Here is a 115,343-nt window from a genome sequence, read left to right as displayed (position 1 = left end):
GAGGCCGCGCAGGTCCTTCGCGATGAAGGTCGGGCGCAGATGTGGTTCGGCCACGACGATGGAGTTCGGCGTGGCCACGCCGGTGAGCACGACCAGTGAATCGTAGCCGCCACGGTTGCCGGCCTCGATGTCGGTGTCGAGACGGTCGCCGATGGCCAGGCACCGGTCGTGGTCGATGGGGTCGGCGGCCTTGCCCTGCGCGGACCTTGCGTCGGCGACCAGCTGGCGGGCCTCATCGTACATGTATGATTCGGGCTTGCCGCCCGATCCCACGGGCTGGTGCCCCACCGCCTCGATGACGGCCTCCACGAGGGAGCCGCATCCGGGGGCGATGCCGAGCTCGCGGGGGATGGTCAGGTCGCGGTTGGTGACGAAGTAGATGGCGCCTCGCTGTGCGGCGAACGCCACCGAGGCCAGCTCGTTCCACGTAATTTCGGGATACCAGCCCTGGATGACGGCCACGGGGTCGTCCTCCACACCGTCCGCGAGGGTCAGTCCGGCCTTGACGACCTCCTCCTTCAGATGCGGCGAGCCGACGGCGAGCACCTTCGCGCCCTGGGGCACGTGATGCGCCACCATGCGGGCGGCGACGACCGACGAGGTGATGACCTGCCAGGGCTCCACGTCAAGGCCGAAGCCTCGCAGCTGCTCGGCCACCACGGCCTGGAAACGCGAGGAGTTGTTCGTCGTGTATTCCACGGCCATGCCGGCCCGCTGCGCCTGCGCGATGCTTTCGGACGCGTGGTCTACCGGGTCCTTGCCCCGGTAGACCACGCCGTCAAGGTCGAGCAGGCCCAGGGAGTATGCGGTGTTCAGCGGTTCCGCGGAGCCTTTGAGGAATGTCATGGATCAGTCGTCTTCCTTATCGTGATCGTCAGCGGCATCGGTGTCGGTACCGTCGGTGCCGGCAGCGGCGTCGTCGCTGGCATCGGCATCGCCGGTCGCGTCCGCGGCCTCGGCCGTGGCCTCGGGCTCCTCATCGGCGTCCGCGCCATCCTCGGTCTCCTCGGCGGGCAGATCGGTCTCGTCGGATTCGGCCTCCTCGGCATCACCTGCCGCATCGGAACCCTCGTCGGCGTCGTCCCCGTCGCCTTCGTCCTCGTCGGATTCGTCGGCATCGGCGTCGTCGTCCTCATCAGGGACGTCGAGATCGATGCCAAGGCCCTCGAGCAGGTCGTCGTCGATGTTTTCGAGATCGTTGTCGATGACGGAATCGTCGTCCTCGTCGTCCACTTCGGCGTACTCGTCCTCCAGACGGTCGACGAGGTTGTCAAGCGCCAAGGCCTCGTCCTGGCGGCCGGCCTGTTCGAGGAAGTTCTGCTCGGCCTGCACGGCACGCATGCGGTATTCGCCGGAGATGCCCTTGGAACGGCCGATGGTGTGCACGAGCTCGATGGCCTTGTCCCAGTTGCCCAGATCGCCGTAGGCACCGGCCACCACGAGGAACATCTCGGCCTTGGCCTCGCCACGCAGGGCCTTGGCCTCATCGCTCATCGCCAGCTCCACGGCCTTCTTCGGATTGCCCAGACCACGCTCGCAGTCGGCGATGAACGGCAGATAATCGAGGAAGCCGTTCATGCGGTAGGCGGTGCGGAACTCGCGCAGGGCCAGCTTGTAGTCGCCCTGACGGTACGCGATCAGCGCCAACACCTCACGCGTCATGTCGATGCGCGAGGCCTGCTTGGCGATCCACTTGGCATGGGCCAGCGCCTGATCGGGATGCTCCTCCTCCAAGGCGTAGGCGGCCAGCATGTGCAGACCGATGTTCTCGGCATGCTCCTTGCTCAGGCCACGCAGACGCTCCTTCTCGTCCTTGGAGAGCATGGACCATTCGAGACCCTTCGGCATCTTCGGCTCGTTGGGACGGCGGTCGGTGTACGGGTTCTGCGAAGGATACGAGACCGTGCCGTCGGAGTTGCGGCGGCCATCACGGTAGAAGCTGTGGGAACCCTGGCCGTCACGCTCGTACTTGTTGTTGCGGTAGCCGCCACGACGATCGTCACGGCGTCCCTCGAACCGACGCCCGTCACGCTCGTCATCGTGGCCGTACCGGGGGTTGCGTGGCTTGTCGCCGAACGAACGACGGGGCTTGCGATCGAAGTCGCGCTCGCCGCGGTTCCCCTCGAAACGGCGCTCGCCATCCTTATGGAAGTCCTTGTGGAAGTCACGACGGTCGTCACGGCGGCGATCGCCACCACGGTCGTCGAAACGACGGTTGTCACGACGATCGTCCCGACGGCCCTCGAACCGGCGGTCGCCGTCCTTGTGGAAGTCACGGCGCTCGCCGCGGTCGTCACGACGGAAATCACGACGGTCGCCGTCACGACGGAACTTGCCGCCACGGTTGCCGCGGAAGTCGCGACGATCGCCGCCACGGTCGTCCCGACGGAATCCGCCGCGGTTGCCGTCCTCGTGGTGACGGTTCTCGAAACGGTCGCCGTCACGACGCGGCGCATCGCCGTCACGACGGAAATCGCGGTCCTTGTGGAACTCGCCGTCGCGATGGAATCGCTTGCCGCCATCACGACGGTCGAAGCCTCCGCGGCCCCTGCCGCCATCACGACGCGGGCCGAACGATTTGCCGCCGCCGCGACGGTTGCCATAGCCGCCGGAACGGCCCCGGCCGCCGTAGCCGCCGCCGGAATGTCCGGAACGGTTGCCTCCACGGTTGGAATTCTCAGCGTTCATCGGGTCTCCTCCAATGCTGCCAGCGACTTCTTGCCGCGGCGAATCAATACGAATCGGTCATGCAGAAAATCATCTGCGGTCAACGTCTGTTCCTGGTCCTCCACGCGGGCGTTGTTCACGTACACGCCGCCGGACTTGATGGCGCGACGGGCCTCCGACGCGGACTTGAACAGTCCGGCCGCCGCGGCCGCGTCGATGATGCGGTCCCCGGCCTTGGCCTGCGCGAACGTGCCGTCGGACTGCTTCAGTCCGCCGAACGCCGCCTCGAGCGTTCCCTCGTCGATGGTGGCGAGGTCGCCGCCGCGGCCGAACAGGGCGGCCGCCGCGTCGATGGCCTGCTGCGTGGCCTGCTCGCCGTGCACGTAGCTGGTTACCTCCCAGGCGAGCGTCCTCTGCGCCTCGCGACGGCCGGGGTTCGCCTCGACCTCGCCGGCCAGACGCTCGATTTCGCTCTTGGGCAGGAAGGTGAACGCCTTGAGCAGCTTCACCACCTGGTCGTCGGGCTGGTTGAACCAGAACTGGTAGAACTTGTACGGGCTGAGCATGGTCGGGTCGAGCCACATGGCGTTGCCCTCGGACTTGCCGAACTTCTTGCCCTGGCTGTCGGTGATGATCGGGCTGGTGAACACGTTCACACTCTCGCCGCGCACCTTGCGGATGAGGTCGAGACCCGAGGTGAGGTTGCCCCACTGGTCGGAGCCGCCCAGCTCCAGCACGCAGTGGTATTCGTCGAACAGGTGCAGGAAGTCGTTGCCCTGCAGCACCTGGTAGCTGAACTCGGTGAAGGAGATGCCCTCCTCGGAGTTCAGACGACGGGCGACCGTGTCCTTGGCCAGCATGGTGCCCATGCGGAAGTTCTTGCCGACGTCGCGCAGGAAGTCGATGACCGACATCTGCGCCGTCCAGTCGTAGTTGCTCACGAAGCGCACGGGGTTGTCGCCATCGGCCTCGAGGAACCGGCTGATCTGCGCACGCAGCTTCTCGGCCCACTGGGCCACGATCTCCTTGGGGTTGAGCGTGCGCTCGCCCGACTGGCGCGGGTCGCCGATCAGGCCGGTGGCGCCTCCGACCAATGCGATGGGGTGATGGCCGGCCGCCTGCAGGTGCCTCATGTTGATGAGCTGCACGAGGTTGCCGATGTGCAGGGACGCCGCGGTGGGGTCGAATCCGCAATAATAGGTGATGGGATCGCCGTTCAACGCTTCGGCAAGCTGCTCTTTGTCAGTGGACTGATTGACCAGACCGCGCCATTCGAGCTCTTCGAGAAGAGAATCGAACCCCGCTTCCTTGTAACTTCTGACCTGAGACATGTGTTCCCTGTCACTCCCTGTTGAATTGGTGGAAAACGCGAACATTCGCATCCATCAGTTTGACAGCACAGTATGACAAGCCCGGCCCAGCCCCCGGCTCCCTCTGACGAGGGAGCTGTCAGGCGCAGACTGACTGAGGGAGAGACGATACCCAAAAGAGCCGACACCTGAGGAAAGCCGACACCGAACGGGGATGCTCACTCCCCGCGTTCGGCGAGATAGCGCTCGTAGGCGTCGAATCCGCCGGTGAGGTTGACGGCGTCGTACCCGCGGTCGGCGAGGATCTCGGCCACCTCCTCGCTCCAACTGCCCTCACGGCAGTACACGACGACCGGCTTGTCCTTCGGCACGTTGCGCAGCACATGCGGCAGCGGGTCGAACGGCACGTTGATCGCGCCCGGCATGGCGTGGGCCTCCACCTCGTGCGGCTCACGCAGGTCCAGCAGCGTCACCGTGGCATAGTCCAGGCCGGCGAACTCCTCGGGCGTCATCTGCCGGATGTCGGTCCCGTCATCGTCGAAGGCATCATCGAACATATCGTCTTCCTCTCATCGTGTCCTTGGTTTCCATGCGTCTCGGGCAAGCCGGTTCAGACCGCGCATGCCGGTTGGATGTAGTTGTCCGGGTCGAGCGTGGTGATCGTGGGATGGTCGCCGCATACCGGGCAGTCGGGCTCGCGCTCGGGCAGCGGCACCCTGCGGATGTTCATGGTGAGCAGGTCCACGGTGAGCATGCGCGCCGTGAGCAGTTCGCCCGCCCCGGTGATCATTTTGACGGCCTCCACCGCCTGCAGGCTGCCGATGACGCCGACCGCCGCGCCGAGCACGCCGGCCTCGCGGCAGGTGGGCACTTCGCCGGCCGCCGGCATCTCGCGGAAGATGCAGCGGTAGCAGGGGCCTTCGCCGGGCACGTAGTCCATGAGCTGTCCGGAGAAACGCACCACGCCGCCGTGGACGAACGGCTTGCCGGCCAGCACGCAGGCGTCGTTGATGAGGAACTTGGCGGCGAAATTATCCGTGGCGTCGATCACGAGGTCGTAGCCGTCGATGATGTCGGCCGCGTTGTCGGCCGTGAACATCGTCCGGTATACGTTCACCGTCACGTCGGGGTTGAGCCGTTCGATGCCCAGCTTCGCGGATTCGGCCTTCGGCATGCCGACGTGGTCGTCATCGTGGATGATCTGGCGTTGCAGGTTGCTCACGTCCACCACATCGTCGTCGACGATGCCTATGGTGCCGACGCCGGCCGCGGCGAGATACAGCGCGACCGGCGAACCGAGACCGCCGGCGCCGACGATGAGCACCTTCGATGCGAGCAGGCGCTTCTGCCCGCGCACGCCGACCCCCTTGAGGATCAGATGCCGCGCGTAACGTTCCAGCTGATCGTCGGAGAGCGTGACGCGGCGCTTCGCCGATGTCGTCCGTTGCGGTTCGGTCATGGTGCCGTCCTTCCCTGGCCAAGTCAATCGTTCATCATCTTGGGTTCAAGGCTGGACGGACGCCGGAGGCGTCATGCCTTGGCGAGCTGCACGGCGGTGCCGGACGCGGTGACCATGAGCATGTTGCCCTCGCCCAGCACCTCGTAGTCGATGTCCACGCCGACGACGGCGTGCGCGCCCATGGCGGCGGCACGCTCCTGCATCTCGGCGATCGCGCCCTCGCGCGCCTGGACGAGCTCCTCCTCGTAGCCCTGGCTGCGGCCGCCGAACACGTTGCGCAGTCCGGCGCCGAGGTCCTTGATGAGGTTGACTCCGGAGACGACCTCGCCGAACACGATGCCGTAGTAGCCGGTGATGGTGTAGCCCTCGACGGTGGGCGTGGTGGTGACGATCATGATGGTTCCCTTCGGTATCCGTGGCGTGATGCCGTTATCACGCCGACTTGGCTCCATCTTCGCACATGCCCGCCACCGGCGCCGCGACGCCGTCCCCCGGTCTGGGCGGGCAGGTACGCTGGAAACGACGAACGGGAGCCGGATGGCTGAGAGGAAGTGACGCGCATACGCCCGTCGCTTCGACCGGGGAACTTGACGCGGATCATGCCGCCGTAAGGAATCGTCGTCGATGAGGTCGTCATCGGTGGTGATTGACGACGGTCGTTATCTGCGCAATGGGTTTCCCACATGTTCTGCGGGCTCCCCCGATAACCGAATACAGAATGATTGGGTTCATGAAGGGGCGCACCACCACGGGTACGGCTTGCTTTCGTGCGCCCTTTTTTCATAGTTGGAGGATGTATGCAGGTCAATGGCGAACAGGTCACGTTGGAGCGGCCGATGAGTGTTGCCGACTATCTCACCGAGCACGGATACCGCCCCGAACGCGTGGCGGTGGAACTCAACGGCGCCATCGTGCCGCGTGGCAAACGAGAGGAGGCCATGCTCGACGATCAGGCCGTCATGGAGATCGTGCAGTTCGTCCAGGGCGGCTGAGCCGCCACATCACCGTCGTCGTCGCGTCGATGCGGCGACTTCCATCGATACCGCAAATTTAAGGAGCACATCATGATTCCCAATCCCGTCACCGAAGAATCCGTCGCCAACACTCCCCTGCCGCCGCAGCCGGCGGTCACGAACCCCGTGGGCACGGCCGCCCCGATGCCGAACGTCACCGACACGCCGCTGAATCTTGGCGGCCACGAGTTCGAGTCCCGGTTCATCCTGGGGTCCGGCCGCTACGACCTCAACCTCATCAAGGCCACAGTGGAGCACGCGGGCACGCAGATCGTGACGATGGCGCTGCGTCGCGCGCAGACCACGGAGAACAGCGTGCTCGACTACATCCCCAAAGGCATCACGCTGTTGCCTAACACGTCGGGCGCGCGCAACGCCGAAGAGGCGGTACGTATCGCCCGTCTGGCCCGCGAGGTGTGCCAGACCGATTTCGTGAAGGTCGAGATCGAACATGAGACGAAATACCTGCTGCCCGACAACGCGGAGACGATCCGCGCCACCGAGATGCTGGCGAAGGAGGGCTTCGTGGTCATGCCGTACATGTTCCCCGATCCCATCGCCGCACGGCAGCTCGAGGAGGCGGGCGCCGCGGCGGTGATGCCGCTCGGTTCGCTGATCGGCTCGAACATGGGTCTGCGCATGCGCGACTTCATCCAGATCATCATCGCGAACGCGAACGTGCCGGTCATCATCGACGCGGGCATCGGCCGGCCGAGCCAGGCGTGCGAGGCTATGGAGATGGGCGCGGACGCGGTGATGGCCTACACTGCCGTGGCGAGTGCCGGCAACATCCCGCTGATGGCGAAGGCGTTCAAGGACGCGATCGCCGCCGGCCGCGCCGCGTATCTGTCCGGTCTCGGCAAGGTGACGGAGGGCCACGCCGTCCCCTCCAGCCCCACCACCGGCTATCTCCACTGACAGCTGGCAGAAGGTTCAAAGAGATCCTTCGACTACGGCCTACGCTCAGGATGACAAAGACCATGTCATCCTGAGCGAGACCCCTTTACTGTCATCCTGAGCGAGCGAAGCGAGTCGAAGGATCTCTTTCAAATACCTCCCTCTGACGAGGGAGGTGGCACGCCGCAGGCGTGACGGAGGGAGAGACTAGGGCCGAAACAATCCACGGCCACCAGACAATGCAAAGATCCTTCGACTCCGGCCTACGGCCTCCGCTCAGGATGACAAAGACCATGTCATCCTGAGCGAGGGCTCTTTACTGTCATCCTGAGCGAGCGCAACGGCTGTCACCGTCATCCTGAGCGAGCGTAGCGAGTCGAAGGATCTTTAAAGGATCTTATAAAACGCCACTAACGCCCCTATCTGCGCACCAGCTTTTCGCGCAGCTTCCGGATGAGGTCGCCGTATTCGGTGGACGTCATGCGCGGGAAGGAACGCAGCATACGACGCTGCTGGTAGTTCAACGCCCCCAACAGCCTGCCATACAGTCTGGTGACGGGCACGGGCGCGTTCGGCAGGTTCTCGGAGAGTCGACGGACCTTGCCGGTGGCGGCGGAGCGATACGTCTGCAGGCGGTCGGCCGCGGCATCGGTGTACTGTCTGAGCGCATCGCCCATCTCGAGTCCGCCAAGATCGTCGAGACGGTCGGCGACCTTGTCCCTGCCGCGTTCCAGCACGCGGGCGAATTCGCCAAGCCGCTCATGGAATCCGCTGAAGCCGACGACGGTGACGATGAAGTCGACGAGGCAGGCCAAAGCGAGCACGCATACGAGAATATGGAACGCCGGCATCGGTATCATGTCGGTCCAATGTTCGACCCATGGTTGGGTGACGTCGACGATGATGATGCCGAACACGCCGAAGACGATGGCGCCGATGAGGCAGATCCGGCCGTTGATGTTGAACCGGAAGTGCGAGTAATCCCACCATCGGGCGTGAAATATCTTCTCCATGGTCCATGAGGTCACGTATTCCAGCACGGATGCGCCCAAGGCACCGAGCAGGAACATGACGACAGGCGCGGCAGGAACATCCTTGATAGGCGTGAGCACGACGATGGCGAGCGCGGCCCCCGCACCGTATATGGGGCAGAGCGGCCCGTTGAGGAATCCACGGTTGACGGGACGGCGTTCCTGTATGGAGACGAGTATGGATTCGTACACCCAGCCGAGGAAACTGTAGAGCACGGCCCAGAGGAACAGGCGCTCAAGGTAGAGTACGGCGTCGGGGAATGCGATGCCGGTCACGCGGTCTTCCCCCTGCCGTCGGTGATGGCGTGGCGTTCGGGCACCGGCGCGAGTGCGGGCTTGGAGAAGCGCGCCATGGAGAAGGTCTCGCGGGTGGCGCTGATCTTGTCGGCCATGGTGACGAGGTAGCCTTCGACGTATCGCGGCGGGATCGGCGTGAGCGGGAACATGTGGCGCAGGATGGAGTCGCGTTCCACTGGGTTGAGGTCGAAGTCCTCGAGGGCGTTGGTCAGTGCGCGGCGTGGATGGGTGAAGCCGTGGAGCCGGTGTGTGCCGCCGTCGTCATGATGCCAGTCGTAGAGGAAGTAGTCGTGCAGGAGGGCGGCGCGCACGAGCGAACGCAGGTCGACGAACCGCCACAGGTGCAGCCGGTCGGCGAAGTAGACGGCGAGGCAGGCGACGCGTACGGAATGCTCGAATGTGGTGACTGCGCCATGCTGGTAGCAGTGCTTTTCGATGCGCATGCGCTCATGGTCGAGCACATCGTGGCCGTATTCGTGTACGAGTTCGTGGATTCTCTGGCGTGCCAGCACGATTAGCCCCTTCCCGGGTCCGCAATCGGAATGTCTGATCTTTTATCGTATTTCGACATTCCGATTGTAGACGATGGGTTTTCCGTGCGGGCTCATCCCTGCGGATGATTCACGCTGTTTCGCAGTGTCAGGCGGCTTCGCAGGCGGCGACGAGCTGTTCGAGGCTCTGGCTGCCGAAGAGGATGTCGCCGCCGTTGATGGTGGTGGCGGGCACGCTCATGATCTTGCGTTCCTTGCGCAGTTCGGGGAACAGGCCGAGGTCGATCATTTCGGCGGTCACGTTCGGGTTCATCGCGGCCATGTGCTGGCAGGCGGCAACCACGTCGGGACAGAAGTGGCAGGTGAGCGAGACGCCAATCTCGATGTGCGTCTCGGGCAGGGCCTTGATGCGTTCGGCGAGCTGCGGGTCGACGGCCTGGCCGGGACCTGCGATGTTGTAGACGGCGAGCACGAGCGAGTTGACCTCGTGGCCGGTGGGGATGCCGCTGAACTTGACGCCGGTGTAGGCGCCATCCTTGTCGAGGAGCACGAAGACCGGGTAACGCACGATGGCGGCCTTGTCGACGATGGCCTTGCCTTCGTCGGAGCCGGCGGTAACGGCGCGGTAGTGCAGGTGCGCGTGCATGGAGGCGAATTCCTTGGCGAAGCTGGCGAGTTCGATGCTCGGCTGGCCGCCGTCGTCGACCTGGAGGAGGGTGACGTCGTCGGTGAGGCGGTTGAAGATGCCGGCGAGCTGCTGCTTCATCTCGGCGCTGAACCAGACGCCCTTGTGCTGGGGCACGGACGGGGCGTCGGCGATGGCGCTGGTCTGGCCGACGGTGGCGGAGCCCTGCGGCTTGGCATCGGATCCCACGGGGGCCTTTGCGGTTTTCTTCCCGGCGGCGGACGTGGCGGCTGCTGCCTTCTGCTTGGATACGACGGGGATGCCGAGGCGCTTCTTCTGCGCGGTCACGTATTCCTCGGCGCCGGTGGCGGCGGTGGCGCCGTCGGCCGCCGCGGTGACGATCTGGCGCAGCGGTTTGGAGACGACGTCGCCGGCCGCGAACACGCCGGGCACGTTGGTACGCTGCCAGGAGTCCACGGTGATGTAGCCGCGGTCGTCCTTGGCGAGGACGTCGAGTCCGGTGGTCTCCGGCTCGGTGCCCACGTAGATGAACATGCCGAACACGTTGTCGCCGTCCTCCACGTGGTAGTGGGTCTTCTCGCCGGTCTTGTTGTTGACGAACGTGGCGTCGGTGAGGTAGTCGTCGCCGGCGAGCGATTCGACCTCGGTGTTGTAGCGCACTTCGACCTTGGGGTTGTCGAGGGCGCGGGCGGCGGTGAGCGGCGGGCAGCTGAACTGCGAGCCACGCACGAGCACGGTGACCTTGCGGGCGTATCGGGTGAGGTAGTCGGCTTCCTCGGCGGCCGCGAATCCGCCGCCGACGACGAACACCTGCAGGCCGCTGAACAGTTCTCCGTCGCAGGTGGAGCAGTAGGCCACTCCCCTGCCGCGCAGCTCCTGTTCGCCGGGGATGCCGAGCTTGCGCGGCTGTGCGCCGGATGCGATGATGACGGCCCGTGCCTTGTAGTCGGCCTTGGCACCGTGCAGCGTCTTGACGTCGCCGTCGAGTTCGTATGAGGTGATGTCGTCATGGGCGATTTCGACGCCGAAGTCCTCGGCCTGCTGCTTCATGAGGTTCATGAGCGCGGTGCCTTCGATCTCCTTGACGGCCGGATAGTTGACGACGACGGATGTGGTGGTGACCTGGCCGCCGACCTGGTCCTTTTCGATGACGAGGGTGTCCATGGTGGCGCGGCCGGCGTAGATGCCGGCGGAGAGTCCGGCCGGACCGCTGCCGACGATGATGACGTCGTAGATGTGTTCGTTGGTCATGGGATGTTCTTGCCTTACTGCTGAAAAAGGCGCTCGAATGCGATTCGGGCGCCTTGGAAAATTACAACCTATGGATTGTCGATGAATGTGGGATCAGCGACGATCAGATCTTGCCGACGAGGTCGAGGCTCGGGGCGATGGTGTCCTCACCCGGGTGCCAGTTGGCCGGGCACACCTTGTCGCCGTGCTCGCGGACGAACTTGGCGGCTTCGAGCGTGCGCAGAATCTCCTCGGCGTTGCGGCCGATGCCGTTGTCGTTGATGGTGTAGGACTTGATCTTGCCTTCAGGGTCGATGATGAACACGCCGCGGAAGGCCAGGCCGGCCTCCTCGTCGAGCACGCCGAAGAAGCGGGCGAGCTTGCCGGCCGGGTCGGCAAGCATCGGGTACTTGACCTTGGCGATGGTGTCGGTGGCCTCGGCCCAGGCCTTGTGCACGAATTCGGTGTCTTCGGAGACGGAGTAGACCTCGGCGTCGGCGGCCTTGAACTCGTCGTAGTGGTCGGCCAGGTCGCCCAGCTCGGTCGGGCAGACGAAGGTGAAGTCGGCCGGGTAGAAGAAGATGACGGACCAGTGGCCCAGCAGGTCCTGCTTGGAGACGGTCTCGATTTCGCCGTCGTGGTAGGCGTTGACGGTGAAGTCCTCGAGCTCGGTGTTGATGAAGTTGCCCATGCAATTTCCTTTCCTATTGCAACGGTGCGGCCCCGGAAGGGATGCCGCCTGTGCTATCCGTGTCCCAGTGTATCAGCCGGGATTCACCCTCGGCGGAAACGACACCGGGACACGCGGCAAACCATGAGCAACATCACATTAGCGTTTGTCGAGCCATGTTGAGCCGGGTCTGCTGTCCTGCGTCGTTCGCTGATTTCACCGCGAACAGGGGCCTGGCTTCGGCGTGTTGCGGTGGAATCGGCGAACGACGGACGACATGGGCTGCGGTCAGCGCAGCACCTCGCTCGGGGCCTTGTAGGCGGAGCCGTCGGAGTGGGAGTCGGCGAACAGCTTGAGCGGTTCGATGGTGGCCTTCGCGTCGACGATCTGCTCGCGCACGCAGCCGTAGGCGGTGCCGCCCTTGCCGTTGCGGGAGTTGACCGAGCCGCGGGCGGAAAGCACCTCGCGAACCTGCGGGGCCTTGTCCTCGGGGAGGAAGTCGGCGAACGTCTCGGCGAAGTCCTTGTCGGTGAGGTCCCACAGCTCCTGGCCGCGGCCTTCGGCGATCTTCACGCAGGCGCCGGAGAGCTCGTGGGCGTGGCGGAAGGGCACGCCGTTCTTGACGAGCCATTCGGCGATGTCGGTGGCGAGCGCGAAGCCGGTGGGGGCCTCGGCCTCGAGACGCTTCTCGTCGAAGCGCATGGTGGCGACCATGCCGGTGAAGGCGGGCAGCAGCACCTCGAGCGTATCGACCTGGTCGAACACGGCCTCCTTGTCCTCCTGCAGGTCGCGGGCGTATGCGGTGGGCAGGCCCTTGAGCGTGGCGAGCAGGCCGGTGAGGTCGCCGATGAGACGGCCGGACTTGCCGCGGGCGAGCTCGGCGATGTCGGGATTCTTCTTCTGCGGCATGATGGAGGAGCCGGTGGAGTATGCGTCATCAAGCTTGACGAACGCGAACTCCTGCGTGTTCCAGATGATGATCTCCTCGGAAAGGCGGGAGATGTCGACGCCGGTCATGGCGGCGATGAACGCGAACTCGGCCACGCAGTCGCGGGCGGCGGTGCCGTCGATGGAGTTGTCGGTCACGCGGGAGAAGCCGAGTTCACGGGCCACGGCCTGCGGGTCGAGGCCGAGCGTGTTGCCGGCGAGCGCTCCGGAGCCGTACGGGGAGGCGTCGATGCGCTTGTCCCAGTCGATGAAGCGCTGGATGTCGCGGATGAGCGGCCAGGCGTGGGCCATGAGCTGGTGGGCTAGCAGCACCGGCTGGGCGTGCTGCATGTGGGTGCGGCCCGGCATGACGGTGTGGCCGGCGGCCTCGGACTGCTTGATGAGTGCGGTGACGAGCTTGATGAGTTCGCCGGCGATCACGCGCGAGTGGCGGCGCAGCCACATGCGGATGAGGCAGGCGATCTGGTCGTTGCGGGAGCGGCCGGCGCGCAGCTTGCCGCCGAGTTCGTCGCCGGCGATGTCGATGAGGCCTCGTTCCAGGGCCGTGGCCTCGTCCTCATCGTCCTCGATGGGCGTGAACTCGCCGGAGTCGACGCGACGCTGCAGTTCGTCGAGCGCATCCTCCATGCGCTTGAGCTCGTCGTCGGTGAGCAGTCCGGCGCGGCCGAGGGCGCGGGCGTGGGCGCGCGAGCCGGCGATGTCATCATCGGCCAGTCGCCAGTCGAACTGGGTGGACTTGCTCAGACGGGCGAGTTCGGGCGAGGGGCCGGAGGTGAATCGACCGCCCCACAGGGCCAGATGTTCGGACTGCTCAGCCATGCATGTTCTCCTTGGAATATGTTGAAACCCTTGGGAATAACGGGCTTCCATACGTTTTAGACCATATGTCAGCTTATCAGCTCACGGATACATCGCCGGACGATGATTCGTTGTTCTCGTCAATGTCGAATCCTCCTTCAAGAACAAAACGCTTAAGTAAACGTTGTGTACGCATCGGGATCTTGAATGGCGGCAGTTTCCGGTGCTCAATTTGTTCAAAGAATTCTCTCGCCTTGTTGCGATCGACGCTCGCCATCAGCTTGTCAAATCGTCCGAATTCGTTGATGTTCGTTTCATTGATAAGTCGCAGCATGAACTCTTCGATGAGAGATCGGTCTACGCCGAGTCGGTCCACCAGTTTGTCGACTTGCTCGTCTTTCTCGCGTTTCGCATAGCGAGTGATGTAGTCGCGCAACGTGCATCCGTCCTCGACGGTCACGTCACCACGTTCCACGTCATGCAGGAACAGTTCCGCGAGCCGTTGCTCGTCCTTGGAAAGAACCGCGAAGGAACGGTGGAGCTGTGCGGACATCTCCGCCAGTTCCAGACTGTCTTCCTTGAGTGCTTTGAGCCATTTGACAAAGTTGACGTTCATGTAGTCAGTGTCAATGAGTCCGGTATCAATCTCGGTGAGGTAGCCTTCCAGTTCGTATGGCGCCTCAGACGCGCCGTCGTCTCCGTTATCAGTATCACCGTTGTCGTCGCCGTCAAACAGTTCCTTATAACGTTGCGCAAGGATGAGATACGTGCGTTCGTCGATCTGCGGGCGCACGATTCCAGAGATGTCGTCGTTTCCACCATCCATGGGATCACTGTCGTCGATCCGATATTCAGATGTTGCCCAGTTGAAGCCTTGCACCTTCGCCGCTTCCAGGAAGCGGTTCAACGCCACGAACTCTTGAGCAAACTTGCGTTTGGCCTCCACCGATTCCGGCAACCGTGAGAGACCAGTCTTCCCCGTTTCCTTGAACACGTCGAGAATCTCCCGGTATCGGGCATCCATGGACTTGATGTTCTGCGGCAGTTTCTGCACGAACAGTTCAAGCGGACGATCACCGGAATAGAGTTTCACGGCACGTTCGATGTTGCGCCGCATGGTGTGGGGTTTGCGATAGTAGCGGATAACGCCGAACGGCTTGTCCGGGCCAAACAGTCTGTTCGTGCGACTGAACGCCTGAATGATGCTCTCGTATTCGATGATCTTGTCGAGATAAAGCGTGTTCACCCATTTCGAGTCGAAACCGGTGAGCATCTGATCCACGACGATGAGCAGGTCGAGTCGTTCCGAACGTCTCGCGTCGATGTTGCCATAGGGCCGCTTATGCGACAGACGCGACGAAATGTCCTTCTTCATGAACGGCCAATCAACAATGCCGAAGTCCTTACCGTACATCGTGTTGTAGTCACCCATGATCTCGGCGAGTGCTTCGCCTTTGACCGTGGCGCCGGCGGAGTTGTCCACGTTCGGATCGAACAGGGCCGTCACATGAAGTTCCGGGGCTAGCTCCTTGAACCGGTGATAGTAGTCGATGGCCTCGGGAATGGAGCTGGTCGCGAGCATGGCATGGAACTTGCCTCCATGGCTGAGTACGGGGAACTGTTCGAGAATGTCTTTGACCACCATGTCAGGGTGCGGTGTGTCGTTGCCATACTGGTCGCGTCCAAGTTCGTCCTCGATGCCGCGGACGAGATTCCCTGAATCGTCAGTCATTGAAGCCATGGGCACCTCGTTTTTGTCCATGTAATGCTCATAGACCTCCGTCTTCGCGGGATCGGCAAGTGCCTCGTCGATGTTCTCTGCCTTGGCCTTATCGAGCGCCACTTTGAGACGTATCTCGGAATCCTTGTACGTGGTGACCATGGTGGGATCAAAGCCAAGCACATTGTGATCGCGAATGCCGTCGGCGATGCTGTATCGGTGCAATTCGTTGCCGAACAGCATGGCCGTGGTGGAGTGTTTCTTCTGGTTCTCGTCGAGTATCGGTGTACCGGTGAATCCGAAGAACAGTGCGTTCGGGAAAGAGCGCCGGATGTCCTGCAGCATATCGCCGAACGTGGAACGGTGGCATTCGTCCACGATGAAGACGATACGTTTGGTGGCCATCCGATCGAGTTCCGCTTGGGTGATGCCGCCCTCACCAGGTTTCACATTGCTCATCTTCTGTATGGAGGTAACGATGAGTGTGTCCTTCGGGTCGTCGCTGGCGAGTCTGTCGCGCAGCACACCCGTGTTTTCGGTCCCTTGTACATCGTCCTCGTCGTCGGCGAAACTGCGGTATTCCTTGAGAGACTGGGTGCCTAGTTCAATGCGGTCCATAAGGAACACGACCTTGTCGGCATCATGCGAATCGGCGATGAGCTGTGCCGATTTGAAGCTGGTCATGGTTTTTCCGGAACCGGTGGTGTGCCATACGTAGCCTCCGGGGCGACCGGGAATGGAAGGACGCTGTTCCCAATCGGTTTTGCGTACGATGTCGGAGATGGCGTTCGCCGCGATGTACTGGTAGCTGCGCAGCACTTTGAGACATCCGTCCGCCGAGTCGGCGATGGTGTAGAAGCCGATGAGCTGGTGCGCCATGGGGATGGATAGCAATCCAGCGGTGCCGGACGTGCCGCCGATGAACAGCTTCCATTCATCCTTGCCTGGATTCCGCCCTCCGCAGATGGGCTCGTTATTGAAGTCAGCCCAATGGAAGTAGTAGCTCGGGTTAAACTTATCCACACCGGGATTGGCGAAGTACACGGCGTCGTCGGGATTCATGGCGACGAAGATCTGCACGAGGCGGAACAATCCGGTGAACACACCCTCGTGCGCGTATTTCTCAATCTGACCGGTCGCTTGGCTGACCGGCACGCCGCTTTTCTTAAGTTCGATGTGGATGAGAGGCATGCCGTTGATGAGTAGGACAAGGTCGCCGCGCCGCGAGTGCTTCATCTTATTTTTGGCTGGATAGACCGGCTGCTGTGCGATCTGGTAGGTGCTTTTGCCTCCTGCGATCTCCTTGCGGTCGTAGATGTAGAGGCTGACCTCCTTGCCGAAGTGAACTTTGTCGTCTTTGTTGTCGCGGGTGATGGACACGGTGCGTCCGTTGACGAACGAGTTGAGCGCGAGCGGTGTGCGTAATGTCTCGATCTGTTCAATGATCTGCGACATCTCACCGTCAGTCAGCGGATACTGTCCGAGCCGATCGATGTCGTTGTTGTTGCGGTACAGGATGGCTTTCCAGTTGTCGAGCAACTGTTGCTCGGTCGGATATCGGAGTATGCCGTCTTTCCATCCGTGCTGTTGGAGCACCGAGATGACACTTTCCTCGAAATCCGATTCCTTGTCGAAAATCATGTTCCACTCCTTACGTTCATCATTCGCCGACGATGCCGGGCAAGTGGCCGACGGTCACGATTCCACTGTTGATCGGCGTATTTGGATCACATGGCGTCGCGATTTGCGTAAATATGCGTTCCAAAGCTCCATAGTCCCGGTCCTCGGCGGCGAGACGACTCGCCTCGTCGTTCTCTTCGCCACTGACGAGCCGCCAATCGAGGTCATAACCAGCGTCATGACACAACAGCGTCCAGAACAACCGTTGAACGCGTCCATTGCCTTCTCGGAACGGATGAATGAAGTTGTAGTTGTCGTAATGGTAGGCGAGACGTTCCACAAACTTTTGCGACGGTAGGCTAGCGAGCATATTATCCCGCCTCAGTTCTCCTTGAGCCCACCCGATGCCCATTGCGATGTTCGCCGAAGGAAGGAAAAATTCTGCGCCTTCGACGTTCTTACGGATCTCGACGGTTCGTATTCGTCCAGCCCATGCATAGATGTCCTGGAACAGCGCGCGATGAAGCATGCAGAAATCATCGAGCGTACCGGTCACACGCGGAATAGGCTTGGAAAGGAATTCATTCATCCGTAAAGCGACGAATTCACCCTCGGCATTGCGCAACTCATCGTACGTGGAGGCACCAACCAGATTGCCGAGAATGCCTGTTCGTTGATCGATGTACGGGTCCACGAACAGTTCATCAGGCATGGACAGGCGCTTTCTCACCCGAGTTTCGGGTCTGCCAACGACGCTTCGTGCGAGTCATGAGTTCTTCAATGGAGAAATCACCCTCGACATATTCCTTGGCGTCACGGCGGAATTCCGCCGAAACGTATGCGCCTTCCATTTCGCCGGAGTGGATAGCCTCCTCCATTGCACGTTTGCGATCCATGATTCCTCCTTTCTAGACGAACATCTTGTCAAGCAGGGATTGCTTGATGTTTCTAAGCAATTCCAACTTACGTTGATGAAGGGTGATGAGGGAATCAAGCCGAGAGAAGAACGAGACCAAACACCTTTGCTCTTGAACGGATGGTATGTGAAGCTGCCTCCTCTTCCAATCTTCCACATTGAATACAAGCTTTTCAATGTCAACGCCATACGAACTAAGCATGAACATCTTGTACATCTCACGATGCTTGGAAATAAGCGTCCAGTACTCTGTAGAAATATCGTCATTAGAGACAAGCACCATATATTCGTTAGAAACCACTGCCCCATCAAGGTCTTCTGGCACATAGCCATTCGCTCCATGAACGACTTGTCGCTTGGAAATCAGGTAGTCTCCGGCATGTATCTCGTAATAGTTTTTTACAAGAATATCCTTGCCGCTAAGGAAATCACGAGAAACAACGCCTCCATTCCGACGTTTGACAGTTACAAGTTGATACGTCTTATCATCATCCAAGACAACAGGGCGAGCAACTTCAGTGACGATCTCTGAAACCTTACGCTGTTCCCAAGGGTCAGTAAAACCAGCGAAACGAATCCTCGGAACTGACTCCCCCTCCTGTGGGAACATCTGTTCGAGCATCGCCTTCTTGATCACGACGAGCTTGTCATGCTTACGCTGATGAAGGGTGATGAGGGAATCAAGGCGCGAGAAGAACCGGCCGATGGTCTGTTGCTCGAGAAGGGATAATGGAAGCGAAAGCGCCATATCAAAAAAAACATCTGGGGCAACGTTCAACAGACCATGGTTCCGTGCCCCTTCGGCCGCAATCAATTGCACAGCTTTATGCCAACGGTTCGTCTCGTAGTACGTCACAAGGTAGTCAGGGTCTGCGTCCCTCAATGTAAAACAGATATAAAGCGTGGAGACGCAACCTTTTTCGTACCGAGTCAAACGCTTGATTGCGCCCCATGGACTATCTGCGGAAGTGCTCTTGTTATAGGCGAACTCACCTTTGTGCAAAAGATAATAGCCACTCATATCCTTGCTGGCAACTTGATTATTGAAGAAAACCCGTTGGTCAATCAATCCATACTGAGCCGAGATGGTCAATGGCAAATCTGACTCGTTATGCTCGTTCTTGCGAGTCATACGATCAGCAATCTCCCCCAACTTACGCTGTTCCCAAGGGTCAGTAAAACCAGCGAAACGAATCGAAGGTTTGTTCGAATTAGCGCTCATCGTTCACCTCCCAGCAGGGTCTTGAGCTCGGCGATGCCCTGCATGTCGAATTCGTCGCCGACCAGCTGTCCAAGCATGTCCCCGAGTTCTGCCTCCGCGGTCGAAATCTCATCACACACGTCTGCATACGTGGTCGAGTACTTCTCGCCAAGCGCGACGATTTTCGCCACCAGACCGTCGATGATCTCGCGTGGCAGCTGTTCCAACCGTTCTTGCAACGGCGTGACCCATTTGTCTTCGAGCAGGTCGCGCGCCTGATCGTCGCTTAGACCCTCGATGACCGTCTTGGTCCTGTTTTCCAAAGAGGCACGACGTTCCTTGACATCCTTTTTGATCTTCTTCTCCTCGTCGAGGAGTCTATTCGCAGCCACGAGCGCACAGTCGAGCTCGGTTTCGGGGTGTTTGCCGATCGCCTTCACGGCCTTTTTCAGTTCAGCCGCAACGAAGGCATCACCGGCCTCGTTGATCGCGTCGCAGTCCTTGTCGTCCTCATCAAGGTTCTCTAACAGTCCATCCAATTCCTGTCCGATGTCGGTCAGACGGTGCTCGCACGAATCGATCTCAGCGAGTTCTCCGGAAAGCAGACGTCGCTGTACGAGGTCGAACGGCAGAATACGACCAGTCCAACCGTCCTGCACCTCGACTTCCTTGCCGCTCTTCTTCTTGACAACCATATTGGGATCCACAACGCGTACCGCATCGAATCCCTCATTCTGCAAGGTCTCCAGATCGATGGAGATCGTCTGCCACCCATCGTCGAGCACCTGATACGCCGTATAGGCGTCCACGAGCGGGATATCGGCGAGACGACGCATAAGGTCATCGGCGAGCATCTCCTCCTCGGAGGCGATACCGACATCCATGCTCCGGTCAATGAGTGACGAGCGCAAGAACCCACGGTAGTCGGCGAACACGTCACGATATCGGTCGAGATACGCACACACCTGCGTATCCTCATGTACGGCGGTGCTCACATTCCCTACGGCGAGACGTGCAGCGCGTCCATTATCCACATTGAACAGATGATGGCGCAGTTCGGGGAATACGTCCCAATACCGGTGCAGCGCGTCGATGTCACGTTTAGGGATACCACCGAACATGGTGGCATAAATATCCCAGCTCTCAGCAGGTTCGGAGGAATCCACATACCGCGGGATGTTCAGATTGTAGTCGTTGCCACGAATCTCCTGGATGTCCACCAGCCTACTGAACTTGTCGATGGTGAGGTTGCCTGCGACCGCGTCCACGATACGTTTGATGTCGCTCGCCCGTAGCTTGTTGTTCTTACCATCTTTGACAAAATGCTTCGAGGCGTCCACCATGAGCACATGGTCGTCGTCGCGGTGCTTGCGCAGCACCATCACGATGGTAGGGATGCCAGTGCCGAAGAAAATGTTCGATGGCAGTCCAATGATGGCCTGGATGTGGTGATGCTCCACGAGATTGCGACGGATCTCCCCCTCCTCGCCGCCACGGAACAACACGCCATGGGGCAGGACGATGGCCATCATGCCATCATCACGCAGATGATACAAATCGTGCAGTAGGAACGCATAATCGGCCTTGGACTTGGGGGCAATGCCGTACTCGAAACGGATGTCCTCGCCAGCCTCCGGTGGCTCCCAGTTTTGCGAGTACGGTGGGTTCGAAACCACCGCATCCACGAACAATGGATCATAAGTCTCGTCCTTGGTTTCGTCGGTGTCGAACCACGGCCAGTCGTCCTTGAGAGTGTCGCCGTTGCGGGCCACGATGTTGTCAGGCAGGATGCCGCGCATGACAAGGTTCATACGCGTGAGGTTGTACGTGTTCTCTTTAAGTTCCTGCGCATAGTATTTGATGTCGTTCGGATTGCCGTTGCGACGCGCGACCGCCTGACCGATATGGATGAGCAAGGAGCCGGAACCGGACGTCGGATCGTAGATGGTGATCTCCTTGCGGCCCTTCAAGTGCCCGGCAATGATCTCGCTCATCAGCTGGGAGACTTCACTCGGCGTATAGAATTCGCCTGCCTTCTTACCTGCGTTCGAGGCGAACTTGTCGATGAGGTACTCATAGATGTAGCCGAGCACGTCATAGCCCTGCCGGGCGTCCATTGGAATATCCTTGATGAGGTAGATCAAGTCACGGGCGGCCTTGGAACGGCTCTTCTCGTCGGTGCCGAGCTTGGACAGACCGGTCTGCAATGTATCAAAGATGCCCGCGAACACACGCTTGTGCGCCGGATTGATGTTGCGGTCGAACGCGGAGAGTGCATCGCGCACATCGGAGATGTGGAAGTCGGAGCCTTTGTCGATCCATGTAGCGAACAGGTTGTCATAGGCGATGAAGTAACCACATGTGTCACGCACGTAGTCCACGGTTTCGGCATCGTCCTCCACCAACGCCGGGAAATCCTCGTCCGTCCATTCCTCCGCACGCAGACGCGCGACCTCGGTTTCAGATAGGAACTTGTAGAAAATGAAGCCGAGAATGTAGTCCTTATACTCGTTGGCTTCAATCTTCGAACGCATCCTGTTGGCGGACTCCCAGATCTTAGATGCCAACTGCTGCTTATTCATTCATACGCTCCTTTGCCGCTACTGTTTTCATGGGAATCCTGCACGATCGAGGATGGCCGCACTGATATTCGTGCCATTATACGTCTGCTTGGGAACAGCGTAAGGTTTCAGAGATCGTCACTGAAGTTGCTCGCCCTGTTGTCTTGGATGATGATAAGACGTATCAACTTGTAACTGTCAAACGTCGGAATGGAGGCGTTGTTTCTCGTGATTTCCTTAGCGGCAAGGATATTCTTGTAAAAAACTATTACGAGATACATGCCGGAGACTACCTGATTTCCAAGCGACAAGTCGTTCATGGAGCGAATGGCTATGTGCCAGAAGACCTTGATGGGGCAGTGGTTTCTAACGAATATATGGTGCTTGTCTCTAATGACGATATTTCTACAGAGTACTGGACGCTTATTTCCAAGCATCGTGAGATGTACAAGATGTTCATGCTTAGTTCGTATGGCGTTGACATTGAAAAGCTTGTATTCAATGTGGAAGATTGGAAGAGGAGGCAGCTTCACATACCATCCGTTCAAGAGCAAAGGTGTTTGGTCTCGTTCTTCTCTCGGCTTGATTCCCTCATCACCCTTCATCAGCGTAAGCAATTGTGATCAATATTAGGCTTAGATGAGGGTGGAAAGGGCGCGCATCACGATATCAACGTCCTTATTTTCCAGTTCGCGGATGACGTGTAGGTAGGTATCCTGTGTCGTGTTCATGCTGGCGTGCCCAAGTCTTTTGGACACACTAGCAATAGACACGCCAGCGAAGAGCAACAATGACGCATGCGTATGTCTTAACCCATGAATCGAGATCACTGGCACTTCGGCATGCTCACAATGTCGCGCCAGGACATTGTTGGCGGTCGAGTTGTAAACTTTCCCGTTTACGAAAATGGGTTCATTCTCGGGAAGGTCCTTCAATAAGGCCGACAGTTGCATGATGAGTTGCCAATCAAGCTGCACCTTACGCATAGAAGACGCATTCTTAGTCGGTACGAATCCCCCTCCATTCTTGTAATCCCAGGTTTTACTGACGGACAAGGTTTGATGAACGAAGTCGAAATCGGCAGGCGTAAGTCCTAGGGCCTCCGAGAAGCGCAGACCGGTCTTAGCGATAAGCAGTATCAGCCAATCCCAGCTCGGAATGGTTCCCAGATCCAGATCGGCAAGCACTGCGTGCAACTCAAACTGATTAAGATACTTTGTTTTCTTCTCTCGGGGAGTTCTGCCTTTGATGATCGCTTTGCGCGTGGGATCACGTTGAATCAACCCCTCGTCAACGGCATCGAGAATGGCGCCTTTCAACTGGTGGTGAAAGTCCATTGTCGTCTGTCTCTCGTGATATTCCGCGTATCCATTGATCAGCTTCTGGTAGTTCACACGATCCATGTCGACGAGTCGAAGATCGGGGACGAGCTTACTGAGCCATGCCTCAGTAAGCTTGTATTTTTTCATCGTCACATCACGGATTGCCCCCTCCTTGTAAACGCTAACCCACTGCGTGTAATAATCACAGAACAAGGTCTTTCTGTCCGTAGTATTTCCAGTCATTCTTAGGTTCTCTTTTCTGTATAGAGATGCTTACGCCGATGCTGGATGTACAGAGAACAGACAACCAAGTAGAGCAGACCCATCTCAATGTAATCGCGACCATCGTGATTGCTTACGCTGATGAAGGGTGATGAGGGAATCAAGCCGGGAGAAGAACGAGCCGATTAGCTCTTGCTCAGCTTTGCGGGGAACGACAAAGCCGTACTCAAGCATGGTGCTGACATTAAGTGTTTTGTTTCTTCCTGCCCCACTTGGCGAAGCCAACCAGAGATGATGCCTGAACCGATCATCCAAAATAATGAATTTGAAAAATTCCGGCGACATGTCCTTGTGAAAGGAAAACTGCGGAAAACGATGTGACACTAAAGCTTCTGAGTCTTGCAGCCCGGTAATGGCGACTGCATGTTCCCAAGCAAATACGATATTCACCACGAGATTATCGGGAGCAACCCTGCTAAGTTTACTCTCTTCTATCTGTTCTCCAGGATGAACTGGTGTCAAAAAAGTCCCTTTAGCATGACTGCGCACCCCCATTCGCACATACCCGTTCTGTGGAGTAGGGACCAGTTCCCTGTACTGGTCGACCACCTCCCCCAACTTACGCTGTTCCCAAGCAGACGTGTTGATCTGATCGTTCTTGACAACCACCGTGCGCCGAACATGTTGACATACGGGAAGAGCCCCGGCGCAATCCAAGATGATCACGCGCGGGGCTCTCCACGAAAACGGCTTAATCGCCGAAATTACTCCACGGTGTTGGTCGGGACGTCGATGCCGTTGCCGAACTTGACGTCGCGGGCGGCGGCGACGCGGCTCGGCAGGCCGTAGATGTCGATGAAGCCGTTGGAGGACTTCGAGTCGAAGCTGTCGCCGGAATCGTAGGTGGCGAGGTTGTAGTCGTACAGGGAGCTGTCGGAGCGACGGCCGGTGACGACGGCGCGGCCGCCGTGCAGGACCATGCGGATCTCGCCGGAGACGTACTTCTGCGTGTCTTCGATGAAGGCGTTGAGCGACTGGGTGGCCGGGCTGAACCACTGGGCGTCGTACACGAGCTCGCCCCAGCGCTTGTCGATGTCGCGCTTGATGCGGTGCTGCTCGCGCTCGAGGCAGCAGTTCTCGAGCTCCTGGTGCGCGGTGATGAGGGCCACGGCGCCCGGGGCCTCATACAGCTCGCGGCTCTTGATGCCGACGAGACGGTCCTCGATGAGGTCGATGCGGCCGATGCCCTGGGCGCCGGCGCGGCGGTTCATCTCCTCGATGGCCTGCAGCGGGGTGACGTCGCGGCCGTCGATCTTGACGGGCACGCCCTGCTTGAACTCGATGACGACCTCGTCCTCGACGGGCGGGAACGCCGGATCGTCGGTGTAAGAGTAGCAGTCCTTGGTCGGGCCGTTCCACGGGTCCTCGAGGAAGCCGGTCTCGATGGCGCGGCCCCACACGTTCTGATCGATGGAGTACGGGCTCTTCTCGGTCTGGGTGATCGGCAGCTTGTGCTCCTTGGCGAACGCGATCTCCACGTCACGGGTCAGGGCGAGGTCGCGGATCGGGCTGATGGCCTTGAGGGTCGGGTCGATGGAGGCGATGGACACCTCGAAACGCACCTGGTCGTTGCCCTTGCCGGTGCAGCCGTGGGAGATGGTGTCGGCGCCGAACTGGTGGGCGGCGCGCACGAGGTGCTTGGAGATGAGCGGGCGGGAGATGGCGGAGACCAGCGGGTACACGCCCTCGTACATGGCGTTGGCCTTGAGGGCCTTCATGCAGTATTCCTCGGCGAACTCGTTGCGGGCGTCGACCACATAGGCTTCGACGGCGCCGCAGGCGAGGGCGCGCTGCTTGATGGTCTCGAGGCTTTCGCCGCCCTGACCGACGTCGAGGGACACGGCGACGACATCCTTGCCGGTACGCTCCTTGAGGTACGAGATGGCGACGGAGGTATCGAGACCGCCGGAATACGCCAGGACAAGACGCTTGTTATCTGCCATGGAAGTGGTTACCTTTCTTCACGGTTATCACAATTTAAATGAACTGGGTTGTATTATATACATACTTTTGTATATTTATGCAATCGGTGCGTCGCGACCCATGTCGCGCTCAAGCACGGTCCGTTTTGTCGCGGTTCTGCGACGCCACCGAGAGCAGCCAATCGGCACGCTGCTGGGCCACGTCGTCCTCCGTGCAGATCATCATCACCGTATCGTCCCCCGCAATGGTGCCCAATATGCCGTCAATGGGCTGCTTGTCGATGACGCTGGCCACGTATTGCGCGGCGCCGGATGGCGTGTGCACGACGACGAGGTTGCGGGCCGCGGCCACAGAGGTGACCAGCCCGGAGAGCACGCGGCTCATCTGCTGCTCGATCTTCGTACCCGAAACCGTCGGAGTGTCGGACGTCGTATGACGCGTGGACGCGGCGATGGCGTAGGCCATGGAGCCGTCGGAGGTGCGCACCTTCGTGGCGTTGATCTCGTCGAGGTCGCGGCTCAGCGTGGCCTGGGTGACCTCGATGCCCTGACTGGCCAGAATGCCGGAAAGCTGCGACTGCGAGGTGACGACGTGGGTGAGCAGGGCCTGCTCGATGGCGCTCAGCCTTGCCGCCCGCGTCGCCGGCCTTTGCAGGGACGGGGTGTTATCGCCACGCATCGTCATGCGAGGTCGCCGAGCAGGGAGGGGTCCTCGCGCTGCCAGGCGATCAGCCAGGTCATGAGGGCCTTCTGCGCGTGCAGACGGTTCTCGGCCTCATCCCACACCACGGACTGCGGTCCGTCGATCACGCTGGAGGTGACCTCCTTGCCGCGATAGGCGGGCAGGCAGTGCTGGAAGAGCGCGTCGGGCTTGGCGAGCTTCATGAGCTCAGGGTTGACCTGATAGTCCCAGAACGGCTTGGAACGGATGGCGTACTCAGCCTCCTCGCCCATGGAGACCCAGGTGTCGGTGAACACGCAGTCGGCGTCGGCCACGGCCTCCTTCGGGTCGGTGGTCACGGTGATGGATCCGCCGGTCTTCTCGGCGATGGCCTTGGCGTCGGCGACGATCTGCGGATCGGGCAGGTAGCCTTCGGGGCCGGCCACGCGCACGTGCATGCCGGCGACGGCGCCGCCCAGCAGGTAGGAGTTCGACATGTTGTTGGCGGCGTCGCCGAGGTAGGCGATGGTCTGGCCTTCCAGAGCGTCCACTCCCCCACGGAACTGCGCCATGGTGAGGAAGTCGGCGAGGATCTGGCAGGGGTGGAACTGGTCGGTGAGCGCGTTGATGACCGGGCAGGTGGCGTATTTGGCCATGGTCTCCACACGGTCCTGGCCGAAGGTACGCCATACGATGCCGTAGGCCATGCGGGTGAGGACGCGGGCGGTGTCGGCGACGGGCTCGCCACGGCCCAGCTGGGAGCTGGACTTGTCGATGACCAGCGGATAGCCGCCGAGCTCGGCCACGCCGATGGAGAAGCTGGACCGGGTACGGGTGCTGGGCTTGTCGAACAGCACGGCCACCGCCTGGGGGCCTTCGAACGGTCGGGCGTAGAAGCGGTTCTCGCGGAACTTCATACCGAGCTTGAGGATCTGCTTCTGCTCCTCGTGGTTGATGTCATCGTCGCGTAGCATGTGGCGCAGTTCGTGGGTCATCGTGGACTCCTTACTTGGAAAAAGGTGCGGGGGCGGCGCCTCCTGATACGGAGGGCCGCTCCCCTTCTGTGATTTGCGGCGTCGGCCGTGGGCTCAGTCGTTCGGCAGGTCAGCGGGAACGTCGGCGAGGATGGCGAGGCATTCGTCGACGTCCTGCTCGCTGATGACGAGCGGCGGGGCGAACCGCAGCGCGTTCGGGGCCACGGCGTTGACGATGAGACCGCGCTCGAGGGCCCAATCGGCCACGGCATGGGCGCACGGGTGGGCGAGCTCGACGGCGTCGAGCAGGCCACGGCCGCGCACGGAGACGAACAGGGGGTTGTCCAGTGCGGCGAGCCCCTCGCGCAGCTGGCGTCCACGGGCCTCGGCGTTTTCGACCAGCCCCTCATCCTCAATCACGCCGAGCGTGGCAAGGCCCGCGGCGGCACCAAGCGGGTTGCCGGCGAACGTGGAACCGTGGGAACCGGGAGTGAACAGGGAGGAGAGCTTCTCGCCGAACGCGATGAGTCCGCCCATGGGGAAGCCTCCGGCCACGCCCTTGGCGAAGGTGATGGCATCGGGCACGACGCCGCCGGAAAGGTCCTTGCGCTGGAAGGCGAACCACTTGCCGGTGCGGCCGATGCCGGTCTGCACCTCGTCGATGATGAGCAGCGCATGGTGGCGGTCGCACAACTCGCGTGCGGCCTTGACGAAGTCGGCCCCGATCGGCACCACGCCGGCCTCGCCCTGAATCATCTCCATAATCACCGCGGCGACCGGCCCCTTGCCGTAGTGGCCGATGCCGGTCTCGTTGAAGGCGCGCTGCAGCGACTCCACGCTGCCGGCCTCCACGAATTCGATGGCGGGCACGAGCGGCTGGAACGGCTTGCGGATGACGGGCTTCCACGTGGCGCTCAGCGCACCGAGCGTGCGGCCATGGAACCCATGGGTCATGGCCAGGATTCGCGCCGGCTTGCCGCCGATGTCCGGCAGGGCGCCCGGCAGGGTGCGACCGTAGAGCTTGGCGAGCTTGATGGCGGCCTCGTTGCCTTCGGCACCGGAGTTGCCGAAGTACACGTGCGAGCCTTCCGGCGCGCCGGCGAGCTTCACCAGCTTGGCGGCGAGCTCGATCTGCGGCTCGGTGGCGAAGTAGTTGCTGGTATGCGCAACCTTGGCGGCCTGCTCGGCCACGGCCTTGACCCACTTGGGGTGGGCGTAGCCGAGGGCGTTCACCGCGATGCCGCCGAGGAAGTCAAGATAGCGGTTGCCATCCACGTCCCAGATGTGCGCGCCCTCGCCGTGGTCCATCACGCGCAGGGGCGTGCCGAACACGTTCATGTGCACCTGCTTGTAGGAGCCAAGCCACTTGTTGTCGTTGGCCCCCAGGGTTTCCAGACCGGATGTTTCAGTATCCGACATAAGAGCTCCTCATTTCAATGCCGCCCTCGGGAATCACCATGGTGCCGATGCCCTGGGAGGTGAATATCTCGTTCAGAATCGAATGTGGCTTACGCCCGTCGATGATGTGGGCCTCCTCGACCCCGCCGTCGATCGCACGCACGCATGCCTCCATTTTCGGACGCATGCCGGACTCGAGGTCGGGAAGCATGTCGCGCAGGTTGTCGACGCCGATGCGGCCGATCAGCGAATCCTTGTCGGGCCAGTCGGCGTAGAGGCCGTCGACGTCGGTGAGGATGACCAGCTTGCGAGCGCCGAGCGCTGCGGCCAATGCGGCCGCGGCCGAATCGGCGTTGACGTTGAGCACCTGGGTGGGGTCGTCCTCGTCGGGCGCGACGGAGGAGACCACGGGGATGCGGCCGGCGGCGATGAGGTCCTCCACCGAGGAGGCGTCCACGCTCACCACGTCGCCCACGAGGCCCACGTCGGTGGGCTTGCCGTTGATGACGGGCTTGCGCTGCACGGCGGAGAACAGGCCTCCGTCCTCGCCGGAGAGGCCCACGGCATATGGGCCATGGGAGTTGATGAGTCCCACCAGCTCCCGGGACACCTTGCCGGTGAGCACCATGCGCACCACGTCCATGGCCTCGGGCGTGGTGACGCGCAGACCGCCCTTGAACTCGGATTTGATGCCGAGGGCCTTGAGCATGTTGGAGATCTGCGGGCCCCCGCCGTGCACGACCACGGGATGCAGGCCCACCTGACGCAGGAAGACCATGTCCTCGGCGAAGTTCTGCTTGAGCTTCTCATCCACCATCGCATTGCCGCCGTACTTGACGACGATGCGCTGACCGTAGAACTCCTCGAGCCACGGCAGGGCCTCGATGAGCACCTCCGCCTTCTGGTCGGCGCGCAGGTCGGTGTGCACGTCGAAGTGGAACCCGGGTCCCACGACGTTTTTCGTTTCTGCTTTAACCATGTCTGCTCCTCATGCCGTCGGACGGGTCGTGCCCGACGGCCGAACGTTCGTCACGACTCGTAGTCGGCGTTGATGTGCACGTATTCGTGCGTCAGATCGTCGGTCCATACAGTGGCCTCGGCATCGCCTTCACCAAGGTCGATGTCGAAGTGCACCTCGCGCGGTGTCATATCGACTTCGGAACGTGGACGTCCCGGACGGCCGCCGTCGCATACGCGCACGCCGTTGACGTCGACGGTCACGTTGTTCGGGTCGTAGGGTGCCACGTCAGAGGGCACGGTGCCGAGCGACGACACCACGCGGCCCCAGTTCGGGTCGTTGCCGGCCACGGCGCACTTAAGCAGGTTGGAGGCGGCCACGGCGCGGGCGCAGGCCAGGGCCGCGTCCTCGCTGGTGGCGCCGGTCACGGTGACACGGATGTCGTGGGACGCGCCCTCGCCGTCGCCGATGATCTGGCGGGCCAGCGACGCGCAGGCCTTGGCGACGAGGCCGTTGAACTCGGCCTGGTCGGGCTCGACCCCGGAGGCTCCGGAGGCGAGCAGCAGCACGGTGTCGTTGGTGGACATGCATCCGTCCACGTCGATGCGGTTGAACGAGGTCTCCACGGCGGCGGCCAGCGCCTTCCGGGCCTGCTCGACGCTCACTTTGGCGTCGGTGGTGATGACGCACAGCATGGTGGCCAGCTGCGGCGCGATCATGCCGGAGCCCTTGACCATGCCGCCAATGCGGTAGCCGGCGCCTTCGAGCGCGACGGTCTTCTTCTTGGTGTCGGTGGTGAGGATGGCCTCCGCGGCCACCTCGCCGGCCTCGGCGGAATCGGACACCTCGCCGTAGGCCCTCTCCACGCCGGAGAGCACGTTGTCGAGCGGCAGCAGGTCGCCGATCATGCCGGTGGAGCATACGGCCACCTGCCCGGCGGGCACGCCGGCCAGCTCGCCGAGCTTGGCGGCGGTGTCGGCCGACTGCTGGAAGCCTTCCTTGCCGGTGCAGGCGTTGGCGCATCCGGAGTTCAGCACCACGGCCTTGATGTGGCCGTCGGCCACGGCCTTGCGCGACCACTGCACGGGAGCGGCGCAGAACCGGTTGGCGGTGAACACGCCGGCGGCCACGTCAAGCGGACCGTTGTTCACCACGACGGCGAGGTCCTTCTTGCCTTCGACGGCCGAGACCCCGGCCGCCACTCCACTTGCGGAAAATCCCTGTGCGAACGTTACACTCACGGTGCCACTCCAATCGTCGTCAATCCTGTGCTTTCGTCAATGCCAAGTGCGATGTTCAGCGACTGCACCGCCTGGCCGGCGGTTCCCCTGTTGAGGTTGTCGATGGCGCTGAACGCCAGAAGCCTGCCGGCCTTGCGGTCCACGGCCACCTGGATGTGCGCCGCGTTCGAGCCGATGATGTTGCCCGTGGCGGGCAGCACCCCCTCGGGCAGCAGGTTCATGAAATGCTCATCCTTGTAGGCCTTGTCCCACACGCCGCGAATCTCGGCATCGCTCATGGCGGCGCCCTTCTCGCTCAACGGCGCCGAGACGACGGCGAGGATGCCGCGGGACATCGGCGCGAGCACCGGCGTGAAGCCCAGCGTGAACTCGCCGGCCCCGGCGGCGTCCAGTCCAGCCGCGTGGGCGAAGTTCTGCAGAATCTCGGGGATGTGGCGGTGAGTGCCACCCACGCCGTAGGGCACGGCGGAACCGAACGCCTCGGCGGCGAGGAGGTTGGTGCGCTTGAGGTTCTTGCCCGCGCCGGAGTATCCGACGACCAGGTCGGCGACCAGGTCGTGGCCCACCAGCCCCTCGGCAATGCCGGGCTGCATGGCCAGCGTGGTCGCGGTCACGTTGCATCCGGGGCCGGCGATGCGCTTGACCCCGCGCAGCGCCTCGCGCTGCCGCACGTAGGAGCCTTCGGCGTCATGGCCGACGATGAGCTCGGGCATGCCGTACGTCCAGTGCTCGTAGAAGTCGCCGCCATAGTAGTCGTCCCATGCCGAACGCTCCTCAAGGCGATGGTCCGCGCCGAGGTCGACGACGATGCTGTCCGGGTCGAGCTGTGCGGCAAGTGCACCGGATGCGCCGTGCGGCAGGGCCAGCACGATGATGTCGTGGCCGTTGAGCACGTCGGCGGTGGTGTCCTCCACCGTCAGGTCGGCCAGTTGCGGGATATGCGGCATGTGCCTGCCGAGCTTGTCGCCCACCGAGGAGTGGCCCGCGACGCAGGTGACCTCCATGTCCGGGTGTGCGGCGAGGATGCGCAGGGCTTCTCCACCCGCGTATCCGGTGGCGCCGGCTACCGCGACCGTGTATTTCGGCATAAAGTCTCTCTTTTCACAATCACGAAGGAAACTACAACAGCGCCGATTATACACACTATGCAAAGCAATGCATAATTATGCAGCCGGTGTTACGGAAAGTTTACACGGACGTGCCGCCGCCCGATCCGCCGGTGAAGTCGATGCCGTACAGCTGCGACAGCAGCTGGTAGACGTCGATTCCCGCGGCAAGCATGTAGACCTCGATGATGATGTCGAGCACCGCGAGCACCATGCCGATGATGGCGAGCGTGCGCCCCTTCATGCGGAACGTCTTCGTGCGGTATATCGCCAGCCCGCACAGCAGCAGCGGAAGAACGGGGACGTTGAGCAGCGCCGTGACGAACCCGATGATGGCGGCGGGGTCCCACCGTCCGTACAGCGGGTTCTGGTTCGGGTCGTCGAGATCGATGCCGTTGCGGTTACCGCTCCCGCCAGCGCCGTTCGGACCGTTCTGATCGTTCGGACCGCGGTATCCGTTCGGGCCGCCGGGTCCCGCAGGGCCGTTGCCGCCACGGGCCTGGTCGGCGGGCCTGCCGCCGGGGATGTATCCGAAGCGGTCGGCCATGGGATTCGTCCTGCCGGAATCCTTCCGGCCACGGCCGGATTCCCCGTCGTTCGAGCCACCGTCGTCACCGTCGGCATCGGGCTCCGGGGCGCCATACACGTAAGGGTTCCATCCCGGGTAGCGGCTGGCCATCTCGCCGTATTCCGGCTCCTTGTACTGCCCGTACTCCGGCTGGTCGCGACCTGGAGCACCGCCATAGGCGGGCTGTTGCGGGGCGGATCCGTCGTTCTGGCTGTTCCACACGGTATGGCTGTTCATAATTCCCTTAATAGCAGTGACTGCGGGGAAATCCGTGGATTTCGCCCGCAGTGTAAAGGATGGGATCGGCCTTGCGGCCGATGGGGACCGCCCCGATCAGGCGCGCAGCTGGGCGCCGAGTTCGGACGTCTTCTCGACGATCGCCTTGCGGATGGCCTCGCTGTCGGCGGATTCGAGCGTCTTGACCGGCGAGCGGAACGTGACGGCGAACGCCAGCGACTTGGCACCCTCGCCCACCTGGTCTCCGGTGAACACGTCGAACAGTTCGATGGATTCGAGGCTGGAACCGGCGGCCTCGCGAATCGCGTCGCTCAGCTGCTGCGCGGTCACCGTGGCGGGCACGGTGAAGGCGAGGTCCTGGCGGACCGGCGGGAACGTGGCGATGGGCTTGGCCTGCACCGGCTTGTCGTCCAGGGCCGGCAGCAGGGCGGAGAGGTCCAGCTCGAACGCGGCGGAGTGCTCGGGGAAGCCGAGCGCCTCATTGACGTGCGGATGGAATTCCCCGACCATGCCGACCTTCGTACCGTCGGGCAGCACCACGTAGGCGAAGCGTCCCGGATGCCAGGTGGCGGGGACGTCCGCGGCGGCGGGCTGGTCGAGACGCAGCCCGGCACCGAGGCGTTCGGAGACGCGCAACACGGCCTCGACCGCGTCGGACCAGTCGACGTCACGGCTCTCCCCCAGCCAGCCGGAGTCCTCGGCCTTGCCGGTGAGGATGGCGGCCACATGCTGCGGCTGCTCGGGCAGGCCGGCGTCGAGCGCGGCGAGCTGCTCCTTGGTGGGCTTGACGCCGCCGGGCAGCGCCGGAATGGCGGGGGCGTCCGGATCCCAGAGGAACACGTGGCCGATCTCGTAGAGGCTCACGTCGCTCAGACCGCGACGGATGTTGCGCTGCACGGTGCGTGCCAGCGTGGGCAGCAGGGAGCGGCGCAGGAACGGGCGGTCGCCGGCCAGCGGGTTGGCGATCTCCACGCTGATGGGCTTGATGGCCTTCGTGTCGATGGCGAACGCCTTGTAGTCGGCGTCTCCCACGAACGGGTAGCTCAGCGTCTCCACCAGGCCGTACTGGGCGAGCGTGTCGGCGATCCAGCGCCGACGCTGCTGTTCGAGCGTCAGTCCGGTCACGCCGGTCACGGGCACCGCGGGCACTGTGACGGGAATCTCGTCGTAGCCGACGAGGCGGGCGACCTCCTCGACCAGGTCGCACGGGGCGGTGAGGTCGGGGCGCCACGTGGGCGGGGCCACGGAGAACTCGCCGTTGCCGCCGCCGGCCACGTTGCAGCCGATGTCGGTGAGGATGTCGGAGATGGTGTTGGCGTCGGTGTCGAGACCGGCGACGCGCGCGACCTCGCTCACTTTGAAGCGGATGTCGGCAGGACGCGTGGTGTTGTTCACATCCACCGGGGTGCGAGAGCCTTCGCCGGCGCCGTAGCGGATGAGCAGCTCGACGGCCTTCTCCACGGCCGCGGGCTGCAGCTGCGTATCCACGCCGCGTTCGAAGCGGCGCGACGCCTCGGACGGGGTCTTGTGGCGACGGGCGGAGCGCGCGATGGACACCTGGTCGAAGTGCGCGGCCTCGATGAACAGGTCGGTGGTCTCGTCGGTGACCTCGCCGTACAGGCCGCCCATCACGCCGGCCAGGCCGAGGATGCGCGAACCGTGCTCGCCATTCGGCGAATCGGTGATGAGCAGGTCCTCGGGGCTGAGCTTGTGGTTCTTCTCGTCGAGCGTGGTGAGCTCCTCGCCCTCGTTCGCGCGGCGCACCACGATCGGGCCTTCGATCTTGCCCAGATCGTAGGCGTGCAGCGGCTGGCCGAGGTCGAGCATCACGTAGTTGGTCACGTCCACGGCGAGCGAGATGGAGCGCATGCCGGCGCGGATCAGTCGGCGGCGCATCCAGTTCGGGGTCGGGGCGTTCGGGTTGAAGCCACGCACCACGCGACCGTAGTAGCGGTCGCAGCCGACCACGCCGTGAATCGGGTTGTTGTCCTCGATGGAGACCTCGACATCGCGCACGGCCCGGCCGTCGGCGTCCTTGGTCTCCGCGGGGGCCTTCTCGTTGAGCGCAATCACCGGGTCGGTGTACCTGGCGCCGGTGGAGTTGTGGTACTCGCGGGCCACGCCGCGGTAGGAGAACGCGTAGCCGCGGTCCGGCGTGATGTTGATCTCGAGCACGGGGTTGTTCAGGTGGAGCAGCTCCATCGCGTCGTCGCCCGGCTTGAGCGCGTCGTACTCCTCCTTGGAGAAGCCGTATTCGCGCAGCAGGATGATGCCGTCGTGGCTGTCGCCGAGGCCGAGCTCGCGCTCGGAGGCGCACATGCCGTCGGAGATGTGGCCGTAGGTCTTGCGCGGCTCGATCTTGAAGTCGCCGGGCAGCACGGCACCGGGCAGGGTCACGACGACCTTCTCGCCGGCGGCCATGTTCGGCGCGCCGCAGATGATGCCGCGCGGCACCTTGTTGCCGTTCTCGTCGACGTCGTTGTACTGTTCGCCGACGTCCACATGGCACCAGTTGATGGTCTTGCCGTTCTTCTGCGGTTCGGGGGTGGCGTCCACCACGTAGCCGACCACGATAGGCCCAGTCACCTGGGACTGGTGAATCTCCTCCTCCTCGAGGCCGACGCGCACCAGATCCTTGGCGAGCTGCTCGTAGGTCAGGCCCTCGGGGACTTCGACATGGTCCTTGAGCCAGTCAATATCAATCATCGGCATGGGTCAATCACTCCCCCATCACAAACTGTTCGCTGAAACGCACGTCGCCCTCGACCAGGTCGTGCATGTCGTTGATGTCGTGGCGCAGCAGCAGCGTACGCTCCATGCCCACACCGAACGCGAAGCCGGTGTAGACGTCCGGGTCGAGTCCGGCGGACCTGAGCACGTTCGGGTTGACCATGCCGCAGCCGCCCCATTCGAGCCAGCCGGCGCCGCCCTTCTTGTCGGGGAACCACAGGTCGAGCTCGGCGCTCGGCTCGGTGAACGGGAAGTAGCTCGGGCGAAGACGGGTCCTGGCCTCCGGTCCGAACATGGCGACGGCGAGCTTGTCGAGCACGCCCTTGAGGTTCGCCATGGTCAGGTGCTTGTCGACGGCGAGCGCCTCGCACTGGTGGAACACGGGCGTGTGGGTGGCGTCGAGCTCGTCGGTGCGGAACACGCGGCCGGGGCTGGCGATGTACAGTGGCACGCCGCGGGTGATGAGGGCGCGCACCTGGTCGGACGAGGTCTGGGTGCGCATGACCATGTTGGATCCGACGAATCCGGCGGCGTCCTTGGCCTGGTTGCCCTTGATGTAGAAGGTGTCCTGCATCTGGCGTGCGGGGTGGTCGGGGCCGAAGTTCAGGGCGTCGAAGTCGTACCATTCGGTCTCCACCTCGGGACCGTCGGCGATCTGCCAGCCCATGGAGACGAAGAAGTCCTCGACGTCCTCGAGCAGCTTGGGCAGCGGGTGGCGTGCGCCCAGAGGGTGGCGCCGCACCGGCAGGGTCATGTCCACGGTCTCGGCATCCAGTCTGGCCTTCTCCTCGGCGGCCTTGACCTCGGCCTCCTTGGTGCCGAACGCGCGGCCGAAGTCGGCGCGCAGCTTGCCCATGAGCTTGCCGGCGTCCTTCTTCTGGTCCTTCGGCAGGCCGCCGATGGCCTTGCTCGCCCGGGTCATGGCCGAGTCCGCGCCGGCGTAGTGGGACTTGATGGCCTTCAATTCCTCCATGCTGGAGGCGTTCTGGATTTTCTCGATGCCCTCGGCGACGTCTGCCGTCACCGCTTGGGCGTCGAAGGTTGCAACATCTGCCACAGGGACACCTTTCCGTTGGCAAAATTACGCTTACACAACTGTTGTTCGCATGGCTGGCACGCGAAACACCAATCTCACATTGTTCTCACATGACTCGACATAGCCAGTGAGTAGAGCAGCACGGACGCGCTGGTCGCGAGGTTCAGCGATTCGGCCCTGCCGTAGATGGGTATGGAGACGATGCCGTCGCAGCGTTCGAGCACGTCGTCGTCGAGCCCGCGCGCCTCGTTGCCGAACAGCACGGACGCCCCCGCCCCGTCCGAGGCCCACGCGGGCGCCGCGGCGGAGGCGTCCCCGCGGCGGATGAGGTCGGCCAGCGACGTGGGCCGCATGGCCTCGGTGCCGCGCACGTCCGCCGCCACGACGTGCAGCCCGTTGCGCGCGTTCCAGTCGAGGAACCCGTCCACCGACGCGCGCAGCACGGGAATGTGGTAGAGCGATCCGGCGGTGGAGCGCACGACCTTGGGGCCGAGCGGGTCCACGCATTCGTCCACGAACACGACGGCGTCGGCGCCCGCGGCGTCGGCGGTGCGGATCACGGTGCCCGCGTTGCCGGGGTCGCGTACCTGCCAGAAGGCGGCGACCAGCGGGCGTCGGCCGCCATCACCCGTCTGCGTGGGGAGCGTCCATGCGTCGAGGTCGCCGCCGAGGTCCCCGGTCTGGGCGGTGGCGGCGATGCCCTGCGCGTCGGTGCTGATGGCCGCCATCACCCGTTCGGTCACGTAATGCACGTAGATGCGGTCCTGGCCGGTGCCCTCCCCACGCGTCTCGCGGCCGAGCACGTCCGCGACGATCGCGGCGGCGCGTGCGCTCACGGTGTTGCCGTCCTCGTCGATCTCGACGTACAGGTCCTCCACGAGGTCCGGCCGGAAGGTGATGGCCTCGCGCACGGCCTGCGGCGCCTCCACGAGCATTCGTCCGGTCTTGCGTCTTGTCTTGGCCCGGGCCAGGTCGGCGATGCGTCGGATGCGTCCCGCGTTCGGGTTGTCCAGTGTTCCTTTGGTCAATGGCATGGGTCAATGCTAGCGCGCCGCCCCTATCGCGCGGCCATCGTCCGATTCACCAACAATTCACGTTGCGGTCAGATTAGTCGTCGTATCCGTATGACGGCGGCGGCTAATCTCGTTCGTTGGAAGAGAGGTTTCATGGGTGGCACTAGGCCACGGCCATGGAACCCGCATGTGTGTATGAGTGGTGGAATTCGGCGAAAGGGACTGACGTGGGTGTACCGGTCGATGTTCGACAGCGCATCAGCAACATCTATTCCGCGCTCCGCCCGGCGGAGAAGGCCGTAGCGTCGTACATCCGTGACCATTACGACGACATCGCCTCGCTGACCGTCTCCGATCTGGCGCAGGCCGCGGACGTGAGCCAGCCGACGGTCATACGGTTCGCCCGCAAGCTCGGCTTCAACGGCTACCGCGAGATGCGCTACGTGCTCAAGCATCCGACGGAGAACCCGCAGTCGTTCGACCCGCTCGAGGGGTTCGACCTGCATCCGTGGGACAAGATCGACGACGTTCCCGCGAAGGCCGTCGCCGGGGCCAAGTCCATGCTCGACGACATGCTCGAATCGCTGTCGTCCAAGGAATACCGCAAGGCCATCGGGCTGCTGAACAAGGCCCGCATCATCGACATATACGGCGTGGAGAACTCCATCGTGCCGGCCAACGACCTGCTGACCAAGCTCACGTATCTGGGATTGCAGTGCCGCATGCACACGGACGCCTATCTGCAGCAGATCTCGGCCGGGCATCTCACCGACGAGGACGTCGCCATCGCGTTCTCGTACTCCGGCAGCTCGGAGGACACGGTCAAGGCCATACGTCTCGCGCGCAACCAGGGCGCGAAGACCATCGCCATCACCAATGCGACGGGCACGCCTTTGGGCAACTGGGCCGATGTGTGCCTGTACGCCGGGCATGGCGAGCGCACGATCTACGGCAACGCGATCTTCTCCCGCGTCTCGCACATCGCCATCGTCGACATGCTGTACATGGGGCTGATCCTGAGCAACTACGCCGACTATTCCGCCAAGCTCGACGAATCCGGACGGTACATCCGCGACAAGGTCTTCCACGGATAGTCTCTGCCCGCCCTTTCCACGGCTCCCCTCATCGGGAGCCGTTCTCGTATGTCCCATATGTAGTTCGTTAATATTTGCATACGCATCCGCTTGCCCCAAAAGCAAAAAACTACACGATTACCACGTAAGTTAAATTATTGTTCACGTTGGTTTTCATAAAGCTTCAACGGTGAAACCCCAAGTTTCCCGACGTCGATGACAGAATATTTTCTGGAAGTCGGGAGGACCTTCGGGAACACTTGATTTCCAACGAAAACAGAACATGTGTAAGTCACGAATATTGCAGTAAAGACATACAACACACCACCGTGCGGGACCGGTCAACGTTCCGTGAAAGGCAACATCATGTTGGAACTGAAGAACATCACCAAGTCATTTGGTGACACCCACGTGCTGAACGGCATCTCACTGACCATTGGGGACGGTCAGATCATGTCGATCCTCGGACCTTCCGGCGGCGGCAAGACCACGCTGCTGAACATCATCCTCGGCATCTCCCAGCCGACCAGCGGCCAGATCGTCTACAACGGCGAGGACCTGACCAACGTGCCGATGGAGAAGCGCGGTTTCAACATCGTGTTCCAGGACTACGCACTGTTCCCGAACCTCAACGCCTACGAGAACATCACGTACGGCCTGAAGAACAACCCCGGCATCTCCACCGAGAAGGAGATCAAGGAGATGATCAGCCTCCTCGGCCTCGAGGAGCACCTCAACAAGAAGATCGACGAGCTCTCCGGCGGCCAGAAGCAGCGTGTGGCCCTCGCCCGCACCCTCGTGATGAAGCCGAAGCTGCTGCTGCTCGACGAGCCGCTCTCCGCCCTCGACGGCGTCATCAAGGAGTCCATCAAGTCGAAGATCAAGCAGATCGTCAACCAGTACAACCTCACCACGATCATGGTCACCCACGATCCGGAGGAGGCCTGCACGATGAGCGACAAGGTGCTGATCCTCAACCAGGGCAAGATCGCCCAGTTCGCCTCGCCCGACGACATCATCCACCACCCCGCCAGCGAGTTCGTGCGCAAGTTCATCCTCCACCAGCTGGAGGTCAAGCGCAACAACATCTACACGCTGTTCAACGAAGGCGACGCCAACGCCGCCAAGCAGCCCGCCCTCGCCGGTCAGGAGGCCTGAGAACAATGAGCGTCGAATCGATTCAGGCCGGCAAGCAATTGCCGAACATCGCGCCTGAGATCAAGAACCACGAATCCCGACCGATGAAGCCGCGGCAGCCCGAGCTGACCGCCCTGCTCGTCGCCGTCACCGTCATCTTCGCCATCTTCCTGGTGGTGCCGATGGTGATCGTGCTCGCCAAGTCGTTCCAGACCGGAAGCGGCTCCGCCACCATGGAGAACTACGCGGCCATCCTCGCGCGGCCCGAGTTCCTCACCTCCGTGTTCAACAGCCTCAAGGTCGCCGCCACGGCCGCGCTCGTGGCCATGCTGCTGGCGTTCCTGCTGGCCTACGCGGTCAACTGCACCAACCTGCCGCCGAAGTTCAAGAAGGCCATCGCCCTGCTCACCCAGGTGCCGATGCTGCTGCCGACCATCACCTACGGCTTCGCCATCATCTACTCCTTCGGCAAGGAGGGCCTGATCACCAAGCTGTTCGGACACCAGCTGTTCGACATCTACGGGTTCAACGGCCTGCTCATCGGCTACGTCATCTACACGCTGCCGACCTGCTTCCTGCTGATCAACAACTCCTTCCAGTTCGTCGACAAGAAGTTCATCATCGTCAGCCACATCATGGGCGACAGCCACATCAAGACGTTCTTCGTCACCACGGTGCGGCCGCTCATCGGCACGATGTGCGTGGCGTTCATCCAAAGCTTCTTCCTGAGCTTCACGGACTACGGTATTCCTACCTCCGTGGGCGGCACCTACGACGTGCTGGCCATGACGCTGTTCAACCAGATGCTCGGCTCGATCCCGAACTTCAACCGTGGCGCCGTGATCGCCGTGTTCATGCTCATCCCGTCGATCATCTCCATCATCCTGATGACCATCCTCGAGAAGTACTCGATCCGCTACTCGAAGGTCTCGCAGATCGACCTGCCCGAAGGCAAGAAGCGCGACACGTTCTGCGCCATCGCCTCCGTGGTCGTGCTCGTGTGCGTGCTCTCCGTGTTCGCCGTGATCCTGCTCATCCCGTTCGTCGAGATGTGGCCGTTCAAGCTGAACTTCACGTTCAGCCACATCACCGGCATCTTCGCCGACTCCGAGCTGACCGCCGTGTTCACCAACTCGCTGTACGTGGCCGTGATGACCGCCATCCTCGGCTGCGTGTTCGCCTACGCCGCCGCCCTGGTGACCTCCCGCTCCAAGCTGCCCGTCGCCGCCAAGCGGTTCGTCGACTCCATCAGCTCGATCATCAACACCGTCCCCGGCATGGTGCTCGGCATCGCGTTCCTGTTCACGTTCAGCGGCAGCCCGATGCAGAACACCTTCTGGATCCTCATCATCGCGAACATGATCCACTACTTCGCCACCCCGTACCAGATGATGAAGGACTCGCTCTCGAAGATGAACGCCTCGTGGGAGACCACGGCCAAGCTCATGGGCGACAGCTGGTTCAAGACCATCGTGCGCGTGGTGACGCCGAACGCATGGCCCACCGTGCTGCAGGTCTTCGGCTACTACTTCGTCAACGCGATGGTCACGATCTCCGCGGTCGTGTTCCTCACCGGCGCCAAGACGCAGGTGATCACCACGAAGATCTCCGCGCTCCAGCACCTCGCCAAGTTCGACGACATCTTCGCCCTCTCGCTGCTCATCCTCGTGACGAACCTCGTGGTCAAGGGCATCATCGCCTTCGCCACCCGCAAGAAGCCCGTGAAGACCAAGGCCACCGAGGCCGCGGCCGCCACCGTGAAGCAGGGCGCCCGCAAGACCAGCGAGCAGATCGCCGCCGGCAGCTTCGCCCTGCCGCCGCTCAACCCGCGCTCCCGCAGCCGCAACGTGGTGACGGGCATCGCCTCCGGCGTGATCGCCGCCCTGCTCGTGGCCTTCGGATTCGGCGCCTTCTCCGGCACCGCCGCGGCCAGCCAGCAGGTCGTGATCTACACGAACGCCGACGACGAGGCCGTGGCAGCGTTCGAGCACGCGCTCGACAACAACGGCTACAAGGGCAAGTACATCATGCAGAGCTTCGGCACCTCCGAGCTCGGCGGCAAGATGCTGGCCGAGGGCAAGAGCCTCGAGGCCGACATGCTCACCATGAGCTCCTACTACGTGGACTCCGCGCAGGAACGCAACCACATGTTCCAGCCGCTCACCGACGTCAAGTCGAAGCTGCTGAGGACCAACGTGAACACGACGGCGCCGGACTACCGCAGCCCGACCACCGCCCAGGAGGGCGCCATCTTCTACAACACCGAGGCCATCAAGCAGGCCGGCGTGCCCGTCCCGACGAGCTTCAAGGACCTCGCCGACCCGAAGTACAAGGGACTGATCTCCGTGCCCGACATGGAGGGCTCCTCCACTGGCTGGCTGATGGTGCAGGCCATCGTGGGCGCCTACGGCACCGGCGACGAGGGCAAGCAGATCCTGACCGACATCTACAAGAACGCCGGCCCGCATCTCGAACAGTCCGGCTCCGGCCCGCTGAAGTCCGTGCGCTCGGGCGAGGTGGCCATCGGCTTCGGTCTGCGACACCAGGCCGCGGCCGACAAGAAGAAGGGTCTGCCCATCGACTACGTCGACCCGATCGAGGGCAACTACTCGCTGACCGAATCGGTGGCGGTGCTCGACAAGGGCTCCAAGACCAATCCGCTGGCGCAGAAGATGGCCGGCGTGATCATCGACCAGGGACGCAAGGAACTGCTCCAGACCTATCCGACGCCGCTCTACCAGGGCGAGAAGGAACCAGCCAACGGCTCAAAGTACCCGAAGACCTTCGACAAGCCGCTGACGGTGGACCTGCTGCAACAGCATCAGGACTTCTCCGAGGCCTGCAAGCGCGCCGCCAAGGAAGCCTGACCCCACCCTCACAGGCCCCATTGCTGTGACGGACGGCATCACGCCTCTTGTCGATATGCATTGACCGACCGTAAGCAGCGAAGGCATGTGCTAGGCTCCGCCAGCACATGCCGGAGCGAGGTCGAACGGCCTTGAGTGTGTCGGGCAATGCATATCGACAGACGCCACACGCCGATACCCGAACCACCCGGCATCCCACAAAACCCAACCTTTTATCCCCAACAATCCCCCAAAAATAAAAAATAGAGAAGGAACAACAATGACCAACGAATACAAGCTGCTCACCCCCGGTCCGCTGACCACGACCCGCACGGTCAAGGAGGAGATGCTCTTCGACCACTGCACGTGGGACGAGGACTACCAGCAGATCACGCAGAAGATTCGTCGCCAGCTGCTTGAGCTCGCGCACTGCGATCCGGAGGAGTACACCGTCGTGGTCATGCAGGGTTCCGGCACCTTCGGCGTGGAAAGCGTGCTGACCTCCGTGATCGGCAAGGACGAGAAGGTGCTGCTGTGCACGAACGGCGCCTACGGCGACCGTCAGGTGAAGATCTGCGAGCACGCGGGCATCGCCTACACGCAGTACGCCGAGCCGTACGATCGCATCCCGGACGCCAAGAAGGTGGCCGAGTATCTTGACGCCGACCCGTCGATCACGCACGTGTCGATGATTCACTCCGAGACCACGTCCGGCCTGCTCAACGACATTCAGGCCGTGGCCAAGGTGGTCAAGGCCCACGGCAAGACGTTCATGGTGGACGCGATGAGCTCCTTCGGCGGCGTGGACATCCCGGTGGCCGACTGGGGCATCGACTTCATCGTCTCCTCCGCGAACAAGTGCATCCAGGGCGTGCCCGGCTTCAGCTTCATCATCTGCAACAAGGCGAAGCTCGAGGCGTCCAAGGGCAAGGCCCGCAGCCTCTCGCTCGACCTGTGGGACCAGTGGAACACGCTGGAGAAGGCCAACGGCAAGTGGCGCTACACCTCCCCCACCCACGTGGTGCTCGCCTTCTCGAAGGCGCTTGACGAGATGTTCGAGGAGGGCGGCATCCCCGTGCGCTCCGCCCGCTACCAGCTGAACAACGACCTGCTGATCGCCCGCATGAAGGCGCTGGGCTTCTCCACGTTCCTCGCCGACCACCAGGGCCCGATCATCACCACGTTCCTGTACCCGAAGGGCACGAAGTTCGACTTCCACGACATGTACGAGTTCATCAAGGAGCGCGGCTACGCCATCTACCCGGGCAAGCTGACCGACGAGGAGACGTTCCGTCTGGGCAACATCGGCGAGATCTACGCCGATGACATCGAGAAGGTCACGGAGCTGCTGGCCATGTACATGGGCGAGCGCGGCCTGCTTGAGGCCGCCACCGGCTCGGATTCCGTCCCGGCCGCGATCGCCGCGATGGACAAGGCCGGCGAGCCCATCAAGGCCGCCGCCCCCATGGGCGTCAAGCTTTCCGCCTGACCCTCCCCCGGCATCATCATCCACGCAACACCAAGGAATCATCAAAGGAGAAACCAACCATGACCAACCGTTTTGAGGCCGTCATCTTCGATTGGGCCGGCACCACCGTCGACTACGGCTGCTTCGCCCCCGTCCGCGCCTTCCAGGAGGCGTTCCGCGAGTTCGGCATCGACCCGACGATGGCCGAGACCCGCAAGCCGATGGGCATGCTCAAGCACGACCACATCAACACGATGCTGCACATGGAGCGCATCGCCCGCGCCTGGGAGGACGAGCACGGCCACGCCCCGACCGACAAGGACGTGGACGACGTGTACGCGCACTTCGAGCCGAAGCTGCTGTCGATCCTCGACAACTACGCCGATCCGAAGCCGGCCGTGCTCGATGCCGTGGCCGCCCTGCGCGAGGCCGGTCTGAAGATCGGTTCGACCACCGGCTACACCGACAAGATGATGGACATCGTGGTGCCGAAGGCCAAGGAGAACGGCTACGACCCGGACTTCTGGATCAGCCCGGACGGCACGAACGGCTTCGGCCGCCCCTACCCGTACATGATCTTCCGCAATCTTGAGAAGCTTGGCGTCTCCTCCGTGCACGCCGCCGCCAAGGTCGGCGACACGCTCTCCGACATCCGCGAGGGCAAGAACGCCGGCGTGTTCACCATCGGCGTGGTCGAGGGCAGCTCCCAGCTGGCCATGAGCCAGGAGGAGTTCGAGGCGCTGTCCGACGCCGAGAAGGCCGACGCCCGCGCGAAGGCCAAGGCCGCGTTCACCGAGGCCGGCGCCGACGCCGTCATCAACACGATGGCCGAGCTGCCGACCCTGCTCGCCCAGATCGCCTGATTTCCTTCCGATTTTCGCCTGATTCAGGCTTCCCCGAGTGATGCGGTGGGTTCGGTTATACGCCGAATCCACCGCATCACTCGTTGTTCGCCGTTTTCGGACGCAACACGCCGACGAAACGGTCCCTACGCGTCCGAAAACAGCGAACAACCGACGCCGTCCGTCGATCCGGGAAAGAACCTCATGACGATATCGTCAAGTTGACCGGCGATGCCGGGAAAATCCTGATTCAGATCCAGCGTACGTACGGCGATTCGATTGCCGCCCATGTCGAACTCGCCGTCCGGCTGCCGTTCCTCATCCGTTTTCGCATACAGCAACATGCCGGATACCGTACGCTCTTCCCCTCCCGCCGCCAGCTGCGCCGTCTTGTTCTTGACGTAGGTGAACATCTGATACATGTTCGCGGAATGCATCGTGTAGCCACTGAAGTTCCGCTGCATTGTCCGCGTATAGTATTTCGCATCGATGATGAGAACATCCCGACCGTTGTCCAACACCACGTCAGGCTGCATAATCGGCAGTCCATCGCCTGCCGAACACATCCACGGAATACGATGATGGGTCGTGTTGATGAGTCCCCGCCATTCGCGCGAATAGTATCCGAAGAGAAACTTCTCGTATATCCGATGCATCTGCTGGTCATCGAGAAAATCCATGAGCAGCGTCTTGCCGGGCCGGGAGCTTTGCAGCAGCCCATTGACCGCAAGATGACAGATACCGATAAGCATACGATAGGTCTGATTGTTTCTGTCGTATCGCAGTCGCCAGTCGATTCGACGAAGATCGACTCGCCCAACGTTGTCCAAACATGCGAGCAGACGCCGCAGTCTCGTTCTCCGAATCAGATTGATATCGGCATGCGCCAGCAACAGCATGGTTGATTTGATGATGCGGTTCGGACGCGAGTCCACGGTGAAGTCATCCACCGTGCATACAAGCCTTTTCCGAGACATCGTGACCTTGCGAACGCTTTCGGTGATTTCGATTTTGCCGCGGGGAGAATCCAGCTCGTCGGTGTGAGGAACATATTCCCGGGAGAGTCCTCGTTTGATCTGTGCCGACATTCCCTGAATGAGTATGGCGGCGCATAGGTCGGCGATGTTGTCGAAGGGTTCCGTGGCCAGTTTCCGATACTGCTGCTCCTGCAATGCCCGGAAGGCGTACGACAGCATGTAGTACACGTTCCGGACCGGAATACGTGATGACGTCATGGCAGGCGACGTCATCGGATGGCCTTTCGCAGCTTGTCGGCCTCCTCGTCCACCTTTTGTGGCTCGTCGAACCAGTATTCCTCCAGCAAAGGAATCAACTCGTATTCGACGATGCCCGACAGTGTCTGCTCGTTCGCCGTTTTGGAATCCAACCCGCAGAAGTAGCTGTGGCCGATGCGGAAGCCCTTGCCCAGAGAATCATCGCGGGCGATCTCCCGGTTCAGTTCCTTTACGGCGGTGATGAGCCTATTGAATTTCTCGCTCTGCAAGGCATGCATATACGAATTGAAGCCATCAGTATCAAAGCCTGGTTCCAATTCGATGAACGCGAACCTGCGCCGAAGCGCATAGTCAATCATCGCCAGACTCCGGTCGGCGGTGTTCATCATGCCGATGATGAACACATTCTTGGGGATGGAGAACAATTCGTCCGCATAGGGAAGCCGGAGGCTGAGGCCGCGTTTGTCGTTCTCGATGAGCATGAACAGCTCTCCGAAGATTTTACTGAGGTTGCCACGGTTGATTTCATCGATGATGAAATAATATGGGCGGTCCTCGTCTGCTTCGGCCTTCTTGCAGAATTCGTAGAACACCCCGTATTTGAGTGCAAAGCCGTTGTCGGTCGGACGATAGCCAAGCATGAAGTCCTCATAGGAATAGTTCTGATGGAACTGCACCATCGTCACACGTTTGGAGTCCTTCTCGCCCATGATGGAATAGGCGAGCCGCTTGGCCATGAAGGTCTTGCCCACGCCGGGAGCCCCCATGAGGATGATGTTCTTCTTGCGATCAAGAGCGGCGACAAGATTGTCATAGGTACGTTCGCTGACGTACACCTCGTCAAGGAACTTTTCACGGGAATAGGGCTCCAGCGTATGCTCGTCATCCGTGGACGCGCCGTCGATGTCCAAGGCTCCATCATCGATTATTTCGTCGATCTGGCGGACCATATCAAGGTTCCCGGTAATCTCGTTCAGCGTCATGTTGTGAAACTGCTTTTCGGATTCCATGACAATATGGTCATCACTCAGGTCAGTCCATACGACCTGCCGTACATGGTTGAAATCGCTGGTATCATTCGTTTGATACTCATAACCAGACTGCACCTTGCCGATGCCGAGAATCCCTCTGTGACCGTCAACTGCGACAATCACATCACCGGGATTCATATCGTAAACGAACTGCCAAAGCTCACGGGCTACATTCCTAGGAGCATTACTAAAGCCATAGTCGTTTTGCAGAGCCTGTTGAATGTCATTCCGGCTGTCGTATTTCGCAACGTCGCCGATACCGCCATAGCCAATCAGCATCAGTGAGGTTTGCAGGCATTCATGCCAGTTCTCCGCCTTGACCCCTGGACGATACGACCAGTACTTTTTCTCCGGTACGCCGCTGTCGCCAAGGGCATTGTCAACGGTTTTCTTTTTGCCACGTTGTTCCCGGTCATACCGGTTACGCCGACGAATGATGTCCGAAGCCAATTCAGCGGTCATGTCTACGGTCTTGCCGCTATCCGTCAAGGTCCATACACCGCGCGTGTCGGCTGGTTCGATATATCCGCCAAACACAAGCGTCAGTCGAGCGAAATCCACTGCCTTTTTGAACTGATTATCCTGTTCGCTGATGAGAAGATCCTTCGCGATTTGATCATGCACCTGCGGACGCGCCGCGCTGCCGCCCAGCTCCCGCAATGCCTCCAATACCGGCGCCATCATTTTTCTATGGTACGAATTCAATACGGAATTGGCGTTTTCCATGGTCATCATCGACTCCTTATCTCAAAACCTGTTCGTGATTGCGTCCTTCAGTCCAGCCCCACATCCGGAATGATATTGGCGGGGTCATTGACCGGGTCGAAGTATGCGCCGACCGCCCAGAGCGGCACGTTGGTGAGCCAGTCCTGTTCGCGGTAGCCGCGCATCGACGTACGGTAGCCGTGCAGTCCGGTGTCGTTGCACAACATACGCAGGCTTTTGGCGTGCACGTTCTCCTCCGCCTTGACCTCCAACGGCGCGGGCCGGCTGTCATACTGCACGACGAAATCCACCTCCGCCGTCCCCTTGCCGGACGTCCAGTAATACGGGTTCCTTCCGGTGGCGGCCAGCTGCTGGCATACGTATTGTTCGGTCATCGCGCCTTTGTATTCCTCGAACGCGGTGTTCGCCAGCAATACGTCACGCGCGCTGACGTCCATCGCAGCGCCCAGAAGCCCGACGTCATGCATGTACAGTTTGAACGCGGACAAATCCTCATAGTCACGCAACGGCAACTGCGTCTTGCTGACACGGTATACACGATGGGCCAGGCCGGAGTCGACGATGAACTGGATGGCCGTCTCGTACTGCGCGCGCCTGGCACCCTGCGTGATATGCCCGAACATGAACTTGTGATTCTCCCTGCCCAGCTGAGAGGGTATCGAACGGAACGCCAGACGCACACGTTCCACGTCAATTTCGGGAACGTCGATCTTGTGCTTGGAGAAGTCGTTGTCATAATCCGACAATAGGGCCTGCTGGCGCAGCCGAGCGGCGGCATAGTCGTTACCGCCGTCAAGGAACTCTTCGACCACCTGCGGCATGCCACCGACGAAATAATAGCGTCGCAGCAGCCGTTCCAGACGATCAGCGAACACCGTGGCCCTGCCGAAATCCAGCGAACGGACGATATCCGCCAATGCGTCCTGCCCGCAGGCCTGCAGGAACTCCAGAAACGTCATGGGATACATGTCCATCGAATCGATTTTCCCTACGGGAAATGATTTTCCCGCATGATAGGCGAGCCCGAGATATGATCCCGCGGCGGCGATATGCTGCTCCGGCGTATCTTCGGCGAACGCCTTCATCAAGGTAAGCGCTTCGGGCACCTCCTGAATCTCATCGATGATGACCAGCGTACGCCCCGGCACGATTTTCACACCGGTGAGCACGGCTATGTTCTCCAGAACCTGCCGAGCGTCATACGCGGTGAACACGGACCGTGCCGATTCATCCATCAGATTGATGTAGGCGCAGGAATCGTAACCGGCGCGGCCGAGCTCCTTAAGCACATACGTCTTCCCCACCTGTCTTGCACCGCACAATACCAGTGGTTTCCGATGCTTCGAGACCCGCCACTCCTCGAGCTTGTTCGTAATGTCGCGTTTCATGCCGCCCCCGATGCTCATGTCCGGCTCCGCCGTCCTGACTTGATTATACGTGCCCCAAATATGCCAATGCAAAAATTCCGACGAACAAACAGTGGTTTCGTGCAAAAATCCTGACGACGAAATGCCTGTTTCGTGCAAAAAACTGGACGAACATATCGTACTTTCGTGCAAAAATCCTGACGAACGATGATTGACACGACCTTGTCGGACGATGTCGCGTGTCGGATTTCCCATAGTCGGCTATTGCGTGGCGCGCGGGTTTTCGGTATCGTCTGTGGGACGGACTGACGGGGGTGCCTTCATGGCTGAGACGGGCGGAACGCCGCCCGAACCCGTTGACCTGAACAGGATAATGCCTGCGTAGGGATGTCACGCCGCATCATGCCGGCCTTGCACGCCGTCCTCGCATGCCCGCATTGGCATATGCAAGGAACGGCACCGGTTTTCGGCCACTCCGCATCCCCTATGATTCGCACGCAACGCTCGCGACATATGTGTGGCGCAAGCCATGACGCAAGCGATGCATGACGCGCGCAGGCCCGAAACCGAGAGGAAGAGACCGTATGACTCAGCAATCACTGAGCCCCGAAACCGCCGCAAAACTCACCCCGAAGAACATGCTGCTGGGATTCCAGCACGTGCTCGTCTCCAACGTCTGGCTCGACCCGGTGTTCGTGGCCGCCGCCATCGGACTGCCGCTGGCGCTGTCGTCGAACATGGTCAACGCCATCTTCATCATCTCCGGCCTGGTCACGCTCGTGCAGGCCACGCGACTCGTGCGTCTGCCGATCGTGCAGGGGCCGTCGGCCGCGTTCGACGCGCTGATGATCGCCGCCGGCACCGCGGGCTCGCTGGCCGCGGCCGGCACGTCGATCTTCATCGCCTCGCTGATCTTCCTGGTGCTGTGCCTCACGCGCGTCATCGAGAACCTGCGGTTCCTGTTCGCGCCCATCGTCTCCGGCGTCATCATCTTCCTGGTGGGCGTCTCGCTCTCCGGCTTCACGCTCAGCGAGTTCCTCGGCGGCGCCCCCGGCGACAAGGGCTTCGCCGACCCGAAGGTGCTGGCCGTCTCCATCCTCACCACCGTGCTCGTGGTGGTGCTCTCGCAGTTCGGCAAGGGACTGTGGCGTTCGCTTTCGTACCTGATCGCACTCGTGGCCGGCACCGCGCTGGCCGTCGTCTTCGGCCTGTCCGACTTCTCCGGCGTGGCGTCCAAGCCGTGGATCGGCCTGCCCACGTTCATGCCGTACGGCGGCTTCACGTTCGACGCCGCAATCTTCGTGCCGTTCTTCATCGCGTACATGGTGGCCGTCATGGAGGCGCTGGGCGTCTACCAGGCCGCCACGGAGATCCAGGGCACGAAGCTGGAGAACAGGCAGGTGCGGTACGGTCTTGCCGGCGAGGCGGCCGGTTCGGCGCTGTCGTCGCTGATCGGCGGCTTCACCACCACCGCGTACCCGCAGAACGTGGCGCTGCTCAAGGTGACGGACGAGGGCAAGACCCGCACCCGCGTGCCGGTGATCTTCGCCGGCGTCGTCTTCGTGGTGCTGGGCTTCATCCCCAAGGCCGGCGCCGTGCTGTCGCTCATCCCCTCGCCGGTCATCGGCGGCATCTTCCTGCCGGCAGCGGCCAGCCTCATCTCCACCGGCTTCAACACGCTGCGCAAGGTGGAGTCCACCGAACGCAACCAGGTGGTCATCGGCCTGTCGCTGCTGCTGGGCATCGCCCTGCCGAGCGCGCTGAGCGGTCTTGAGGGCGGCGCGCACGTGTTCTTCTCGAACAGCATCCTCGTCGGCGCGTTCGCCGTCGTCATCCTGAAGCTGCTGCTCATCGACCTGCCGGATTTCATCGCCCGGAAGACCGGCAAAGCTGACATCAAAACCGACGCCAAGGCCACGCCAACACCCGAAACGGCCGGCAACGGCGACGCTTCCTCATCCGAAACCAAATAGTCCCACCATTGAGAACATTTAGAATCGGTATCAGACGATAGCCGATATCCGTGCCATGCGTGCCATGGACCAACGAAAGCAGGGTACGAACGCATGTCGTTCGTACCCTGTTCCATATGCCCGGCCCCGGCAGGCCCCGGTCGTCCCCCAAGGAAAGGACCCATCATGCCCATACAGCCAGTCGCCTCCCCCACCCGCGAAACCGTCAAACAGGCGGTACTGGACTTCATCAACCGTTACGGCTGCGACGAGGCGCCCGACGACGCGTTCGACAAGCTCGCCCGGCAGGTCTTCGCCTTCCAGTTCGCGAACAACGCGCCATATCGTGCCTACTGCACGTCGAAACGCGTGACCCCGCCGACGCTTTCCCACTGGTCGGCCATCCCGCCGATGCCGGTGGACGGCTTCAAGATGCTCACGCTTACGTCCACGCCGGAGGCCGACTGCGAGGCCGTGTTCACGACGAGCGGCACTACGCACCCCGGCCAGAAGGGCCGGAACTTCCATCCCGACCTTGAGGTCTGGGACGCGTCGATGATTGGCCCGTTCCGTCATTTCATCCTGCCGGACCGCGAGCGCATCCGCATCTGCGTGATCTCGCCGGCGTGGGATATGAACGAGCATTCGTCGCTGTCGCGCTACCTGACGCGTGCGCTGGAACAGTGCGGTGCTGAGGGCAGCGACTATTTCTTCCATGAGCATGGTCTGGAGTTCGACCGCATCGAACGGTTCCTGGAGCAGGCGGTGGCGGACGCCGAGCCGGTGATGCTCATGGGCGCGTCGTCGGCGTACTGGTATCTGCTGGAGCATCTGCGCGAGTCGGGCCGTACGTTCGTGTTGCCGGCCGATTCGCGCCTGTTCGACACGGGCGGGTTCAAGAGCACGAAGACGGGCATCACCGTGGATGACATGTACGCGATGTTCGCGGACGTGTTCGGCGTGGACCGCGCGCATTGCGTGAACATGTATGGCATGACGGAGTTGAGTTCGCAGATCTACGACCAGAATCTGCGGTCGGTGTATGCGGATGGTTCGGTCAATACGTTGAAGGCGACGCCGGCGTGGGTGCGTTCGGTCATGCTGGACCCACAGACGCTGACGCCCGTCGAGGATGGCGAGACCGGCGTGATTGCGCATTACGACCTGGCGAACTGGAATTCGTGTCTGGCGATCCTCACCGAGGATCTGGGCGTGCGTTCGGCGGACGGGTATCGTCTGCTGGGTCGTGCGAAGGGCGCGGAGGCGCGCGGCTGCTCCATCACGGTGGACGAGGTCATGGCGGCGAACGCATGAGCGGCGGCAATTTCGTCGATGACGGCAACATCGTCGACGTGTTCCATGCGCCGGCCGGGTTTACATTCTCTGCGTTTGACACGCGCGAGATTGCAACGCCCGATGGCGTGGTGACGCTGCGGTATCCGCGTCTTGATGCCGATGTGATTCATGAGTTATGCGATTGCATACGGAAGAATCGTAATGATTATCTTGCCGCCATGCCTGTGAACGACATCATCGACGTGGTGGCGCAGGCCGTGGAGTTGTGGACGGATCCCGATTATCCGCCACGTCGCATGGCCGAACGGCTGGTGCCGGCGATCACCGGCTACGACGCGGATATGACGCGCATCGAACTGAAACGCTATATGCGCATGTTCCGCCGTCGGGAGCTGCTGCGGTTCGTCGACGATGAATTGCCGTGCCCGCAGATGCTGGACGAATACCGTCCGAACCGGTCCGGCGGCTATACGCGGCTGTATGGGCCGGACCTTTCGTTCCATGTGTTCTCCAGCAATGTGCCGGGGATTCCGGTGTGGAGCATGACGATGGGCCTGCTGGTCAAAAGCGGCATCATCGGCAAGTCGTCGTTCGACGAGCCGCTGATGCCGGTCCTGTTCGCACAATCGATTCGTAAGATAGACCCGCGGCTGGCGGACGCGATTGCCGTGGTGCCGTGGAAGGGCGGCACGGAGCCGTTGGAGGACGCCGCCATCGCGGAGGCGAACGCGGTCATCGTCTATGGCTCCTCGCATACGACGGAACTGCTGCGGCCCAAGGTGGCGGAAGGCAAGCCGTTCCTCAGCTATGGGGCGCGCATCGGCTTCACGCTGGTCGGCCGGGAGTCGTTGCGCGTGGACCGCTACGAATCCACGGTGCATCGCATGGCGGTGGATGTGGCCACATACGACCAGCAGAGCTGTCTGGCCGCGCAGACGGTGTTCGTGGAACGCGACGGCATGCTGGCGCCGCATGAAGTGGCCGAGCTGCTGGCGCACGAATTGGAGTCCCAGCAGCGCAAGTACCCGCGGTCCACGCCCACGCAGGAGGAGTCGCTGGCGATCCAGCGTGTGCGTTCCTCCGTGGAGATGGCGGCGTTGTTCGCCGGAGGGGCCACCGCCGGCGTCGAGGACGCCGGTGCCACGCCGTTCGTCATCGCCTCACCGCATGGCACCGACTGGACGGTGCTGTACTACGCGGATGCGGCGGCATTGCCCACGCCGGCCTCGCCGCTGAACCGCACCATCACCGTGGTGGCGGTCGACGACCTGACGAATGCGCTGCCGGTGATGGCACCGTACCGGCAGTGGCTGCAGTCGTGCGGCGTGGCCGTGGACAGCACGCGGCTGTTCCCGCTGGCGCAGCGCGTGGGTGAACTCGGCATCGACCGCATCTGCCCGGTCGGCGAGATGAACCGCGCCAAATCGGGATGGCACCATGACGGCGGATTCAACCTGCTCGACCTCGTACGTGCCGTGGATGTGGAACGCGGCACCGACCGCTTCGCCGACTCCTTCGACGACGACTTCGAATAACCGATATTTTCCGGGAGCATCATCATGACAACAGCAGTCCCATCCCCCGCCGCCCCGTTCGCCGGCAAGGCGGCGATCGTCACCGGCGCGAGCCGCGGCATCGGCGCGGCCATCGCGCGCCGGTTCGCCGAACTCGGCGCGGCCGTGGTCATCGACTATCTGAGCAATGACGAACGGGCCCTCGCCACGGCCACCGCCATCGAACAGGAGACCGATGCCGAAGGCCGCGTGGCCGTGTTCAGGGCCGACGTGCGCGACGAGGAACAGACGCGGGCGCTGGCCGCGTTCACGGAGGAGACGTTCGGCGGCATCGACATCCTCGTCAACAACGCGCTGAGCCATTACTCGTTCGACCCGCGCCGGCGTCGCACGTTCGACGGCATCACGTGGGACGACTACCGCGAGCAGATCGACGGATGCCTGCGCGGCGCCTACAACACGTGCGCCGCATGTCTGCCGCGTATGCGCCGTCAGGCAGGCGGTGCGATCGTCAACGTGTCCAGCAATCTCGTGGACGCGCCGATCGTGCCCTACCACGACTACACGGCGGCGAAGGGCTCGCTCGTAGGGTTCACCCGCTCGCTCGCACAGGAGCTGGGCAAGTGGGGCATCCGCGTGAACGCCGTGGCGGCGGGACTCACCGCGGGCACGGATTCGAGCCGCGCCACCACGGAGGACGTGCGCGAACGCATCGTGGCGATGACGCCGCTGGGACGTCTCGCCACCGCCGACGACATCGCCGGCGCCGTGGTGATGCTGGCCGGCGACGACGCCGCCTTCATCACCGGCCAGACCCTCCGCGCCGACGGCGGTCTGGTCATGCGGTAGCAACCGTCATCCTGAGCGGGAATGTGGATTCCACCATCCTGAGCGCAGCCGCACCATCTTCTGTCATCCTGAGCGCAGCCGCACCATCTTCTGTCATCCTGAGCGCAGCCGCACCACTATTTGTCATCCTGAGCGCAGCCGCTTGCGGCGGAGTCGAAGGATCCTGGACCATACGGGGAACAAGATCCTTCGACTACGGGCTCCGCCCTCCGCTCAGGATGACAAGAAGAAGGCGGACGCGCTCACGATGACAAGAAGAAGGCGGACGCGCTCACGATGACAAGAAGAGAAGGCGGCTACGCCGACGGCTCCCCTCAGCGAGGGGAGCCAATGGGGAAGAAGCGCCCTCCCGAGGGAGTCGGCCCGCTACTTGGCGAGCTTGGCGAGGATGAGCGCCTCGGCGAGGATGTTCTTCCTCAGGCTCGCCAGGTCGATGGACTCGTTGGGGCTGTGGGCGTTGGCCTTCGGGTCCTCGGGGCCGGTGACGAGCACCTGCGCGCCGGGGAAGATGCGCTGCAGTTCGGGGATGAACGGGATGGAGCCGCCCTCGCCCTTGTTGGCCGGCTCGGTCTCGAACGCCTCGGCGAGCGCCTCCTCGGCGTCCTTCACGGCGGTGCTGTCCGGGTCCATGGCCCAGCCCTGGCCGTTCTCCAACGGTTCGACGCTCACTTCGGCGCCGAACGGCGCGTGCGAGACGAGGAAGTCGGCGAGCGCCCGCTGTGCTTCGGCGGGCTTCTGGTTGGGCGAGGTGCGCATGGAGAGGCGGAACCGCGCGGCGTCGGCGATCACGTTGAAGGAGCCGTCGACCGGGTGGGCGTCGAAGCCGATGACGGTGACGCTGGGCTTGGTCCACAGGCGGGAGGCGAGCGAATCGGTGCCGGCGAGCCGGTAGCCGTCCACCACGGCCGCGTCGGCGCGGAGGGAAGCTTCGTCGAGGTCGCGCTGCAGGCCGCCGATCGGCTCCTCGGAGGCGACGCCGGGCACCACGAGATTGCCGTCCGCGTCGTACATGGAGGCGATGAGCATGGAGGCGAGCGTGTTGGCGTCGAGGATGGGGCCACCGAACTGGCCGGAGTGCACGGGGTGGCCGAGTACGCGCACGGTCACGTCCACGCAGGTGTTGCCGCGCAGCGACGTGGTGAGCGAGGGGATCTCGGCCGACCAGTTGCCGGAGTCGGCCACGATGATCACGTCGGATTCGAATTCGTCCTTGTGGGCTTCGATGAACGGGATGAAGCTGGGCGAGCCCATCTCCTCCTCGCCTTCGATGAACACCTTGATGTTCACGCCGAGGTCGTCGCCGAGCGCGTGCAGCGCGCCGGAGTGGATGGCGATGCCGCCGCCGTCGTCGGCGGATCCGCGGCCGTAGAGGCGGCCGTCGTCCTTGGCGGTGGCGGTGAACGGGTCGGTGTCCCATTCGGTCGGATCGGGCACGGGCTGCACGTCGTGGTGGGCGTAGAGCAGCACGGTGGGGGCGTTCGGGTCGACGATGCGGGAGCCGACGACCTCCCATGCGCCGGGAGTGCCGTCCGGGTTGGCGGACTGCACCACGCGGGCGTCGACGCCCTCCTTGGCCAGCAGGTCGGCCACGAACTCGGCGGACCGCTTCATGTGTTCTCCGGTGATGCCCTTCGCCGAGACCGATCCGAGCGCGATCTTCTCGCTCAATGCGTCGACGACCCGCTGCCAGTCCTTATCGATGCGTGCACGCAGTTCGTCGGTGGTGATGTCCGCCATGCCGTCCTCCTTTATATATGCGGTGTGTGTGCGGTGTGTCCCACGGGTTTCGCGCCGTGGAGAGTCTAGGCGTCACCGTAACCTGTTCGCATGACATGGAACCCCTTCAAACGTTCAGAAGACAAGGAAAAGTCTGAGGAAACCCCGGCCGAGAGCGAGCCGAAGTCGAACAACGGCAAGAAGAACCGTCCCACCCCGAAGATGAAGGACGCGCAGGCCGCGAAGATCCGTCCGCTGGTGCCGAAGGACCGCAAGGCCAGCAACAAGGCCGCGAAGGCGAAGCTTCGTGAGAAGCAGGATGCCGAATACGCCGCCATGAAGAGCGGCGACCTGCATCATATGCCGAAGACCGAGCAGATCGACTACCGCATCTACATCCGCGACTATGTGGATGCCCGCTGGAATCTGGCGGAGTTCATGATGCCGTTCATCATCATCATGCTGGTCGCCTCGATGTTCATCACGTCGTCGAACCCGCAGCTGACGAGGCCGCTGATGATCGTGATGTACGCGTATTTCTTCGCCGCCATCGTCGACGTGGCCATCATGTGGCATGGCCTGAAGAAGAAGCTCATCGCCAAGTTCGGCGAGAAGTCCGTGGCCAAGGGCACGCGTTCGGCCAGCTACGCATGGTCGCGCGCCATGCAGATGCGTCGTTGGCGTCTTCCCCGTCCGCGCAATCCGAAGCGTGGCGTGTGGCCGGAGTGATGCGCGTCATGATGTCGTGACGCTGCACGCGAAACCATCGTCGTTTGCCGTTTGCGTCGATGCCCGCCGAATTAGGCTGGGTATCGACGTTTTTCATTGGCCGCTGTTTGATTCGCATTGTTGTGATTCGTGATATGACATAAGGAGATTCCATCATGACCGACACCGTTGTTGAGACCGATTCCGTGGATTACGACGTCGTCATCGTGGGCGCGGGCCCGGGCGGGTATTCCGCCGCCCTGCGCGCCAGGGAGCTGGGGCTGCACGTCGCACTCGTCGAACGGGACGAACGGCCGGGCGGCACCTGTCTGAATCGCGGCTGCATTCCCACGAAGGCCCTGATCACGGCCGCGCGCAGCGTCGAACAGGGACGCCATGCCTCGCGGTACGGCATCGACATGTCGGTCAACGGCATCGACTTCGGGGCATTGCGCGACTACCGCCGGAAGACGGTGCGCACCGTCGTCGAGGGATTGTCCGGCCTGTTGCGGTTCCGTGGCGTCGACATGGTCCATGGCGAGGCGAACGCCGTCGAACGCGTCGGCGACGCCGCATACGCCGTGACCATCACCTCGCAGGATGACGCCCCCCACATCGTCACGGCCCGCCACGTCATCGTGGCGACCGGCTCCCGTCCGCGACCGTTGCCGGGCATCCCCTTCTCGCAAAGCGTCATCGATTCCGACGCCGCACTCGAACTCGACGAATTCCCCGACGACGTCATCATCGTCGGTTCGGGCGCCGTCGCCTTGGAATTCGCCAGCCTGTGGAACGCGGCCGGCAGCCGTGTGACCCTGCTGGCCCGCCGGAACGGCGTGCTGTCGAACTGGGACCGCCGGACCAGCGCCACGATGACGCGCGAACTCAAACGCCGCGGCATCGACGTCGTCACCCATGCCGGGGTGACCGGCATGGATACGGGCGTGAACCTCGGTGCCGCCGTGCATTACCGGGTGACGAGCGGGAAGACCACCGAGGACAGGACCACAGCCGCGCAGATCGTGCTCGTGGCGATCGGCCGCGACCCCAACACGGACGCCCCCTGGTTCGACGGGCTCGGCATCGCCCGCGACGATGCGGGGTACGTGAGCGTCGACGGGCTCGGACGCACGAACCTCGCCAACGTCTGGGCGGTGGGCGACATCACCGGCGGCTACCAGCTCGCCCACCGCGCCTTCGAACAGGGCATCGTCGCGGCCGAGGCCATCGCCGGGCTCGACCCGTCCCCGGTGCGCGAGGAGACGATCCCCCGCGTCGTGTTCTCCTCCCCCGAGGCCGCCGCCGTCGGCCTGACCAAGACCCAGGCGCAGGCGGACGACCGCTATGAGGACGTGACCGAGACCATCTATCCGATGACCGGCAACGCGCGTACGCTCATGACCGGCGAGAACGGCTCGGTCACGGTGATCGGCGCCGTGCCCGCCGGCAAGGCCGGAACGGCGCGCGTCGTCGTGGGCGTGCACATGGTCGGCCCGGAGGTCAACGAACTGGCCGGCGAGGCCGAGCAGCTCGTCGGCAACGCGGTGCCGCTGAGCGACGCCGCCCGCCTCATCCATCCGCATCCCACGTTCGGCGAGGCATTGGGCGAGGCGCTGCTCAAGGCCGACGGACGGCCGCTGCACATGCGCTAGGCCGTGCCGCGGGACGGTGTCATTTGGCAGGAAACCAAGTACACTGGTCTTTCAGCACAAGTCTCAACCCCGACGAACGCTATATAGAAACGCTGTATATAAAGGACATCATGGCAGAGAAGAACGAAAAGAAGCCGAAGAAGCAAGGCACCATCAGCCAGATCATCCAGATCTACAAGTTCACCGCCCGGGACGACAAGCAGCTGCCGTGGCTCATCGCCGGCGCCGTCGCGCTCCCGATCATCGTGGCCGTGGTCGTGGCCCTGCTCTGGTTCTCGTGGATCACCGACATCTTCACCATCATCCTCGGCGTCATGGTCGGTCTGCTGCTGGGCACCACGGTGCTCACCCGCCGCGCCGACAAGGTCGGCTACCGTCAGATGGAGGGCAAGCCCGGCGCCACCGGCGCGATCCTGAGCAACATCACCAAGGCCGGCTTCTCCTTCCCGCAGGAGCCGATCTGGGTGGACGCCAAGACCAAGGACGCCATCTGGCGCGGCACCGGTCGCACCGGCGTGTACCTCGTGGCCGAGGGCGAGTACGGCCGCGTGATGAAGGCCATGGACAAGGAGGAGCTGAAGATCAGGCGCATCACCCGCGGCTCCGAGATCCCGATCATCAAGATCTCCGTCGGCGAGGGCGAGAAGCAGGTGCCGATCAGCAAGCTGCAGAAGACCGTGCTCAAGCAGAAGGTCAAGCTCACCAAGTACGAGGTCGACGAGCTCAACTCCCGTCTCAAGACCCTGCAGGCCAAGAACACCATGGGCATCCCGAAGGGCATGGACCCCACCAAGGTGCACGTCAGCCGCCGCGCCATGCGAGGCAAGTAGACGACACGGCAGGCCACCGCAATCTCGAATTGCGGAACCGCACGCCAAAACAATGTCGGCAATGCACGAAATGTGACATTGCCGACATTTTTCATATCAGCCGCCCATAGGGTCTTCCAATGACGGCCATCGGCAAGTAATATGGCGGCCACGTTCCACGCAATCGCCGTTGTCACCCCGGTTGTCCCCCATATCGGCGGCAGCACGGCGAATGTTTCAAACGGTTGTCAAGGTCATATCAAATACTGACACACGTTTTTCCCCGTTTTTTCGTTTCGCGAAACATTCTCGTAACCCAACGGCACCCTGTGGGAAATATCGGAGAGTACATTCTTCATACGTAAGTTCTCACGAATAAAGGAGCGATTGTGGCAGAGAATAAGATTTTCGCCCACACGCCTGAAGAAGTCGAAGCGCTGATCAACAAGGAAGGCATCGAGTATGTCTCCGTCCGCTTCACCGACCTCATCGGCGTCCAGCAGCATTTCACCGTGCCTGCCAGCGAGTTCACCGACAACGCCTTCACCGACGGCATGCCGTTCGATGGCTCTTCGGTGCAGGGCTTCCAGGCCATCAACGAGTCCGATATGAAGCTGGTTCCCGATGTGACCACCGCTTACGTCGACCCGTTCCGCAAGCACAAGACCCTCAACGTGGCCTTCTCCATCGTCGACCCGCTGACCGACGAGCCGTACTCGCGCGATCCGCGTCAGGTCGCCGCCAAGGCCGAAGCCTACCTGAAGTCCACCGGCATCGCCGACACCGCCTCCTTCGCTCCTGAGGCCGAGTTCTTCATCTTCGACAAGGTGCGCTTCGAGAACACCATGCAGCGCTCCTTCTACGAGGTGGACTCCATCGAGGCTCCGTGGAACTCCGGCGTCGACACCGAAGAGGACGGCACCCCGAACATCGGCTTCAAGAACCGTGTGAAGCGCGGCTACTTCCCGGTCCCGCCGATCGACCACTACCAGGACCTGCGCGACGACATGGTCGCCAACCTGCAGAAGGTCGGCCTGCAGCTCGAGCGCTCTCACCACGAGGTCGGCGGCGCCGGCCAGCAGGAAATCAACTACCGCTTCAACACCCTGCAGCACGCGGGTGACGACCTGATGAAGTACAAGTACGTCGTTCACGAGACCGCCTTCCTCAACGGCAAGTCCGTGACCTTCATGCCGAAGCCGATCGCCGGCGACAACGGCACCGGCATGCACTGCCACCAGTCCCTGTGGAGGGACGGCAAGCCGCTCTTCTACGACGAGAAGGGCTACGGCGGGCTCTCCGACATCGCTCGCTGGTACATCGGCGGCCTGATCAAGCACTCCTCCTCCGTGCTTGCCTTCACCAACCCGTCGCTCAACTCGTACCACCGTCTGGTTCCGGGCTTCGAGGCTCCTGTCAACCTCGTGTACTCCGCCCGTAACCGCTCCGCCGCCATCCGTATTCCGCTGGCCGGCACCTCCCCCGCCTCCAAGCGCATCGAGTTCCGCGCTCCGGATCCGTCCTGCAACCCGTTCCTCGCCTTCTCCGCCCAGCTCATGGCCGGTCTCGATGGTATCCTCAACCACATCGAGCCCCCGGAGCCGGTCGACAAGGACCTCTACGAGCTGCCGCCGGAAGAGCACGCCGGCATCAAGCAGGTGCCGAGCTCCCTGGCCGAGGCCATGGACGCCCTGGAAGAGGATCACGACTTCCTCAACGCCGGCGACGTCTTCACCGAGGACCTCATCGAGACGTGGATCGACCTCAAGCGCGGCGAAATCGACCAGGCCCGCCTGGCCCCGACCCCGCTCGAGTACGAGCTCTACTACCACATCTGATCGGTCGTCCCGGTAATCATCGGAATCATGGTGATTACGTTTATAGGGGCAGCCAATAGGTAGCCAATGGGCCGGTTCATTCGCATTGTCGAATGAACCGGCCCATTTGTTTTGCCGCCTTTTCCGCCGCCGATATTCCGCCTTTACACCGTCATAACGAAAGTCCGCTCATGTTCCTTATCATCATGCTCGCGTTCATCGCGTTCTGCATTTTCATGGCCATCAGGACGACGAAACGAAAGAACGAGCAAAAGACCGCCGACGCACCAACGGGACAAGGCCCCGCCACCCGCACCATTCCCTACGAAGTCTTGATAAACAATCCGATCATCCCCTATGCCCCCGGCCGCAACATCATGGACATGCCGCCAGACACCGTCATCACCGCGCCCGAGGAATCCAGGTACGGCGGCTGGATCAAGCGGCACACCTGGTTCGCATTCGACAAGAACGGCATCATCGACACCTGCTGCGTCTGCCATAAACTCGTCCACAAGGACGACCGCTTCTACGTACGCTGCGTGGACTGCAAGAAGGTGGCGTGCAAGGACTGCCACGTCCTGTGCCCATACTGCTTCGTCGCACGCTGCGACGACTGCGTACGCCTCGGCGGCCTGCACGACAATGACGTCATCTGCCCCAACGTCTCCTGGCACGGCCCCATGCAGCGCGAGCTGTAGCCGGACGCCGATGCACGGTCCGAAAGACCCGGCATCGGCGATTTGTGGTGCTTTTCGGTCGTTTTCCACGCCGAAAACGACCGAAAAGCACCACAATTTCCGGATTTCGCACGTTTGTCGCACGTCTCGACAGCTGCGACACGCCGAGGATTTGCATCTCGACGCTTCGTATGTATTATTTATGTCTTGTGCACGGCACAAAGCTTGCACAGGAAATATTCCTGCGTAGCTCAGTTGGCAGAGCATCCGACTGTTAATCGGACGGTCGCTGGTTCAAGCCCAGCCGCAGGAGCCAAACAAAAACCGGAACCCACGGGTTCCGGTTTTTTCGTATCGGCGCACGGCCGAATACAACCAGACGGAATTCGGTCAATCCGCACGCAAGGGCCCGGCAGCCCCTCCCCTGACGAACGGATTGACCAAGTTCATTTTTTCGTCAGTTCCTACGACTGGCCACGAACGTCTTGACGCCGTAGACGGCATAGCACAACACGACGATGACCGCCATGTACACCAACGACGAACGCATGGACTCGTACACGCCCGACAACACAATCGTGCCCAGGCTGAGCGCCAGCGCGAGAATCGGCACGAACGGCCATGCCGGCGTATGGAACGACAGTTCGTCGACGCCCCTGCCCTCACGGCGCATCTCGAGACGGAACCGGATCTCGCATACGGCCAGCACCACCCAGACGATGACCACGGCGATTCCCGCGCACGAGACCAGCGCCAGATAGATCACCGAGGCGGCAGTGACCGACGAAAGCAGCGCCATGAGGCCGCCCGCCATGGCCGTGCACAGGGCGATCAGCGGCACACCGCGTTTCGTGGTACGGGCGAACACGCGCGGGATCATACGCTCGTTCGACAGCGACCACAGCATGCGCGTGGATGCGTACAGTCCCGAGTTCGCGGCCGACAGGATGGCGGTGAGCACCACGAAGTTCATGAGGTCGCCGGCGAACGGCAGACCGATGGCGTCGAACACGAGCACGAACGGGCTCTTGTCCACGCCGGCGTCCTGCCATGGGATGAGCGCCGACATCACCACGATGGAGCCGATGAAGAAGATGGCCAGACGCCAGAACGTGGTATGGATGGCCTTGGGGATGTTCTCGCCCGGATCCTTGGTCTCGCCGGCGGTCACGCCCAGCAGCTCGGTGCCGGAGAACGCGAACACCACGGTCGACATGGTGGAGAACACGGGTGCGAAGCCGTTGGGGAACACGCCGTCCCTGACCAGATTGGTCAGGCCGGGCGCGTGCATGTACCCGGCGATGGGGATGATGCCGACGATGGCGAGCGCGCCGATGGCGATGAACGCGATGATGGCCACCACCTTGATGCCGGCGAACCAGAACTCCGCTTCGGCGAACGAGCGGACGGAGAGCGCGTTGAGCGTGAAGATGAGCACGATGAACAGGGCACTCCACGCCCATGCGGGCGAGCCGGGGAACCATTTCTGCATGATGAGGCCGGATGCGGTGAATTCGGAGCCGAGCGCGCCCATCCATGCGAGGAAGTAGATGATGGCGATGGTGAATCCGGTGGCGGGGCCGATGAACCGTTTGGCGTACACGTGGAACGAGCCGGTCTGCGGCATGGCGGTGGCGAGTTCGCCGAGGCAGAGCATGACCATGTACACGTTGAGCGCGCCGATGGCGTAGGCGAGGATGGTGCCGATGGGTCCCGCCTGGTGGATGGTGTAGCCGGAGCTCAGGAACAGTCCGGTGCCGATGACGCCGCCCAGCGAGATCATCATGAGGTGGCGGGTCTCCATCTTGCGTTGGAGGCCGGTGTGGCTGTTTCCGGCATGCGGTGCCGCGGTGCCGCCTTTGACGGCGTCGTCCGATGTGGTGGTTGTGGCCGAAGCCATGATGCCTTCCCTTCGTTCTTCGTTTCACCGGCCGTCGTCCCATCGCCAGCGTCATCGTCATCGTCGGTGTCGTTGTCATTGCCGCTGTCGGGGGATCCGTTGCGACCGGCCCAGTCCGTTTCACTGTATGTCCCGGAGGATGGTCATGGCAGTCGCAGACCCAAGAAAACATCCCGGTTCGCTATAGCAATAACCTATGGCCGGTTACGGGTCTCGCCCGGTCCGTCACGATTCGGCATCGATTGGCGACTTCCCGCCGATGGTCGGCGTCAGACGTCGCCCGATGCGTATGATGGATGCTGTCTTGCGATTTTCGATGCCAAGGAGGTTTTCGGCATGGTTACGCTCAAGGACGTCGCCAAGGAGGCCGGGGTCACCGCCACCACAGCCTCACGTGCGTTGCGCGGCATGGATATGGTCACTCCCAAAACCACGCATAGGGTCCTTGCAGCCGCCGAAAAACTCGGGTATCGCATGAACATCTCCGCGCAGTCGCTGCGCACCGGCAAAAGTGGCACCGTCACGTTCCTCACGGCCGGCATCGACGGCGCCTATTTCTCGAGTCTGGCCATGCGGTTCGCCGCCGAACTCAACAGGCAGGGCATGCATATGCTCATCGAATCGTCCAAGTATCTGCTGGACGATCAGGGCAACGAAAGGGACATGTCGTATCTGTTCTCCGACGGCATCATCGGCATCAACGCCAAACATGCGTCGAAGGCGCTGTCCTCGCACCCCTCGGTATTGCTTGAGGACTATACGCTCGACAGCCCGTACGATCAGGTGAACGCGCCGAGCCAGGCGGGTACGCGTGCGGCGATACGCCATCTGTATGAGAAGGGCTGTCGTCGCATCGGACTGGTCGGCCACGACATTCCGCCCGAGTCGAATCCGGGGGCCTCCCAGCAGGTGCGTATGCTGGCCGCCAGGCATGAATGCCAGCAGCTCGGTCTCGAATTCGACGACGAGCATTCGCTGATCAGCGTGCCATGGTCGCGCGACGGCGGCGTGGAGGCCGGCCATCGCTGGGCGGACGACCGGCTCGGATTCGACGGCCTGTTCTGCCCGAGCGACGGGCTGGCGCTGGGCGTGCTGCGCGGCCTGGCCGACCGTGGTGTGGCCGTGCCGCAGGACGTGGCGGTCATCGGGTTCGACGGCATCGAGGACGGCGAATACAGCGTGCCGACGTTGAGCACCATCGCCGTGGACTTCACCAGCATGGCGCAGGCGGCGGTGGCGCTGCTCACGCATCGCATCAACCATCCGGACGAGGAGCGCTATCCGCAGACGGTGACGGTCGGCTACCGTCTCATCGAACGCGAGTCGACGCGGCGGTAGCCGACGGCGACTCATCACGTCGAAGTCTCTCCCTCCGTCACGCGTTACGGCGTGCCACCTCCCTCGTCAGAGGGAGGCACGGCATGGCTACCTGAACCGAATCGTGTATGTGCGTTTGGTGACGCCGTTTTCGGCCGTGAGTTCCACGAGGGCCGTATCACCGCCGTCGACGGGCGGCACGACGGTGATGGCGGCGTTGTCGCCGGCCGGCTTCGGCTCGATGACCGGCTCGCCTTTACCATCAGCGCCGTCACCATCAGCGCCGTCACCGCCGCCGCGCACGACCGTATACCCCTCGACGTCCGGCGCGAAATTAGGGACGGAGACGTCGTCGACGGCAAGTCCCGCGAGCGCGCAGCCCTCGTTGACGACGGCCACCTGCGCGTCGCCGCGGATCTCGGTGATGGCCACGCACTCCCCCGGCCCGCTGACGAAGCCGATCCGCAGCCGTGAGGTCTTCACCATGTCGAACGTATACGTACGTTCCAGCCCACGGTCGATTTTCTCCGACTTGGTTGTGTCGCCGAAGGAGCCGTAGATCCATCCGGCACTGCCCTGCTGTTCGACCGGCTTGTCGTGCGTCTTCAATCCGCTTACCGGCACCCAGTCCCCGCCGTTCCACGCGCTGATCGTCACGGATTCGGGCAATGCCACGCCCTCGCCCTCCAGGCAGTAGTAGATGGTGAAGGCGTTGAGCATGAACGGCGTTTCGGTGCCGTAGCCGAACCGGTATTCCAGCCAGGCCGTGTCGTCGGGATCGCCGAACGTGGACCAGCGGTTCTTGAGGTTGTATCCGGCGCGGGCGGTGTATGACACGGTACCGTCCATGAGATTGGAGACGTCCTCCATCATCCTGGGGTCATGGTTGGTGTAGGAGGCTTCGACCGTGGGATACACGTCGTTGCGGAACGAGAACAGGTCGCGGTTCTTCGTGTACTCGTCGGTCACGCGCACGGTGGCTTCGGCCTTGGCGTCGATGCCGTCGACGTCGCCGAGGATGGTGAACGCGCCGGGCCGACGGCAGTCCTTGGGCGAGGCGTCGCGCCAGTTGACATCGCGTTCCTCGACGAGACCGTCGCTCCACCATACGCGTACGGTCGGCGCCGTTCCGGCCAGATCGGGGACGATGCCGGTCACCGTGGCCGTGGAGATCCGCTGCACGGCGATGACGTCGACGACGCTGACCGTCGCCGTGGCGATGACGCCCGCGGCGTCGAATCCGCTCGGGCCGGCGAGCGTTCCGGTGATGTCGCGCGTGCCAACGGTCTGCCACAGGTCGTCGTCGGCACACCACGTGACGGGCAGCGTGGGGTCGAGGCCGCGGTCGAAACGCACGGTCACAAGGTTCGGCAGGTCGGGCCGCTCCCCCACTTCGCAGCGCACGTGCACGGGTTCCACGGCGATGGGCCGCTTCTCGCGGTGGATCCTGCCCACGCTGACCGGCAGCGGCGCCGAGACGACGGTCGCGCCGGCGTATGCGGCGTGGACCGTCAGGTCGGTCGAACCGGTGAGCGTGCCGGCGACGGCCGTCGACGCATCGGCGTCGCCGCCGCCGTTGTCGACGACGGCAAGTATCGCCGGATCGGCGATGTCGATTCGTACGTCGAGGATGTCGGTGCCGATTGGTCGTCCCAGCACGTCACGGGCCTCGATGACCAGTGCGGCGGTCTGGTCCTCGACGAGTCCGCCGTCGCCGGCGAGGTGGACGGATACGGACTCGATGGGCGCCGGCCGCGTGATGACGTCGATGCCGATGGTCGCGCCGCGGCTGTGGTCCTCGGACGCGATCTCGACGAGGTATCTGCCGTTGGACGGGTCGACGGGAGGAATGACGACCGCGGCCGCGTTGTCGTGGGCGATCGGCTCGAACGTCGGGATTCCGGTGTCGTATGGCAGCGTGACCGTGTAACGGCGTTTCGCGGGGTCGAATCCGCCAATGGTCGTGCCGTTGAGTCGCAGATCATCAAGCATCGTGGTCGAGGCGGGGGTCTCGTCGGGGCCGAGCACGCGGATGACGGCCGTGGCCGACGGTCCGGCGTCACCGCCCTGTTCCGGCGTGAGGATATCGCCCCGAACCGTCACCCGGCCGGTGTCAGACCAATCGTGGCGGTCGGGCATCCGCCAGACGACGGGTTCGGAGCGTTTGCCGCCGTCGTCGTAGACGACCGTTGCGTTGTCGGGCAGGGACGGAACGACGCCCGCGGCGACGGCGGTGGTATGGGGCACGACGGCGAACGGACGACGCGGACGGACGTCGGCATCATCGCCGTTGCGGCTGCGGTTGTTCGTTACGGCCTTGGAGTTCTCACCGGCGGCCGTTCCGACGGCGATCCCCGTCTCGCCGCCGCGCAGTCCCACGGCGGTCGCCCGTACGATGATGGGCCTGCCGGACCCGTCGGAGGCGACGATGACGAGCGCCTTGCCCCGGTAGGCTTTGCGTACGGGCGATTGGAACGCCTCGGTGCTGGCCTGATAGCCGTTGTCGGTGCCGAGGATGACGCCGTTTTCGACGGTGAAGGTCAGCCGGTTGTCGGCGTCGGGGCAGACGACGTCGGCGTCGTCGACGATGTCGGCGGTGATGAAGCTCATGTCGCGGTCGTTGGCGCTGGTCTCGCCGGCGTGCAGTATGTCACGGTCGGGGCGCAGACGCACGGCGGCCGGCGATCCGGCGGTGCGCAGCACGTCGCGCGCCACTTCTCGGCCCGTGGCGTCGTAGGCCACGGCCTTGAGCTCGCCCGGCTCGAATGCCACGTCCCAGTGGAGGTAGATGGAGTCGCGCGGGTCGTCTTTTGCGAACCGGTATGCGAACGGCTTGTCGGGGTGGGCGGTGTCGATGTGGAAGCCGGTGGCGTGCGGCTCGAATTCGCGCACGCCGAGCGAACGGCCGTTGAGGAACAGCTCCACCTTGGCGGCGTTGGAGTACGCCCACACCTGCACGGGCTCCCCCTGACGCCAGTTCCAATGCGGCAGCAGATGCACCATGGGCGCGTCGTCGGGGTCGGTCCACAGGCTTCGGTAGAGCCACCATTCGTCCTTGGGGAATCCGGTGGAGTCGACGATGCCGTAGTAGGAGGTCTTCGGGGCGAGCACGGTGCCGTCGGACTCGGTCTGCGACTGGTCGTTCCAGTAGAAGTTGCCGATGTAGGGCGCGGGTTCGCCGATGTAGTCGAATCCGGTCCAGGTGAATTCGCCCATGTGGAAGTCGAGCTTCATGGAGCGCATGAAGTCCTTTGTGATCGGTGTGCCGCGGTTGGCGGTGATGTCGTAGGAGGTGATCTCGTACGTGTCGTCGTTCCACGGCTGCCGGCCGGGCTCGAACGGGAACTCCGTGCCGCGCACGCCGTCGGGCACGTCGGTGGGATACACGTAGTATCCGCGGCTGCCGAGGCTGCATCCGCTTTCGGAGTTGACGATAAGGTCGTTCGGATGCTTGGCGTGGATGGCGACGAGGTGGTCCTCGGAGGCGTAGGAGTAGCCGCGCACGTCCATGCGCTCGTGGATGTCGTTGCCGATGCCGTCGATGCCCTTGCTCAGATACGAGGAATCATTGATGCAGACCGGGCGTGACGGGTCGGCGGCATGGGCCACCGACACCAGCTTTTCAGCAAGCGGCAGCTCGCTCTCCTGCCAGGCGACCTCGTTGCCCAGACTCCACATGAACACGGACGGTTCATTCACTCGCATCCTGAATCCGGTCGATCGTCACATCGGCCGCGACACCCCGGAATATCGGTGCCGTTCGCGGCTGTTCTGACGACCGACCGGTGGTGTGTGGTCATTTCGGCGAATGAAAATTTTCATAAACTCCGTGCATGCCGACAAGGATGACGAAACGATCATAGATTGAGTGCAACCGTCTCGAAGAAGAGAAAGGACGACAACAATGTCGGGCAATAACACAATGAACTACGACCTGACGGGCAAGGTGCCGCTGCTCGCCAAGTTCGGCTTCTCCATGCTTCCTTTTGCATGGGTCACGCAGACCATGGTCATCACCTGGCAGATGTTCTACTTCACCACGTTCGTGAAGATGTCGGTGATGATGGTCACCCTGATGCTTACCGTCGGCAAGGTGGTCGGCGCCGTCGCCACACCGTTCTGGGGATACCTTTCCGACCGCCTCTACCGCACCGCCTTCGGCCGTAGGTTCGGACGCCGCCGCGCCGTGCTGCTGCTGTGCATCCCGCTGAACTTCGTCTTTTATATGGCCCTGTGGACCATGAGCATGCCGACATGGTTCTACTTCCTGGCCAACATCCTCTACTGGGGCGCATGGGCCGGCGTCACCACCGTGCAGTACGCGCTGCCGGCGGAGATGACCGAGAACACCACGCAGCGCGCCCAGATCGTCGGCATCAACCAGATCGCCGCCGGCATCGGCGGCACCGCCCTGTCCATGCTCAACATCTGGCTGTTCACGCTGTGGGGCAAGGACAACTGGACCTCCTACTTCTACATCGCGCTGCTCTGGGGCATCGTCGGCACCATCGCACTGTTCATCGGCTTCCTGACCGTGCAGGAGCGCCCGTACGACGCATCCACCGACGTGGCGTCCTCCGATTCCTCCACCGGCGAGGCCTCCGGCCTCAAGCGCTTCGCGGGCGTGTTCTGGAACTTCCTGTCCGCCATGCGCGTCAAGTCCTACCGCGTCTATCTGGGCATGTACATCTGCGAGCAGACCTTCCGCGCCATCCGCGGCACCATCAACACCTACTTCGTGATATTCGTGCTGCTGCTTGACCCGCAGACCGTCTCCCTCAGCACCGGCGTCAGCTTCATCTTCGGCATGGTATTCGTGGCCATGTGGATCTGGCTGACCGCCAAGCTCGACGGCATGCGCACCTTCCGCCTCGGCGGCTACGTCTGCATCCTCGCCTTCGCCTGCATGCTCGGCCTCGGCATCTTCCAGGCCAGCGTCCCCACCGGCGTGCGCGCCATCCTGTTCACCGTGTTCCTGATCTTCCTGAGCTTCGGCATCTCCGGCGTGGTGAACGCCACCCAGTTCGTGTTCACCTTGGTCCCGGACGTCGACGAGATCGTCACCTCCAAGCGTCGTGAAGGCCAGTACGCCGGCATCAACTCCACGCTGGACGTCATCTTCACCGCCCTTGAGACCCTGCTCATCGGCGCCGTGCTCAGCTGGACCGGCTTCGTCGAGGGCGCCACCACCCAGCCCGCCGCCACCGTCGACTGGATCATGATCCTCTACACCGTCGTCCCGGTCGTGCTCGTCATCCTCGGCAACATCGTCTCCCGTCTGCTCAAGATGACCAGCGCCAACCACAAGAAGGTGCTCGCCGAAGTCACCCGCCTGAGGAACGGCGGCGACATGAAGGACGTCGAGCCCGAGACCAGGAAGGTCATCGAGGAGCTCTCCGGCTTCAAGTACGAGCAGTGCTGGGGCCACAACAACGTGATCAACGCCACCCACAAGGAAAAGGAGGGTGCCGCTGCCTGATTCGTAATCTCCTGTTTTCGGTTTTCTTTCTCCCCCCTGCCGCAGGTCCCTTCCCCTGCGGCAGGGGTTTTCGCCGTTCGCGGCCGCCGGGGCGACGGCATCGACGCGCGGGGAGACCGTTGATGCCACGCTCATGGCAGGGAATCCGATTCCCGTTGTTTGTCATTGACTGCCACGATTCCGTGGCACGGAATCCGCAATACGCCCGTCCGACGATTCCCTGCCGTGCCGCACGACGCGTCCCGTCCTCATACCGTTGCAATTGCGACGATGCCCATAGCCGTCGTCATTCGAGATGTGGCAGGGAATCCGATCCTCGCCTTTTTCGATGCCGCCTGCCAGGATCCCGTGGCACGGAATCCGAAACCAACGGACCTGTACATCGACTGCCACGTGCATCATCCGTATTCCCGCATTGCCGGCAACGTCACTGCATGAGCGAGCTGTTGGAGACCTCCTGCTCGATGCGGTCGTACGCCTGGGAGAGCAGCATGTTGCCTGGCACGGTGGTGAGCATGAACGCCAGCGCCGCCACGATGACCGACACCAGCAGTCCGGAGATGACACGAATGGCGATCTTGAAGACCGCGTACGCCACGACGCCGCCGATCACGACGGTCAGCACCGTCTGCGCGGCGCCGGGCAGCTGCCCGTACCATACGACGAGATTGTTGACGACCGATTCCATATGCGCTCCTTGATGGGCTTCCGATAGATACCGATGCGATGATAGGCACCGTTCCTGTAGGGTGTCTGAACGGCATGAAAAATCCTCCCCGCACAGTGTACGGGGAGGATCGTCTTGGCTTGGAGGCATCGATCAGCAGGAAGGATTGGCAACGGACGTCAGCACGGCGATGCCACCAGGCCAAGTATTCCGGCGACTACTCCTGACGGGGCAGGGCGCGAATCCATTCGGCGGCGAGACCGGGCCAGCATTCGGCGAGAGGCTGGTTGTAGGCGTCCTCGCCGACGGTGGTGGTCTCGTCGTTGGCCAGGGCCAGTCCGTGCGGGCCGTAGGGGAAGATGTGCATCTCGAAATGCACGCCGGCGCGTCGCAGCGCGGAAGCGAACAGCAGGCTGTTCTCCACGGGCACGGACTGGTCCTCGAACGTGTGCCACAGGAACGTGGGCACGGTGTCGGCGGTCACGCGCCGCTCCAGGGAGAGCCGTTCGACGAGTTCGGGGTCGTCGGCGCCGACGAGGTTGTCGAACGAGCCGCGGTGGGCGAATTCCCCGGAGGTGATCACCGGATAGCCGAGAATCATGCCGTTGGGCTTGAACCGGTTGGCCGGCATGCCGGTCTTGTCGACGAGCCACGGTTCGTTCCACATGGTGCCGAGGCTGGCGCACAGGTGGCCGCCCGCGGAGAATCCGCACAGGACGATGCGGTCGGGGTCGATGTTGAACTCCTCGGCGTGGAAGCGCAGGTAGGCGACTGCGCTGACGAGTTCGAGCAGCGACTGAGGGAACCGCGCCGGGGCCACGCTGTAGTTGAGCACGCAGGCCTGGAAGCCCTCGGCCACCATGCGCAGGGCGATGGGCTCGGCCTCGCGTTCGGAGCAGAAGTGGTAGCCGCCGCCGGGCACCACGAGCACCACGGGCCGCTTGCGTTTGGGGTCGATGGTGTCCCAGTTTTCGAGGAAGAACGTGCTGAGCGTGGCGGAGGAGCCGGCCACGGACAATGAGACCTTTTCGTTGATCATGATTATCGCCTGATTCCATATGGTCGCGGACGGGGCAACACGTCGGCCGCCGCGGTCACTCGCCGCCCAGCGCCGCCGCGAGCGCCTTGGTGATGACGGGAGCGTAGTACTTGTCGATGGCGGCGAGGTTCGGATGCGTGCCGGAGGGGTGCACGTCCGGATCGGGATAGGTGGCGGTTTCGGGCGTGCCGGGCAGCCCGTCGGTGCCGAGCTTGTCGAACGAGTACTTCACGCGCATGTCCTCGTTCCGCGCGTCGAGATCGGTTTCGCCGAACACGTCGGCCACGGTGACGCCCCACTTCCGACAGGCGGCGAGCTGCACCTGACGCAGGTGGTTCTGCACGGCCCAGTTGCGTCCGATCTTGGCGACCGCAAGATACACGATCGGCGTATCCGGCCAGTGGCGGCGGAACGCGAGGATGGTCGCCTCGAAGCAGCCGGCGTAGGTGGTGAGATCCAGTTCGGCCGGGTCCTTCGCCTCCCCCACGGCGCCCAGATAGGCGGGGATGGTCTCGGGCCATGCGTCGTTGGCGCCGCCGTTGAACAGGATCACGTCGGGCTTGGGCTGGTCGATGCCGACGAATTCGGCCTGCTGCAGGATCTGTCCTTCGAGACCGTTTTTGATGGTGCTGAACCGGATGGTGGCGCCGTTGCGTGCGCGTTTGACAAGGGTCATGCCTTCGTTGTCGGCCACGACGTTCACGCAGGAACGCTTGGTGTAGTAGTGGCCGTCGACGATGCTGTCGCCGAACGCGTACAGCACCTTGCCGTTGAGAATGGATTCGCTCATGACAATGCTCCTTTGCGGCGAATTGCAATGAATGTGCGGTGAATGAGATCCGGTCAGCCGAGATCGGTGCAGATGTCGTCGGACGCGGGGATGGTGACGGCGATGCGACGTGGTTCGGCCGCCACGTCGTCGCGCCATGCGGTGACCGTGTAGATCACGTGCCGGCTCTGTCCGGGCAGCGGCAGGTCATGATATTCGGGTTTGATGATCACCTCACGGTTGTAGACGCGCCCTTCGGCGTTGGTCTTCTCCACCACGTAGTAGTTGGCGTGCGGCGATGCCGTCCAGCGCAGGTTCACTTCCTCGCCGATGATGCCGGTCACGCCGCCGGCGATCAGGTCAGCCACCGGTTCAGGAGAGCCCTGCTCCTCATCGTGGAAGTCGAATTCCGGATAGATCGTCCCGAGTTCGCGGGCCACGATCCGCGCGTACGCCTTGGCTCCGGTGACGCCGATATGCACAATGTCCCGAATGCCGTCAGGATGACGCTGATACTGCAACGCGGAGGCGCGCAGGAACACGGCGTCCACGTTCTCTTCGGGCAGACGGGCCAGATACTCCCCCGCCAGTCTGCGCAGATCGATGAGCGGCACGTCGTGTTCGGCGGCGTACGTGCGCGTGATCTCGGCGTACGGGTCGAGCGCCTTGCCGACGTCCACGCCGGCACCCTGCGGATACTGCGGAATGGCGGTGACGAGCACCGGTCGCGCCCCACGATCGGCAATGCTCACCACGTACCGGTCGAGCCAATCGGCGTATTCGTCGAGCGGAATGTATCGCATCGGACGGGTTTTCGACTCGTCGTTGATGCCGAACTGGATGAGCACCACGTCGTTCGGCGCGAGCGAACCGAGCAGCTTGTGGAACCGGTGATCATTGAGGTAGCTGCGTAGACCGCGGCCGCCGAGCGCCCTGTTGTGGATGGTCGGCCCGTCGCCGGTGAACACACGGGCCTGCAGCACGGTGGAGGCCGTATCGTGCCCGTAGGAGAATCCGTGCCCTGCCATCAGGAACCAGGCCAGCCATTCGCCCCAGCCCGCCTGCGGCGCCTCCTCGTCGAAGTACGTCTGCACGGTGGAGTCGGCGGCGATGAAGATGTGCGGACGGTCGGTGCGGTTCTGCACGATCGGCTCGTAGGAGAGCCGCGTCAACGTGAGTTCACCCCAGCCGGTGGTGGCGTCGTCGCACCCTTCGACGGGCACGAAGGTCAGTTCGATGTCACGTCGGGTCAGCTGCACGTCGAAGACGATCTCGCGACGCTGGTCGGGGCGCAGCGCGAACTGGGCGACGTCCTGGCCGTTGACGATGGCGCGGAACGTATGACCGATCTCATCGGTGCCGAGCACTTCCGCGGTGATGCGGTAGCCCTTGGACGGCGCCGCGATGGTGACGCCGGTGCCGATGAAGTACGAGGTGCGGGCGATGGTGTTGGGATCGTCGTTCAATGCCTCGGATTCCTCGACGAGACGACGGGTGGCGAAGACGAGACCGTCGGTGCCGTACGCCTCGTCCGGCACGGGAGCGAACTCGGCGGAACGCCGTTCGTATGCGCCGTCGACCCAGCCGGGCGCTTCGTTCGGATAGTCGCGCACGAATGCACGTTCATATGGTTCGGTGAACATGATGGTGGTCATTATGGAACTCCTTATTCTGAAAAGTCGTGGACAATGCCGAAGTGTTGTGGGACTGGATCAGGACCTCCCCTGCAGTGGGGAGGCCCGATGAATGTCTGAATGCTTGAATGTCAGGACTTGCGCTGGGTGTCGGAGCCGAGGCCTTCGGTCAGCTCGTCGGCTTCGGCCAGGGTCTTCGGCGCGTCGTCGCGGATGAAGTCAAGCGTGACGATGGCGTTGAGGCACCACTGGGCCACGAAGTTGGTCTTGACCCACGGGTTCTCCCACGGAATCTCCTCGAGCTCCGCCTGATTGCCCACGTTGTGCAGGGTCACGGTGTCGAAGCCGGTGTGGGCGCCGTCCATGAGCGCGTGGATCAGATACTTCCACACCTTGCGCGCGATGGTCCTGTCTCCGTAGTATTCGGCCGCGTACGCACCGATCGCGGAGGCGAAGAACGGGAACGGGTAGGCGCGGTCGGCCAATGCGCCGTTCGACTCCTTGACCACCTCCTCATGCGGCAGGAAGTAGAAGCGTCCGAAGTCGGCCACCATCTTCGGCCAGTCGGGGTCGTCGACGAGGTCCTTCATCTCGATCCACACCTCGGGCGCGCCCTGACAGATGGCGAGGTGCACGCCGCCGGTGGACTCGTTGTTGATGAACCGCAGATGGCAGGTGTCCGGATCGAATTCCATATCCACACCGGAGTTGAGCTGCAGATCCATGGCCTTGATGTCGTCGATGCCGGTCTGGATCTTGCTCAGGAACTCCGGGGAGTTGGTGCGTTCGAGCTGGGTCATCCAGTCGGAGCACAGGCTGGACCAGTCCGGGCCGGAGCGGGCGTGCGCCGGATAGACCATGGACTCCTTGTCGTACCAGTCGCCGAGCGGATCCTTCTCGAGGAAGGTCTTCTCCACATCGCCGAGCTCGTCGAACAGGTCCTCGAAACGACGGTCGCCGGTCAGGTAGTAGTACACGCGATGGTGCCCGGCCATGGAGATGCGGGCCTCCTTGCACGCGCATCCCCAGTGACGCACGTTGTGACGCGAACCGAGGCCCTTGTAACGCCCCAGATGGTAGACGTCCACTTCCGAGACGTGACGGCACAGCTTGCTGGCGATGTCGAAGATGTCCTCGCGACCCGAACGCAGGAACGCGTACCACAGCCAGTAGGTGGGCACGAGTTCGGCGTTGTCCCAGGCGAAGCCGCCCATGTCGTAGCGCCACTGATGGCGGGCGGAGTCGTAGGAGTGCATGATGTCGCCGTAGTCGAACATGCCGTACCAGTTGCGCAGGTCGATCTCCTTCTTGTAGAAGGCGACAGCCCTGTCGAGCTGATCCTCGAGCCAGTTCTCCATTTCGGTGTCGCGCACGGGCAGCGACCAGCGGCCGAACGCGCCCATGTCGTGATAGAACTCCGGGGTCGCGAGATACTGCTCGGGCTTGTCCACGGCGAGCGAGAAGTCGAGCAGCGTCCCGTCATCGGGAATGGGCGTGGGACCGGCGGCGATGGAGAATTCGTTGGTGCAGGCGATGCCCACCGGATCGGCGCCCTTATAGTCGTAGCCCTCGTAGTACGCCCACTGGTAGCCGTCCTGCGCGTAGTGGCGGAAGTCCATGGCGGCCGCGTCCGGACTCCACAGCCATATGGTGGCCGTGGCGGTGTCGCCGGTCAGCCCGGAGAACGTGTAGCCGGTGGGATACTTCTGCCAGAAATCCTTCACCGCCACCATCACGGAGCCCGCCTCGGATCCGAACGCCGCGCCGCCGCGCGTCCGGTTGCCGTGCAGCGTGGTGATGCGGCACACCTGCTCGTCGGCGGTCTTCTTGGTGATGGCGAAGTGGCTCGGGGAATCCTGCACGACGTGGTATTCGTCCCACCACGGCATGTCCTTGAGCACGGTCTCGACCTTCTCGTTGTCGGAGTCGGAGTTGGCGGTCTGATTGAGCACGCCCGACGCGTCGATGGTCTCGCCGGCCTCGTCGCTCGGGTGGATGAGCCTGCCGGCCTGCTGATCCTCGTACAAATGGCTGGGGATGACCGGTTTCCAGGTGAGCAGCTGCGCGAGGCATTCATGAATCGTGCCATGATCGCCCTCGAAGCGCACGTGACGGTTGTACGGCTTGCCTGCCATCGGGGATTCGAAGCGCACGCCGAGGCCCTTGAGGAAGTCGTGGTTCTCGTCGCCGTCGTAGACGAACGTGTGCTGGAAGTCCAGTCGGTCGGCGTCATAACCGACGGTCATGCGGATGATGAAGGGCAGACGCTCAGTGCCGTCGGAGGCCACATGCGTGCCGGTGTACTTGACCACGGTGGTCAGCGGACCGGTCTCCTCGAGTTCGATCTCGTCGACACGGCCGGTGTACGACGTGTGGCGGGTCAGCTCGCCTTCGGTCTCGCCGGCGTTCGGGTCCTCAAGCTCCAGCACGGGGACGCCGTTCGTGACGACCGTGCGACCATCGACGACGAACAAGTCGAACAGCCGTCCGGAGGAGCGGATGATGGTTACGGACGAGCGACCGGAGGTGATGACGATGGTCTCGCCGTCGTCGCTGATGCACTGTCCCTGATTCGCGGGCACACCGGGGGCATCGGCCAAGGTGATCTCGACGCTGCCGCCAAGCCGTGCGGCATCGGCGGTGTGGGCGACCCACTTCACCGAGCCGTCGGGCCAGTAAGCGGTGACGCGCGATTGCACGGGCACGGGGGTGCCGTCCGCACCGGTCAGCGCGAAACGGTTGTCTTTCGCCGCATCGACGCCGCATTCGCCACGTTTCCACATACTGCCGAATGTGGTGTATCCGCTACTGCCGTTCTTTCGCATTGCATGGAGTTTCATCTGTATCGATCTCCTTTGCGCCTTCATCGTCTACGCCGTTGTGCATGAAAGCGATTCACGTTGGGTAACATCATCGTTTGTTGTTCCGGCGGCCCGCCGCATACGTGGCGGACCGCCCGCTACTGAACAATCTATCAGCGTCATCGCAAAATCATTGGTCAAAAATATTGAATCGTGATGAATTCCTATCTTTTTTTGATTCCTTAATTTTATCGATAACATCGATATTATCACTGGCACAGGAGGATTTTCACATACATTTTCCCTGTATCGATATCAGCCCTCTGTCCAGAACCGCCTCCACATCTTCGCGGCGCGCTGCTACCGTCCGAAATCGAACACGGTGTCGATGATGAGGAAGTCATCGCCATGTGCTTCGGGGAAATGATCGAAATGCGAGGCCGGGTCGACGGCGAGCCACCGTTTGATCTCCCCGGATGGCCCGTCGCCGCCGTTGATGTTCCGTCGGCCGCGGTCCCGCGGTGTTTCGAAATAGCTGAACAGCACATTGTCATGGATGGAGATGAACTGGTAGCGGTCGCCGACGAGCAGTCCCTCATGCACGATGGCCTGATGATGGCAGACATAGTCCATGAGCTTGTCCGGGTAGAGCACGGCGATGCGACCGCACCGGGCATCGGGTTTCGGCCGACGCGTGTAGTAGTCCACGCTTTTCGGTTCGTCGAACCAGAACACCGGGTGCATGTACGCCCATTCGACATCACCAATGTCACGACCGCGCAGGGCGGGGAACGGCCTGAGCAGACCGTGCAGCCATCCCCAGTCGTCGGGCGCACGACGGATTTTCTCCGGGTCGGGACGTTCGCCCTCGTGAATGTGCTCGGTATACAGGAACAGCTGATTGCGGTGACGATACAATCCCACGGTGAGCAAAATTCCGTCGTCCACCAATTGTCGTGCTTGGTCGGCGGCAGCGCGGACCGCCTCGTCCAGGGATTCGGCACCGTCGGCATCGGGTTTCAGTACCGCCCGATATGAGGCCCGTTCGATATTCGCCATATGCTTTCTCCTCCATACGTTAGGCGGCCCGGATGCCTAGGAAGGAAACCGCACTGGCATGCGGAGGCATCCGGGCCAAGTTGCTGTTCGTCTGCCGGCCTTCACGGTCCCGTTTTCTTGGGGAACGTGATGTGGAGTCGAAGATTCAAGGTGTCGCTCCCCTCAGTCCGCCTTTCGGCGGACAGCTCCCCTCGGAGAGGGGAGCCATTTGGAGATGTCCTCTCTGAGGAAGGGCAGCATCCTATGCTGCCGCATACGCCAACAATCTGTTCCGCTCCAATCAGGCACCACGTCCGTCAGCGCTCGCTCAGCTTCACGCTCACACGCTCGCTGGATTCGGTCTCGACGAGCGGGAATGCGCGGAACCCGTCCTCACGTCGCACCACACCGGACACGGTGATGTCACGCCCGTGCCGCACATATACGGCGGGGATGTCATGCTCGTAAACGTCATGCACGCTCGGTTGCTCGTCGAACAGTCCGGGCCGCTGCGTGCCCTGTACACGCTGGATGAGCCGGATATCGGAGATGTCGACGTTTTCGATCACGGCATCCTGTTCCCCCGCGATGAACACGCCCGACTCGCAGGTCATCCAGATATGGTCGAACGTCACGTCACGGATCACGCCCGGCAATGGCGACGACGGCGTGACTCGCGGCGTGGCCGAGATAAACACCGGTTCGCCCTGGCCCCACCAGCGCGGCGCGAACTCGCGCTGCGGGCAGTCGGCGTAGTGCGTGGTGTTGCCGGAGACGTGATGCACGTGGATGTCCTCGATGACCGCGCCGTCTCGCCCCCAGATGCCCACGCCACGCGAGCAATCGCGGAACACGCAGTCGGAGATCACCACGTGACGGATGGCGTTCGCCGTTTCGGTGCCGATCTTCAGCGCCGAATCATGCGAATACAGCACGCAGTCGGAGATCACGATGTTCTCGCAGGCGCCGTATTTGGCGGCCATGGGCGGGGTGTTCTTCACCACGATGGCGTCGTCGCCGGCCTTGACGATGCAGTTGGTGATGATCACGTCCTGGCAGGTGTCGGGGTCGATGCCGTCGTTGTTGACGCCGCGCTGGTCGTTGAGGATGCGGATGCCGTCGACGAGCACGTGCCGGCATCCGGCCATGTGCAGCGTCCAGAACGCGGCGTCGCGGAAGGTGACGTCACGCACGGTGAGGTTCTCCACGTCCTCGAAGAACGTGGTGCGCGGGCGCTCCGAGGCGGGCGTGCGCACGTTCTTCGGGCATTCATGCAGGCCTCCGTCCGCGTCGTCGTCGTAGAACACCTTGTCGCCCTGACCGTAGATCGTGCCATGACCCTCGATGGTGATGTTCTCGGCATGACGGGCGAACAGGAAGCAGCCGCCCTCCCACCCGGAGGTCTCGGTGTCGTCGTCGAACTCGGCGGCGAAGTCGATGCCGTCGGCGAGGTCCAGACTGCCGATCAGCCATGCGCCGGTCGCCAGATGCAGCGTGACGTTGCTTTTCAACACCAGTGCACCGGTGAGGAACCGGCCATTCGGAATGACCACGCGACCGCCGCCGGCGGCGGTCGCGGCATCGATCGCATGCTGGATGGCCTCGCGGTTGTTGGTCGCGCCGTCGGCGACGGCACCATATTCGGTAATGATGTAATCCATAATCGTTTCTCCGTTGAATCGTGCAGACACCGCCAATCTATGACCGTTTCGCCGTTCCCGTCGGCACGTACGGAGTTTATGAAAATTTTCATTCGCCGAAATGGCCGCACACCACCGGTCGGTCGTCACGATGGCCGCGTATAGCACCGATATCTCGGCGTGTCTCGGCCGATGTGACGACCGACCGGATTCATGAAGCGCGTGACTATACTGGCGGTATGACGAAACCGACGCTGCGTGAGATAGCCGAGGCCGCGCATGTCTCCATAGCCACGGCGTCGAAGGCGCTGCGCGACGATAGCGGGCCTTCCGCCCGGACCAAGCTGGAGGTGCGGCGCATCGCCCGGCGGCTGGGGTATGAGACCGGATCCGCACGAGAGGACCGGCGGACCTGGCGCTCCGGGCTCATCGGCCTGGTGTCGAGCGACGTCCTGGGCCGGCCGTCCATGCCGTTGCTGATCGGTGCGGAGCAGACCCTGGGACCGGTGAAGCATGCGGTGCTCATGGCCAACTCCTACAGCGACACCGCATTGGAACGCACCCGCATCGAACAGGTCATCGCCCGCGGCGTGGACGGACTGATGGTCGCCGGACCTTCCGCCGACGCACGCCATCCACTGCCGAAATCGTTGGTCGGCGACACTCCTGTGGTGTATGTGGTCGGAGCCTCGTCCGATCCGCGGGATTGCTCCGTGGTCGCCGACTTCGCTCAAGGTGCATACGAGGCCGTCAGCCATCTCGTCACCATCGGACGACGACGTATCGCGGTCATCGGCGGCTACGAGTATGCGCTTGCCTCACGCGAACGCATACGCGGCATCGACCAGGCCATGGCCGAACATGGGCTGTGTCCGATCGCGCCGATTCGATACCAGGACTGGTCAAGCGCATGGGGACGCCGCGCGGCCGGTCTGCTGCTTGACGACGGCGTACCGTTTGATGGGTTGTTCTGTTTCAACGACCGTATAGCCCGCGGCGCCGAGGAGGTGCTGATCCGGCACGGTGTTCGCATTCCCGATGATGTGGCGCTGATCGGCTTCGACAACTGGGATGATTATCTGCTCGACACCGAGGTTCCGATCACCAGCGTCGACAACGGCACGCAGAAAATCGGTCGCATCTCCGCGCAATATCTGCTCGATGCCATCAAGGGCAACCCACATACCGGTGTGACCAAGGTACCGTGCACGCTGGTACGGCGCGAGTCCACGCTTGGCACCAGATAACCACCGTTGTGATTGCTTCCCTACCCCAGCATCGCGCGCAGGATGCCGTTCGTCATCATGTTGGCGCCCAAGTCGTTGGGATGAAGACCATCGGCGAGGAACGCGTCATCGTGTCCCACCAGGGACAGTCCGTCGATGACGTCGAATCGCTGACGTATTGCCTGGTTGGCAATCACCGCACGCACACGGTCCATCAACGTCAGCTCCTCATCCGTGGAACATCCGGCCGACCTCCATATCGGCGTGATGACCTTCACCGAGGCTCCCCCACTCACCTGCCGCAGTGTGGCCATGTATTCCGCCACCGTGGCCTCGAATTCCCCGAAGGTCATCTCCCCCTCGCGAATCCTCGTGTAGTCGTTGGTTCCATAGGCGACCACGATGGCGTCGGCATCAATGTCCTGCACGTCGTCGAGCGTACGCGCGTCGAACACGTAGGAGCCGACGCCCCAGTTGAGCGGACGGACACCCATCGTCCGCGCCAGCAGATACGCGTAGCCCTGCGAGGGACGCAGCGAGGTCATACCCTGGGTGATGGAGTCGCCGAGGAACAGCATACGCGGCCGCTCGTCCGCCACCGGCTGGACGTCATCGCCGAAATCGTACGCGCCGATGCGTACATCAGTGGTGTACGGCAGCACGAACGTCAACCGGGTTCGCCCCTGGTTGCGCTTGGCATACGTCACCGTGCCGGACGGCGACTCGTCGGGTTCGCGGATGGTGGCCATGAACACGTCGTTCTCGTAGACGTCGAATGTGACGAACGGACGGCAGAACCGGCCTGTGGCGTAATCGAACCGCACCGTGTCGGCCGATGTGACGAAATCCATGGTGATGCCGGCCGTCGCGTTGGCGCGGATGTCGGTCATATCGCCGCGTTCGCGATAGAAGTCGAGCAGCCGATCGGGGAATCTCACCGGATGCAGCCCGTCCGGCTCGGTCCTGACACCCATGCAGTTGTGGAATACGTCCTTGATGTTCATACCGTTCCTTGTCGTGGAATCATAGTGGCGGGGGCCATACGTCCCATGCCATGCACGTGCCATGCACGGTTTCAGGATATCGGATTCGAATATACGGGAGAAGGGGGAAACGGGAATACGGACTCCATTGGCCGCATCCGCCCATTTGCCGTTCGTCAGCGCTCGTTCTCGATGCCGCGGGCGACTTCATATGCCGTGCGGGCCATCTCGTCGGACATGTAGGCCATGCCGGCGAAGCCGGCGAGCGCCATGCCACGCATCAGGTTCTTCTTGAATCCCATCGTTTGCTCACCTCCTTTTTCCTCGTTTTTCGTTGACGATTATCAATATATGCGGTTTTCCCTGCCAAGATGGCGCAACATATATCAGAAAATGTTCATTATCTATCGTCTACGGACGACCAGCCGAAGGCCGGCATCAGCCCTCGGCCACCTCGACCTCGGTCTTGGCGCGGTCCCCGGCGAGGATGCGTTCGGTTTCGGCGATCTCCTTCTTGCCGAGCGGATACCAGAACGCGAGGATAAGCGCGGCGATGCCGAGGCAGACGACGGGCAGCAGCGTGGCGAGCGCATACACGCCCTCGACGGTGCCGGCCGACTGCGTCACGGCATGGCCGGCGACCGACCGGTAGCCGATGAAGCCGAGCAGGATGCCGCTGATGCCGTTCGATGCGGTCTGGCCCATCTTGCGCGCCCAGGAATTGAGCCCATAGATGGTGCCGTCCTCGCGGATCTTCGTGATGGCCTGATGATGATCGATGACGTCGGTGATGAACGCCCACACCATGAGGTTGAAGTAGCCCGCACCGATCGCGCCGAAGAACATGAGCACGAGGTAGGCACGCCAGTCGGTCAGATGGGCGAAGTACATGATGCCGTAGACGACCACGGCGAAGGCGAGCGTGGCCACGGAGGTCTCGCGCTTGCCGAATCGGCGGGCGATGCCGGTGGCGAACGGGGCGAGCACGAGCACGGTGATGAAGTTGAACATCACGGCGATGGCCATGCCGGTCTTGCTGTGGAAGTACGTGTCGAACAGGAAGGTCTGGTTGATGGAGGCGAGCTGCTGGTTGATGACGACGAAGAAGTCGGCGACGATGAGGGCAAGCAGGGCACGGTCCTTGAACATGGAGGTGACCATCTTCCTCGCGTCGAGTTTGCGGCCGGTCTGCACGTTGGTGCGTTCGGTGGTGAGGCGGATGGTGATCTCATAGGACAGGTACGCCAGTGCGCCGCAGACGATGGCGATGAGGAGGAAGTGCGTGGCGGAGACGGCGAGGTCGCCGTTCGCGTCGGTCTCGTACATGAACATCGGAATCATGTAGCCGGTGGCGACGTTGGCAATGGCGGAGCCGGTGGAACGGTAGGTGGACAGCGACGCACGCTCGTCGGACCTGGCGCTCAGCGCGGAGGCGAGAGCGCCGTACGGGATGTTCACCGTGGACAGGAACACGTTGAACAGCACGTAGGTGACGGCGATGTACGCCACCTTGGCGGGCAATGCCCACGAGGCCACCATCGGCAGGAACAGCAGGATGGAGACGAGGATGAACGGGTAGCGGAAGCGCCGGATCCATGGACGGAATCGGCCCTCGCCGGGTTTGGCGTGGCTTTCGTCGGCCTTGTTGCCCACGTAGACGTCGACGAAGGCGTCGAAAACCTTGGTGAGCATCATCGTGACGCCGACGATGGCGGCGGGGATGCCGAGGCCGTCGGTGTAGAACTTCAGCACGAAGCCGTTGACCAGACTCAGGATGAAGCAGTTGCCGACGTCGCCGAACATGTAGCCGATCTTGTCTCCGATGCCGAACGGCGCGGCCGTAGCGGACAGACCGCCGTCGCGGTTCCTTGCGGACGGTGTGTGCGACACCACCCTCGGTGCTGTTGCCGAAGCCATGTCTCTCCCCTTTCGTCCCATGGCCGAGGGTCTCCATAGACGTTCGGTTTGGAACATGTGATGATTGATTCTGTTCGCTTTTGTTTTCAGCGCGAACGTACTCACGTAATGTAATCGATATCAATCCGACAGACACCGGCAAGGAATATCAAAAAACGTCGAGCACCTATGCAAAATTGCCGTCTTCGTCGGATTGCCGTTTTTCGACAATACGGCATAGCCTTCATCATGGAACCTATCGCCACTCGCACCACATTGCTCAAAATTCCATAGTCCGCAGTCAAAAACTGCAATTATTCCAACGAATGTCACGGAATCGAACACCATACGATGGAGGCATCCATCCGACCCGCATCAACGGCGATGACAGAAAAGAGGAACGTCACAGCAATGACCACCAACGACAAGATCACAGGCACCAGTCCTGCAGGCGATCGCCCGAGTCGCGAGCTCATCCAAAGCAAAATCGACCTCATGATCGAAAACCTCACCACCATCGACGACCCCGAAGGCAGGTTCCTGCTGCACTTCGGCGACATCGTCGTCGACGACAAAAGCTGGAAGGTCTGGAACTGGCCTCAGGGCGTCGGCCTCTACGGCATCTACAAGAACTACAAGCTCACCGGCAACCCCAAGGCCCTCAAGGTCGTCACCGACTGGTTCGACAACGCACTGGCCGAAGGATCCCCCTCCAAGAACGTCAACTCCATGGCACCGCTGCTCGCCATGGCCTGCCTCTACGAGGACACCGGCGACACCCGCTTCCAGCCCTACCTCGACCAGTGGGCCAAATGGGCCATGGAGGACATGCCCCGCACCACCGGCGGCGGCATGGCGCACGCCACCATCCAGGACCCCCACCTCGAACAGCTGTGGGACGACACCCTCATGATGACGGTCATGCCGCTCACCAAGATCGGGCGGCTGCTCGACCACCCCGACTACGTGGAGGAAGCCAAGTACCAGTTCCTCATCCACGCCGAATACCTCATGAACCGCACCAACGGCCTGTGGTACCACGGCTGGAACTTCAACCGCCGCGACCACTACGCCGGAGCCCTGTGGGCCCGCGGCAACTGCTGGATCACCATCGGCATCCCCGAATTCATCGAAACCGCCGGCCTCAAAAAAGGCGACCTCGTCCGCGAGTGGCTCATCACCCTGCTCAACCGTCAAGTGGAGACGCTCGCCAAGCTCCAGGACGAATCCGGCATGTGGCACACGCTGCTCGACGACCCGAACTCCTACGTGGAATCCTCCGCCACCGCAGGCATCGCCTACGGCATCCTCAAAGCCGTGCACCGACGCTACATCGACCAGAAGTACGCCGCCGTGGCCGAAAAGGCCATCACGGCACTGCTCGGCCAGATCGACGAGCACGGCGAAGTGCAGAACGTCTCCGTCGGCACCGGCCTCGAAGACAGCCTCGACTACTACCGCAACATCGACCGCACGGCCATGCCCTACGGACAGTCACTCACCGTGCTCGCCTTCACCGAATACCTCATCTCGTTCTGCTGAACGCGGCAGCACCCACGCCCAGTGGAAGACGCGACTATACATAAAGACGGAACCAGAAACCAACCATCATCAACCCATCCCGGAACAACAATCCAGAAAGAAGGAAACATGGCAGAAGGATTCTCCATGGACAGCTTCTCCCTCAAAGGAAAGCTCGCCCTCGTGACCGGCGCCACCTACGGCATCGGCTTCGCCATCGCCTCGGCGCTCGCCGAGGCCGGCGCCAGAATCGTGTTCAACGCCCGCAAACAGGACGAAATCGACAAGGCCGAGAAGGAGTACGCCGACCTCGGATACGAAGCCCACGGCTACCGGTGCGACGTCACCGACGAGGACGCCGTCAACGCCATGGTCAAGGACATCAACGACAAGTACGGCATCATCGATGTGTTGGTGAACAATGCGGGCATCATCAAACGCATCCCCATGACCGAAATGAGCGCCGCCGACTTCCGCCAGGTCGTCGACATCGACCTCAACGGACCGTTCATCGTCTCCAAGGCCGTCATCCCCGGCATGATCGCCAAGGGCCACGGCAAGATCATCAACATCTGCTCCATGATGAGCGAACTCGGCCGCGAAACCGTCTCCGCCTACGCCGCAGCCAAAGGCGGACTCAAGATGCTCACCCGCAACATCTGCTCCGAATACGGCGAAGCCAACATCCAATGCAACGGCATCGGCCCCGGCTACATCGCCACCCCGCAGACCGCGCCATTGCGCGAACGCCAGGCCGACGGCTCCCGCCACCCCTTCGACCAGTTCATCATCGCCAAGACCCCCGCCGCACGATGGGGCACCCCCGACGACCTCAAGGGCCCCGCCGTGTTCCTCGCCTCCGACGCCAGCGACTTCGTCAACGGGCACGTCCTGTACGTCGACGGCGGCATCCTCGCCTACATCGGCAAACAACCGTGACCGGTGATTGTCGGATGATGGAGCGCCTTCCGCGTTGTGGAGAACTCGACGTACTTTTGTACGCCTTCATTCTCCACGCCTTAAAGTCGCACGCATCATCCGACAATCACGCTCAGGAGGCGCGCGCCTTCGCCCGGCGACGGCCGAAACCACATAACCTTCTTGGCTCCCCTCTGGAGGGGAGCTGTCGCCACAGGCGACTGAGGGGAGGACGACACCCCAAATCCAACCATGTCATCCAACACACCATCTTGTCATCCTGAGCGCAGTCGAAGGATCCGGATGTCGTCGGGCGCAAGATCCTTCGACTCCGGGCTTCGCCCTCCGCTCAGGATGACAACAGTCGAACATCCCCTACAACACACCACCATCCAACGAAAGGAAACACAATGCGTATCGCACTCATCAACGAGAACTCGCAGGCCGCCAAGAACGGCCTCATCTACGGCGCCCTGAAGAAGGTCGCCGACGAGAAGGGCTTCGACGTCGACAACTACGGCATGTACGCGGCCGACGACGACGCCCAGCTCACCTACGTGCAGAACGGCATCCTCGCCGCCGCCCTGCTCAACACCGGCGCCGCCGACTTCGTCGTCACCGGCTGCGGCACCGGCGAGGGCGCCATGCTCGCCCTCAACAGCTTCCCCGGCGTCATCTGCGGTCACGTCGAGGACCCGCTCGACGCCTACACCTTCGCCCAGATCAACGACGGCAACGCCATGGCCATCCCGTTCGCGCTCAAGAACGGCTGGGGCCAGGAACTGCAGCTCAAGTACATCTTCGAGCAGATGTGGCTCGAGGAACCGGGCTCCGGCTACCCCAAGGACCGCGTCGTCCCCGAGCAGCGCAACAAGAAGATCCTCGACGGCGTACGCGCCGCCGCCTACAGGCCGCTGGTCGACATCTACAAGGCCCTCGACCCCGAACTCGTCAAGGGCGCCTTCGCCGGCGAGCACTTCAAGGAGCTTTTCACCGCCAACGCCAAGGACGGCGAAATCAAAGACTACGTCCTGAGCCTGCTTGACTAGTCGGGTACCTCCATCCTCGATTATTTGCCGGGAAACGCCCGCAGAATCCTCCACAACAGGCGTTTCCCGTCACAAGCCGTGTCTCCGACGGCACGGAACATATGATTCCGAATCCGCTACATTCCCTGCCACGATTTTCCGGCACACAACCAAGAATCAGCACCCTCGAACACTCCGTGCCATAGATAATCCGTCACGCAAGCGGAAATCGTTGAAACGCCAATGTCGAAACCGCGAGTACCGGCACCATTCGTGTCAGGGAATCCGTGAATCCGGCTTTATGATGTTCTCTGCCACAATCTACAGGCAGGGAAGACTTCCAAACGCCTGTTTCCACATTCAGTGGCAACACCTCCGCCTTACCATATTGGCGCAATACTCCCCGCCAACTGGGACAACGACGTCGCGTCCACGGAAAAATCAACCCGCAATCCGCGCCCGGTCAGATACCGCGCCACCCTGAACGCCAATGCGGCGCGCGAGTCATCATCACGAAGGTCGTCCGCAGTGACGATTACCACTATCCAGCCGTGACTTCGCAACAGCTCCCGCTTCTCCTGGTCACGCCGCCATTGCGTCCGGTCGGTCCTATGATGGTCGCCGTCATACTCGACAGCCACCTTCTGCTCCGGCCACGCCAAGTCCACGGTCATCGGAACATTCGATCGGAACATCACCCCGGGGATCGTCATCCCGACCTTCGGAACGGGAATGCCGTGACTCATCAACGACAGATACGTTCGCGACTCCATGGGTGAACGAACGCCTCCCAAGCATAGCCTTAACGCCGATCTGCAGTTTCGTATCCCGGTGAAGCGCATGGGCCGCGCCACCAAATCACGCAACCTCGCATACACGTCGTCGTATGTGCCGGCCCCTCTCAAGGACAGCGTGGCAATGATGGAATTCGCCAGCACGACCAGCTCCTCGAAAGGAATATGAGGCGAAAGCTGAGCCCATACATGTGAGGCATCCAAAGCGTACACATGCTGATTGACCCGTACGAACGCACCGTTCTCGTAGCCTTTCCAGACATGCGCCTGCAATCCCCGACCCCGAATGCGCCTCTTCCAATCCCGTGCCACGGTATGCAGTATCTCATCGTCCAGATCGCACCGGGACGGCACGGGAATCGCCTGCAGCATCAACGACGTCTGCATGCCGAACAGCATCTTCGTTCCGGCCCGCTTGGCGGCTTCCGTGCATAGCCGCACCGTCTCCCTGCGACGAACCGCAAGCATCGTCCCCATGGAATGAGCGGAGCCCTGCTGCATCGGCTGCGACATGTGTGATATTCCCATGCAACGAACATACGGCGCCACGCGACTTGCCCACCGGGCCGCAGAGGAATGTGGACGGACGGACCACCCTCGACGAAGCATTGGGGATAACCACCGTACGCGACTTCGCGCGTGGGGCGTGGAACGGCACCGTCCGCCGGAGGCGTCGTTCCGTGCCAGCTTTTCGTGGTATGGAACGACGCTGGCCACCATACGGCGATTCCGTGCCATATCACCAAACCCACACCCCATCCCGCGCATTGCAATTTCAACGATTCACGGTGGGAGAGCCCGACTCACGAGGCAGGCAATGGCCATATACCGTGCACAGCACTTCCCCGCCACACCTTCTCGGCACGGAGGTCACTTCTTTCCGTTGCCATGCATTCCCTGCCGCAAACCGAATCACAATCCTCCGTACTTGCGCACGGTGCGGGCGATGGCCTCGTCACGGGTCTCCTCGAGAACCACGGGGACGTATGGGCGGGCCGCCGAGAAGGCCTCCAAGATGCCGCGCACGTCCATCACACCCTCATCCACGTTGCAGCGATGCAGCCCTCCGCCTCTCGTGGCAGCGCCGACGCCCGCGGCCGGCTCCACGGTGAAGTCGTCGATGTGCACGGCCACGATGCGGTCGCCGAACGCCTCGAGCGCCCTGTAGGAGATCTCCACCTGATCGCCGTCGTGCACGGTTCGCCCGTTCGGCGCGGTGTATGCGGTCGGATCGAACACGATGCCGAGATACGGCGAGTCCACGTCCGCGAGCAGCCGCTCGGTGGTGGCGATGTCGTAGATCGGATGGTTCGCGCCGGGCTCCACGCCGACGATGGTGCCGAACCGCTCTCCCACGGCCACGAGCCGGCGCACGGCCACCAGCGAACGCTGGTACATATCCTCGGTGAAGTTCTCCTCGGTGAACCGGCCCGGGGCGGCGTCGACGGAGCCGGTCTCGCTGGCGACCACAGGTGCGCCGAAGAACCGCGCGTTCGCCAGGTAGGCTTCGAACCGCCGCAGCAGGGTCTCGCGCGCGGCGTCGTCGGGATGGGTCATGTTGATGTAGCAGCCGAGCACGGCGATGTCGACTCCGCATTCCCCCAGCACCCGACGGAAATACGATCCCATGCCGGGGTTGATCTTTGTCGCACCGGCGAGATCGGGGAACTGCCGGGGCAGTGCCAGCTGCACGTTGTGCACACCGTATTCAGCGAGCCGGCGGGCGAGTTTCTCCGGCGTGTCGGCGTCGGTCACGTCGTGGCCGCGCGCTCCGAAATTGATCATGGCACCTCCCATGGCACCTCCGTTGTGTCGTCTATCACCTGTTGAGTGTAGAGTCCGCACGACCGCCGAATATATGAATCAGTGCGCATGTTTTGCCTAATTGCTATCCGTTGTTGATTCGACGGGTACCATGACATCAACAACGGATAGCAATATAGGCAACGCACAGGAGCGAGTGCAATGACGCATCAGGAACAGCCGCGTGCGGTGATCGTGAACTCCATGATCTCCGACCGTTTCGAGATCTATCATGTCGATTCGCAGGTCGTGGAGCACGCCCAGCTGCACTATCACGACTTCCACGAGATCAACTGCGTGTTGCAGGGCACCGGCGTCTTCCATCTCGGCGGCAAGGAGTACACGACGGGACCGGGCACGGTCACGTTCGCGCACAGCAACGACCTGCACAACATCGTGCGCCAGTCGAGCGACTACTACGAGCGCGCATACATCTATGTGTGCGACGATTTCCTCGCATCCCGCTCGACCACGAACACGGACCTCACCGCATGCTTCTCGAACAACGGCAAGCCGACGAGCCGTGTGATCACCATGGAGCCGGATGTGCTGCGCCGCGAGTTCGCCACACTCGACGAACAACCGGGCACCGGCTACGGCGAGGACCTGGAGTATGAGCGTCGGTTCCTGGACTTCATGGTGACGCTTAACAAGGCGGTGGCCGATTCGAGCACCGATGTGGCGCCGGTGAACAAGCCGGTCTCCATGCTCATCACGAACGTGATGGAGTATGTGAACGAGAATCTTGACGGCGACTGCTCGCTGGACCATATCGCAGGCCGGTTCTTCATCAACAAGTACTATCTTTCACGCCAGTTCAAGAAGAGCACGGGATTGAACCTGCATGAGTTCATCCTCAAACGCCGGCTGCTGCGCTCGAAGGAGCTGCTGCGCGAGTACGGCAGCGCGCAGAACGTGTACCGTCAGTGCGGCTTCGCCTCGTACACGCATTTCCTGCGGTGCTTCAAGCAGGAGTTCCATATGACGACGAAGGAGTTCCTGAGCCGCAACGACAGCACGGACGTCGTGTATTTCACCGCGCACGAGTGATTCGGAACGTTGCGCAACATCCGTAAGCCGCCGGTCAATTATCGGCATGTTTGGATTGCCCCGCGTCATCGGGGTCCTGCCTACGATGCGTACGATACATGACAGTCCAAAGGAGGACCGATGATCCGCAAGACGTTCACGATGCACCTGTACCCCGGCATGGTGGAGGAGTATGCCAGACGGCACCATGAGCTGTGGCCGGAGATGAAGGCTATGATCCACGAGTACGGCGGCCACAACTACACAATCGCGTTCGATGCCGGGACGGACACGCTGTTCGGCTACATCGAGGTGGAGGACGAGGCGCGCTGGGCCGAGTCCGCCGATACGCCCATCAACCGCAAGTGGTGGGATTTCATGGCGCCGGTCATGGAGACGAACCCCGACAACTCCCCCGTATGCGAGGACCTGCGTGAGGTGTTCCATCTGGACTGATCCGGCACTACCGCCAGCATTGGTCGTACGGGATGCCGGTGAGCCGTTCGACCGTCTCACGCACCTCCGGGTCGGCGTCGTCCTTGGAGCCACCGGACTTGAGGCGGTCGATCTCGTGCAGCAGCATGAGGTCGCCGCGCTGGTCGAGTGCGAAGCGGCGTGAGATGACGAACGCCACGAGGAAGCCGATGGCGGACCATCCAAGGCACACGAACGCGATGCCCGCCTGTGCACCGGCGCTCTGGACCCCCGCATGGTTCGGCTGGAAGCCGGTGGCCGCGAGAAACGCGCCGCAGGCGATGGACGCCAGGCCGGTGCAGATGAACCGCAGGAACGTGGTGATGCCGGAGAAGATCGACGCACGGTTGCGTTTGGTCACAATCATGTCGACGTCGGGGATGAACGGGAAGATGAGCCACGGCAGCGTGCCGGAAAGCGACCGGAACACGCACCAGACCAGGAACGCGGCGACGGCGAGCGCCGTCCATGCCGCACCGCCGAGCACGCCGACCGTGCGCCATGCAAGGAACAGCAGCGCCAGTCCGGTGAGCGCGCCCGTATAGCATACGGCGTACAGGTTGCGCGGGCCGATGTGGATGAACAGCCACCCCCACAATGGTTTGAACACCTCGGCCATGATGGCGAGCGACAGCAGCAGCGAGGCGAACGCGGCCGTCTTGTTCCAGTCGTAGAGCACGAAGAACACGAACGTCTGGGTGAACATGTCCTGCAACGTCAGGCAGATGAGATACAGCGTGATGTGGATGCGGAACGTGGCGATATGGAACGTGGACGCGTATTCGCGGGCCACGCGGCCGGCCGCGGCGAGCATCTCGCGAAGGGTGCGCCGGTGGGCGGCCTCTGCGGCGCGGCGACGGGCCAGTTCGGCCTCGCCGAAGCCCGCCTCCTCGGGCGTGAGCTCCCAGGTGAGCCGCGAGCTGGCGAACGTGACGCACGCGAACACCACGGTGACGATGGTGGCGAACAGCTGGTACGAGTATGCGTTGCCTTCGCCGAGATGCGACAACACCCAGCTGGCGAACATGGGGATGATCGCCGTGGAGAGGCCGCTGAGCAGCAGCCGTACCGTGGAGAGCATGGAGCGTCCGGCGAAGTCGGTGGTCATCTCCCCCGGCAGTGCCGCGTAGCAGACGCCGAACATCTGCAGCAGCACGATGTAGAGCACGTAGAGCACGAAATACAGTGGCTGCGGCAGCCCCGGCACCCACATGAGCAGGGTGACGAGCACGAGCGGCGAGCACAGCATGATGAAGAAGCGCCGCCGTCCGAAGCGGCGGCCGAGCCGATACAGGTAGAACCGTTCGGACAGCAGGCCGAACAGGATGGCGCACACGGCGCTGACGACGGCAGCGCCGCCGATGATGCCCTGGGCGGTGGAGATGTCGAACCCGCAGAAGTGCGTCCAGAACACGGCGAGGTACGTGCCGGTCAGCGTGGGCCCGCCGCCGCCGTAGATGTCGCCCATCGCATAGCTCAGCGCATTGCCGATGGTGATCTTGCCGTGTCGTTTCGATGCCGGCGATGATTGCGTCTGGGGTGTCAACGCACGTCTCCCACTCTCATGTTCCCGTCCGGATTGCGGCGCCCTGGATTACTCAAAGCCGCGTATCTTGCCAGGTGCCGGCGTGCACGCTTTAGTACGGCTGGTTGCCGTGGATGATGATGCCGCGCTCGTGCTTCAGGAAGTTGCGGGCGGATTCGCGGTCGATGTCGTGGCCGCGTTCGAGGCTGCGGTAGACGACGATGGTCTGCGCGCCGGGCGTGAGCCGGGTGAACGCCTCATGCGAGTCCCAGCCGTCCTGCGCGATGCCGAGCGTGGGCTCCTGCACGTAGCCGTAGCCGGCGGCGTTGGCGTAGCCGTTGAACGGCAGCCCCCATGCGTGATGCTTGTCGAGCTCGGCGCCGTAGGCATCGGCGATGGGGAAATCCTCGTCGAGCGCGCCGTGGCGGCGGGCGAGTTCGTCGGCGGTGGCGCGGTCGTATCCGGAATCCTCGGGCGGTGTGGGCAGCGGCATGTCAGTCCCCGTTTCGTGTAGTTCCAACGTTTTTCCAACCATCATGTTTACACCCACGACCGGTCAACGCACGACGCATTCCGGAATCGCCCCTCGCCTACGCCGGGCGGCGTCCGGTGCTGTCGCGCACGACGAGCCGCGTTGGCGTGCTCTGCACGGGCACGTCCTCGTCGGTGGCCTTGAAGCGCCTGAGCAGCGTCTTCGCGGCCTGCGTGCCCACCAGCCGCGTGGAACGGTGGATGGTCGTAAGCGACGGCCATGCGAGCCGGCCGACGATGTCGTCGTCGATGCCGATGACCGAATAGTCACGAGGGCATTCGTAGCCCTCCTTGCGCATGGCGGCGATGAATCCCAACGCCATCATGTCATTGTATGCGATGACCGCGCCGGTGGGGTTCTTCAGATAGTCCACAGCCACCTTGTAGCCGCCCTCGTACGTGGGCACGCCCGGCCAGTGGCGGCGGATCTTCAGCCCCGCCTCGTTGCACGCCTTGGTCAGTTCGTTCCAGCAGACGCCGGCCGACCATGAGTGCGCCGGCCCGTCAAGATAGGTGACGCGGCTGAATCCCAGTTCCTTGAGATGTATGGCCGCCTGGTGCATGCCGTCGGAGACGTCGGTGACGATGCTCGGCACGCCGCGGATGATGCGGTTGGTGACGACAATGGGCTTGACCTGCGCGCATTTGCGAATCATCGAATCGGGCATGCGGCTGGAGGCGAGGATCACCCCGTCCGCATAGTAGACGGCCCTGTCGAACGCCACACGTTCCAACGACGCCGACTCCTGCGATTCGCTGACCAGCAGTCCGACGCCCTGACGTGCGCACTCCTGCTGCACGCTGCGCGTGATATCGGTGAAGAACTGGTTGGCCATATCCGGCACAATGATGGCGATAAGACCCTTGTGACCGCTGGAGGGACGGGATTCTATAGGGGTGCCATGGTAGCCGAGCTCCTCGGCCACGGCGAAAATGCGTTTGGTCGTCGCCGGGCTTACACGACCGGGCATGGAATACGCGCGGGACACCGTCGACGGGGACACTCCCGCAGCCTTCGCAACATCGCGAATAGTCACCTTGTTCATAAACTTCTCCCAAAACAAGATTTCTTCTGTAAACAGAGTTTACGCATCGAAGGATAAAATTCGTTCTTTTGCCACGTCCACGTGTCGCCGGTCAGCCATACGTCGTTGTATGACGTCGGATATATGGACGATATGCGCATCGGATATGCGAAAACGTTCCGAAGGCATGGGTCTTCGGAACGTTGACAAACCGATCACAGGAAAGAAGAAATGAAAACGATGGCCGCTCCTTTACGGGACCATACGGCTCCCCTCCCGACGGAGAGGAGCCGATCGGATGGCAGGCCGATCATTCGGCCATGTCATTCCTGTATTCGATGATTATTCGGTGATGCCGTCCTTGAAGATGGCGATCTCGTGCATGCCGTACTCCTCGTTGCGCGTGCTGCGCTCGCCGTTGACGGTGGCCATCACGCTGGCGATGAAGTCGGGCAGCACGTCCTCCATGTGCTCGCTGAGCAGACGGCCGGCGTTGAAGTCAATCCAGCGCGAATGCTTGGTGGCGAGCGGCACGTTCGTGGCGACCTTGTACGTGGGCACGTAGGTGCCGTACGGGTTGCCGCGCCCGGTGGTGAACAGTACGATATTGCAGCCGGCGCTGGCCAGACCGGACGAGGAGACCAAGTCGTTGCCCGGCGCCTGCAACAGGGTCAGGCCCGGTTCGGTGGCCTGGTGGCCGTAGGCGATCACGTCGGTGACCTCGCACTTGCCGCCCTTGCGGATGCAGCCGAGCGACTTGTCCTCGAGCGTGGTGATGCCGCCGGCCTTGTTGCCCGGCGACGGGTTCTCGCCGATCGGCTGGTTGTACTTGCGGAAGTAGTCCTTGAAGTTCTTGATGAGGTGGACGATGTCCTCGAACGTCTTCTCGTCCTTGGCCTGGCTCATGAGTACCTGTTCGGCGCCGAACATCTCGGGCACCTCGGTGAGCACGACCTTGCCGCCCTGCGCGGCCAGCCATTCGGCGAACTTGCCGACGAGCGGGTTGGCGGTCACACCGGACAGGCCGTCGGAGCCGCCGCACTTGACGCCCACGGTCAGTTCGCTGATCGGGATGGGCTCGCGACGGTCGGCGAGGGCCGCCTCGTTGATCTCCTCGAGCAGCTTGGCGGCGGTCTCGTATTCGTCGTCCTCGAGCTGGCAGATCATGAACTTCACACGATGCGGGTCGTAGACCAGACCGTCCTGAAGATCCTTGACGACGGCGTCGCTCGGCTCGGCGTCCGTGCCGCAGCAGCCCATGAGCGGGGTCATCTCCGACTTGAACTGCGGAATCTGGTTGTTCTCGCAGCCGAGGCCCACGACGAGCACGCCGCCGGCGTTCGGATGCATGGCGATGTCCTGCAGGATGCGCTTGGTCATCTCATGGTCGCCGCCCAGCTGGGAGCAGCCGTACGGGTGGTGCGCGATGATGATGGAGTCGAAGGCGCCGCGGTCGGGATGCAGGGCCTCGAACTGCTTGGCGATGTTGTCGCACAGCGAGTTGATGCAGCCGACGGCCGGCACGATGTACAGGTCGTTGCGGATGCCGACCTTGCCCGTGGAACGGCGGTAGCCCTGGAACGTCAGGTCGCTGGGCTTGCTGCCCGGCTTGACGACGTCCGGCACCGGGTCGTACGTGTACTGCAGGTCCGGTCCGAGGTTCGACTTCGTGTTGTGCGTGTGCACCCACGAGCCCTTGGCGATGTCGCACTTGGCGTGGCCGATCGAATAGCCGTACTTGATGATCTGCTCGCCCTCGGGGATGTCCTCGATGGCGATCTTGTGGCCGCGGCCGACGTCCTCAAGCGCGACGACCGGCTCGTCAAGGCCCTCGACCTTGACGGCCTCGCCCTTCTTCAGGTCACGCGCGGCGACGGCGACCTTGTCATGCGGATCGAGATGAATCGTATCCATGATGAAAGCCCTTCCTATCAACGAATAAATGCACGTCGTTCCAAACAGGCGAACGCGTCCGCGTCATCCTGAGAGCGGCGTACCGTTTCTGTCATCCTGAGCGAAGGGCGAAGCCCGACGTCGAAGGATCTTCCCCTATGGGCGGTCAGATCCTTCGACTCGGCTTACACCTCGCTCAGGCCGACACGAGACTCAGGCGAGCGCCTTGATGAGCGGACGCATGCCCTCGGCCTTGATGGCCTCAAGGTTGGCGGCCACGGCGTCGACCAGGCCCTCGACCTCGGTGAGGTCCTGGCCCCACACGGAGGCGTCGGCGAGGATGGTGGCCGCATAGTTCTCGCTCTTGGCGGCCTCCTCGAACTTGGCGACGACGGCCGGGTCGTCGGAGATGTTGACCTTGCCTTCGGCCAGGCCGCCGTAGGTGTAGATGAGGCCGGAGAGGGCGAGCACCAGACGCTTGGGCAGGCCGTGGCCGTCCTTCACGTTGTTGAGCAGCACCGGCAGGCAGCGGGTCACGTACTTGGCGGCGGAGTTGAGGCCGATGGCGTCGAGCGCGTGCTTGACGAACGGGTTGGCGTAACGCTCCAGCACGGCCTCGGCGAACTTGTTGAGCTCGTCCTCGGGCAGGGAGAGGACCGGGATGATCTCCTCGTGCATCTCCTTCTCGATGAACGGACGCACGTCCGGGTCGTTCATGGCCTCGCCCACGGTGGCGACGCCGGCCAGACGGGCCACGGAGGCAAGCGTGGTGTGCGGGCAGTTGAGCAGGAACACCTTGCGCTCGCGGTACGGCTTGACGGATTCGGGGGTGACCAGGTCGATGCCGAGCTTCTTGGCGGGCAGGGCCTCGTCGATGGCGGCGGCGTCGCCGGAGACGACCCACAGCAGGAACGGTTCGGCCTTGACCATGTTGTTGTCCACGTAGCCGAGCTCGTTCCACAGCTCCTCGGCGCGGTCGCGCGGGTAGCCGGGGACGATGCGGTCGACGAGCGTGTTGAAGAACTTGTTGTCGTTCTCAAGCCAGGTCTTGAAGTCCTCGCCGTAGCCGAACTTGTCGGCCAGCTCGAGCAGGTACTTCTTGAGGGTGTCGCCGTTGTCGGCGATCAGCTCGCAGGGGATGATGAGGAAGCCGGGCAGGCCGTTGTCGAAGCGGCGCTTGAGCAGGTGGATGAGCTTGGCCGGGTAGCTCTTCGGCGGCACGGTCTCGGCGGTGTCGGAGTCGTCGAGCGCGATGCCGGCCTCGGTGGTGTTGGAGATGATGATCTTGGCCTCCGGCTCGTCGGCCAGGGCGAGGAACTCCTCCCAGTCGCCGACGGCGCTGAGGGACTTGCCGATGGAGTCGATGAGCTCGCGGGACTGCACCTGCTCGCCGTTCTTCAGGCCTTCGAGGATGACGGTGTAGAGATTGTCCTGGGCGGCGAGGTCCTTGGCACGGCCCTGGGAGATCGGCTGCACGATGGCGACGTTGCCGCCGAACAGGTCGTTGTTGTTGAGCTGCTGGATGGTCCAGTCGACGAACGCGCGCAGGAAGTTGCCCTCGCCGAACTGGATGACCTTGATGGGGCGCTTGGCGGCGTCGGCGGTGGTCAGACCCTTCTCGATGGCGACTTCGGCATTGAGAACCGGAAGATTGTTGTCTGTCATGTTTCCCTGCTTTCTGCTCGATGAAATGCGGTAAATCAGCTTGGCGAAACGCCGTTACAGCTTCGTATTCCAGCACTTCGTTTTGCTGGTTTCAGCGTAGGTGAGGACGCCTTCGCGCAAGGAAATTGTTGCCAAACGTTGCCTTGTTTTATCCGTATCGCGATGTCAAGTCTTGACATCATCGCGGTTTGGGCGTACATGCTGCGAAAATCTCCCTCCGATGAGGGATGCGGCATGCCGTCGGTCACGACGGGGGGGGGCGAAACGCCTCTTGGAGAAAACCTCCGATATGACACCTCGAAATCCACGAAGGAGTACCTCGGAAGGGGCCTCACCGCCATGCCGCCGTGATAGTCTGCGAAAGTTGACGGACGCATGGCGGCGGGAGTGTGATGATGAGCGAAAACGGCATCTGGAGGCGGCTGCGGTTCCGCGGTGAGTTCCGCGACTACCAGCGGCGTGTGCTCGACGCCGCCGAACATCACGCCGCCGACGGGCATATCCATATCGTCGCCCCGCCCGGCAGCGGCAAGACCATTCTCGGACTGGAGCTCATCCGCCGGCATGGGAGTCGGCACGGGAGCAGGCACGGTAGTAAGCATGGAGACAACGCCTTGGTGCTCTCCCCCACCGTCGCCATCGCCGACCAATGGCGGCAACGGTTCGTCGACAATTTCCGGATGAATCACAACGACTCCAACGGTGACAATCCCCTACGCTCCATGGTCTCCGACGACCTTCGCCGTCCGAAGGCGCTGACCTCGGTGACGTATCAGGCGCTGCATGCGGCGGTAAGCGAACACGATAACCGAAGCAATGACGATTCCGGCCGAGACGTCGCCGCAGAATCCCCGAAGGACCGCGAGCGCCGTCTGCTTGCCGCACTGGTCGATCGTCTCGTCGCCGCCGGCGTGCGGACCATTTGTCTTGACGAGGCGCATCATCTGCGCCGCGAGTGGCAGCGGATTCTCGAATCGTTCGTCGCGGCGTTGCGTGCCGACCCGCGCGTCAGGAACGATGTCCTCATCATCGCGTTGACGGCGACGCCGCCGTATGACGCGAACGTCAACGAATGGAAACGCTATATCGAACTGTGCGGCGACATCGACGAGGAGATCTTCACGCCGGAACTGGTCAGGAACGGCGACCTGTGCCCGCATCAGGATTTCGTGATGCTCAGTTATCCGACGCCGGCCGAGGCGGCGGAGATCCGGCGGTTCCGCATCAAGGCCGGTGATGCCGTGCGGTGGATCGTCGACGGCGAACTGTTTGATAAGGCCGTTGCCGCGGCCGGCATCGCGGCCGACGGACGGCAGCGGCATGTGCCGCCGTCGTTGTACGACCATCCCGACGATTATCTGGCGTTGATGGTGCTGATGAACCGGCGTGACGGCATGGTTCCGCCGAAGCGTCTGGTCCGTCTGGTCACGGCGAAACGTATGCTGCCCGCATATCGCATGTCGTATGCGCAACGGGTGTTCCGTTTCATCGTCGGCGCGCCGGAACTGTTCGGCAGGGACCTGTCGGACCGGCTGAAACGCGAGTTGACGAGACTTGGCATGACCGATCGTGGACGGGTTTGCCTACTGGACAACGACAGGCTGACCCGGAAGCTGATGTCGTCGGCGGGCAAGCTTGAGTCGATCGGTCGTATCGTCCGTCATGAAAGCGGAGTGATGGGTGCCCGATTGCGGATGCTGGTATTGACCGATTACATTCGTGCCGACGAGAAACGTCGCATCGGCGACGGCAGGCCGATCACGTCGATGGGATTGGTGCCGATCTTCGAAACGATTCGTCGGACGGTGGACACGATGGCGACGAACAGGCCGATGGACGTGACGGACGGGTCGACGCCGACGAACGAAACGGCGACGATATCGTCGGATGGTTTCCTGCCGCTGATCGGCGCGGTCTCCGGCAGCCTGACCATCATGCCGGCGATTCTGGCCGATGACATCAACCGCCTGGCCACCGCACGTGGGGTGACGCCGAAGTATCGTCCGCTGCCGGACGAACGGTATTGCGAGGTCGATCTGGGTTCGTCGAACGGTGTGAAGATCGCCATCATGACCGCATTGGTTGAGTCAGGGCGGCTGCATGTGCTCATCGGTACGAAATCGCTGCTGGGCGAGGGCTGGGATTCGCCGAGCGTCAACACGCTGGTGCTGGCGAGTACGGTCGGTTCGTTCATGCTGACGAATCAGATGCGCGGCCGTGCGATTCGTGCTCTGGCCGCCGACCCGCGCAAAGTGGCGAACATCTGGCATCTGGCGGCTGTGGAGCCCGGACATCTGACGTTCAATGAGGTCGGGGAACAGACGATGCAATGGCTGGATCCGCCGGATGATGCGGTGATCCGTGGCGATGATTTCGCGACGTTGCGTCGTCGGTTCGACTGTTTCATCGGCCCGTCGTATGTGTCACGCAATGTGGAAAGCGGCATCGACCGTTTGGGCGTGTTCACGCCGCCGTACGACCGGGATGGCATCGCGCGCATCAATGCGGTGATGCTGCAACGAAGCGGCCGACGCGCGGAGACCGCCGAACTGTGGCGCAAGGCGGTCGATGATACGGACGGCCGGGTTGCGCAGGCGGTGCAGACGGATCGGCCGGCTCCGCCGCCGCGGATGGTGCTGCTGCTGCCGTTGGGCGAGATTCTTGCGTATATCGTGTTGTCGCAGATGGTCGGTCTGATGGTGGACTTCGCGTCGGGCATGGTGCGTTCCTCGGCGCGTTCGGGCGCGGATTTCGGATTCTGGCCGATGATGCTCATATGTGGCGCGATGGCGTTGGTGCCGATCGGGCGGGTGATCATGCGGTGGCGCGCCGTCATGGTGCCGAGACGAACGTTGTTCGCGTTGTCGTGCGCGGTGCTTGATGCGTTGCATGGCGTCGGTGCGGTATCGTCCGTCGTTTCGACCGATGTGCTGACCGGGGGCAGGCGTGCAGACAGCGTCGACCGGATGTTCGCGACCGTCGAGGAGACGCCGGTCTCGGACGCGGATGGTGAATCGGCGTTGCGTTGCATGGCCGTCGGCGGCGCACGACGCGAACAGGGCGTGTTCGCCGCGACCATGGCCGAATTGCTCTCCCCCATCGACAATCCGCGGTATGTCATCGTGGGCCGGGAATGGGGTGTGCGCACGTATGGGGTGAGTCTGCCATGCCCGGCCGTGTTCGCCCGCCGCAAACGGGACGTCGAAGCGTTGCGCGCCAGCCTGCAACGGCATTGGACGGGCTGCACGATAATCGACACCCACACCGAGGAGGGCCGGCGAATCCTGCTGCGTTGCCGTACGCGGTCGTTCCTCAACCGCGGAGGCAAGACGCCGAACACCGTGACGACGCTGGTTCGCTGAGGTCGTGCCTCACACCGCGATTGCCACGGCTGCCGCATCTCACACCGTTCACACCTCTATCGCCCAGAACAGCACGGCGTTGGCGGGGTCGAGGCTGGGCATGCGCAGGCCGTAGGATGCCAGCTGCGCGCCGGAGAGTGTGATGCCGTCGGCGTTCCACCAGCCGAGCGGGGTCTGGCCGTTGGATATCGCCGTGATGTCCACGTTCACTGGCACGGGCTGGATGAGATAGTTTTTCGCCGGGTCGAGGCCGGGCACGTGCATGGGCGCGACCGGGTACGTGGCCGATGTGGTCAGCTGCGTGAACCGGTAGATGGCGGCGGAACGGTCGGGCTTGACCACGCCGTCCAATCGCACGGACGGGTCGGCGGAGTCGGCGTGCACCATGGTGTCGATGGCGAACCATTCGCGGTGCTTCTTGAATTCGGCGATCCATGCGGCCAGCAGGTCGAGGTCGGCCTGCGGCCGGTCGAGCAGGTTCCATTCGACGCCGAGATGCCCGAGGAACGCCATGGCCATGCGCATGGTCTGGCTCGTGGCCCGGCCGGTGGAGTGCGCGGGGCTGGCGCCCACGTGCTCGCCGATCATCTCCGGCGGCACGAGCAGTGACGTGTAGCGTTGGATGTCGGCACGTTCGACCGGGTCCACGCAGTCGGACGCCCAGATGCGGTCCGCGTATTCGAGGATGCCGAGGTCCACGCGGCCGCCGCCCGACGAGCAGCTTTCAATCTCCAGTCCGGGATGGCGTTCCTTGAGCGTGCGCCACATGTCGTATACGGCACGGGTCTGCTCATGCACGGCGGGGCGGTAGCCGTCGATCGGGCTTGCGGCCTCGGTGACGAGCTTGTTGTGGTCCCATTTGATGTAGTCGATGCCGAGCTCGTCGATCAGCGTGTCGATGCTGCCGCATATGTACCGCCATGCGTCCGGATTGGTCAGGTCGAGCACCTGTTGGCTGCGTCCTTCCACGGGCAGGCGGTTCGGCGTGGGCGCAAGGATGGCTTCCGGATGCTCGCGCGCCAGGTCGGAGTCGGGGTTGATCATCTCCGGCTCGAACCACAGGCCGAATTCCATGCCGAGCCCGTGTACGTGGTCGGCGAGCGCCTTGAGGCTTTTCGGCCCGTCGGGCCATACGTCGGTCGAGACGCGCCAGTCGCCGAGGCCGCTGGTGTCGTCGCGTCGGGAGCCGAACCAGCCGTCGTCGACGACGAAGCGTTCCACACCGATTTCGGCGGCTTTGTCGGCGAGTGCGGCCAGGGTGTCGTAGTTCTGGTGGAAGTACACGGCCTCCCAGGTGTTGAGGATGACGGGCCGTGGTTTGGCGCTGAGGTTCGGGTGCAGCGAGCGCAGATGGTGGTGGAATCGTGCGGCGATTTCGTTGAGTCCGTCGCCGTACGATCCGTAGACCCATGGGGTGGTGTAGGTGTTGGCCGTGTCGGGGTCGGCGCCGTTCGGATTGGCGGTGAGTGTGACCTCTCCTCCGGCGAGGAGTTCGCCGCCGCCGATGATGCCGGTGGTGTAGGGCAGGCGTTCGGCCGACAGCGTGGAGTTGCCGCTCCATCCGACGTGGACGGCGTAGGCTTCGCCATGCTCGAAGCCGAATCCGGGCGTGCCGGCGGTGAGCAATAGGGATGCGTCGAAGTCGGGGCGGCCGGCGAGCGAGTTTTTTTCGAATCGGCCGATGGTGAACGGCTGGCGTTGCGGCGAACGTTCGCGTAGGTGATGGCCGGTGGTGGTGAGGATTTCCGATGCGGTTTCGGGGATGGGGAAGCCGAGTTCGACGCCGTCGACTTCGAGCGGCGGCGTATGGTCCTTCCCTCCGGCGAGGTCGCTGATATGGGCGCGCTGACGGACCAGTCCGCCGGGTTCGAGTTCGATGGTGTGGACCAGCGATATACCGTGCTCGTCGTCGATGGCGCCCAGCATGGCGGCGACGGCACCGTGTTCCATGCTGGTGGAGCAGTCCACGACCGCGAACCGGCAGAACAGTTCCGTTCCCCCGCGTCGTACGACGATACGCGGCCTGCCGATCCATGATTCGGCCTGCGTGGGCAGGATGCTCGGCCATGGGGTTTCGTTCAATGCGCCGGAGACGCGCTGCGGCCGCAACGCGTCATAGGCGCCGAGCAGCACGGCTTCGCGGCCGGCGGCCGGCAGCGGCCTGCCCCAGTGCACGATGCGCGGCAGGTCCATGACATCGCCGAGACGGTCATCGTGCCGTCGGTTGGGGAACACCAATGCGAGCGCCACGTTCGCCGTCGTCTGTTCCATGTAGATGACGCGCACCTGCGTGCCGTCCGAGGATGCGCCGTCGTATCGTTCGACGATGGGATGGGCTGGATTGGGCGAGAACTGCGGCATCGTTACCTCGTTTCATGTCGCTGCGAACGGACTACCGCCCATCATATTTCGTTTTCCATGCCCGTTTTCTCTGGCACGCCGGACGGCTTTCACGGTACAGTGTCAATGACACGAATCAGACGGATGTGACGACTGACGAAAGGACGATATGGCGGCGGCGAACCAGGTGGGAATGACCGATGTGATCGAACGGAACGTGCATGACCGGCTGAGTCGCGTCATCGACCCGGAATTGGGCAAGTCCATCACCGACCTCGGCATGATCGTGGGGATAGAGGCCGTGCCGCGCGACGTCATCGACGCGGGCCGTTCCATCGTGGACGTGACGGTGAAGGTGGAGCTCACGGTGGAGGGCTGCCCGCTCACCCAGACCATCATCGACAAGATCAACGAGGCGGTGACGTCATATCCGGCGGCGAAACTGGTGCCGCATATCGACGTGGCGTCGATGAGCCGGTCGAAGCTGACCGGCCTGGTCAACGATCTCAAGGCCGAACGCAAGCAGAACCCGTTCACGAAGCCTGGCACGAAGACCCGCATCTTCGCCATCGCCTCCGGCAAGGGCGGCGTGGGCAAGTCGTCGGTTACGGCGAACCTCGCCGCCACGTTCGCGGCGCTCGGCTACGATACGGCCGCCATCGACGCGGACATCTACGGCTTCTCACTGCCCACGTTGTTCGGCGCACACGACCATCCGACGAATCTCAACGGCATGCTCATGCCGGTGACGGCGTGGGGCGTCAAACTCATCTCCATCGGCATGTTCGCGGGCGCGGACCGGGCGATCCTGTGGCGCGGACCTCGTCTGCAGCGTTCGCTCGAACAGTTCCTGTCCGACGTGTGGTGGGGCGAGCCGGACGTGCTGCTGCTCGACCTGGCGCCCGGCACCGGCGACATGGCCATCTCGGTGGCGCAGGCGCTGCCGAACGCGGAGCTCGTGGTGGTGACCACGCCGCAGCCGAGCGCCTCCGACGTGGCGGTGCGCGCCGGTCTCGTGGCGCTGCAGGTGCCGATGAAGGTGCGCGGCGTCATCGAGAACATGAGCTACTACGAGCACAACGGCGAGAAGCTGCGCATCTTCGGCGAGGGTGGCGGCCGTCGCGTCTCCGAACAGCTCACCAAGGATCTGAAACATGACGTGCCGCTGCTCGGCACGCTGCCGCTCGAACCCGAGGTGCGCATCGACGGCGAGGCCGGCCGGCCCGTGGTGCTGAACGAGGACGGCACGCTCGCCGACACCCCGCTCGCCGCCGAGTTCACGTCCATCGCCGAACAGCTGATGCGGTAGCCGCCTCCGCTCCCGCCGGCGGGAGCTGGCTCGCGCAGCGGGACTGAGGGTGGTCAGACACGACACACGGCCACCCCCAGTCGGCTCCGCCGACAGCCCCCCGCCAGCGGGGGCCGATCTCAGCTCGCCGCGGTCTCCCGCTCCCCCGGTTCGCCGGTCTCCAGCAGCCGGCGGAACTGGGCTTCGTCCAGCATGGGGATGCCCAGCGTCTCGGCCTTGGCGGCCTTGGAGCCGGCGTTGGCGCCGACCACCACGTACGTGGTCTTCCTGCTCACCGAACCGGCGGCCTTGCCACCATGCGCGATGATGGCCTCCTTGGCGGAGTCGCGGCTGAACCCGTCCAATGAGCCGGTGACGACGACGGTCATGCCATCGAGCGTCTGCGGCGTATCGTTTGTTTCGGCCACCATGCCCACGCCGGCGGCCTTCCATGCGTCGAGGATCCGCCCGCGCCAGTCGCCGGGTTCGCGGGCCGCCGCAAACCATTGCACGATGGATTCGGCGATCTCCGGCCCGATGCCGTCGATTTCGGACAGCTCCTCCGCGCTTGCCGCCTCGATGGCGTCGAGCGAGCCGAACTGGTTGGCGATGAGCCGCGCGGTGGGCGGTCCGAGCCGGCGGATGGACAACGCCACAAGCACACGCCACAGGTCGGTGTGCTTGGCCTTCTCGATCTCGTCGAGCATCTTGCGCGTGTTCTCGCCGGGGCGCACATACACCGGCTGTTCGATGGTGCCGCCTCCGCGCACCTTGCGGGTCCTGTGATCCACGATCAGCGCGTCAACGGGCACGATATAGTCCGGATAGTCGGCGCGAATCTCCTCGGCCGGGGTCTTGTCGTTGGCTTTTTTGGCGTCGGTGGGGGTCGTCCAGAACGCGGGCGCGCGATACCACAGTCCGGAGCCTCCCAGGCGCTTGCGCACCTTGGTGGGCTTGCCGGTCTTCGCGCTTATGCCCTCGCGCACCTCGATGATGGGGATCTCGCGCCACACGTACACGTCGCGCAGCGTATCGACGGCAAGGTCGAACACGCCGGCCTCGCTGGTCAGCACCGGCGTCTGCGGTTCGGGCAGACGCAGGCCTTCCGGCGGCTCGTACGGCTTGGGCTCCTCCCCCGGCCCCACGAGGATCTCGTGACGGGTCGGATCGTAGGTGTCCACCGTGTCGGGACGGTTCTCCTCGGGGTTGGTCAGGGCGATGGCGCTCTGGTCGCCGAGATGCTCGATGTCGAACGCCTTGCGCGAGGCGAGGTTGATGATGCGTTCGGTCAGCTGCGCAGGGCAGGCCATGTTGAGGCAGCGGATGTCCTTGTCGCCCTCCTTGGCGGGGGCGAGCCTCGACCCGCAGCTCGGGCAGTGTTCGGGCATGACGAACTCGCGCAGCTCCTGCTCGCGCCCTTTGCGGCGTTCCAGCACCGGACCCACGAGTTCGGGGATCACGTCGCCGGCCTTGCGCACGATCACCGTGTCGCCGATGAGCACGCCCTTGCGCTTGACCTCGGACGGGTTGTGCAATGTGGTGCGGGCCACGGTGGAGCCGGCCACATACACGGGCTTGAGCACGGCCACGGGGGTCACGCGTCCGGTGCGCCCGACCTGCACGGTGATGTCAAGCAGTTCGGTGTTGACCTCCTCGGGCGGGTACTTGTAGGCGATGGCCCAGCGCGGCGCACGCGAGGTGGCGCCGAGGCGACGCTGCAATCCCAGGTCGTCGACCTTCACGACGATGCCGTCGAGCGCGTGCTCGATGTCGTCGCGATGCTCGCCGTAGTAGTCGATCATGTCGAGGATCTCGTCGAACGACGTGACCTCGCGGTTGTGTGGCGAGACCGGCACGCCCCATTTCGTATACAGTTCGTATGCCTCGGACTGGTTGTGCACCACGTCGTGGGTGCCGCGCGGATGGTCGGCGCCCCAGTCGAGCGTGCCGATGCCGTGCGCGTAGAACGTGAGCCGGCGCGTGGCGGTGATGCGCGGGTCCTTCTGGCGCAGCGACCCGGCTGCCGCATTGCGCGGGTTGGCGAACGGCGGCCGTCCCGCCTCCTCCTGGCGTTCGTTCAGCGCCTTGAAGTCGTCGAAGCGCATGAACACCTCGCCGCGCACCTCCACCATGTCGGGGATGTCGTCGGCCGGGCCTCCGAGGTTCTGCGGAATGTTGGCGATGGTGCGCGCGTTCATGGTGATGTCCTCGCCGGTCACGCCGTCGCCGCGCGTGAGCCCCTGTTCGAGCACGCCGTTGCGGTAGATGATGTTCAGGGCGAGGCCGTCGATCTTGACCTCGCAGGTCATCGGCAGCGGCTTGCCGTCCGGCCAGTCGAGGTCGCGGATCACGGAATCGTACCAGTCGCGCAGCTCCTCGATGCTGAACACGTCGTCGAGGCTCATCATGCGCGTGGGGTGTCGCACGGAAGCGAAGTCGTTGGAGAACGTGCCGCCCACGCGATGGGTCGGCGACTGCGGGGTGTCCAGTGAAGGGAACGCGGCCTCGAGCCTTTGCAGGCAGCGCAGACGGGCGTCGTAGGCGGCGTCCGACGAGGTCGGCGCATCATCGATGTAGTAGGCGATCTGGTCGGATTCCACCCACGCGGCCACCTTTGTCCACAGTCGGGCCGCATCGTCGGCCCGCATGGCGGAAACGTCGAGATTGTCAAGGCGCAGGGCGTCGGCGTCGGTGGAGCCCAGTGCGGCCACCCACTGCGTGGAGCCGGGTTCGTGGGCGGTGATCGGCGTGTTCTCGGCGATGCCGCCGTCGCCGTCGAGATCCCATGCCAGCTGGTCGGCGGCGGCAGGGTCAGTGCCGTTGCGGCCGTCGGTCGTATGGTTTGCGTTTGCCATGGACGTTTTCTTCTCTCCCTCCGTCATGCCTGTGTCGGCATGCCACCTCCCTCATCAGCGGGAGGCTACCGTTATGACTGTGCCTCCCTCGCCTTACGACAGCGATCGGAGGAACTGAATCTGGATGGCGTCGAGCCCGTCGCCGTCCGCCGTCATGCGGGCCGCGGCCATCGACAGGGTGCGCGCCGGTACGAACAGCGCGTTGTCGACGCATTGGCGGGCCGCCTCGCGGATGATCGGCGCGGCCTCGGTGTCCGGCCAGACCGGCAGCTCATGCCCGCGCAGCACCGTCTGCGCTTCGTCGAGGTCACGCGGCACGGGGATGCATTGCGAACGGGCGCGCGCCACGAGTTCGTTGAATTCGGGTTCGAGCGCGGGCACGGCACCGGAGCTGATGTAGTCGCTCATCATATAGCAGGCGGCGGCTACGTCGAACTCGTCGCGCATCCATTCCGCATAGGCCAGACGATAGTAGGCGAACGCGGCGTCGTCGCGGTCCAGCGCCACGCGCAGCGCGTTGAGGCAGGCGGCCCGTGCGGAATCCCAGTCCTGCGCGCGGGCGAGCTGGACGGCCAGCTTGAGATGCGACAGCGGATAGGTCGGCGCGTAGGCCACCATGGCGTTGAGGTGCGGAAGCGCCGCCTGCGGCCCCTCCAGCTGCGACAGCACGTCGGCGAGCTCCATGTGCGCGTAGAAGAGGTTGTCGGGGATGAGCAGCGTGTGCTCGTCCGGCGTGGCGAACATGCGGTTGTAGACCACGCGCTCGGCATACGAGTTGAAGTACCGTGGCACGCCACCGGTGCCGGCGAACAGCTTGTCCATGCCGGACACGGCGGCCTCGGCCGTTTCAACGGCCTTGTCCGCCTGGCCGCCGAACAGCAGGTCGCGCGCCTTGAGCCGTTCCGCGTCGAGACGATTCCCCAGGGGGAAGTCGGAATCCGGCGTGTCCCTGCCGTCGATGAGCGCGCTGGTGACGTCCGAGGCCATGTCGAGCAGCTCCGGGTCGGCGATGCGCCTGATGGTGGTCATCGCACGCTGCGCCTTGTCCACGGAGGAGAGCCCGTCCGCGGCGGCGAGACGATGGAAGTCTCCAAGGGCATGCTGGAGCACGTCGGCGCGTTGGATGGCCAGGCCCAGGGCGTCCCTGGCGCCGATGACGTTCGACAGCGGCCGGCTGAAGCGTCGGTCGCTGAGTTCCGGCTCGTCCTGTGCGCCTATGGGCGAGTACCGGCTGTCGCGCAGGTCGAACTGCGCATTGATCGGCTGCAGCGCCCCGGTGCCGTCGATGTCCATGACCGCATGGAAGTCGCGGTATACGCGGCGGGGCTCGTTGAGCCCCACCTCGCGCACGGCACGGAGGAACTCGTCGCGGTCGAAGGTGACGGTCACGAGATTGCGTACGGTGGGGTTCTTGCGAAGCGCGGCCATGGGGTCGTCGGGGGAATCGTCCGCGCCGGCGCCTGCATTCGACTCGTCGGTGTCGACGACGTCGTATCCGGTGCCGTCGAGACTCGGCGCGCCGTCGATTCCTGCGGAATCGGAGGCGATGTCGTCATCCAGCGAGAACGACATGCCGTCGAAGTCGACGCCCTGCATGAGGTCCTCGAACGCACGGTCCACCGCGGCGGGGTCGTGGCCGTCCCGGTCCGGCGTCCGGACGCCGTCGCCGTCCGACGCGGGGGCGCCGGATTCGTCGTCCGATTCCGTCCCATCCGGCTCGTCGCCGTCCGATTCGACGATGTCCGGCGGCATCTGCACGCCGGGGTTGCCATGGACGTCGCCGTCCTTGGGATCGGCCTTCGTCCCGGACGACGGCACCATGCTGCCGGTCCTCATGCGTTCGAACGTGGTCAGCGCCTCGTTCATCATGGCGGATATCGCGGAGTTCTGCTCGGCGACGGCCTCCTCGAGGCCGATGGAGTCGATGTGCAGCGAGACGCGGCTGACGTGGGAGTCCACGCCGAACGCGAGCGCGGCCAGCAGCAGTCCGACGCGCAGATTGTAGTCGGCGCCGAACGATGCGCGCTCGGCGTCGGTCAGCGGCACCCAGCCGTGCCGTCGCTCGTCGTATCGGGTGGTGGGCATCATCGAGGTGCCGGCCGTCGTGAATCCGATGGCCACGTTGCCTTCCGCGAGGTTCGTGCGGAATTCCACGTCGAACCGGTATGGCAGGCGGAGTTTGCGCATCAGTGACGAGAACGTCTGGCGGTACACCCATTCGGACCCGTTCGCGTCGTGGACGCTCGCGCCTGAGGCCGTCTCCTTGGCCGAGGCCTCGGCGGTCTCCCTGGCCGCCTGCCGGGCCACGCTCACCATGGCCGCCAATGCGGCGGTGCTGTCCTCGTGCACGGGGTCGAAGGATTTGCCGGGCCGCTCCTCCAATGGCAGCGCGGTCAGGGCGGGGTTGAGCAGGAGGGCCCGGTCGAGCTGGGCCGCCTGGGCGCGAGTGACGGTGTCCTCCGTGGGATAGACGCCTATGCGGGCGTTGCGTTCCAGCCACAGGCTCACGGCGGCGAACCGGTTGAGGTTGCCTTCGATGCGCAGCGACGAGAGCGCGGGACGGAATTCCAGGCTGGAATCCCACCCGAAGAAGTATGCGCCCGAGTACGGCGAACTGTAGAGGTGGAGCGGTTCCGCGCCGTGCACGGCCTCGAGGCCTTCGATGGGGTCGAGCGCACCCGCCTCGTTCATAAGGTCGGCGAAATGGTCCTCCAATCCAGAGGCGCGCATGCCGTGGGCACGGGCCCGCAGTGTGTCCTTGACGCTGCGCCGGATGGCCCCGATGGGCGCTTCGCGGCGCAGGCGGCGGAAGATGTTGCCCGACCCGAATCCGATGACGAATCCGTCGATGCGTGGCAGCAGGTAGGCGGCGAAGAACGCGATGGCGATGGCGTCGCGGTATTCGAGGTCCACGCGCCGCGTGACCGGCAGGTCGGGGCGCAGCTGTTCGAGCGTGTAGCGGTTGTCGGTCTTGAGCCAGGATGCCAGCCAGGTCATCTCTCCCGTGTCGTCACGGCCCACGATGCCGCCCTGCACGGCGGGGAACAGCTCACCGTCCGCGCCCACGCCGTTCTTGCCCGTGCCGTCGAGACGGCTGCGGGGCACCTCGACCTCGCTTTCCCTGACGAACATGAAGTCCGGTTCGCTGCGCTGCACGTCCGGATGCACGCCCGGTCCGAGGAACACACGGCCCTGACGGTCGACGAACGCAATCGGCGTGCAGCGGCCGCGCTGGTCGAACACGGCCAGTGAATAGCCCTGCCCGTCCGTTTCCGGGAACTGCACCCAGCCGGCGGCAAGGCCGTCGGGGAGCCCCGGCAGGTCGTCGTATATGCGGCGTTTGACCAGCGGATTCAGCGTGCGCATGCCGTCGAGCAGACGGTCGATGGCGGCAACGTCATCCGTGCCGCCTCCCCGACGACCGTCGGACGTGAACGACGACGCCATCGATGGGGTGCCGGAATCCCCCGCCGTCCCGTCCGTCGTCCCGCCCAACGCGTTCATGACGTCGCCGCCGGCCTTGCCGACGGAACGTTCGGCGGCGTGTTCCCCGATGTCGCCGAACGGCGACGATCTACGTACCTTGTCGAACGCCGACGTCGCCTCTCCCACGATTCTGCGCAGCAGACGCCCGTAATGGGAACAGTTGCGGCCATGACGACGCCAAGGAGAGGATGAAGTAGACATACCGCCCATTGTCACAATCAACGACGACATGACCGCATGATTCATGCCAACAGAGAAACGCTTTTACAATGAGGTACGTGAACGACCGACCCGCCCCCATGAAATTCGACGCCCGTGAATTCGCCGCGCATCATCGTTTCGGATGCGCGGCGGCGGCGATCATCCTGATTCTCGAGATTATCGTATGCAATCTTCCGTTCTGGACGACCATCGCATCGCCCCAGCCGATCACCGCGCCGCATATGACGCTGGGCAGCGGGCTGTCGCTGAGCGGCGCCGGCGTGCTGCGCGTCGACGACCCGACCGAGGCGTACATCGATGTGAGCGGCGTGGACGCCCCGGTGCGCTACGTCCACTATGTCTCGGGGTATTCGACGAACCAGGACGCCGCGTTCCATGACGACCGGCATCCGTTCGACTGGACGCTGCATGTGCGCATGGATGTGCTGCCGTCCGGCAGCGGCACGTGGCGGACCGGCGAGACGGACGCGTTCCACCGCGGCGTGGACGCCAGCACGTATCTGCGCAACCGCGCGGCCGACGGCGACGTCGACACGGTGCGCATCTGGATTCAGGAGACGGTGGGGTCGCAGTTCGCGTTCAACACGCTGATCGTCAACGCGCATCCGCCGTTCCGCATCAGTGTGGCGCGCGTGGCCGCCATGGTCGCCGTCGCGCTGGTCATCGGGCTGCTCCGGCCGCGTTCCCGGCTGTACGCCATCGCGGTCAACACGCACAGCATGAGGCAGCGTCTGGCGTTCGCGGCGATCATCGTGCCGTTCGCCGTCATGTTCGTGTTCACGTTGGCGACGGCGTCATGGTCCGCGCCACGGGAGTTCTCCCATGAGCCGTATTCGTACACCTACGACTTCAACCAGTACGCGCAGATGGCGGACTCGCTGCTGCACGGACGGCCATGGCTCGACCTGCCCGTGCCGCATCAGCTGGCCGAGGCGGCGAACCCCTATGACGTGGCCACACGCGACCGTCTGCTCGGCCAGGGCGTGGGCAGCATCTACTGGGACCATGTGTTCTTCGAAGGGCATTGGTACTCGTATTTCGGCGTGGTGCCGTCCGTGGTGCTGTTCCTGCCGTATCAGGCCATCACATCATTGTGGACGGAGGGTGGCCTGTGGCTGCCCACATCGGTGGCGACGAGCATATTCCTGTTCGGGTTCCTCGTGTTCAGCCTGCTGCTGGTGGTGCGCATGATCGACCGGTTCTTCCCGAAGACCAGCGTAGGCGTGGCGGTCCTGGTGCTGGCCGCCTTCATGTGCGGATCGAACGGATGGTTCCTGTGGCTGCGCCCGATGTTCTATGAGCTTGCGCCCTCCGCCGCGCTGATGTTCACCGCCCTCGGGCTGTGGCTGTGGCTGAGCGCGCGCCGCGTGCCGTTGGATGACGGTCCGCATGACGGCGACGGCCGGCGACGATGGCGCACGTGGACGGTCGACGACGTGCCGTTGGAGGCCCGGGTCAGCGCCGATCTGGTGCGGATATCGCTGCCGCGGGTGGCTGCGGGATCGCTGTGCATCGCGCTGACGCTGGGGTGCCGGGCCACGTTCATCTTCTCCGCCCTGCTGTTCCTGCCGATCTTCGCCGATGAGATCCGTTCGGGCAGGATGCTGCGCATCGTCGGCATCCTGCTGCCGAGGCGATGGCGGCTGGGATCGTGGCGCGAGGGCGGCGCCGTATGGCGGTCGTGGCGCGCCGACCTCGCCGCGCTGCTGCCGGCGTTCATCGTGTTCGCCCTGCTGATGGCCTACAATTTCTGGCGCTTCGGTTCCTGGCTGGACTTCGGCAACAACTATCAGCTCACCGTGACCGACCTGACGCGCTACCGGGAGCCGCTCGCCGTGCTGCCGCAGATTCTCGGATACTACCTGTTCGAGCCGCCGCGGTTCATCGCCACGTTCCCATGGATCGACGTGCCGTACATGCCCGTGCACCCATGGCAGTATACGGAGCGCATGATCTGCGGGTTCCTGTGGTTCGCCCCGGTGTGCCTGCTGGCGTTCGCCCTGCCGCGGGTGCGGCGTCGTCTCGGCATGCACCGCCTGTGGGGGCTGGTGTGCACATTGCTCGGCCTGGGCGTGTTCGAGCTGGTGTTCGTGAGCTACAAGGGCGGCATGGACTGGCGGTACGTGAGCGATTTCGGATGGTTGTTCGCATTGGGCTCGGCGATGATGATCCCCGCGGTGTTCGAATGGGCCGGCTCGCACGCGTTCGTGTTCTCGACCGGTCGCGCAAGGCTCGCGCGGCTGGCGGTGATCGTGGTGGTGGCGCTGGTGTTCGCCACGATGGTCATGACGGTCGCCGGTACGTTCGTCCCCAGCAAGATCGGACCGCTGATGCGAACGAACCCCACGGCGTATTACACCGTGAGGTCCTGGTTCGTATGGTGACGGAGTCTCGGGCGGCGCGTCCGCGGTCTCATGGCCGACGGGCCGCCGCGGCGAGGGCTCAGCGCTTCATCTGCGTGCTGGCGAAGTAGGCGGCGCCCACGATGCCGGCGGCGTTGAGCAGCGTGGCCGGTACCATCGGGGTGTCGATCTCGATATAGGGGAAGAACTTCTCATGCTTCTTGCTCACGCCGCCGCCGACGACGAAGATATCGGGGCTGAAGTAGTGTTCGAGCAGGCGGTAGTACTTGGTGAGCCTGCCGCCCCACTTCTTCCACGAAAGCTCCTTGCGCGAGCGGGCGGAATCGGCCGCATATTTCTCGGCGTCCTTGCCGTCGAGAATGAGGTGGCCGAGTTCGGTGTTGGGCACGAGCGTGCCGTTCATGATGAGCGCGGTGCCGATGCCGGTGCCGAGCGTGGTGGCGATGACGAGGCCCTTGTTGCCCTTGGCGGCGCCGTACTGCGCCTCGGCGAGTCCGGCGGCATCGGCGTCGTTGACCACGTGCACTTCGCGGCCGGTCTTCTCGGTGAGCAGCCGGTTGATGTCCACGCCCACCCACGACTGGTCGAGGTTGGCCATGAAGCTCAGCGGGCGGCCGGGCTTGACGGGCGCGGGGAACGCGACGCCGATGGGCGTGCCGTCCTCGACCTCGTAGTGGTCGAGGATCTCCTTGACGACTGCGGCGACGGCGTCGGGGGTGGATTCCTCCGGAGTGGGGATGCGCAGGCGTTCCGCGGCGAACCTGCCCTCATTGAGGTCCACTGGCGCGCCTTTGATGCCGGAGCCGCCGATGTCGATGCCGAAGGCCTGTGCGGATTCAATCATGGTATTCCTCCTCGGTGTGGATGTCGGCGCCGGCCGATCGCGGCGCCCGGACGCCGTCGTGGCGGGCGCTCCGTTTCATTCAACACTACCGCGTTTTTCCCTCGTGTTCGGCAACGATTCACCGTTTCGCGGTCCTGCGAGCGTGCACACGGCGCAGATTCTCGTGCATGGCCACCATGAGCACGAGGATTACGCCCAGATAGACGGGGAACAGGCCGATGGAGACGTGGTTGGCGATGAGACCGAACAGCGGCGGTGCGGAAAGGCTGCCGAGGTAGGCGGTGGCCATCTGCATGCCGATGACGGCCTGCGACCGGTCCGCTCCGAAGTACGTGGGCGTGGAGTGA

Annotated in this window: 84 protein-coding genes, 1 tRNA gene, 1 pseudogene and 1 riboswitch (2 of these 87 running past the window's edge); of the genes and pseudogenes, 29 read left to right on the top strand and 57 right to left on the bottom strand. The window is 63.0% G+C overall.

What is annotated here, in order from left to right; genetic code table 11:
* From KIH77_RS00670 to KIH77_RS00645, 6 genes are all read right to left on the bottom strand, one after another.
* A protein-coding gene (locus tag KIH77_RS00670; RefSeq protein ID WP_219099162.1) for an HAD-IIA family hydrolase crosses the window boundary here: on the bottom strand, window positions 1-846 show its 5' portion. Its footprint begins 222 nt before the window's first position; 846 of the gene's 1,068 nt are visible here — the first part of the coding sequence; it begins with the start codon at window positions 844-846; the stop codon falls past the left edge of the window.
* A gap of 3 nt (window positions 847-849) precedes the next feature.
* A complete protein-coding gene (locus KIH77_RS00665; RefSeq protein WP_219099161.1) occupies window positions 850-2,688 on the bottom strand; it encodes a tetratricopeptide repeat protein in 1,839 nt (612 codons plus the stop codon).
* Window positions 2,685-3,998 carry a tyrosine--tRNA ligase gene (gene tyrS, locus KIH77_RS00660; protein ID WP_219099159.1) on the bottom strand — a complete coding sequence of 438 codons (1,314 nt, stop codon included), beginning with the start codon at window positions 3,996-3,998 and terminating at the stop codon, window positions 2,685-2,687. The genes KIH77_RS00665 and tyrS overlap by 4 nt, the downstream gene beginning before the upstream one ends.
* A 197-nt stretch (window positions 3,999-4,195) precedes the next feature.
* On the bottom strand, window positions 4,196-4,534 hold the full coding sequence (locus KIH77_RS00655) for a rhodanese-like domain-containing protein (RefSeq protein WP_219099157.1): 339 nt from the start codon (window positions 4,532-4,534) through the stop codon (window positions 4,196-4,198).
* Between the two features lie 53 nt (window positions 4,535-4,587).
* Entirely contained in the window at window positions 4,588-5,436 is an 849-nt protein-coding gene (locus KIH77_RS00650; RefSeq protein ID WP_219099155.1) for a HesA/MoeB/ThiF family protein, read from the bottom strand.
* A gap of 71 nt (window positions 5,437-5,507) precedes the next feature.
* Window positions 5,508-5,834 (bottom strand): putative heavy metal-binding protein, encoded by a 327-nt coding sequence (locus KIH77_RS00645; RefSeq protein ID WP_219099322.1) that lies wholly within the window; start codon window positions 5,832-5,834, stop codon window positions 5,508-5,510.
* A gap of 399 nt (window positions 5,835-6,233) precedes the next feature.
* Between KIH77_RS00645 and thiS the strand changes: the two genes are divergently transcribed.
* Both thiS and KIH77_RS00635 read left to right on the top strand, forming a co-directional pair.
* Window positions 6,234-6,428 (top strand): sulfur carrier protein ThiS, encoded by a 195-nt coding sequence (gene thiS / locus KIH77_RS00640; protein WP_219099153.1) that lies wholly within the window; start codon window positions 6,234-6,236, stop codon window positions 6,426-6,428.
* Between the two features lie 72 nt (window positions 6,429-6,500).
* Window positions 6,501-7,367 (top strand): thiazole synthase, encoded by an 867-nt coding sequence (locus tag KIH77_RS00635; protein WP_236024349.1) that lies wholly within the window; start codon window positions 6,501-6,503, stop codon window positions 7,365-7,367.
* 398 nt (window positions 7,368-7,765) lie between these two features.
* Here KIH77_RS00635 and KIH77_RS00630 read toward each other — a convergent pair whose 3' ends face one another.
* The 10 genes from KIH77_RS00630 to KIH77_RS00585 all read right to left on the bottom strand — a co-directional run bounded on the left by KIH77_RS00630 (window position 7,766) and on the right by KIH77_RS00585 (window position 21,496).
* Entirely contained in the window at window positions 7,766-8,653 is an 888-nt protein-coding gene (locus KIH77_RS00630) for a putative ABC transporter permease (protein WP_308283096.1), read from the bottom strand.
* Window positions 8,650-9,186, bottom strand: coding sequence for an HD domain-containing protein (locus KIH77_RS00625; RefSeq protein ID WP_219099151.1), 537 nt, complete (start codon window positions 9,184-9,186; stop codon window positions 8,650-8,652). The genes KIH77_RS00630 and KIH77_RS00625 overlap by 4 nt, the downstream gene beginning before the upstream one ends.
* A 127-nt stretch (window positions 9,187-9,313) precedes the next feature.
* Window positions 9,314-11,062 (bottom strand): FAD-dependent oxidoreductase, encoded by a 1,749-nt coding sequence (locus KIH77_RS00620; protein WP_219099149.1) that lies wholly within the window; start codon window positions 11,060-11,062, stop codon window positions 9,314-9,316.
* Window positions 11,063-11,165: 103 nt separating this feature from the next.
* Window positions 11,166-11,732, bottom strand: coding sequence for an alkyl hydroperoxide reductase subunit C (gene ahpC, locus KIH77_RS00615; RefSeq protein ID WP_219099147.1), 567 nt, complete (start codon window positions 11,730-11,732; stop codon window positions 11,166-11,168).
* Between the two features lie 267 nt (window positions 11,733-11,999).
* Window positions 12,000-13,478: an argininosuccinate lyase gene (argH, locus tag KIH77_RS00610; RefSeq protein WP_219099145.1), complete on the bottom strand. Its 1,479-nt coding sequence runs from the start codon at window positions 13,476-13,478 to the stop codon at window positions 12,000-12,002.
* 76 nt (window positions 13,479-13,554) lie between these two features.
* The gene (locus tag KIH77_RS00605) at window positions 13,555-16,818 is read right to left on the bottom strand and encodes a type I restriction endonuclease subunit R, EcoR124 family (RefSeq protein WP_219099143.1); all 3,264 of its coding nucleotides are present in this window, start codon (window positions 16,816-16,818) and stop codon (window positions 13,555-13,557) included.
* Between the two features lie 19 nt (window positions 16,819-16,837).
* The gene (locus KIH77_RS00600) at window positions 16,838-17,509 is read right to left on the bottom strand and encodes a Fic/DOC family protein (RefSeq protein WP_219099141.1); all 672 of its coding nucleotides are present in this window, start codon (window positions 17,507-17,509) and stop codon (window positions 16,838-16,840) included.
* Window positions 17,502-17,693: an antitoxin VbhA family protein gene (locus KIH77_RS00595; RefSeq protein WP_219099139.1), complete on the bottom strand. Its 192-nt coding sequence runs from the start codon at window positions 17,691-17,693 to the stop codon at window positions 17,502-17,504. The genes KIH77_RS00600 and KIH77_RS00595 overlap by 8 nt, the downstream gene beginning before the upstream one ends.
* Before the next feature lie 12 nt (window positions 17,694-17,705).
* The gene (locus tag KIH77_RS00590) at window positions 17,706-18,935 is read right to left on the bottom strand and encodes a restriction endonuclease subunit S (protein WP_219099138.1); all 1,230 of its coding nucleotides are present in this window, start codon (window positions 18,933-18,935) and stop codon (window positions 17,706-17,708) included.
* The gene (locus KIH77_RS00585) at window positions 18,932-21,496 is read right to left on the bottom strand and encodes a type I restriction-modification system subunit M (RefSeq protein ID WP_219099136.1); all 2,565 of its coding nucleotides are present in this window, start codon (window positions 21,494-21,496) and stop codon (window positions 18,932-18,934) included. Before KIH77_RS00585 ends, KIH77_RS00590 begins: the two co-directional genes overlap by 4 nt.
* A gap of 101 nt (window positions 21,497-21,597) precedes the next feature.
* Between KIH77_RS00585 and KIH77_RS00580 the strand changes: the two are divergent.
* A pseudogene (locus tag KIH77_RS00580) lies at window positions 21,598-22,098 on the top strand (restriction endonuclease subunit S); the annotation flags it as partial.
* Window positions 22,099-22,110: 12 nt separating this feature from the next.
* Here KIH77_RS00580 and KIH77_RS00575 read toward each other — a convergent pair.
* From KIH77_RS00575 to KIH77_RS00515, 13 genes are all read right to left on the bottom strand, one after another.
* Window positions 22,111-23,040, bottom strand: coding sequence for a site-specific integrase (locus KIH77_RS00575; protein ID WP_219099134.1), 930 nt, complete (start codon window positions 23,038-23,040; stop codon window positions 22,111-22,113).
* A gap of 84 nt (window positions 23,041-23,124) precedes the next feature.
* Complete coding sequence (locus KIH77_RS00570; protein WP_219099132.1) at window positions 23,125-23,745, bottom strand: restriction endonuclease subunit S; 621 nt, start codon at window positions 23,743-23,745, stop codon at window positions 23,125-23,127.
* Window positions 23,746-23,783: 38 nt separating this feature from the next.
* Window positions 23,784-25,022, bottom strand: a complete 1,239-nt coding sequence (locus KIH77_RS00565; protein ID WP_219099131.1) for an argininosuccinate synthase — start codon at window positions 25,020-25,022, stop codon at window positions 23,784-23,786.
* A 109-nt stretch (window positions 25,023-25,131) separates the two neighbouring features.
* On the bottom strand, window positions 25,132-25,680 hold the full coding sequence (gene argR / locus KIH77_RS00560; RefSeq protein WP_219099318.1) for an arginine repressor: 549 nt from the start codon (window positions 25,678-25,680) through the stop codon (window positions 25,132-25,134).
* Window positions 25,681-25,682: 2 nt separating this feature from the next.
* Complete coding sequence (gene argF / locus KIH77_RS00555; RefSeq protein ID WP_219099129.1) at window positions 25,683-26,657, bottom strand: ornithine carbamoyltransferase; 975 nt, start codon at window positions 26,655-26,657, stop codon at window positions 25,683-25,685.
* Window positions 26,658-26,750: 93 nt separating this feature from the next.
* A complete protein-coding gene (locus KIH77_RS00550; RefSeq protein ID WP_219099127.1) occupies window positions 26,751-28,055 on the bottom strand; it encodes an acetylornithine transaminase in 1,305 nt (434 codons plus the stop codon).
* Window positions 28,042-29,013, bottom strand: coding sequence for an acetylglutamate kinase (argB, locus tag KIH77_RS00545; protein ID WP_219099125.1), 972 nt, complete (start codon window positions 29,011-29,013; stop codon window positions 28,042-28,044). The genes KIH77_RS00550 and argB overlap by 14 nt, the downstream gene beginning before the upstream one ends.
* A gap of 50 nt (window positions 29,014-29,063) precedes the next feature.
* Complete coding sequence (gene argJ, locus KIH77_RS00540; protein WP_219099123.1) at window positions 29,064-30,233, bottom strand: bifunctional glutamate N-acetyltransferase/amino-acid acetyltransferase ArgJ; 1,170 nt, start codon at window positions 30,231-30,233, stop codon at window positions 29,064-29,066.
* Window positions 30,230-31,321, bottom strand: a complete 1,092-nt coding sequence (argC, locus tag KIH77_RS00535; RefSeq protein ID WP_219099121.1) for an N-acetyl-gamma-glutamyl-phosphate reductase — start codon at window positions 31,319-31,321, stop codon at window positions 30,230-30,232. Before argC ends, argJ begins: the two co-directional genes overlap by 4 nt.
* A 100-nt stretch (window positions 31,322-31,421) precedes the next feature.
* Window positions 31,422-32,144, bottom strand: coding sequence for a hypothetical protein (locus KIH77_RS00530; protein WP_219099119.1), 723 nt, complete (start codon window positions 32,142-32,144; stop codon window positions 31,422-31,424).
* Window positions 32,145-32,240: 96 nt separating this feature from the next.
* Window positions 32,241-34,856 carry a phenylalanine--tRNA ligase subunit beta gene (gene pheT / locus KIH77_RS00525; RefSeq protein WP_219099118.1) on the bottom strand — a complete coding sequence of 872 codons (2,616 nt, stop codon included), beginning with the start codon at window positions 34,854-34,856 and terminating at the stop codon, window positions 32,241-32,243.
* A 7-nt stretch (window positions 34,857-34,863) separates the two neighbouring features.
* Complete coding sequence (pheS, locus tag KIH77_RS00520; protein WP_219099117.1) at window positions 34,864-35,931, bottom strand: phenylalanine--tRNA ligase subunit alpha; 1,068 nt, start codon at window positions 35,929-35,931, stop codon at window positions 34,864-34,866.
* Between the two features lie 74 nt (window positions 35,932-36,005).
* The gene (locus KIH77_RS00515) at window positions 36,006-36,944 is read right to left on the bottom strand and encodes a TrmH family RNA methyltransferase (protein ID WP_219099116.1); all 939 of its coding nucleotides are present in this window, start codon (window positions 36,942-36,944) and stop codon (window positions 36,006-36,008) included.
* Between the two features lie 206 nt (window positions 36,945-37,150).
* Here KIH77_RS00515 and KIH77_RS00510 point away from each other — a divergent pair, with 206 nt between their 5' ends.
* The 5 genes from KIH77_RS00510 (at window position 37,151) to phnX (ending at window position 44,310) form a co-directional block, all read left to right on the top strand.
* A complete protein-coding gene (locus KIH77_RS00510; protein WP_219099114.1) occupies window positions 37,151-38,017 on the top strand; it encodes a MurR/RpiR family transcriptional regulator in 867 nt (288 codons plus the stop codon).
* Between the two features lie 345 nt (window positions 38,018-38,362).
* The gene (locus tag KIH77_RS00505; RefSeq protein ID WP_219099112.1) at window positions 38,363-39,154 is read left to right on the top strand and encodes an ABC transporter ATP-binding protein; all 792 of its coding nucleotides are present in this window, start codon (window positions 38,363-38,365) and stop codon (window positions 39,152-39,154) included.
* A 5-nt stretch (window positions 39,155-39,159) separates the two neighbouring features.
* Window positions 39,160-42,000, top strand: coding sequence for an extracellular solute-binding protein (locus KIH77_RS00500; RefSeq protein ID WP_219099110.1), 2,841 nt, complete (start codon window positions 39,160-39,162; stop codon window positions 41,998-42,000).
* A gap of 259 nt (window positions 42,001-42,259) precedes the next feature.
* Entirely contained in the window at window positions 42,260-43,468 is a 1,209-nt protein-coding gene (locus KIH77_RS00495; protein ID WP_219099108.1) for a 2-aminoethylphosphonate--pyruvate transaminase, read from the top strand.
* 59 nt (window positions 43,469-43,527) lie between these two features.
* Window positions 43,528-44,310 carry a phosphonoacetaldehyde hydrolase gene (gene phnX / locus KIH77_RS00490; protein ID WP_219099106.1) on the top strand — a complete coding sequence of 261 codons (783 nt, stop codon included), beginning with the start codon at window positions 43,528-43,530 and terminating at the stop codon, window positions 44,308-44,310.
* 125 nt (window positions 44,311-44,435) lie between these two features.
* Here the strand turns inward: phnX and mcrC are convergent, their stop codons facing one another.
* From mcrC to KIH77_RS00475, 3 genes are read right to left on the bottom strand one after another with little or no spacing between them, the layout of a single operon-like run.
* Complete coding sequence (gene mcrC, locus KIH77_RS00485) at window positions 44,436-45,524, bottom strand: 5-methylcytosine-specific restriction endonuclease system specificity protein McrC (protein WP_219099104.1); 1,089 nt, start codon at window positions 45,522-45,524, stop codon at window positions 44,436-44,438.
* 11 nt (window positions 45,525-45,535) lie between these two features.
* Window positions 45,536-47,290, bottom strand: coding sequence for a DUF8426 domain-containing protein (locus KIH77_RS00480; RefSeq protein ID WP_219099102.1), 1,755 nt, complete (start codon window positions 47,288-47,290; stop codon window positions 45,536-45,538).
* A 38-nt stretch (window positions 47,291-47,328) separates the two neighbouring features.
* Entirely contained in the window at window positions 47,329-48,903 is a 1,575-nt protein-coding gene (locus KIH77_RS00475) for an ATP-binding protein (protein WP_219099100.1), read from the bottom strand.
* Between the two features lie 45 nt (window positions 48,904-48,948).
* Window positions 48,949-49,054, top strand: a riboswitch (TPP riboswitch).
* Window positions 49,055-49,232: 178 nt separating this feature from the next.
* Here KIH77_RS00475 and KIH77_RS00470 point away from each other — a divergent pair.
* The 4 genes from KIH77_RS00470 to KIH77_RS00455 all read left to right on the top strand — a co-directional run bounded on the left by KIH77_RS00470 (window position 49,233) and on the right by KIH77_RS00455 (window position 54,259).
* The gene (locus KIH77_RS00470) at window positions 49,233-50,621 is read left to right on the top strand and encodes a solute carrier family 23 protein (RefSeq protein ID WP_219099098.1); all 1,389 of its coding nucleotides are present in this window, start codon (window positions 49,233-49,235) and stop codon (window positions 50,619-50,621) included.
* A gap of 165 nt (window positions 50,622-50,786) precedes the next feature.
* Window positions 50,787-51,914 carry a LuxE/PaaK family acyltransferase gene (locus tag KIH77_RS00465; RefSeq protein ID WP_219099096.1) on the top strand — a complete coding sequence of 376 codons (1,128 nt, stop codon included), beginning with the start codon at window positions 50,787-50,789 and terminating at the stop codon, window positions 51,912-51,914.
* Window positions 51,911-53,431: an acyl-CoA reductase gene (locus tag KIH77_RS00460; protein WP_219099094.1), complete on the top strand. Its 1,521-nt coding sequence runs from the start codon at window positions 51,911-51,913 to the stop codon at window positions 53,429-53,431. Before KIH77_RS00465 ends, KIH77_RS00460 begins: the two co-directional genes overlap by 4 nt.
* Window positions 53,432-53,455: 24 nt before the next feature.
* A complete protein-coding gene (locus KIH77_RS00455) occupies window positions 53,456-54,259 on the top strand; it encodes an SDR family oxidoreductase (protein ID WP_219099092.1) in 804 nt (267 codons plus the stop codon).
* A gap of 366 nt (window positions 54,260-54,625) precedes the next feature.
* On the opposite strand, the gene KIH77_RS00450 is transcribed toward KIH77_RS00455, so the two are convergent.
* Entirely contained in the window at window positions 54,626-55,996 is a 1,371-nt protein-coding gene (locus KIH77_RS00450; protein ID WP_219099089.1) for a dipeptidase, read from the bottom strand.
* A gap of 90 nt (window positions 55,997-56,086) precedes the next feature.
* On the opposite strand from KIH77_RS00450, the gene KIH77_RS00445 reads away from it, so the two are divergent.
* The 6 genes from KIH77_RS00445 to KIH77_RS00420 all read left to right on the top strand — a co-directional run bounded on the left by KIH77_RS00445 (window position 56,087) and on the right by KIH77_RS00420 (window position 61,957).
* On the top strand, window positions 56,087-56,704 hold the full coding sequence (locus KIH77_RS00445) for a DUF3043 domain-containing protein (RefSeq protein WP_219099087.1): 618 nt from the start codon (window positions 56,087-56,089) through the stop codon (window positions 56,702-56,704).
* Between the two features lie 155 nt (window positions 56,705-56,859).
* A complete protein-coding gene (locus KIH77_RS00440) occupies window positions 56,860-58,335 on the top strand; it encodes an FAD-dependent oxidoreductase (protein ID WP_219099085.1) in 1,476 nt (491 codons plus the stop codon).
* Window positions 58,336-58,445: 110 nt separating this feature from the next.
* Complete coding sequence (locus KIH77_RS00435; protein WP_219099083.1) at window positions 58,446-59,165, top strand: DUF4191 domain-containing protein; 720 nt, start codon at window positions 58,446-58,448, stop codon at window positions 59,163-59,165.
* Window positions 59,166-59,533: 368 nt separating this feature from the next.
* Window positions 59,534-60,982 (top strand): type I glutamate--ammonia ligase, encoded by a 1,449-nt coding sequence (glnA, locus tag KIH77_RS00430; protein WP_308283088.1) that lies wholly within the window; start codon window positions 59,534-59,536, stop codon window positions 60,980-60,982.
* 170 nt (window positions 60,983-61,152) lie between these two features.
* Window positions 61,153-61,662, top strand: a complete 510-nt coding sequence (locus KIH77_RS00425; protein WP_219099081.1) for a hypothetical protein — start codon at window positions 61,153-61,155, stop codon at window positions 61,660-61,662.
* 219 nt (window positions 61,663-61,881) lie between these two features.
* Window positions 61,882-61,957 (top strand) — tRNA-Asn (locus KIH77_RS00420).
* Window positions 61,958-62,098: 141 nt separating this feature from the next.
* On the opposite strand, the gene KIH77_RS00415 is transcribed toward KIH77_RS00420, so the two are convergent.
* A complete protein-coding gene (locus tag KIH77_RS00415; protein ID WP_219099079.1) occupies window positions 62,099-63,541 on the bottom strand; it encodes an amino acid permease in 1,443 nt (480 codons plus the stop codon).
* Between the two features lie 336 nt (window positions 63,542-63,877).
* Here KIH77_RS00415 and KIH77_RS00410 point away from each other — a divergent pair, with 336 nt between their 5' ends.
* Window positions 63,878-64,879 carry a LacI family DNA-binding transcriptional regulator gene (locus tag KIH77_RS00410; RefSeq protein WP_219099077.1) on the top strand — a complete coding sequence of 334 codons (1,002 nt, stop codon included), beginning with the start codon at window positions 63,878-63,880 and terminating at the stop codon, window positions 64,877-64,879.
* Window positions 64,880-64,966: 87 nt separating this feature from the next.
* On the opposite strand, the gene KIH77_RS00405 is transcribed toward KIH77_RS00410, so the two are convergent.
* Window positions 64,967-68,557, bottom strand: coding sequence for an Ig-like domain-containing protein (locus tag KIH77_RS00405; RefSeq protein WP_219099075.1), 3,591 nt, complete (start codon window positions 68,555-68,557; stop codon window positions 64,967-64,969).
* 205 nt (window positions 68,558-68,762) lie between these two features.
* Between KIH77_RS00405 and KIH77_RS00400 the strand changes: the two genes are divergently transcribed.
* The gene (locus KIH77_RS00400) at window positions 68,763-70,337 is read left to right on the top strand and encodes an MFS transporter (RefSeq protein ID WP_219099073.1); all 1,575 of its coding nucleotides are present in this window, start codon (window positions 68,763-68,765) and stop codon (window positions 70,335-70,337) included.
* 427 nt (window positions 70,338-70,764) lie between these two features.
* Here the strand turns inward: KIH77_RS00400 and KIH77_RS00395 are convergent, their stop codons facing one another.
* The 7 genes from KIH77_RS00395 to KIH77_RS00365 all read right to left on the bottom strand — a co-directional run bounded on the left by KIH77_RS00395 (window position 70,765) and on the right by KIH77_RS00365 (window position 79,946).
* Window positions 70,765-71,025 carry a hypothetical protein gene (locus KIH77_RS00395; protein ID WP_219099071.1) on the bottom strand — a complete coding sequence of 87 codons (261 nt, stop codon included), beginning with the start codon at window positions 71,023-71,025 and terminating at the stop codon, window positions 70,765-70,767.
* Window positions 71,026-71,221: 196 nt separating this feature from the next.
* Entirely contained in the window at window positions 71,222-72,043 is an 822-nt protein-coding gene (locus KIH77_RS00390; RefSeq protein ID WP_219099069.1) for an alpha/beta hydrolase, read from the bottom strand.
* 55 nt (window positions 72,044-72,098) lie between these two features.
* Entirely contained in the window at window positions 72,099-72,833 is a 735-nt protein-coding gene (locus KIH77_RS00385) for an SGNH/GDSL hydrolase family protein (RefSeq protein WP_219099067.1), read from the bottom strand.
* A 53-nt stretch (window positions 72,834-72,886) separates the two neighbouring features.
* Window positions 72,887-74,467, bottom strand: a complete 1,581-nt coding sequence (locus tag KIH77_RS00380; protein ID WP_219099065.1) for a GDSL-type esterase/lipase family protein — start codon at window positions 74,465-74,467, stop codon at window positions 72,887-72,889.
* 110 nt (window positions 74,468-74,577) lie between these two features.
* The gene (locus KIH77_RS00375) at window positions 74,578-77,286 is read right to left on the bottom strand and encodes an exo-rhamnogalacturonan lyase family protein (protein WP_219099063.1); all 2,709 of its coding nucleotides are present in this window, start codon (window positions 77,284-77,286) and stop codon (window positions 74,578-74,580) included.
* Between the two features lie 321 nt (window positions 77,287-77,607).
* On the bottom strand, window positions 77,608-78,306 hold the full coding sequence (locus KIH77_RS00370) for a hypothetical protein (protein WP_219099061.1): 699 nt from the start codon (window positions 78,304-78,306) through the stop codon (window positions 77,608-77,610).
* A 296-nt stretch (window positions 78,307-78,602) separates the two neighbouring features.
* Window positions 78,603-79,946 (bottom strand): glycoside hydrolase family 28 protein, encoded by a 1,344-nt coding sequence (locus KIH77_RS00365; RefSeq protein WP_219099059.1) that lies wholly within the window; start codon window positions 79,944-79,946, stop codon window positions 78,603-78,605.
* 218 nt (window positions 79,947-80,164) lie between these two features.
* On the opposite strand from KIH77_RS00365, the gene KIH77_RS00360 reads away from it, so the two are divergent.
* Window positions 80,165-81,172, top strand: a complete 1,008-nt coding sequence (locus tag KIH77_RS00360; RefSeq protein ID WP_219099057.1) for a LacI family DNA-binding transcriptional regulator — start codon at window positions 80,165-80,167, stop codon at window positions 81,170-81,172.
* 20 nt (window positions 81,173-81,192) lie between these two features.
* On the opposite strand, the gene KIH77_RS00355 is transcribed toward KIH77_RS00360, so the two are convergent.
* From KIH77_RS00355 to KIH77_RS00350, 3 genes are all read right to left on the bottom strand, one after another.
* The gene (locus KIH77_RS00355; protein WP_219099055.1) at window positions 81,193-82,155 is read right to left on the bottom strand and encodes an SGNH/GDSL hydrolase family protein; all 963 of its coding nucleotides are present in this window, start codon (window positions 82,153-82,155) and stop codon (window positions 81,193-81,195) included.
* A 155-nt stretch (window positions 82,156-82,310) separates the two neighbouring features.
* Window positions 82,311-82,436 (bottom strand): hypothetical protein, encoded by a 126-nt coding sequence (locus KIH77_RS10525; RefSeq protein ID WP_274607413.1) that lies wholly within the window; start codon window positions 82,434-82,436, stop codon window positions 82,311-82,313.
* 136 nt (window positions 82,437-82,572) lie between these two features.
* Complete coding sequence (locus KIH77_RS00350) at window positions 82,573-84,051, bottom strand: MFS transporter (RefSeq protein ID WP_219099053.1); 1,479 nt, start codon at window positions 84,049-84,051, stop codon at window positions 82,573-82,575.
* A 390-nt stretch (window positions 84,052-84,441) separates the two neighbouring features.
* On the opposite strand from KIH77_RS00350, the gene bglB reads away from it, so the two are divergent.
* The 3 genes from bglB to KIH77_RS00335 all read left to right on the top strand — a co-directional run bounded on the left by bglB (window position 84,442) and on the right by KIH77_RS00335 (window position 87,518).
* Window positions 84,442-85,572 carry a beta-galactosidase BglB gene (gene bglB, locus KIH77_RS00345; protein WP_219099051.1) on the top strand — a complete coding sequence of 377 codons (1,131 nt, stop codon included), beginning with the start codon at window positions 84,442-84,444 and terminating at the stop codon, window positions 85,570-85,572.
* A gap of 108 nt (window positions 85,573-85,680) precedes the next feature.
* Window positions 85,681-86,490 carry a gluconate 5-dehydrogenase gene (locus KIH77_RS00340; protein WP_219099049.1) on the top strand — a complete coding sequence of 270 codons (810 nt, stop codon included), beginning with the start codon at window positions 85,681-85,683 and terminating at the stop codon, window positions 86,488-86,490.
* 389 nt (window positions 86,491-86,879) lie between these two features.
* Window positions 86,880-87,518, top strand: coding sequence for an RpiB/LacA/LacB family sugar-phosphate isomerase (locus KIH77_RS00335; protein WP_219099047.1), 639 nt, complete (start codon window positions 86,880-86,882; stop codon window positions 87,516-87,518).
* 359 nt (window positions 87,519-87,877) lie between these two features.
* Here KIH77_RS00335 and KIH77_RS00330 read toward each other — a convergent pair whose 3' ends face one another.
* Together KIH77_RS00330 and KIH77_RS00325 are read right to left on the bottom strand one after the other, a co-directional pair.
* On the bottom strand, window positions 87,878-88,804 hold the full coding sequence (locus tag KIH77_RS00330; RefSeq protein WP_236024347.1) for an endonuclease domain-containing protein: 927 nt from the start codon (window positions 88,802-88,804) through the stop codon (window positions 87,878-87,880).
* Between the two features lie 399 nt (window positions 88,805-89,203).
* Window positions 89,204-90,076, bottom strand: coding sequence for a sugar phosphate isomerase/epimerase family protein (locus tag KIH77_RS00325; protein ID WP_219099045.1), 873 nt, complete (start codon window positions 90,074-90,076; stop codon window positions 89,204-89,206).
* A 180-nt stretch (window positions 90,077-90,256) separates the two neighbouring features.
* Here KIH77_RS00325 and KIH77_RS00320 point away from each other — a divergent pair, with 180 nt between their 5' ends.
* Together KIH77_RS00320 and rhaM are read left to right on the top strand one after the other, a co-directional pair.
* Complete coding sequence (locus KIH77_RS00320) at window positions 90,257-91,144, top strand: AraC family transcriptional regulator (RefSeq protein WP_219099043.1); 888 nt, start codon at window positions 90,257-90,259, stop codon at window positions 91,142-91,144.
* Between the two features lie 120 nt (window positions 91,145-91,264).
* Window positions 91,265-91,579: an L-rhamnose mutarotase gene (gene rhaM / locus KIH77_RS00315; RefSeq protein WP_219099041.1), complete on the top strand. Its 315-nt coding sequence runs from the start codon at window positions 91,265-91,267 to the stop codon at window positions 91,577-91,579.
* A 7-nt stretch (window positions 91,580-91,586) separates the two neighbouring features.
* Here rhaM and KIH77_RS00310 read toward each other — a convergent pair whose 3' ends face one another.
* From KIH77_RS00310 to KIH77_RS00290, 5 genes are all read right to left on the bottom strand, one after another.
* On the bottom strand, window positions 91,587-93,143 hold the full coding sequence (locus tag KIH77_RS00310) for an MFS transporter (protein WP_219099039.1): 1,557 nt from the start codon (window positions 93,141-93,143) through the stop codon (window positions 91,587-91,589).
* A 91-nt stretch (window positions 93,144-93,234) separates the two neighbouring features.
* Window positions 93,235-93,615, bottom strand: a complete 381-nt coding sequence (locus KIH77_RS00305; RefSeq protein WP_219099037.1) for a glycerophosphodiester phosphodiesterase — start codon at window positions 93,613-93,615, stop codon at window positions 93,235-93,237.
* Window positions 93,616-93,712: 97 nt separating this feature from the next.
* Window positions 93,713-94,699: a LacI family DNA-binding transcriptional regulator gene (locus tag KIH77_RS00300; protein ID WP_219099035.1), complete on the bottom strand. Its 987-nt coding sequence runs from the start codon at window positions 94,697-94,699 to the stop codon at window positions 93,713-93,715.
* Between the two features lie 321 nt (window positions 94,700-95,020).
* The gene (locus tag KIH77_RS00295; RefSeq protein ID WP_219099033.1) at window positions 95,021-96,592 is read right to left on the bottom strand and encodes a UxaA family hydrolase; all 1,572 of its coding nucleotides are present in this window, start codon (window positions 96,590-96,592) and stop codon (window positions 95,021-95,023) included.
* A 192-nt stretch (window positions 96,593-96,784) separates the two neighbouring features.
* The gene (locus KIH77_RS00290) at window positions 96,785-98,236 is read right to left on the bottom strand and encodes a tagaturonate reductase (protein ID WP_219099032.1); all 1,452 of its coding nucleotides are present in this window, start codon (window positions 98,234-98,236) and stop codon (window positions 96,785-96,787) included.
* A 392-nt stretch (window positions 98,237-98,628) separates the two neighbouring features.
* On the opposite strand from KIH77_RS00290, the gene KIH77_RS00285 reads away from it, so the two are divergent.
* Window positions 98,629-101,598 carry a DEAD/DEAH box helicase family protein gene (locus KIH77_RS00285; protein ID WP_219099030.1) on the top strand — a complete coding sequence of 990 codons (2,970 nt, stop codon included), beginning with the start codon at window positions 98,629-98,631 and terminating at the stop codon, window positions 101,596-101,598.
* A 48-nt stretch (window positions 101,599-101,646) separates the two neighbouring features.
* Here the strand turns inward: KIH77_RS00285 and KIH77_RS00280 are convergent, their stop codons facing one another.
* Window positions 101,647-103,959, bottom strand: coding sequence for an alpha-galactosidase (locus KIH77_RS00280; RefSeq protein ID WP_219099028.1), 2,313 nt, complete (start codon window positions 103,957-103,959; stop codon window positions 101,647-101,649).
* Between the two features lie 172 nt (window positions 103,960-104,131).
* Here KIH77_RS00280 and KIH77_RS00275 point away from each other — a divergent pair, with 172 nt between their 5' ends.
* Window positions 104,132-105,247: an Mrp/NBP35 family ATP-binding protein gene (locus KIH77_RS00275; RefSeq protein ID WP_219099315.1), complete on the top strand. Its 1,116-nt coding sequence runs from the start codon at window positions 104,132-104,134 to the stop codon at window positions 105,245-105,247.
* Between the two features lie 119 nt (window positions 105,248-105,366).
* Here the strand turns inward: KIH77_RS00275 and ligA are convergent, their stop codons facing one another.
* Window positions 105,367-108,081 carry an NAD-dependent DNA ligase LigA gene (gene ligA / locus KIH77_RS00270; RefSeq protein WP_219099027.1) on the bottom strand — a complete coding sequence of 905 codons (2,715 nt, stop codon included), beginning with the start codon at window positions 108,079-108,081 and terminating at the stop codon, window positions 105,367-105,369.
* 93 nt (window positions 108,082-108,174) lie between these two features.
* A complete protein-coding gene (locus tag KIH77_RS00265) occupies window positions 108,175-111,585 on the bottom strand; it encodes a tetratricopeptide repeat protein (protein WP_372445340.1) in 3,411 nt (1,136 codons plus the stop codon).
* A gap of 260 nt (window positions 111,586-111,845) precedes the next feature.
* On the opposite strand from KIH77_RS00265, the gene KIH77_RS00260 reads away from it, so the two are divergent.
* On the top strand, window positions 111,846-114,173 hold the full coding sequence (locus KIH77_RS00260; protein ID WP_219099023.1) for a hypothetical protein: 2,328 nt from the start codon (window positions 111,846-111,848) through the stop codon (window positions 114,171-114,173).
* Between the two features lie 58 nt (window positions 114,174-114,231).
* Here KIH77_RS00260 and ppgK read toward each other — a convergent pair whose 3' ends face one another.
* Together ppgK and KIH77_RS00250 are read right to left on the bottom strand one after the other, a co-directional pair.
* Window positions 114,232-114,996 (bottom strand): polyphosphate--glucose phosphotransferase, encoded by a 765-nt coding sequence (gene ppgK, locus KIH77_RS00255; RefSeq protein WP_219099021.1) that lies wholly within the window; start codon window positions 114,994-114,996, stop codon window positions 114,232-114,234.
* 118 nt (window positions 114,997-115,114) lie between these two features.
* Window positions 115,115-115,343, bottom strand: partial view of an MFS transporter gene (locus tag KIH77_RS00250; protein ID WP_219099019.1) — the final stretch only. The gene runs 983 nt beyond the window's last position; 229 of the gene's 1,212 nt are visible here — the last part of the coding sequence; the start codon falls outside the window, past its right edge; its stop codon occupies window positions 115,115-115,117.

The organism is Bifidobacterium pluvialisilvae (genome assembly GCF_019331695.1).
GTDB classification, from domain to species: Bacteria; Actinomycetota; Actinomycetes; order Actinomycetales; family Bifidobacteriaceae; genus Galliscardovia; species Galliscardovia pluvialisilvae.
This window is presented reverse-complemented; position numbering and strand designations above follow the sequence as displayed.

What these genes read in the sequence shown, in the direction of transcription:
- KIH77_RS00400 (WP_219099073.1), top strand. Translation starts at nt 68,763, where the DNA reads ATGTCGGGCAATAACACAATGAACTACGACCTGACGGGCAAGGTGCCG.
- phnX (WP_219099106.1), top strand. Translation starts at nt 43,528, where the DNA reads ATGACCAACCGTTTTGAGGCCGTCATCTTCGATTGGGCCGGCACCACC.
- ahpC (WP_219099147.1), bottom strand. Translation starts at nt 11,732, where the DNA reads ATGGGCAACTTCATCAACACCGAGCTCGAGGACTTCACCGTCAACGCC.
- KIH77_RS00530 (WP_219099119.1), bottom strand. Translation starts at nt 32,144, where the DNA reads ATGAACAGCCATACCGTGTGGAACAGCCAGAACGACGGATCCGCCCCG.
- tyrS (WP_219099159.1), bottom strand. Translation starts at nt 3,998, where the DNA reads ATGTCTCAGGTCAGAAGTTACAAGGAAGCGGGGTTCGATTCTCTTCTC.
- KIH77_RS00425 (WP_219099081.1), top strand. Translation starts at nt 61,153, where the DNA reads ATGTTCCTTATCATCATGCTCGCGTTCATCGCGTTCTGCATTTTCATG.
- KIH77_RS00375 (WP_219099063.1), bottom strand. Translation starts at nt 77,286, where the DNA reads ATGAAACTCCATGCAATGCGAAAGAACGGCAGTAGCGGATACACCACA.
- KIH77_RS00465 (WP_219099096.1), top strand. Translation starts at nt 50,787, where the DNA reads ATGCCCATACAGCCAGTCGCCTCCCCCACCCGCGAAACCGTCAAACAG.
- KIH77_RS00475 (WP_219099100.1), bottom strand. Translation starts at nt 48,903, where the DNA reads ATGGGAAATCCGACACGCGACATCGTCCGACAAGGTCGTGTCAATCAT.
- KIH77_RS00620 (WP_219099149.1), bottom strand. Translation starts at nt 11,062, where the DNA reads ATGACCAACGAACACATCTACGACGTCATCATCGTCGGCAGCGGTCCG.
- KIH77_RS00450 (WP_219099089.1), bottom strand. Translation starts at nt 55,996, where the DNA reads ATGGCGGACATCACCACCGACGAACTGCGTGCACGCATCGATAAGGAC.
- KIH77_RS00575 (WP_219099134.1), bottom strand. Translation starts at nt 23,040, where the DNA reads ATGACTGGAAATACTACGGACAGAAAGACCTTGTTCTGTGATTATTAC.
- KIH77_RS00585 (WP_219099136.1), bottom strand. Translation starts at nt 21,496, where the DNA reads ATGAATAAGCAGCAGTTGGCATCTAAGATCTGGGAGTCCGCCAACAGG.
- KIH77_RS00410 (WP_219099077.1), top strand. Translation starts at nt 63,878, where the DNA reads ATGGTTACGCTCAAGGACGTCGCCAAGGAGGCCGGGGTCACCGCCACC.
- rhaM (WP_219099041.1), top strand. Translation starts at nt 91,265, where the DNA reads ATGATCCGCAAGACGTTCACGATGCACCTGTACCCCGGCATGGTGGAG.
- KIH77_RS00480 (WP_219099102.1), bottom strand. Translation starts at nt 47,290, where the DNA reads ATGATGACCATGGAAAACGCCAATTCCGTATTGAATTCGTACCATAGA.
- argH (WP_219099145.1), bottom strand. Translation starts at nt 13,478, where the DNA reads ATGGCTGAGCAGTCCGAACATCTGGCCCTGTGGGGCGGTCGATTCACC.
- KIH77_RS00495 (WP_219099108.1), top strand. Translation starts at nt 42,260, where the DNA reads ATGACCAACGAATACAAGCTGCTCACCCCCGGTCCGCTGACCACGACC.
- KIH77_RS00445 (WP_219099087.1), top strand. Translation starts at nt 56,087, where the DNA reads ATGACATGGAACCCCTTCAAACGTTCAGAAGACAAGGAAAAGTCTGAG.
- KIH77_RS00455 (WP_219099092.1), top strand. Translation starts at nt 53,456, where the DNA reads ATGACAACAGCAGTCCCATCCCCCGCCGCCCCGTTCGCCGGCAAGGCG.
- KIH77_RS00595 (WP_219099139.1), bottom strand. Translation starts at nt 17,693, where the DNA reads ATGGATCGCAAACGTGCAATGGAGGAGGCTATCCACTCCGGCGAAATG.
- KIH77_RS00385 (WP_219099067.1), bottom strand. Translation starts at nt 72,833, where the DNA reads ATGAGCGAATCCATTCTCAACGGCAAGGTGCTGTACGCGTTCGGCGAC.
- KIH77_RS00655 (WP_219099157.1), bottom strand. Translation starts at nt 4,534, where the DNA reads ATGTTCGATGATGCCTTCGACGATGACGGGACCGACATCCGGCAGATG.
- KIH77_RS00300 (WP_219099035.1), bottom strand. Translation starts at nt 94,699, where the DNA reads ATGAACAAGGTGACTATTCGCGATGTTGCGAAGGCTGCGGGAGTGTCC.
- argR (WP_219099318.1), bottom strand. Translation starts at nt 25,680, where the DNA reads ATGCGTGGCGATAACACCCCGTCCCTGCAAAGGCCGGCGACGCGGGCG.
- KIH77_RS00550 (WP_219099127.1), bottom strand. Translation starts at nt 28,055, where the DNA reads ATGTCGGATACTGAAACATCCGGTCTGGAAACCCTGGGGGCCAACGAC.
- KIH77_RS00635 (WP_236024349.1), top strand. Translation starts at nt 6,501, where the DNA reads ATGATTCCCAATCCCGTCACCGAAGAATCCGTCGCCAACACTCCCCTG.
- KIH77_RS00665 (WP_219099161.1), bottom strand. Translation starts at nt 2,688, where the DNA reads ATGAACGCTGAGAATTCCAACCGTGGAGGCAACCGTTCCGGACATTCC.
- KIH77_RS00275 (WP_219099315.1), top strand. Translation starts at nt 104,132, where the DNA reads ATGACCGATGTGATCGAACGGAACGTGCATGACCGGCTGAGTCGCGTC.
- argF (WP_219099129.1), bottom strand. Translation starts at nt 26,657, where the DNA reads ATGACCCACGAACTGCGCCACATGCTACGCGACGATGACATCAACCAC.
- KIH77_RS00290 (WP_219099032.1), bottom strand. Translation starts at nt 98,236, where the DNA reads ATGACAGACAACAATCTTCCGGTTCTCAATGCCGAAGTCGCCATCGAG.
- argB (WP_219099125.1), bottom strand. Translation starts at nt 29,013, where the DNA reads ATGGTTAAAGCAGAAACGAAAAACGTCGTGGGACCCGGGTTCCACTTC.
- KIH77_RS00650 (WP_219099155.1), bottom strand. Translation starts at nt 5,436, where the DNA reads ATGACCGAACCGCAACGGACGACATCGGCGAAGCGCCGCGTCACGCTC.
- KIH77_RS00590 (WP_219099138.1), bottom strand. Translation starts at nt 18,935, where the DNA reads ATGAGCGCTAATTCGAACAAACCTTCGATTCGTTTCGCTGGTTTTACT.
- KIH77_RS00330 (WP_236024347.1), bottom strand. Translation starts at nt 88,804, where the DNA reads ATGTCGCAGCCGATGCAGCAGGGCTCCGCTCATTCCATGGGGACGATG.
- mcrC (WP_219099104.1), bottom strand. Translation starts at nt 45,524, where the DNA reads ATGACGTCATCACGTATTCCGGTCCGGAACGTGTACTACATGCTGTCG.
- KIH77_RS00285 (WP_219099030.1), top strand. Translation starts at nt 98,629, where the DNA reads ATGATGAGCGAAAACGGCATCTGGAGGCGGCTGCGGTTCCGCGGTGAG.
- KIH77_RS00505 (WP_219099112.1), top strand. Translation starts at nt 38,363, where the DNA reads ATGTTGGAACTGAAGAACATCACCAAGTCATTTGGTGACACCCACGTG.
- KIH77_RS00390 (WP_219099069.1), bottom strand. Translation starts at nt 72,043, where the DNA reads ATGATCAACGAAAAGGTCTCATTGTCCGTGGCCGGCTCCTCCGCCACG.
- KIH77_RS00395 (WP_219099071.1), bottom strand. Translation starts at nt 71,025, where the DNA reads ATGGAATCGGTCGTCAACAATCTCGTCGTATGGTACGGGCAGCTGCCC.
- KIH77_RS00470 (WP_219099098.1), top strand. Translation starts at nt 49,233, where the DNA reads ATGACTCAGCAATCACTGAGCCCCGAAACCGCCGCAAAACTCACCCCG.
- ligA (WP_219099027.1), bottom strand. Translation starts at nt 108,081, where the DNA reads ATGGCAAACGCAAACCATACGACCGACGGCCGCAACGGCACTGACCCT.
- KIH77_RS00265 (WP_372445340.1), bottom strand. Translation starts at nt 111,585, where the DNA reads ATGAACGCGTTGGGCGGGACGACGGACGGGACGGCGGGGGATTCCGGC.
- KIH77_RS00515 (WP_219099116.1), bottom strand. Translation starts at nt 36,944, where the DNA reads ATGCCATTGACCAAAGGAACACTGGACAACCCGAACGCGGGACGCATC.
- KIH77_RS00350 (WP_219099053.1), bottom strand. Translation starts at nt 84,051, where the DNA reads ATGGCTTCGGCAACAGCACCGAGGGTGGTGTCGCACACACCGTCCGCA.
- KIH77_RS00460 (WP_219099094.1), top strand. Translation starts at nt 51,911, where the DNA reads ATGAGCGGCGGCAATTTCGTCGATGACGGCAACATCGTCGACGTGTTC.
- KIH77_RS10525 (WP_274607413.1), bottom strand. Translation starts at nt 82,436, where the DNA reads ATGGGATTCAAGAAGAACCTGATGCGTGGCATGGCGCTCGCCGGCTTC.
- KIH77_RS00280 (WP_219099028.1), bottom strand. Translation starts at nt 103,959, where the DNA reads ATGCCGCAGTTCTCGCCCAATCCAGCCCATCCCATCGTCGAACGATAC.
- KIH77_RS00325 (WP_219099045.1), bottom strand. Translation starts at nt 90,076, where the DNA reads ATGATCAATTTCGGAGCGCGCGGCCACGACGTGACCGACGCCGACACG.
- KIH77_RS00355 (WP_219099055.1), bottom strand. Translation starts at nt 82,155, where the DNA reads ATGAACATCAAGGACGTATTCCACAACTGCATGGGTGTCAGGACCGAG.
- bglB (WP_219099051.1), top strand. Translation starts at nt 84,442, where the DNA reads ATGACCACCAACGACAAGATCACAGGCACCAGTCCTGCAGGCGATCGC.
- KIH77_RS00600 (WP_219099141.1), bottom strand. Translation starts at nt 17,509, where the DNA reads ATGCCTGATGAACTGTTCGTGGACCCGTACATCGATCAACGAACAGGC.
- KIH77_RS00335 (WP_219099047.1), top strand. Translation starts at nt 86,880, where the DNA reads ATGCGTATCGCACTCATCAACGAGAACTCGCAGGCCGCCAAGAACGGC.
- KIH77_RS00365 (WP_219099059.1), bottom strand. Translation starts at nt 79,946, where the DNA reads ATGGATTACATCATTACCGAATATGGTGCCGTCGCCGACGGCGCGACC.
- KIH77_RS00605 (WP_219099143.1), bottom strand. Translation starts at nt 16,818, where the DNA reads ATGATTTTCGACAAGGAATCGGATTTCGAGGAAAGTGTCATCTCGGTG.
- KIH77_RS00305 (WP_219099037.1), bottom strand. Translation starts at nt 93,615, where the DNA reads ATGCCGCTGCCCACACCGCCCGAGGATTCCGGATACGACCGCGCCACC.
- KIH77_RS00380 (WP_219099065.1), bottom strand. Translation starts at nt 74,467, where the DNA reads ATGACCACCATCATGTTCACCGAACCATATGAACGTGCATTCGTGCGC.
- KIH77_RS00435 (WP_219099083.1), top strand. Translation starts at nt 58,446, where the DNA reads ATGGCAGAGAAGAACGAAAAGAAGCCGAAGAAGCAAGGCACCATCAGC.
- ppgK (WP_219099021.1), bottom strand. Translation starts at nt 114,996, where the DNA reads ATGATTGAATCCGCACAGGCCTTCGGCATCGACATCGGCGGCTCCGGC.
- KIH77_RS00565 (WP_219099131.1), bottom strand. Translation starts at nt 25,022, where the DNA reads ATGGCAGATAACAAGCGTCTTGTCCTGGCGTATTCCGGCGGTCTCGAT.
- thiS (WP_219099153.1), top strand. Translation starts at nt 6,234, where the DNA reads ATGCAGGTCAATGGCGAACAGGTCACGTTGGAGCGGCCGATGAGTGTT.
- KIH77_RS00370 (WP_219099061.1), bottom strand. Translation starts at nt 78,306, where the DNA reads ATGGCGAATATCGAACGGGCCTCATATCGGGCGGTACTGAAACCCGAT.
- KIH77_RS00295 (WP_219099033.1), bottom strand. Translation starts at nt 96,592, where the DNA reads ATGGATACGATTCATCTCGATCCGCATGACAAGGTCGCCGTCGCCGCG.
- pheT (WP_219099118.1), bottom strand. Translation starts at nt 34,856, where the DNA reads ATGCCGATGATTGATATTGACTGGCTCAAGGACCATGTCGAAGTCCCC.
- argC (WP_219099121.1), bottom strand. Translation starts at nt 31,321, where the DNA reads ATGCCGAAATACACGGTCGCGGTAGCCGGCGCCACCGGATACGCGGGT.
- KIH77_RS00320 (WP_219099043.1), top strand. Translation starts at nt 90,257, where the DNA reads ATGACGCATCAGGAACAGCCGCGTGCGGTGATCGTGAACTCCATGATC.
- KIH77_RS00440 (WP_219099085.1), top strand. Translation starts at nt 56,860, where the DNA reads ATGACCGACACCGTTGTTGAGACCGATTCCGTGGATTACGACGTCGTC.
- KIH77_RS00415 (WP_219099079.1), bottom strand. Translation starts at nt 63,541, where the DNA reads ATGGCTTCGGCCACAACCACCACATCGGACGACGCCGTCAAAGGCGGC.
- KIH77_RS00340 (WP_219099049.1), top strand. Translation starts at nt 85,681, where the DNA reads ATGGCAGAAGGATTCTCCATGGACAGCTTCTCCCTCAAAGGAAAGCTC.
- KIH77_RS00360 (WP_219099057.1), top strand. Translation starts at nt 80,165, where the DNA reads ATGACGAAACCGACGCTGCGTGAGATAGCCGAGGCCGCGCATGTCTCC.
- KIH77_RS00500 (WP_219099110.1), top strand. Translation starts at nt 39,160, where the DNA reads ATGAGCGTCGAATCGATTCAGGCCGGCAAGCAATTGCCGAACATCGCG.